At 66.5% G+C, this 112,217-nt stretch carries 107 protein-coding genes, 2 tRNA genes and 1 pseudogene (1 of these 110 running past the window's edge); 53 read left to right on the forward strand and 57 right to left on the reverse strand.

Features of this window, described 5'->3' with window-relative positions; genetic code table 11:
* Positions 1-431: aldehyde dehydrogenase family protein (locus tag QZM67_RS26945; protein WP_301808070.1), on the forward strand; the 431-nt coding region annotated here is incomplete at its 5' end.
* A gap of 89 nt (positions 432-520) precedes the next feature.
* Here the strand turns inward: QZM67_RS26945 and QZM67_RS26950 are convergent.
* Positions 521-793, reverse strand: a complete 273-nt coding sequence (locus QZM67_RS26950; RefSeq protein WP_175025770.1) for a hypothetical protein — start codon at positions 791-793, stop codon at positions 521-523.
* A gap of 327 nt (positions 794-1,120) precedes the next feature.
* Here QZM67_RS26950 and QZM67_RS26955 point away from each other — a divergent pair, with 327 nt between their 5' ends.
* The 3 genes from QZM67_RS26955 to QZM67_RS26965 are packed head-to-tail and all read left to right on the forward strand — an operon-like array spanning position 1,121 to position 3,353.
* The gene (locus QZM67_RS26955; protein ID WP_301808074.1) at positions 1,121-1,903 is read left to right on the forward strand and encodes an amino acid ABC transporter substrate-binding protein; all 783 of its coding nucleotides are present in this window, start codon (positions 1,121-1,123) and stop codon (positions 1,901-1,903) included.
* Between the two features lie 14 nt (positions 1,904-1,917).
* The gene (locus QZM67_RS26960) at positions 1,918-2,598 is read left to right on the forward strand and encodes an amino acid ABC transporter permease (protein ID WP_043184753.1); all 681 of its coding nucleotides are present in this window, start codon (positions 1,918-1,920) and stop codon (positions 2,596-2,598) included.
* Positions 2,595-3,353 (forward strand): amino acid ABC transporter ATP-binding protein, encoded by a 759-nt coding sequence (locus QZM67_RS26965; protein WP_301808081.1) that lies wholly within the window; start codon positions 2,595-2,597, stop codon positions 3,351-3,353. Before QZM67_RS26960 ends, QZM67_RS26965 begins: the two co-directional genes overlap by 4 nt.
* 30 nt (positions 3,354-3,383) lie before the next feature.
* Here QZM67_RS26965 and QZM67_RS26970 read toward each other — a convergent pair whose 3' ends face one another.
* Entirely contained in the window at positions 3,384-4,199 is an 816-nt protein-coding gene (locus QZM67_RS26970; protein WP_301808084.1) for an alpha/beta fold hydrolase, read from the reverse strand.
* A gap of 81 nt (positions 4,200-4,280) precedes the next feature.
* Between QZM67_RS26970 and QZM67_RS26975 the strand changes: the two genes are divergently transcribed.
* A complete protein-coding gene (locus QZM67_RS26975) occupies positions 4,281-4,895 on the forward strand; it encodes a CGNR zinc finger domain-containing protein (protein WP_175025766.1) in 615 nt (204 codons plus the stop codon).
* Between the two features lie 54 nt (positions 4,896-4,949).
* On the opposite strand, the gene QZM67_RS26980 is transcribed toward QZM67_RS26975, so the two are convergent.
* The 7 genes from QZM67_RS26980 to QZM67_RS27010 form a co-directional block, all read right to left on the reverse strand.
* Complete coding sequence (locus QZM67_RS26980) at positions 4,950-5,999, reverse strand: DUF3592 domain-containing protein (protein ID WP_301808086.1); 1,050 nt, start codon at positions 5,997-5,999, stop codon at positions 4,950-4,952.
* 855 nt (positions 6,000-6,854) lie between these two features.
* Positions 6,855-7,142 (reverse strand): PAAR domain-containing protein, encoded by a 288-nt coding sequence (locus tag QZM67_RS26985; protein WP_301808089.1) that lies wholly within the window; start codon positions 7,140-7,142, stop codon positions 6,855-6,857.
* Between the two features lie 8 nt (positions 7,143-7,150).
* Complete coding sequence (locus QZM67_RS26990) at positions 7,151-8,491, reverse strand: type VI immunity family protein (protein ID WP_301808302.1); 1,341 nt, start codon at positions 8,489-8,491, stop codon at positions 7,151-7,153.
* A gap of 76 nt (positions 8,492-8,567) precedes the next feature.
* Positions 8,568-9,911 carry a type VI immunity family protein gene (locus QZM67_RS26995; protein ID WP_301808304.1) on the reverse strand — a complete coding sequence of 448 codons (1,344 nt, stop codon included), beginning with the start codon at positions 9,909-9,911 and terminating at the stop codon, positions 8,568-8,570.
* 38 nt (positions 9,912-9,949) lie between these two features.
* Entirely contained in the window at positions 9,950-11,254 is a 1,305-nt protein-coding gene (locus QZM67_RS27000; RefSeq protein WP_301808091.1) for a VRR-NUC domain-containing protein, read from the reverse strand.
* Between the two features lie 25 nt (positions 11,255-11,279).
* On the reverse strand, positions 11,280-14,132 hold the full coding sequence (locus tag QZM67_RS27005) for a type VI secretion system Vgr family protein (protein ID WP_301808093.1): 2,853 nt from the start codon (positions 14,130-14,132) through the stop codon (positions 11,280-11,282).
* Between the two features lie 566 nt (positions 14,133-14,698).
* On the reverse strand, positions 14,699-15,034 hold the full coding sequence (locus QZM67_RS27010) for a MarR family transcriptional regulator (protein ID WP_301808096.1): 336 nt from the start codon (positions 15,032-15,034) through the stop codon (positions 14,699-14,701).
* A 338-nt stretch (positions 15,035-15,372) separates the two neighbouring features.
* On the opposite strand from QZM67_RS27010, the gene QZM67_RS27015 reads away from it, so the two are divergent.
* Positions 15,373-15,729, forward strand: a complete 357-nt coding sequence (locus tag QZM67_RS27015) for a helix-turn-helix domain-containing protein (protein WP_301808099.1) — start codon at positions 15,373-15,375, stop codon at positions 15,727-15,729.
* Between the two features lie 282 nt (positions 15,730-16,011).
* Here the strand turns inward: QZM67_RS27015 and QZM67_RS27020 are convergent.
* Positions 16,012-16,087, reverse strand: a tRNA-Lys gene (locus QZM67_RS27020).
* Between the two features lie 188 nt (positions 16,088-16,275).
* Between QZM67_RS27020 and QZM67_RS27025 the strand changes: the two genes are divergently transcribed.
* Both QZM67_RS27025 and QZM67_RS27030 read left to right on the forward strand, forming a co-directional pair.
* A complete protein-coding gene (locus tag QZM67_RS27025) occupies positions 16,276-16,680 on the forward strand; it encodes a PaaI family thioesterase (RefSeq protein WP_027785770.1) in 405 nt (134 codons plus the stop codon).
* Between the two features lie 8 nt (positions 16,681-16,688).
* Positions 16,689-17,555 (forward strand): patatin-like phospholipase family protein, encoded by an 867-nt coding sequence (locus QZM67_RS27030; RefSeq protein ID WP_301808102.1) that lies wholly within the window; start codon positions 16,689-16,691, stop codon positions 17,553-17,555.
* A 48-nt stretch (positions 17,556-17,603) separates the two neighbouring features.
* Here QZM67_RS27030 and QZM67_RS27035 read toward each other — a convergent pair whose 3' ends face one another.
* Positions 17,604-18,617 (reverse strand): D-2-hydroxyacid dehydrogenase family protein, encoded by a 1,014-nt coding sequence (locus QZM67_RS27035; RefSeq protein WP_043184746.1) that lies wholly within the window; start codon positions 18,615-18,617, stop codon positions 17,604-17,606.
* 426 nt (positions 18,618-19,043) lie between these two features.
* Between QZM67_RS27035 and QZM67_RS27040 the strand changes: the two genes are divergently transcribed.
* Entirely contained in the window at positions 19,044-20,093 is a 1,050-nt protein-coding gene (locus QZM67_RS27040; RefSeq protein ID WP_043184745.1) for a LysR family transcriptional regulator, read from the forward strand.
* Positions 20,094-20,222: 129 nt separating this feature from the next.
* On the opposite strand, the gene QZM67_RS27045 is transcribed toward QZM67_RS27040, so the two are convergent.
* From QZM67_RS27045 to dprA, 3 genes are all read right to left on the reverse strand, one after another.
* On the reverse strand, positions 20,223-22,844 hold the full coding sequence (locus QZM67_RS27045) for a DNA topoisomerase III (RefSeq protein WP_301808107.1): 2,622 nt from the start codon (positions 22,842-22,844) through the stop codon (positions 20,223-20,225).
* A gap of 193 nt (positions 22,845-23,037) precedes the next feature.
* Positions 23,038-23,418, reverse strand: coding sequence for a thioredoxin family protein (locus tag QZM67_RS27050; protein ID WP_021159864.1), 381 nt, complete (start codon positions 23,416-23,418; stop codon positions 23,038-23,040).
* 36 nt (positions 23,419-23,454) lie between these two features.
* Entirely contained in the window at positions 23,455-24,801 is a 1,347-nt protein-coding gene (gene dprA / locus QZM67_RS27055) for a DNA-processing protein DprA (protein WP_301808110.1), read from the reverse strand.
* Between the two features lie 185 nt (positions 24,802-24,986).
* Between dprA and def the strand changes: the two genes are divergently transcribed.
* The 14 genes from def to QZM67_RS27125 all read left to right on the forward strand — a co-directional run bounded on the left by def (position 24,987) and on the right by QZM67_RS27125 (position 37,811).
* A complete protein-coding gene (gene def / locus QZM67_RS27060; protein ID WP_301808113.1) occupies positions 24,987-25,490 on the forward strand; it encodes a peptide deformylase in 504 nt (167 codons plus the stop codon).
* Between the two features lie 34 nt (positions 25,491-25,524).
* On the forward strand, positions 25,525-26,508 hold the full coding sequence (gene fmt / locus QZM67_RS27065; RefSeq protein WP_301808116.1) for a methionyl-tRNA formyltransferase: 984 nt from the start codon (positions 25,525-25,527) through the stop codon (positions 26,506-26,508).
* A gap of 120 nt (positions 26,509-26,628) precedes the next feature.
* Positions 26,629-27,264: a LysE family translocator gene (locus QZM67_RS27070; protein ID WP_175025761.1), complete on the forward strand. Its 636-nt coding sequence runs from the start codon at positions 26,629-26,631 to the stop codon at positions 27,262-27,264.
* A 100-nt stretch (positions 27,265-27,364) separates the two neighbouring features.
* Positions 27,365-28,222: a zinc metalloprotease HtpX gene (gene htpX / locus QZM67_RS27075; protein ID WP_011353570.1), complete on the forward strand. Its 858-nt coding sequence runs from the start codon at positions 27,365-27,367 to the stop codon at positions 28,220-28,222.
* A 219-nt stretch (positions 28,223-28,441) separates the two neighbouring features.
* On the forward strand, positions 28,442-29,833 hold the full coding sequence (gene rsmB / locus QZM67_RS27080) for a 16S rRNA (cytosine(967)-C(5))-methyltransferase RsmB (RefSeq protein ID WP_301808118.1): 1,392 nt from the start codon (positions 28,442-28,444) through the stop codon (positions 29,831-29,833).
* Positions 29,830-30,420 (forward strand): DUF4390 domain-containing protein, encoded by a 591-nt coding sequence (locus QZM67_RS27085; protein WP_175025759.1) that lies wholly within the window; start codon positions 29,830-29,832, stop codon positions 30,418-30,420. Before rsmB ends, QZM67_RS27085 begins: the two co-directional genes overlap by 4 nt.
* A complete protein-coding gene (esaS, locus tag QZM67_RS27090; RefSeq protein WP_043184738.1) occupies positions 30,410-32,824 on the forward strand; it encodes a sensor histidine kinase EsaS in 2,415 nt (804 codons plus the stop codon). The genes QZM67_RS27085 and esaS overlap by 11 nt, the downstream gene beginning before the upstream one ends.
* Positions 32,825-33,526: a response regulator transcription factor EsaR gene (esaR, locus tag QZM67_RS27095; protein WP_043184737.1), complete on the forward strand. Its 702-nt coding sequence runs from the start codon at positions 32,825-32,827 to the stop codon at positions 33,524-33,526.
* A gap of 61 nt (positions 33,527-33,587) precedes the next feature.
* Positions 33,588-33,663 (forward strand) — tRNA-Phe (locus QZM67_RS27100).
* 357 nt (positions 33,664-34,020) lie between these two features.
* Positions 34,021-34,755: a 7-cyano-7-deazaguanine synthase QueC gene (queC, locus tag QZM67_RS27105; RefSeq protein ID WP_301808123.1), complete on the forward strand. Its 735-nt coding sequence runs from the start codon at positions 34,021-34,023 to the stop codon at positions 34,753-34,755.
* Between the two features lie 84 nt (positions 34,756-34,839).
* Positions 34,840-35,472, forward strand: coding sequence for a 7-carboxy-7-deazaguanine synthase (gene queE / locus QZM67_RS27110; protein WP_043184735.1), 633 nt, complete (start codon positions 34,840-34,842; stop codon positions 35,470-35,472).
* Between the two features lie 18 nt (positions 35,473-35,490).
* Positions 35,491-35,943 carry a 6-carboxytetrahydropterin synthase QueD gene (gene queD / locus QZM67_RS27115; protein WP_089451443.1) on the forward strand — a complete coding sequence of 151 codons (453 nt, stop codon included), beginning with the start codon at positions 35,491-35,493 and terminating at the stop codon, positions 35,941-35,943.
* A 309-nt stretch (positions 35,944-36,252) separates the two neighbouring features.
* Positions 36,253-37,038, forward strand: a complete 786-nt coding sequence (locus QZM67_RS27120; RefSeq protein WP_301808126.1) for an HpcH/HpaI aldolase/citrate lyase family protein — start codon at positions 36,253-36,255, stop codon at positions 37,036-37,038.
* Positions 37,035-37,811 (forward strand): tetratricopeptide repeat protein, encoded by a 777-nt coding sequence (locus QZM67_RS27125; RefSeq protein WP_175025757.1) that lies wholly within the window; start codon positions 37,035-37,037, stop codon positions 37,809-37,811. Before QZM67_RS27120 ends, QZM67_RS27125 begins: the two co-directional genes overlap by 4 nt.
* Positions 37,812-37,904: 93 nt before the next feature.
* Here QZM67_RS27125 and rodA read toward each other — a convergent pair whose 3' ends face one another.
* The 5 genes from rodA to QZM67_RS27150 all read right to left on the reverse strand — a co-directional run bounded on the left by rodA (position 37,905) and on the right by QZM67_RS27150 (position 44,189).
* Positions 37,905-39,053, reverse strand: a complete 1,149-nt coding sequence (gene rodA, locus QZM67_RS27130) for a rod shape-determining protein RodA (RefSeq protein WP_043184732.1) — start codon at positions 39,051-39,053, stop codon at positions 37,905-37,907.
* Between the two features lie 11 nt (positions 39,054-39,064).
* Positions 39,065-41,344 (reverse strand): penicillin-binding protein 2, encoded by a 2,280-nt coding sequence (mrdA, locus tag QZM67_RS27135; protein ID WP_301808130.1) that lies wholly within the window; start codon positions 41,342-41,344, stop codon positions 39,065-39,067.
* A gap of 114 nt (positions 41,345-41,458) precedes the next feature.
* Positions 41,459-41,971, reverse strand: a complete 513-nt coding sequence (gene mreD / locus QZM67_RS27140; protein ID WP_301808133.1) for a rod shape-determining protein MreD — start codon at positions 41,969-41,971, stop codon at positions 41,459-41,461.
* Positions 41,968-43,020: a rod shape-determining protein MreC gene (gene mreC / locus QZM67_RS27145; RefSeq protein ID WP_301808135.1), complete on the reverse strand. Its 1,053-nt coding sequence runs from the start codon at positions 43,018-43,020 to the stop codon at positions 41,968-41,970. The genes mreD and mreC overlap by 4 nt, the downstream gene beginning before the upstream one ends.
* A 125-nt stretch (positions 43,021-43,145) precedes the next feature.
* The gene (locus QZM67_RS27150; RefSeq protein ID WP_004189550.1) at positions 43,146-44,189 is read right to left on the reverse strand and encodes a rod shape-determining protein; all 1,044 of its coding nucleotides are present in this window, start codon (positions 44,187-44,189) and stop codon (positions 43,146-43,148) included.
* Between the two features lie 367 nt (positions 44,190-44,556).
* On the opposite strand from QZM67_RS27150, the gene gatC reads away from it, so the two are divergent.
* The 5 genes from gatC (at position 44,557) to QZM67_RS27175 (ending at position 49,747) form a co-directional block, all read left to right on the forward strand.
* Positions 44,557-44,856 (forward strand): Asp-tRNA(Asn)/Glu-tRNA(Gln) amidotransferase subunit GatC, encoded by a 300-nt coding sequence (gatC, locus tag QZM67_RS27155; RefSeq protein ID WP_043184729.1) that lies wholly within the window; start codon positions 44,557-44,559, stop codon positions 44,854-44,856.
* A 69-nt stretch (positions 44,857-44,925) separates the two neighbouring features.
* Positions 44,926-46,497, forward strand: a complete 1,572-nt coding sequence (gatA, locus tag QZM67_RS27160) for an Asp-tRNA(Asn)/Glu-tRNA(Gln) amidotransferase subunit GatA (protein ID WP_175026284.1) — start codon at positions 44,926-44,928, stop codon at positions 46,495-46,497.
* A gap of 2 nt (positions 46,498-46,499) precedes the next feature.
* Positions 46,500-47,975 carry an Asp-tRNA(Asn)/Glu-tRNA(Gln) amidotransferase subunit GatB gene (gene gatB, locus QZM67_RS27165; protein ID WP_301808138.1) on the forward strand — a complete coding sequence of 492 codons (1,476 nt, stop codon included), beginning with the start codon at positions 46,500-46,502 and terminating at the stop codon, positions 47,973-47,975.
* A 118-nt stretch (positions 47,976-48,093) separates the two neighbouring features.
* Positions 48,094-48,933: a polyphosphate kinase 2 family protein gene (locus tag QZM67_RS27170; protein ID WP_301808139.1), complete on the forward strand. Its 840-nt coding sequence runs from the start codon at positions 48,094-48,096 to the stop codon at positions 48,931-48,933.
* 40 nt (positions 48,934-48,973) lie between these two features.
* A complete protein-coding gene (locus QZM67_RS27175; RefSeq protein WP_043184724.1) occupies positions 48,974-49,747 on the forward strand; it encodes an exodeoxyribonuclease III in 774 nt (257 codons plus the stop codon).
* A gap of 126 nt (positions 49,748-49,873) precedes the next feature.
* On the opposite strand, the gene QZM67_RS27180 is transcribed toward QZM67_RS27175, so the two are convergent.
* Positions 49,874-50,926, reverse strand: a complete 1,053-nt coding sequence (locus QZM67_RS27180; protein WP_043184723.1) for an NAD(P)-dependent alcohol dehydrogenase — start codon at positions 50,924-50,926, stop codon at positions 49,874-49,876.
* A gap of 229 nt (positions 50,927-51,155) precedes the next feature.
* Between QZM67_RS27180 and QZM67_RS27185 the strand changes: the two genes are divergently transcribed.
* Positions 51,156-52,100, forward strand: coding sequence for an AraC family transcriptional regulator (locus QZM67_RS27185; RefSeq protein ID WP_301808141.1), 945 nt, complete (start codon positions 51,156-51,158; stop codon positions 52,098-52,100).
* Positions 52,101-52,130: 30 nt separating this feature from the next.
* Here QZM67_RS27185 and QZM67_RS27190 read toward each other — a convergent pair whose 3' ends face one another.
* From QZM67_RS27190 to argB, 7 genes are all read right to left on the reverse strand, one after another.
* On the reverse strand, positions 52,131-53,183 hold the full coding sequence (locus QZM67_RS27190; protein ID WP_301808144.1) for a M48 family metallopeptidase: 1,053 nt from the start codon (positions 53,181-53,183) through the stop codon (positions 52,131-52,133).
* Positions 53,173-54,594 carry an AmpG family muropeptide MFS transporter gene (locus tag QZM67_RS27195; protein WP_301808145.1) on the reverse strand — a complete coding sequence of 474 codons (1,422 nt, stop codon included), beginning with the start codon at positions 54,592-54,594 and terminating at the stop codon, positions 53,173-53,175. The genes QZM67_RS27190 and QZM67_RS27195 overlap by 11 nt, the downstream gene beginning before the upstream one ends.
* Positions 54,595-54,713: 119 nt before the next feature.
* Positions 54,714-55,322, reverse strand: coding sequence for a methionine biosynthesis protein MetW (gene metW, locus QZM67_RS27200; RefSeq protein ID WP_043184718.1), 609 nt, complete (start codon positions 55,320-55,322; stop codon positions 54,714-54,716).
* Positions 55,319-56,464, reverse strand: coding sequence for a homoserine O-acetyltransferase (locus QZM67_RS27205; protein ID WP_301769727.1), 1,146 nt, complete (start codon positions 56,462-56,464; stop codon positions 55,319-55,321). The genes metW and QZM67_RS27205 overlap by 4 nt, the downstream gene beginning before the upstream one ends.
* Positions 56,465-56,731: 267 nt before the next feature.
* Positions 56,732-57,397, reverse strand: a complete 666-nt coding sequence (gene slmA, locus QZM67_RS27210) for a nucleoid occlusion factor SlmA (RefSeq protein ID WP_301808150.1) — start codon at positions 57,395-57,397, stop codon at positions 56,732-56,734.
* Positions 57,364-58,155 (reverse strand): pyrimidine 5'-nucleotidase, encoded by a 792-nt coding sequence (locus tag QZM67_RS27215; RefSeq protein ID WP_301769725.1) that lies wholly within the window; start codon positions 58,153-58,155, stop codon positions 57,364-57,366. The genes slmA and QZM67_RS27215 overlap by 34 nt, the downstream gene beginning before the upstream one ends.
* The gene (argB, locus tag QZM67_RS27220; RefSeq protein ID WP_006490510.1) at positions 58,152-59,051 is read right to left on the reverse strand and encodes an acetylglutamate kinase; all 900 of its coding nucleotides are present in this window, start codon (positions 59,049-59,051) and stop codon (positions 58,152-58,154) included. The genes QZM67_RS27215 and argB overlap by 4 nt, the downstream gene beginning before the upstream one ends.
* Before the next feature lie 293 nt (positions 59,052-59,344).
* On the opposite strand from argB, the gene QZM67_RS27225 reads away from it, so the two are divergent.
* From QZM67_RS27225 to QZM67_RS27235, 3 genes are all read left to right on the forward strand, one after another.
* The gene (locus tag QZM67_RS27225) at positions 59,345-59,569 is read left to right on the forward strand and encodes a cysteine-rich CWC family protein (RefSeq protein WP_301808154.1); all 225 of its coding nucleotides are present in this window, start codon (positions 59,345-59,347) and stop codon (positions 59,567-59,569) included.
* Positions 59,570-59,661: 92 nt separating this feature from the next.
* The gene (locus QZM67_RS27230; protein WP_301808157.1) at positions 59,662-61,074 is read left to right on the forward strand and encodes an ATP-binding protein; all 1,413 of its coding nucleotides are present in this window, start codon (positions 59,662-59,664) and stop codon (positions 61,072-61,074) included.
* A gap of 13 nt (positions 61,075-61,087) precedes the next feature.
* Entirely contained in the window at positions 61,088-61,630 is a 543-nt protein-coding gene (locus tag QZM67_RS27235) for a response regulator transcription factor (RefSeq protein ID WP_043184707.1), read from the forward strand.
* A 12-nt stretch (positions 61,631-61,642) separates the two neighbouring features.
* On the opposite strand, the gene QZM67_RS27240 is transcribed toward QZM67_RS27235, so the two are convergent.
* The 9 genes from QZM67_RS27240 to dapF form a co-directional block, all read right to left on the reverse strand.
* Positions 61,643-62,005: a hypothetical protein gene (locus QZM67_RS27240; protein ID WP_301808163.1), complete on the reverse strand. Its 363-nt coding sequence runs from the start codon at positions 62,003-62,005 to the stop codon at positions 61,643-61,645.
* Positions 62,006-62,183: 178 nt separating this feature from the next.
* Positions 62,184-63,527 (reverse strand): ATP-dependent protease ATPase subunit HslU, encoded by a 1,344-nt coding sequence (gene hslU, locus QZM67_RS27245; protein ID WP_301808168.1) that lies wholly within the window; start codon positions 63,525-63,527, stop codon positions 62,184-62,186.
* 10 nt (positions 63,528-63,537) lie between these two features.
* A complete protein-coding gene (hslV, locus tag QZM67_RS27250; RefSeq protein ID WP_006760749.1) occupies positions 63,538-64,074 on the reverse strand; it encodes an ATP-dependent protease subunit HslV in 537 nt (178 codons plus the stop codon).
* Between the two features lie 235 nt (positions 64,075-64,309).
* Positions 64,310-64,726: an RNA polymerase-binding protein DksA gene (gene dksA / locus QZM67_RS27255; protein ID WP_006477498.1), complete on the reverse strand. Its 417-nt coding sequence runs from the start codon at positions 64,724-64,726 to the stop codon at positions 64,310-64,312.
* A 497-nt stretch (positions 64,727-65,223) separates the two neighbouring features.
* On the reverse strand, positions 65,224-66,300 hold the full coding sequence (locus tag QZM67_RS27260; RefSeq protein ID WP_175026289.1) for a GTP-binding protein: 1,077 nt from the start codon (positions 66,298-66,300) through the stop codon (positions 65,224-65,226).
* 199 nt (positions 66,301-66,499) lie between these two features.
* Positions 66,500-67,714 carry a class I SAM-dependent rRNA methyltransferase gene (locus QZM67_RS27265; protein WP_043184703.1) on the reverse strand — a complete coding sequence of 405 codons (1,215 nt, stop codon included), beginning with the start codon at positions 67,712-67,714 and terminating at the stop codon, positions 66,500-66,502.
* Between the two features lie 76 nt (positions 67,715-67,790).
* Positions 67,791-68,711: a tyrosine recombinase XerC gene (gene xerC, locus QZM67_RS27270; protein WP_043184702.1), complete on the reverse strand. Its 921-nt coding sequence runs from the start codon at positions 68,709-68,711 to the stop codon at positions 67,791-67,793.
* Positions 68,712-68,725: 14 nt separating this feature from the next.
* Positions 68,726-69,454, reverse strand: coding sequence for a DUF484 family protein (locus QZM67_RS27275; protein WP_301808177.1), 729 nt, complete (start codon positions 69,452-69,454; stop codon positions 68,726-68,728).
* 37 nt (positions 69,455-69,491) lie between these two features.
* Positions 69,492-70,361 (reverse strand): diaminopimelate epimerase, encoded by an 870-nt coding sequence (dapF, locus tag QZM67_RS27280; RefSeq protein ID WP_043184700.1) that lies wholly within the window; start codon positions 70,359-70,361, stop codon positions 69,492-69,494.
* A gap of 254 nt (positions 70,362-70,615) precedes the next feature.
* On the opposite strand from dapF, the pseudogene QZM67_RS27285 reads away from it, so the two are divergent.
* Positions 70,616-70,810 (forward strand): annotated as a pseudogene (locus QZM67_RS27285) (HigA family addiction module antitoxin); the annotation flags it as partial.
* Between the two features lie 49 nt (positions 70,811-70,859).
* On the opposite strand, the gene QZM67_RS27290 reads toward QZM67_RS27285, so the two are convergent.
* Positions 70,860-71,744 carry a lipid A biosynthesis lauroyl acyltransferase gene (locus tag QZM67_RS27290; RefSeq protein ID WP_175026292.1) on the reverse strand — a complete coding sequence of 295 codons (885 nt, stop codon included), beginning with the start codon at positions 71,742-71,744 and terminating at the stop codon, positions 70,860-70,862.
* 265 nt (positions 71,745-72,009) lie between these two features.
* On the opposite strand from QZM67_RS27290, the gene metK reads away from it, so the two are divergent.
* Entirely contained in the window at positions 72,010-73,197 is a 1,188-nt protein-coding gene (gene metK / locus QZM67_RS27295) for a methionine adenosyltransferase (RefSeq protein WP_043184698.1), read from the forward strand.
* A gap of 129 nt (positions 73,198-73,326) precedes the next feature.
* On the opposite strand, the gene QZM67_RS27300 is transcribed toward metK, so the two are convergent.
* The gene (locus QZM67_RS27300) at positions 73,327-73,668 is read right to left on the reverse strand and encodes a hypothetical protein (RefSeq protein WP_039353869.1); all 342 of its coding nucleotides are present in this window, start codon (positions 73,666-73,668) and stop codon (positions 73,327-73,329) included.
* A 352-nt stretch (positions 73,669-74,020) separates the two neighbouring features.
* Between QZM67_RS27300 and QZM67_RS27305 the strand changes: the two genes are divergently transcribed.
* Positions 74,021-74,794 (forward strand): phytanoyl-CoA dioxygenase family protein, encoded by a 774-nt coding sequence (locus tag QZM67_RS27305; RefSeq protein WP_301808183.1) that lies wholly within the window; start codon positions 74,021-74,023, stop codon positions 74,792-74,794.
* 149 nt (positions 74,795-74,943) lie between these two features.
* Here QZM67_RS27305 and QZM67_RS27310 read toward each other — a convergent pair whose 3' ends face one another.
* On the reverse strand, positions 74,944-75,150 hold the full coding sequence (locus QZM67_RS27310; RefSeq protein WP_031399695.1) for a DUF3185 family protein: 207 nt from the start codon (positions 75,148-75,150) through the stop codon (positions 74,944-74,946).
* Between the two features lie 193 nt (positions 75,151-75,343).
* On the opposite strand from QZM67_RS27310, the gene mgrA reads away from it, so the two are divergent.
* Positions 75,344-76,387: an L-glyceraldehyde 3-phosphate reductase gene (gene mgrA / locus QZM67_RS27315; protein ID WP_043184696.1), complete on the forward strand. Its 1,044-nt coding sequence runs from the start codon at positions 75,344-75,346 to the stop codon at positions 76,385-76,387.
* Between the two features lie 108 nt (positions 76,388-76,495).
* On the opposite strand, the gene QZM67_RS27320 is transcribed toward mgrA, so the two are convergent.
* The gene (locus tag QZM67_RS27320) at positions 76,496-76,681 is read right to left on the reverse strand and encodes a hypothetical protein (protein ID WP_011353526.1); all 186 of its coding nucleotides are present in this window, start codon (positions 76,679-76,681) and stop codon (positions 76,496-76,498) included.
* A gap of 303 nt (positions 76,682-76,984) precedes the next feature.
* Complete coding sequence (locus QZM67_RS27325) at positions 76,985-77,866, reverse strand: DMT family transporter (RefSeq protein ID WP_301808190.1); 882 nt, start codon at positions 77,864-77,866, stop codon at positions 76,985-76,987.
* Between the two features lie 792 nt (positions 77,867-78,658).
* Between QZM67_RS27325 and QZM67_RS27330 the strand changes: the two genes are divergently transcribed.
* Together QZM67_RS27330 and QZM67_RS27335 are read left to right on the forward strand one after the other, a co-directional pair.
* Positions 78,659-78,871: a hypothetical protein gene (locus QZM67_RS27330; protein WP_011353523.1), complete on the forward strand. Its 213-nt coding sequence runs from the start codon at positions 78,659-78,661 to the stop codon at positions 78,869-78,871.
* Positions 78,872-78,920: 49 nt separating this feature from the next.
* On the forward strand, positions 78,921-79,952 hold the full coding sequence (locus tag QZM67_RS27335; protein WP_175026295.1) for a serine/threonine protein kinase: 1,032 nt from the start codon (positions 78,921-78,923) through the stop codon (positions 79,950-79,952).
* Positions 79,953-80,024: 72 nt separating this feature from the next.
* On the opposite strand, the gene QZM67_RS27340 is transcribed toward QZM67_RS27335, so the two are convergent.
* A complete protein-coding gene (locus tag QZM67_RS27340) occupies positions 80,025-81,467 on the reverse strand; it encodes a coniferyl aldehyde dehydrogenase (RefSeq protein WP_301808195.1) in 1,443 nt (480 codons plus the stop codon).
* 177 nt (positions 81,468-81,644) lie between these two features.
* Between QZM67_RS27340 and QZM67_RS27345 the strand changes: the two genes are divergently transcribed.
* Complete coding sequence (locus tag QZM67_RS27345) at positions 81,645-81,902, forward strand: hypothetical protein (protein WP_301808197.1); 258 nt, start codon at positions 81,645-81,647, stop codon at positions 81,900-81,902.
* A gap of 497 nt (positions 81,903-82,399) precedes the next feature.
* A complete protein-coding gene (locus tag QZM67_RS27350; RefSeq protein WP_301808200.1) occupies positions 82,400-84,040 on the forward strand; it encodes a GMC family oxidoreductase in 1,641 nt (546 codons plus the stop codon).
* A 27-nt stretch (positions 84,041-84,067) separates the two neighbouring features.
* Here QZM67_RS27350 and QZM67_RS27355 read toward each other — a convergent pair whose 3' ends face one another.
* Genes QZM67_RS27355 through fliF form a run of 6 tightly spaced genes read right to left on the reverse strand, consistent with a single transcriptional unit; the run spans position 84,068 to position 90,884 of the window.
* Positions 84,068-85,417, reverse strand: coding sequence for a flagellar hook-length control protein FliK (locus QZM67_RS27355; protein WP_301808203.1), 1,350 nt, complete (start codon positions 85,415-85,417; stop codon positions 84,068-84,070).
* A 31-nt stretch (positions 85,418-85,448) separates the two neighbouring features.
* Positions 85,449-85,907, reverse strand: coding sequence for a flagellar export protein FliJ (fliJ, locus tag QZM67_RS27360; protein ID WP_043184690.1), 459 nt, complete (start codon positions 85,905-85,907; stop codon positions 85,449-85,451).
* A 5-nt stretch (positions 85,908-85,912) separates the two neighbouring features.
* Entirely contained in the window at positions 85,913-87,466 is a 1,554-nt protein-coding gene (gene fliI / locus QZM67_RS27365) for a flagellar protein export ATPase FliI (protein WP_301808207.1), read from the reverse strand.
* Positions 87,460-88,143, reverse strand: coding sequence for a flagellar assembly protein FliH (fliH, locus tag QZM67_RS27370; protein ID WP_175026300.1), 684 nt, complete (start codon positions 88,141-88,143; stop codon positions 87,460-87,462). The genes fliI and fliH overlap by 7 nt, the downstream gene beginning before the upstream one ends.
* On the reverse strand, positions 88,136-89,131 hold the full coding sequence (fliG, locus tag QZM67_RS27375) for a flagellar motor switch protein FliG (protein ID WP_043184685.1): 996 nt from the start codon (positions 89,129-89,131) through the stop codon (positions 88,136-88,138). The genes fliH and fliG overlap by 8 nt, the downstream gene beginning before the upstream one ends.
* On the reverse strand, positions 89,121-90,884 hold the full coding sequence (fliF, locus tag QZM67_RS27380) for a flagellar basal-body MS-ring/collar protein FliF (protein WP_043184684.1): 1,764 nt from the start codon (positions 90,882-90,884) through the stop codon (positions 89,121-89,123). Before fliF ends, fliG begins: the two co-directional genes overlap by 11 nt.
* Before the next feature lie 249 nt (positions 90,885-91,133).
* Here fliF and fliE point away from each other — a divergent pair, with 249 nt between their 5' ends.
* The 6 genes from fliE to QZM67_RS27410 all read left to right on the forward strand — a co-directional run bounded on the left by fliE (position 91,134) and on the right by QZM67_RS27410 (position 95,253).
* On the forward strand, positions 91,134-91,478 hold the full coding sequence (gene fliE, locus QZM67_RS27385) for a flagellar hook-basal body complex protein FliE (protein WP_021164033.1): 345 nt from the start codon (positions 91,134-91,136) through the stop codon (positions 91,476-91,478).
* A 205-nt stretch (positions 91,479-91,683) separates the two neighbouring features.
* Complete coding sequence (fliS, locus tag QZM67_RS27390; protein ID WP_043184682.1) at positions 91,684-92,118, forward strand: flagellar export chaperone FliS; 435 nt, start codon at positions 91,684-91,686, stop codon at positions 92,116-92,118.
* Complete coding sequence (locus tag QZM67_RS27395) at positions 92,115-92,447, forward strand: flagellar protein FliT (RefSeq protein WP_043184681.1); 333 nt, start codon at positions 92,115-92,117, stop codon at positions 92,445-92,447. The genes fliS and QZM67_RS27395 overlap by 4 nt, the downstream gene beginning before the upstream one ends.
* Before the next feature lie 127 nt (positions 92,448-92,574).
* Positions 92,575-93,936, forward strand: coding sequence for a flagellar hook-length control protein FliK (locus QZM67_RS27400; protein ID WP_301808216.1), 1,362 nt, complete (start codon positions 92,575-92,577; stop codon positions 93,934-93,936).
* The gene (locus tag QZM67_RS27405; protein WP_301808219.1) at positions 93,933-94,250 is read left to right on the forward strand and encodes an EscU/YscU/HrcU family type III secretion system export apparatus switch protein; all 318 of its coding nucleotides are present in this window, start codon (positions 93,933-93,935) and stop codon (positions 94,248-94,250) included. Before QZM67_RS27400 ends, QZM67_RS27405 begins: the two co-directional genes overlap by 4 nt.
* Before the next feature lie 268 nt (positions 94,251-94,518).
* Positions 94,519-95,253 carry a PepSY-associated TM helix domain-containing protein gene (locus tag QZM67_RS27410; RefSeq protein WP_301808224.1) on the forward strand — a complete coding sequence of 245 codons (735 nt, stop codon included), beginning with the start codon at positions 94,519-94,521 and terminating at the stop codon, positions 95,251-95,253.
* Between the two features lie 112 nt (positions 95,254-95,365).
* Here the strand turns inward: QZM67_RS27410 and QZM67_RS27415 are convergent, their stop codons facing one another.
* From QZM67_RS27415 to QZM67_RS27455, 9 genes are all read right to left on the reverse strand, one after another.
* On the reverse strand, positions 95,366-96,391 hold the full coding sequence (locus tag QZM67_RS27415; protein ID WP_043184677.1) for an XdhC family protein: 1,026 nt from the start codon (positions 96,389-96,391) through the stop codon (positions 95,366-95,368).
* 268 nt (positions 96,392-96,659) lie between these two features.
* Complete coding sequence (locus QZM67_RS27420) at positions 96,660-98,066, reverse strand: amino acid permease (RefSeq protein WP_175026154.1); 1,407 nt, start codon at positions 98,064-98,066, stop codon at positions 96,660-96,662.
* 221 nt (positions 98,067-98,287) lie between these two features.
* Complete coding sequence (gene rqpR / locus QZM67_RS27425; protein WP_043184675.1) at positions 98,288-98,944, reverse strand: response regulator transcription factor RqpR; 657 nt, start codon at positions 98,942-98,944, stop codon at positions 98,288-98,290.
* Positions 98,945-98,951: 7 nt separating this feature from the next.
* Positions 98,952-99,767, reverse strand: coding sequence for a quorum system sensor histidine kinase RqpS (rqpS, locus tag QZM67_RS27430; RefSeq protein ID WP_175026153.1), 816 nt, complete (start codon positions 99,765-99,767; stop codon positions 98,952-98,954).
* A 415-nt stretch (positions 99,768-100,182) separates the two neighbouring features.
* The gene (locus QZM67_RS27435) at positions 100,183-100,953 is read right to left on the reverse strand and encodes a ferredoxin--NADP reductase (protein WP_043184673.1); all 771 of its coding nucleotides are present in this window, start codon (positions 100,951-100,953) and stop codon (positions 100,183-100,185) included.
* 234 nt (positions 100,954-101,187) lie between these two features.
* The gene (locus QZM67_RS27440; RefSeq protein ID WP_175026152.1) at positions 101,188-101,835 is read right to left on the reverse strand and encodes a LysE family translocator; all 648 of its coding nucleotides are present in this window, start codon (positions 101,833-101,835) and stop codon (positions 101,188-101,190) included.
* A gap of 119 nt (positions 101,836-101,954) precedes the next feature.
* Entirely contained in the window at positions 101,955-102,770 is an 816-nt protein-coding gene (locus tag QZM67_RS27445; RefSeq protein ID WP_011353499.1) for an endonuclease/exonuclease/phosphatase family protein, read from the reverse strand.
* Between the two features lie 5 nt (positions 102,771-102,775).
* Positions 102,776-103,264, reverse strand: a complete 489-nt coding sequence (locus QZM67_RS27450; RefSeq protein ID WP_301808230.1) for a hypothetical protein — start codon at positions 103,262-103,264, stop codon at positions 102,776-102,778.
* A gap of 146 nt (positions 103,265-103,410) precedes the next feature.
* A complete protein-coding gene (locus tag QZM67_RS27455; RefSeq protein WP_301808232.1) occupies positions 103,411-104,130 on the reverse strand; it encodes a nitroreductase in 720 nt (239 codons plus the stop codon).
* A gap of 230 nt (positions 104,131-104,360) precedes the next feature.
* On the opposite strand from QZM67_RS27455, the gene QZM67_RS27460 reads away from it, so the two are divergent.
* The 7 genes from QZM67_RS27460 to QZM67_RS27490 all read left to right on the forward strand — a co-directional run.
* A complete protein-coding gene (locus tag QZM67_RS27460) occupies positions 104,361-105,341 on the forward strand; it encodes an AAA family ATPase (RefSeq protein WP_043184670.1) in 981 nt (326 codons plus the stop codon).
* Between the two features lie 177 nt (positions 105,342-105,518).
* Positions 105,519-106,628 carry an NAD(P)/FAD-dependent oxidoreductase gene (locus tag QZM67_RS27465; protein WP_043184669.1) on the forward strand — a complete coding sequence of 370 codons (1,110 nt, stop codon included), beginning with the start codon at positions 105,519-105,521 and terminating at the stop codon, positions 106,626-106,628.
* Positions 106,629-106,811: 183 nt separating this feature from the next.
* Positions 106,812-107,123 carry a high-potential iron-sulfur protein gene (locus QZM67_RS27470; RefSeq protein ID WP_301808238.1) on the forward strand — a complete coding sequence of 104 codons (312 nt, stop codon included), beginning with the start codon at positions 106,812-106,814 and terminating at the stop codon, positions 107,121-107,123.
* Positions 107,124-107,314: 191 nt separating this feature from the next.
* On the forward strand, positions 107,315-108,622 hold the full coding sequence (locus QZM67_RS27475) for an MFS transporter (protein ID WP_301808241.1): 1,308 nt from the start codon (positions 107,315-107,317) through the stop codon (positions 108,620-108,622).
* 320 nt (positions 108,623-108,942) lie between these two features.
* Positions 108,943-110,571 (forward strand): ABC transporter substrate-binding protein, encoded by a 1,629-nt coding sequence (locus QZM67_RS27480; RefSeq protein ID WP_301808243.1) that lies wholly within the window; start codon positions 108,943-108,945, stop codon positions 110,569-110,571.
* Positions 110,572-110,681: 110 nt separating this feature from the next.
* Complete coding sequence (locus tag QZM67_RS27485; RefSeq protein WP_011353491.1) at positions 110,682-111,692, forward strand: ABC transporter permease subunit; 1,011 nt, start codon at positions 110,682-110,684, stop codon at positions 111,690-111,692.
* 4 nt (positions 111,693-111,696) lie between these two features.
* Positions 111,697-112,217 carry the 5' portion of an ABC transporter permease subunit gene (locus QZM67_RS27490; protein WP_043184666.1) on the forward strand. Its footprint extends 397 nt past the window's final position, so 521 of the gene's 918 nt are visible here — the first part of the coding sequence; the start codon lies at positions 111,697-111,699; its stop codon lies off the right edge, out of view.

Here is a 112,217-nt window from a genome sequence, read left to right on the forward strand (position 1 = left end):
TCTGCGAGCAGCAGGTGAACGACGCGATCGCGCGCGGTGCGCGGCTGCTGGTCGGCAACGTCCGCGACGGCGCGCTGTATTCGCCGACGGTGATCGATCGCGTGACGCCCGACATGCCGCTGGTGAAGTACGAGACGTTCGGCCCGGTGTCGCCGATCATGCGTTTCCGTGACATCGACGAAGCGATCCGGATGTCGAACAGCACCGACTATGCGCTGTCGTCGTCGGTCTGCACGAACCGCTTCGACAACATTACGCGCTTCATCACCGAGCTGGAAGTCGGCAGCGTGAACGTGCGCGAAGTACCGGGCTACCGGCTCGAACTGACGCCGTTCGGCGGCGTGAAGGATTCGGGGCTCGGCTACAAGGAAGGCGTGCAGGAAGCGATGAAGAGCTTCACGAATACGAAGACGTATTCGCTGCCGTGGTAAGCGACGTGTAATGCGGACGCGCCGGCTCGAAGGCCGGCGCGCGGAATGTCCCCCGGCGGGATGCGCCTGCGACAGGCGCCAGGCGACGGTCAATCGTCGTCGTCGCGGTGATGTCGCCAGCCGCGATGCCAGCCGTTGTCGTGCCGGTAGCGGCGATAGCGATATTCGCCGTAGTACGGGCCGTAATAGACGGGCGCAGGCTCGTACACGACGGGCGGCGGCGTGTAGTAGACAGGCGGCGGCGCCTCGATCACCGGCCCCGGTACGCCGAAGTACACGCCGATGTCGGCATGCGCGAACGCACTTGCCGACAGGCAGGCGGCCGCGATGCCGAGAGCACTGGACAACAGGATGCGTTTCATTTGCCGTTCACTCCGCTCGTGGGGCCCTAGGCCCGCGAGCAACAGGTTCACCTGTCTTCATGGTACGTAGCGCATGCCGAATGGGTGATACCGCGATGTCGCTTCTGTAACCGCTGGTAACGAATCGTCGGACGATCGTCGTGCTGCATCGCGACGGATTTCATCTGCGGGATGCGCGTGGCTGGCCGGCGCGTTATTCGACGCGCTCATATCGATAGCCGATTTGCGTTTTTGCCGGGCCTCGACGCGTCGGTAGAATTCGCGGACCTCTCGAACGGCATGCATGTGCCTCGGGAATATTCCCTCCAATCATTCGGGGTCCGCACCATGAAATTCCTTCGCTCCATCCTGGTCGTCGCCATGCTGCAGGCCGTTTCGGTCACGAGCGCACTGGCTGCCGACGACCTGTCGCAGATCAAGTCGTCCGGCGTGTTCCGGATCGGTACCGAAGGCACCTACGCGCCGTTCACGTACCACGACGAAACCGGCAAGCTGACGGGCTTCGACGTCGACATCGCGACTGCGATCGCACAGCGTCTCGGCGTGAAGCCGCAGTTCGTCGAAGGCAAGTGGGATGGGCTGATCGCGGGTCTCGACGTGAACCGCTACGACGCGGTCGTCAACGAAGTGTCGATCACCGACGCGCGCAAGGCGAAATACGATTTCTCGACGCCGTACATCACGTCGCGCGCGGTGCTGATCGTGCGCGCGGACAACACGACGATCCGCTCGTTCGACGATCTCAAGGGCAAGAAATCCGCGAACACGCTGACCAGCAATTTCGGCAAGCTCGCGGCCGCGCACGGCGCATATGTGGTGCCCGTGCAGGGCTTCAACGAATCGATCGACCTGCTGAGCTCGGGGCGCGTCGACGCGACGATCAACGATTCGCTGTCGTACCTCGATTTCCGCAAGCACAAGCCGGACGCGAAGCTGAAGATCGCGGCGACCGACACGGGTGGCGCCAGCGACGCATCGGGCGTGCTGCTGCGCAAGGGCAGCCCCGCGCTGGTGGCCGCGATCGACAAGGCGCTCGCGGACATCAAGGCGGACGGCACCTACGCGAAGATCTCGCAGAAGTATTTCGGCCGCGACGTGTCGCAGCCGTGACGCGAGGTTGAACGGTGCCGGCCTGGCTTCACCTGATGGCGGAATCGCTGCGGCCCCTGCTCGTCGCGGGGCTCGTGTTTACGGTTCCGCTCACGCTCGCGTCGTTCGCGATCGGCCTGCTGCTCGCCTTCGGCGCGGCGCTCGTGCGGCTGTTCGGGCCGCGCTGGGCGCAGGCCGCCGTGCGTTTCTACATCTGGCTGTTTCGCGGTTCGCCGCTGCTCGTGCAGTTGTTCGTGATCTTCTACGGCCTGCCGAGCGTCGGCATCGTGCTCGATCCGCTGACGGCCGCCGTGATCGGTTTCTCGCTGAACGTCGGCGCGTACAACGCCGAGGTGATCCGTGGCGTGATCGAATCGATTCCGAAGGGGCAGTGGGAGGCCGCATACTCGATGGCGATGACGCGCCCGCAGGCGCTGCGCCGCGCGATCCTGCCGCAGGCCGCGCGCGTCGCGCTGCCGGCGCTGTCGAATGCTTTCATTTCGCTCGTGAAGGACACGTCGCTCGCGGCCGTGCTGACCGTGCCGGAGATCTTCCAGGCCGCGCAGCGGATCGCGGCCGTGACCTACGAGCCGATGATTCTCTATACGGAGGCTGCGCTGATCTATCTGCTGCTCAGCTCGGTGCTGTCCACGCTGCAGCGTCGCCTCGAAATCCGCTTCGGCCGTCACGCGCTGTTCCAGGCGGAATGGCGATGATCCGGCTCGAACGCATCGACAAGTCATTCGGCACGCATCGTGTGCTGCACGGGATCGACCTCGCGTTGCAGCCCGGCAGCGTGACGGCGCTGATCGGGCCGTCCGGCAGCGGCAAGAGCACGCTGCTGCGTTGCGTGAACCTGCTCGAAGTGCCCGAGGCGGGCGCGCTGACGGTCGGCGATGCACGCATCGACTTCTCGCCAGCGCACCGGCCGGCGCGCGACGCCGTATTCGCGGTGCGTCGCCAGACCGGCATGGTGTTCCAGAACTTCCAGCTGTTTCCGCACCTGAGTGTCGTGCAGAACGTGATGGAAGGGCTCGTCACCGTGCAGCGCTGGCCGCGCGAACGGGCCCGCGAACGCGCGCTCGCGCTGCTCGAGAAGGTCGGCATCGCGGACAAGGCCGACGCGTGGCCCGGCACGCTGTCGGGCGGCCAGCAGCAACGCGTCGCGATCGCACGTGCGCTCGCGCCGTCGCCGCAGGTGCTGCTGTGCGACGAGCCGACGTCGGCGCTCGATCCGGAGTTGTCGGTCGAAGTGGTCGAGGTGCTGCGCCAGCTCGCGCGCGAAGGCACGACGATGCTGATGGCGACGCACGACCTGCGCCTGGCCGCATCGATCGCGCACGATGCGGTGTTTCTCGCGGAGGGCCGCGTCGTCGAGGCCGGTGCGTCGCGCGACCTGTTCGGCGGCCCGCGCGATCCGCGCACCGCGAAGTTCCTCTCGACGCTCGCGCAGGGCGTGCCGGTGTTCTGACGCGACCCGTGACAAACGGCACCGGCGGCGTCAACCTTGCCCTGATCCGTCAAGCACCGCCGCGACGATCGCCTCCGGCGCATCTTCCTGCACCAGATGGCCTGCGCGCGGCACCCTGATCAGCTGGCCGTTCGCGATGCGATCGGCCAGCGCCTGGCCCTGTTCGAGCGGAATCCACGCATCGTCCTCGCCCCACACGATGCGCACCGGAAAGTCCGGCAGCGCGTAACGTGCCTCGGCTTCCTCGATGTAGCGCTGGCGCATCTGCGCGATCTGGCGATAGAACGCGGCCTGACCGTCGGGTGTGAGCCACGGCGCGCGGTAAATCGACAGCGCGTCGTCGCTCAGCGGCCGGGCGACCGCATTGCCGAGATAGGCCGTCACGAGCGCGTGATGCGCATACGCGGGCAATCCGGTGAAGGCGGCTTCGTGCTGCGCGACGTGGCGCACGAACGGCGAACCCTGCGGCGCGATCGCGACCGGATTCACGAGCGTGAGGTCCGCGTAGGCGACGCCGTCGAGGAAGTGTGCGCGCAGCACGGTTGCGCCGCCGTAGTCGTGTGCGAGCACGCGCGGGCGTGAAATCTTCCACTCGTCGAGCATCGCGCCGAACAGCCCGTTCTGGCGGCCGAGCGACACGTCCGCGTCCGGCATGTCGGATTGACCGTAGCCGAGCAGGTCGTAGAAGAACACGCGATGACGCCGCGCGAGCCACGGCGCGATGCGGCGCCACACCTGCGACGAAAACGGCGTGCCGTGCACGAGCACGAGCGGCGGGCCTTCGCCGAGCGTGCCCCAGGCAATCCGGTGGCCTTCGAACATGAAGCGATTGGCGAGTTCGAGCATCGGCATCTCCGTGCTAACCTGTTTTGGTTGTTAACAGGTTACTCCGGATCGTCCGGGTGTGAAACTGATAGGTGAAATTAAATGGTTACTCGATACGAGCCTGAGCGATCTGCGCACGAATGGGGTGCGGCCGATTTCGTCGGCGGCCATCCGGCGCTCGACTTCCTCAATACGGTGGCCGACACGGGCAAGACGCGCGACGCGGACAAGCTCGTCGACTGGCCGGCCGTGCATGCGTGGGCGGAACGATCGGGGCTGCTGGCGCCGGCCGATCTGGCGCGGCTTCTGCGTCATGCGCGGCAGGACGGTGCGGACGCATTGGCGACGCTGCATCGCTTTCGCGAGGATGCGTACACCGCGATCGCGCACCTGACTGCCGGTGGTGGAGGCACGGCCGGCGCGCGCGCGGCGGACCGGCTCGCCGTCGCGATCCGAGAGGCGATCGGGCGCAGCGCGTTCGATGCGGTCGACGGCCGGTTCGCATGGCGGCCCGACGCGCGCGCCGCATCGCGCTGGGTCGATGCGGCTGCGCTCGGCTTCGAGCAGCTGCTGCGCAGCGACGATTTCGCGCGGGTGCGGCAGTGCGGCCGGTGCACGTGGTTCTTCGTCGATCGCGGCCGCGGCGTCGGGCGCCGCTGGTGCGACATGCGCACGTGCGGGAACCGCGCGAAGGTGGAGGCGTTCAGGGAGCGGTGACGCGCGCGCCGGGCCGGTTGCCGTGCCACGCGGTGCGCGGCCGGCGCGCGAGCGTCATCGAGCGGCTTCGTGCTGCGGGTGTTCCGGCCAGAGCGTCACGGCGATGAACAGCCCGGCCGCGAGGAACGGCGCGCCGATCACGAACAGGATGGCCGTGAGGCCCCAGCGATCCCAGAAGCGGTCGACGATCGCGCGCTCGGGGGTGACGGGGTCGTACAGCACGTTGACCGCTTCGCCTTCGTGCAGGCCCGGATGCGACGCCGCCGAGCCCTGGGCGAACGTGATCTGGCGTCCGCTGTCGGTCGTGAACGCGACGATCGCCGAATACAGCGACGTGCGCGAGCGGGTCGAGCGCGCGTTTTTCGCGATCTCGACGACGTGGCCGGTCGAGCGCGCGTAGTGGTGGACGATCTGCCACTGACGCAGGCCGGCCACGCCGGCACCGGCGACGAAGCCCGTGCCGATCGCGATCGGAATCAGCACGATCGCGATATCCCAGCGGCTCCGCGCGTGCTTGCGGGCAGGGCGGGCCGGCTGCGGGGCGGACGACCGGCGTCGGCGTTCGCCGACGATCAGGAGGCCGCCGATCGCGAACGACGCGATGGCGAGCAGCACCGGCACGGCGGCTGGAAACCAGCGTTGCGTGAAATCGTCGATCAGTGCGGGGCGGTCGGGGTGGGTCGGGTCGAGCCATACCTCGACGTTCTCGCCGATGTCGTAGGCGGGGACGGTCGATGCGGTATTGCCGGCGACTTCGCGGCGCTGGCCGTCGTTCGCGAGATACGCGACGATCGGCCGATACGCGCGCATCGCGTCGCTGTCCTGCACGATGCGCACGACGGTGCCCGGCGCCCGAACCAGCTGGCCGGTCGCCTGGCCGGCCGTGACGGCGAGCATGCCGGCCAGCACGAGCAGCAGGACGCCGAGCGCGATTGCGACGAGCGCGTCCTTACCCGGCATGACCGGATCCGGTTCGTGCGTCGCACTGCGGACGCCGGTGTGATCGGGGGAGTGGCGTGTCCCGACGGACTCGCCGATATCGGCGCAACCAGGCTCTCTGAATGGTCGCGTCTCGGTTACATGCTTCCATGTGTGACGTCCCATGTTCTCTCAGTGCCGGCGGGCAAACGGCAGTGCCTGCGCCGGTCGTGTGATATTTGTCGGACGATTCTAGCGGAAACGATGCGGAACGGGCGTGCGGTGGCGTACTGCGAAAGGGGGGGCGCGTCGCGAGTGCGGCGGCGGAAAAGGAAAAAGCCCGGTTAGCTTTCGCTAACCGGGCTTCGGAATTCCTGGTGGGGCGTGAGTGACTCGAACACTCGACCTACGGATTAAGAGAACGTAAGGAAAAAATAAGGGACTGATCTATGTAAGGAAACATAGGGGGCTAAGGCTCACACCTTGGTAGGTGGTCGAAGTCCTTATGCAAACGGGTTTCACGTCTCTGCGCTGGATATCTTGGCCCAATCAATGACAAGGGCTTGGTCATGCCGCGTAAAAATACGTTAGGCGGTGGCCGCGAAGACCGGCAAAAGACCGGACGATGGCCGGGGGACTCTGCTGGTTAGCCTTACCCATGGGCCTGGAGTCTGTCGCGGTAAGCGAGTGTGGCGTGGTGAATTCGAAGTGGTCGGGATGCACCTTGAAGCCACAGTGACGGAACGGGGTGTTCCGAAAAGCTCGCTTCCCTGCGACCAGCATCCTCGGCCTTGGGGTTGCACTAGTAGTCTCGGATCACTTGCCCGCCTCGTGCGGGCTTTTTTCTTGTAGGGACAGATATCGGGGAATATAGATTGCCGATCAGAAGCTGCCGAATGATCTTAAAAGATCGGCATTCAATACTGGTGTTGATTAACCTTGATTTGTCTATCGTCGCCCATGCGTCATTGAGAAGCACGAGTGAGTGGCGGAGAATAGGTATCGTCGGGTACTGCCACACGGCCCAACAACATCAAAGCGTCAAACGTTGACACTCATTACCTGCTGCGACGCGACGAGCTTCGGCGGAGTCGGGCATTTACAGATGCAGAGGTCATCGCTCAGTGCAACGCGACGACCGTCCGGCCCCGTCATGGGAAGTCGGGGGCCGTCACACTGAATTTTTCCGATCGATTTGCACACGGGGCAGAACACATCGTCTTGCTCATGTGCGATGTGCCTGCCGTCGAGTGCGAACGGTGTTGCTTTGGCCTGGACCACACCGGCCACCGTCGTAAGATCGCCGTCGAGAATCACATATCGAGTCATGATCGACCTTACTCGTCTTGCTTATCGTTTGGGGACCAATGCCAGTTTGTCGTACCCCACTGGCTCCCCTCGATGACCGGCATCACTTCGCCTGCCTCGAAGTAGCGGCGGCTCCCAGCCTTTGCAGGCGTGTCCCAATAGCCTGTTTCGGGACAAGGCTGACCACCGCGCACGCTCTGTCGGCTCGGTTCGCGCTTGACGGGCTGCGGGACGATAGTAGGCGGGGCAGGAATCGGCGGAGCGTCGGGCAAATCGAAGCGCGCAACCCACTTTCGCGCGTTCTTCATGTCCGCGCTTGGCAGATCGGGAATGTAGGTATGCAGGCCGTCTGGCTTCGGATCTCGCAGCACACGCAGTACGCTGTTCACGAATACGTATGGCTCGGGTAAGCCTTCTTCCGGTGCGCCGAGACGAGGGAAGTCACCGGCACGAATCATGAGGCACGCATTCGCACGTTCGATGTGGATATCGGGGCGTGCAAGTTTTTCGCGAATCGTTGCCTCGCCGCCCAATCGCTCGATGAACAACTCACCGAGAATCGTGTACCAGTTCACGCTCTTGATAAAACCCCATCGACCAACCTTCGCGCCGGGATGTAATCCTGGATAAAAGGTGGTCATAGATTCTATCGACTCTCCTTCATAGGAGACCGGGCTGTAACTTCTTATCTGTAAGTGCGCAGCGCTATCTAATTCCAGTCCGCTGAAGCGCTCTGCAAGCGCCCATTCTTGAGGCATATAGCGGTGGTAACTGAAGGGTAGAATCGGTGCTAAGCCACCATAGCCACCACGCACAGCAAGCTTATCGCATGCGTAGCGCAGGAATGCTTCGTATTGCGCTAGACCTACATCAGTGGTGATCAAATCCATCGGTACATTGAATTTGAGATATGACAGTCCGGATTCTTGGCCCTTTTTGGTTGTCCATCCAGAAGGTGAGACATAGTCTTTGACGCTTGCGGTTCCAGTCAACGTCCCAATTTCGTATTCTGCTGCCGTGTCTTGGTCGGTCGCACTAGATCGCAGTACGCTTACCGCCACATCCGATGGCGTGTCAGAAATCGCACGGAGAATTTTGTCGACACCCTTCGCCGTCCGTTTGGTGAACTTCCCCATGTCGGTGTCTTTGCCCCCCTTCAAATGTTCGCCGAACATTTCATCGAATCGGTTAAAGCAATCGAGGATGGCTTGCCTGACTTCGGACTGCGAACCGCGCTCAAAGAAGAGCGTCCCAATGACACCGGGTAACACGCCCATCGTGTTGTCCATCAGCCGGACGCTCAAGTCTTCCTGATACCGGCCGAGCGCCTGCAACGGCGTCAATACTGGTTTCGAATCACTCATCGTCATAACAGTGCTGGGTGCAGCAGTCTTGCCGCCGTCGGTCAACGCAAATTGCAAATCACATATCGAGTCATGATCGACCTCACTCGTCTTGCTTATCGTTCGGGGACCAATGCCAGTTTGTCGTACCCCACTGGCTCCCCTCGATGACGGGCATCACTTCACCTGCTTCGAAGTAGCGACGGCTCCCTGCCTTTGCAGGCGTGTCCCAATAGCCTGCTTCCGGACAAGGCTGACCTCCGCGCACACTCTGTCGGCTCGGTTCGCGCTTGGCGGGCTGCGGGACGATCGCAGGCGGGGCAGGAATCGGCGGAGCATCGGGCAAATCGAAGCGCGCAACCCACTTTCGCGCGTTCTTCATATCCGCGCTCGGTAGATCGGGAATGTAAGTATGCAGGCCGTCTGGCTTCGGATCACGCAGCACACGCAGTACGCTGTTCACGAATACGTATGGCTCGGGTAAGCCTTCTTCCGGTGCGCCGAGACGGGGGAAGTCACCGGCACGAATCATGAGACACGCGTTCGCACGTTCGATGTGGATATCGGGGCGAGCGAGTTTTTCGCGAATTGCTGCTTCTCCTCCCAATCGCTCGATGAACAACTCACCAAGAATCGTGTACCAGTTCACGCTCTTGATAAAACCCCAACGGGCGACCTTTGCGCCCGGATTCGGAAAATCATAGTGTGCTGTCATTTCCTCGATCGATTTTCCTTCGTAGGAACTCGAGCCGTGCACATCGATTTGAAGGTGTGCCGTGCTGTCAATTTCGAGTCCGCTAAAACGTTCCGCAAGCGCCCATTCTTGAGGCATATAGCGGTGGTAACTGAAGGGTAGAATCGGTGCCAATCCGCCGTAGCCGCAGCGTACGACAAGCTTGTTGCAGGCGTAGCGTAGGAATGCTTCGTATTGTGCAAGACCTGTATCAGTTGTGATCAGGTCCATCGGTACGTTGAATTTTAAGTACGATAGGCTTGATTCCCTACCTTTCGCTACGCGCAGTAACCCAGTAGGATAGACATAGTCCTGAGCGAGTGCCGTTCCGGTTAGTACTCCGATTTCGTATTCTGCGGCCGTGTCTTGGTCGGTCGCACTAGAGCGCAGTACGCTTACCGCCAAATGTGACGGCGTATCAGAAATCGCGCGGAGAATTTTGTCGACACCCTTCGCCGTCCGTTTGGTGAACTTCCCCATGTCGGTGTCTTTGCCCCCCTTCAAATGCTCACCGAACATCTCATCGAATCGGTTAAAGCAATCGAGGATGGCCTGCCGGACTTCGGGCTGCGAACCGCGTTCAAAGAAGAGCGTCCCGATGACACCGGGTAACACGCCCATCGTGTTGTCCATCAGCCGCACGCTCAAATCTTCCTGATAGCGGCCGAGTGCCTGCAACGGCGTCAATACTGGTTTCGAATCACTCATGGTCATAACAGTGTTGTCTGTTGATCTACTGATAGTGGAATCCATTAACCTGCGCCAGCAGCGAGGGCTACGCCTTCTTCACCCATCGACGCGGCCAGCGCAACAACTATGTCCGCGCCTGCTTCGATCACGACGCCAAGCGTCGCGGCAAGCGCCACCACCATTTCCGCACCCGCCGCGATGATGGCACACAGCGCCGCAAAGATTGCGATCAACTCAGGGGCAAGCAGAACAACGATGGCAACGCCGGCGACAATGGCTACTGCGACCGCGGCATCTTCAATGAGCGTAAGACCGACCTGCGCCCAATCGATGTGTATCAGCACTTCCCACGTCAGGTCGCTGGTTTGCTCAATCGCCTCCCATCCAGCCTTGAGCTGCGCAGCCGTATAGCGGAATATCTCCTGGCCCTTCTCATCCACCCACACCCACGCGCTATGGGTTTTGTCGACGATCCACTGTCCCGCCGTGAACAGCCATGCGGCGTGTTGATGCAGGAATGCGCGGGTTTCGGCAGACAGATTCGCGTATCCGTGATGAATAGCATCCCAAAGTGGCGCGATGGCGTGCTCGATACCCTCGCCCGTTTTCTGCCACCAGTCTTCGTACCAGACGGGATGGGGAATGGCGGGCACGGTACGAATAGCCGCGCGTTGGCGCTGCTGTTCGTCCGCTGTTTTCGGGGCGGGAATCGGCACCGGTTTGGGAATTTTCTTGAGCTCGCCGTTGCAGTCGCTTACGTCGATCACGGTCATTCGAGTGTTGTAGTCGCCAGCGATTCGCTGATAGGCCAACTCCTGGTCTCTTCCCAGAGTATCGCCGGGAAACTTGACCTCCACCAGTCGCAGCATATTGTCGGGATGACGCCCGCCTTCGCGATCTACGGTGCCCCGGCCCGGCCAAAGAATATCTTTGTCTTTGACGATGATGACATCAGGGCGGCGTAGCTTCCCTACGGTTGCCCCCTTTGGGAATCGGGCAAGGCTACGCCGCCGTTCGGTTCCCTTCGGTTTCGCTTTGGCCAAAAATGGAATGGGTGGAATGTCGGGACCGACTGCACCGACCGATGTCATATCAAAACTGACTTCGGCCTTGTACTGGAAGTACCAATTCCACTTCTTACTTCTCTCCTCGATAATCATCGGCACACTCATTGCCTGCTGCATGAGCAACTTGTAGATGATCGACCCACTAGGTAATCGGACAGGACTGTATCTCGCCATTTTCAGCGCCGTTTCGACCTTCTCTTGCAAATAGCCCTTCGCGGCGGGCGAAGGCAAGAAGGCGTACTCAGGTCTACGCTCCTTGATCGTCTGGCACTCGCCTGCGGGTTGCAGTTTCCCTTCCATTGCTTGCTCCTTGTGCCGTCAGCGCTCACGCGTGCTCGTCGGTGACAACGTTCAGGTAATCGGCCCAAATATCAGGTTTGCCGCCGCCTGCGTACTGCCACGGTTCCAAGTCCTGTTTGTCGGGTTCGAACGCCTTGAGGCCGACGCTCTGTGCGCTCGGCGTAAAAACCGGTGTGGTCTCGCCCAGATCGTTGGTATGGGCGACCATGGTGCGGCCCGATGGAAGTTTCAGTTCGTAGGCGTGTCGGACTAACGGTGTGCCGTCAGTCTGGTTTTTCAGCACGTATTGCGTCTGATAGGACGGCTTGAACTGGGGCATGGCGTACGACTCGCTAGCCGGCCCGGAGAAGGTGAACGACGCACCCTTAAAATCGACGCTGCCCGGAGCGTGAATCGATACGTTGCCGCCCTTGATGCGGATCGTCGCGCCTCCGCTGTACAAGACAATCTCCTGATCGGCGGCGATCTCCACGCGACCGGCGATCGACAACAGCTTGACGAGCTGTTGGGCGATCATCTCCAGGTTGTCGTCCTGTGCCTGGATCTCGACCTTGCCTTTACCGGCTACAGCCTTGATACCCAGATTGCGAGCAAACAAACTCAGGTGATCGATGGCCGCCGTATGCAGCGATCCACCTGCCGCGATATACGAATCTTGTCCGCTGATCCAGTTCGCCTGTTGATCCGCGCTGAAGTGCAAGGACTGGTGCGTGGACAGGCCGATCCCGGTCGGACTGGCAAGCAACAACAGTGGCGTAGCAAAGGCATTCGCGTTGCCCGTTCCGCCGCCAGCCGTGCGGCCACCGGATGCCGCGCCGGATTCAGATTGCCGTGTCGCGTCGGTGTATGTCGTCAGCGCATCGACACCGGGCTTAAAGGTTTCGGCCTGATGCTGTTCGCTTGCATCCGAAATGCTGCCAAACAGGTTTTTCGATCGCGTTAGCTGTTCTCGCGCCTCGTCCACGTCCAGTTGATCGCTATCGCGTGACACGGGATGCGTGCTGATCGACACGCCCCGATTGCCGCGCAGCGACGCGTAGTCGTCGGCATGAAGGAGCAATCCCGAACCGAGATATCGCCCCCGCGTGTTGCCGCTCTGCTGAATCAGATAGCCTTGCGAGATCGAGGCGTAGCTCTTGCCGGTATAGCTGATCAACCGGGTCCCGCTCTGATGAGTAGCATCGTCGTGGACGAACGCGTTGAATGCGCCTGTACCGCCAAAGCCGTGAGACTGAAACCCGGAAAGCAGAATGTTCGAATGCCATTGGGACGGAGTCGTGCCACCGTTCACGCGCCCCAAAATAAACGGCTTGTCACAGTCGTTTCCCCAGTACGCGACCAGAACCCATTCCCCGGCCCTCGGGACGTGGACCGATCCATAGCCGTTCCCCGTATCGGCCTGCATGGTGGACAGCAGCGGCGACGAGGCGAACGTGCCGTCCGGGTTTTTGTGATCCCATGCGAAATGCACGCGCACCTGATTGCGTTCGTTGGTCCAGGATTCCGTGCCTTGCTGCGTCACGACGATGGCGTGCTCGATCGTCATGTTCGGCTTCGCATGCACGAGCGGGCTACGGTATTCGATGCTGGCTTCCTGCGCCTCTACCTCGATGACAAAAAATCCAATGGAACCGTCCTGCGCGTGTCCCGGAGTACTGAAACGCTCTCCGTGTGCCGCTTGTTGCTCGGCCAGTGTTGCGCGCAAACTGCGTGGATATTCCGTCACCTGCTGACCGATCGGTACGTTGTTCTCGATGAACCAGCCTGCGGTGACGATAAGAAACTCTCGTTTCTTCGGATCGCTGTCTGGATGACGAGGATGGTTGTTCAGCGTGAAGCGCGATCCAGCATCGAGCCAGCGCAGCCCGCCAATGCCGTAATAGCGTCGAGCACGTGAATCCCACGCCTGAACGCGCCGATGCGCACGGTTCTCGCCTCGATCCGTATTGGCGTAGCCATAGGCGGTCGGCTCGTAGACCGTCATGGGGGCAGCGGGAATGCTGCGCGACGCCGACTGTCGGTCATCGGCGGTCGTGTAGGTCGTGGATTGCAGGGCACTTTCTGTCTGAAAACGCGAGGTCGGGCGCTTGTAGTCAAACGCGCTCGACACATAACGCAGACTCTGCATTGTCTGCACTGCCGCCCACTGGGTTAGCCCGTCTGCTTCATGATCGGAGTTGCCGCGATAGTATTCGGCCGGTTTCGCACCAGGCAGTGACGACACCTGATCGACAATCACAAGTGTCGTCTTCGGCGGCTCGCCGTCTTTGGTCGGCTCATGCACCCAATAGAAGTACCAGCCTTCGTCCTCGAACAGGCGGTGGACAAAGTTCAAATCCGACTCGCTCTGCCTGCACCACGAGCGCACAATCGGCTCGCGCGTCAGCTCAAAACGAAAGCGCCCTTGCAACTGCGCATACCGGTTAAACACCTCGGATACGACGTCGCGGACATCTTTCTCAAGCCAGCCTTCGTCGTTATGAGTCTTGCTTAGGAAAATGAGGGCAGACGAGAATTCGAGCTGGTACGTCGACACGCTACCGTCCCCGCCCAGATAACCGACCTGATGCACGAAACCATGTACCGGGCGATAGACCGAGTCGGCAAAAGGTGCGGTACGCTGCTGAATCCAGAGAGTAACGGGCTGGTGCATCAACGACTGCAGCGCAGTATCGTCGCGCAGTGATGCAACATCGACCGTCCAATGGTAGTCCCGCCCGATTTCGGACGATCCGCGCGCTCGCAAAGGCGTCAATGCGTTTTTGCCGAGCGGTGTATCCAGCATCAATAGCCGGTCGTGTTGTAGCAAGCCCCGGTGTATGGCCTCATACAGGTCACGACTCTTCAGCCCCCCGATCTGAGGTGGTCTGAGTACCATGCTTTATCCTTTGATCTCTCAAGTTCTATTGTCAAAAACTCACCGTGATGGAGGATTAATCACCGTGGTGAATTTTTTATTTTTAATATACGAATCTCAATTCCGTGGCGAATGTTAAATGTGTCAATTTTTGACATATGGTTAAAAAATGGGACGCACCTGCGTGGTTGCGTCTGACGAAAGCGTAACTTTTACCACAATTTATGCCTTAACGGCACGAGCAACAGCAAGCAGCGATTTGCAGTCATTCTGAGTGGTTATCTCATATTTTCGGCGAATTCATGAATCGCACGAACGACCTCTGTTTGGGACTCGGGACTGCGCTCATGAGTTAAGGCATACCGAGCCATTGTTGCTATTTTTGAAAAATTAGAAGCCTGTAGTCGTGTCGAGTGCAAACCGGATGTAATGTCGAAGCAGCGCCATATCGTGCTGCGAGTCGGTAACAGGTGTTGTACGGCTGGTCGGGGATTGGATCATGAGTCAGTCTCGGCAGGGGGGGCGGAAGATATCATGCGACACGAGCCAGAATGCGCCGTTGGGCCTGATATTGGACGCTGTGGGCGTCACCCTGCAGTTCCTCCAGTGCCTTCGTCAAAACGTCCTGATACAGGGGGCAGTAGCGCGGCGAGAGATTCGGCAATTCCGGCATCTTCAGCAAGATTGTTCACAAGACGCTGATAACCATCGAAGCCGAGCATCCTGCTTTTGATGGGCTTGAGTACGCGTCGCCGATCGTCGTTGAGCTCCTCACTCATTTCGATATACCAGAATTGTTGAAGGTCGAATACAGCACCGACCACCTGCCCCTGACTCCCACCCAGCGTGCAGCTCAATTCATGCAGCGTCATACCGGGAAACGCGCATATCAAGGTGAGTGCGCGAGCGGCGATGGGTGTCATTTGCAAGGCGTTGCGGAGTGCGGAGGCGCGGCATCCTTCATAGACGGTGATAAAGGCGTGGAATTTTGTGAGGGTGTTGTTGATGGTCGTGGTTCATTGCTTTTCTGAAGATGGCGAGATCGCGACACGGCTCGCGATTGACGTCCCGGAGGTGCTTTAAATCCCCGCGTGCCGGTCGTCTCAGGAAAGATACGACAAAGTTCGGACCAATACACCGAATGGGAATATCGCATTCCATATTTAACGTTCATCAAAATTGGAATGAAGGCGACCATTGCAGCCTATGACGACCCGTCCGATACCCATCCCCCGATGAGCACGACGAGCACGACGACGCGATGCTGGCTGTTCGCGTTGGCAGTGCGATTGCAGAGCGCAGGCGTGCGCGTAGACTGGCGCAGACTAAGCTGGCTGAAATGATCGGCCTGGAACAAGAGGCGATAAGCAGATGGGAGCGGGGGACGAGAGCGCCGACGCTGTACCGGCTTCAGCAGTTGAGCGATGTGCTGGATTGCTCGGTCGATCAATTGCTCCAGCGCGGATCGCGGCGTGCGGATGACCAATTGTCGGTCGTAGCAGCGTCACTGGCTGAACTACGGGGCGACGAACGGGTACTAGTGGTGAATTTCGTGCAGCAGTTCGCCGATATGCTGCGGGCGAGGCGACCGGAGAAGACACGACAGCGTAAGGGCTGACGGAAGCCTAATGCGTGCGAATATAGCGACCGAATCGTGCGCAGTGGAGGGAGGGGAGGGCGAAAATCTGCACCGTTTGAATGTCTGAGTCGGTGTTTGGCGGTGAAATGGGCGGGACGGGCAGGGCGGGCGGGTGGAAATATCGCGCGCGTTGGATTGTGCGGAGGCCGACTTACGTGTCTCGACGCTGTGGTGAAGGCAATCGACCGGAAATGGCCCGGAGAACGGCGGGCAGAAAGCAAAAAGCCCGGTTAGCTTTCGCTAACCGGGCTTCGGAATTCCTGGTGGGGCGTGAGTGACTCGAACACTCGACCTACGGATTAAGAGTCCGCTGCTCTACCAACTGAGCTAACGCCCCCAACAGAAGAAAGATTATGCACGGGTATTTCAGACCTTGCAAGCCCTTTCTGCAAATTTCTCAAAATATTTCGTCACGACTACGCCAGCTGTCGGCCAGATAACGAGCGATCGCAGTTTCCGCGCTCCCGGTATGATGACGCCACCGTGTTGCGCGGCGGTCGCGCAACGCTTTCTGGGCTTTCGAAGATGGACGAAAACGCAGTCCGCGAATTGCTGGATCGCCTGCTGGCCCCCTGGGTCCGCTCGCTCGGTCTGGTCCCTGTGTCGATCGGCGACGACAGCGTCACGCTGCGCCTGCCGTTTTCCGGCGAATTCCGCCATTCCGGCGGTGTGATCTGCGGCCAGGTGTTCACGGCGGCCGCCGACACCGCGATGGTGGTCGCGATCTCGGCCGCGCTCGGCGAGTTCCGGCCGATGACGACCGTATCGTTGAACACGAACTTCATGCGTCCCGTGCGCAAGGGCGACGTGCTCGTCACCGCGCGCGTGCTGCGGATGGGCCGCAATCTCGTATTCGGCGAAGTCGAGCTGTTCGACGAGGACGGCAAGATGGCGGTCCACGCGACGTCGACCTACGCGCTCGTCAGCTGAGCGGCGCGATGTTCGACCAGATCGTCTTCGCGGGCGGGGGCAATCGCTGCTGGTGGCAGGCCGGCTTCTGGGATGTCGCCCAACCGGCGCTCGGCTTGCGCCCGCGCGTGATCACCGGCATCTCGGCCGGCGCGGCGACCGCGTGCATGCTGTATACGCGCGACGCCGCCTGGGTGATGCGCTATTACGAAGAGGCGCTGCGCCACAACCGGAAGAACGCGTACTGGGGCAACCTGTTCGGGCGCGAGCCCGTGTTTCCGCATTACCGGATTTACCGTCAGGCGCTGCTCGACATCTACGGGGAGCCGTTCGCGCAGCTTGCCGCGGCGCCGGAGATCCGCATCGGCGTATCGCACGTGCCGCGCTGGCTCGGCGCGCACAGTGCAGTCGCCGCCGGCCTCGTCGCGTACAACATCGAGAAGTACGTGCGCAAGACGCTGCATCCGACACTCGGGCGCACGCTCGGCTTTCGGCCGGAATTCGTGCGCGCGCAGGCCTGCACGCGGGTCGACGAACTCGCCGACCTGATCCTGCAGTCGTCCTGCACGCCGCCGTTCACGCCGGTGCTGCGCCGCGGCGGCCGGCCCGTGCTCGATGGCGGGATGGTCGACAACGTACCGGTCGACGCGCTCGACCCGACGCCGGGCGACGTGCTGGTGCTCGTCACGCGGCTGTATCCGCGCCCGCAGATGTTCACGGTCGCGCATGGCGAGCAGCGGCGGCTGTACGTCCAGCCGTCGAGCAAGGTGCCGATTTCGAGTTGGGATTACACGAGCCCGTCGCAGATGCGGCATGCGTACGACCTCGGGCGGCGCGACGGCGAGCATTTCCTCACGCGCGTCGACGCGATGACGGGCGGCCGCGTGGCCGCCTGATGGCGGGAATCGGAAAAGCGGGCCGCGCCGCGTGCGCAGCCCGTGCGGTTAGCGCTTGCGGATCGGCGTCAGCGCTTCCGGGTTGGCGACGCTCGACATGTCGCCGTCGTCGAATGCGAGGATGTTCCGGAACGCTGCACTGAAATACAACTCGTAGCTTTCGCGCTCGACGTAGCCGATGTGCGGCGTGCAGATCACGTTTTCCATGCGCAGCAGGCTGTAGCCCTGCAGGATCGGCTCGCTCTCGAACACGTCGATCGCGACCATCCCCGGACGGTTGTGCGACAGCGCGTTGACCAGTGCATTTTCCTCGAGCAGTTCGGCGCGGCTCGTGTTGACGAGCAGCGACGTCGGCTTCATCCGCATCAGGTCTTCCTGCTTCACGATCCCGCGCGTGTCGTCATGCATGCGCAGGTGCAGCGACAGCACGTCGCTCTGCTCGAACAGCGCTTCGCGGCTTTCGGCGGCCGTATAGCCGTCGGCGCGCGCGGCCTCGAGCGAATGCTCGCGGCCCCAGATCAGCACGTTCATCCCGAACGCCTTGCCGTAGCCGGCGACGAGCCGGCCGATCTTGCCGTAGCCCCAGATGCCGAGCGTCTGGCCGCGCAGCACCTGGCCGAGGCCGAAGTTCGGCGGCATCGCCGACGTCTTCAGGCCCGACTGCTGCCAGGCGCCCTGCTTCAGGTTCGCGACGTACTGCGGAATGCGGCGCTGGGCGGCCATCACGAGCGCCCAGGTCAGTTCGGCGGGGGCGACCGGCGAGCCCGTGCCTTCGAGCACCGCGATGCCGCGGTCGGTACAGGCCTCGAGATCGATGTGGCTCGACACGCGGCCGGTCTGGCTGATCATGCGCAGGTTCGGCAGCTTGGCGAGCAGTTGCGACGAAATCGGAGTCCGTTCGCGAATCAGCACGAGCGCCTCGACTTCCGCCAGACGGCTGGCGAGCTGTCCCAATCCGCGCACCGTATTGTTGAAGACCTTCACGTCGTGGTCGGCAAGCATCTCGAAGCAGTTCAGCTTGCGGACGGCGTCCTGGTAGTCGTCGAGGATGGCAATTTTCATGGTGAGCGGGTGTCGCGCGTTGAAAGCGGCGGTGGCGGCGGCGCACGTCGCGCACCCGTCCCGCCCGGCCGGGGCCGACATGATGCTACGTCGGCCGCCTCCATGGTGTCTTTTTAACAGGTTGTTACGCTCCGCCGCAATTGGCGGCAGCCTGACCCGGCGCCGCTTGCGAGACGGGTGGAAGGGTGCGCTGTTGTGTCGCATCAAATACGTCCTTCCTGATTCGGCCACTTACTCGACGAGGTTCACCCAATTGTTGCTCCAATCAGAATAATTGGATCAACTATCCGCAGAAGGCGAGGATTTTTGACTATTTTTATCGTCAACCGGGGCCTTGTTGAGCAACTCTGCATCATTTCCGCTGTCGTAGGAGAATTACGCATTTGCTTCATCTTTTTGAAGTTGTAACAGCGGCAGGAGTCGTTTATGGATCATTTGCAGTCGATGCGCGTGTTCGTCAAGGTTGCAGATCTCGGCAGTTTTGCGCGGGCCGCGAGTGCAATGGATATCTCCAACGCGGTCGCGACGCGTCACGTCGCCGATCTGGAAGGCCGGCTCGGCACGCGTTTGCTGAACCGCACCACGCGCAGCCTTTCCCTGACGGAGTCGGGCCAGGTCTATCTGGAGCGTGCCCGGCAGATCCTCGATGAGCTCGAGGACGTCGAACAGATGGTCGTCGCGCGCAATCACGAGCCGGTCGGCACGCTGCGCATCGTCGCGCCGGTCGTGTTCGGCCTGCATAACCTCGCGCCCGTGTTGCAGTCGTACACGGAGAATTTCCCGAAAGTGGTGCCGGATCTCACGCTGGTCGACCGGCAGGTCGATCTCGTCGAGGAAGGCTTCGACGTCGGCATCGTCGTCACGCGCCAGATGCGCAGCGCGAGCATCGTCACGCGGCGCCTGACTACCGGCTGCATGACCGTGTGCGCGACGCCGAGCTATCTGGAGAAGCACGGCGTGCCGACCCATCCGGAGCATCTCGCCGAGCACCCGAGCCTGAGCCTGCCGACCGAATACTGGGGCGACGAGCGCGTGTTTACGGGGCCGGACGGCGAAGTGCGCGTGCGCCCGACCAACGTGATCGTCGCGAACAACACCGCGATGCTGCGCCAGTTCGCGCTGCTCGGGATGGGCGTCGCGATCCTGCCGAGCTACCTGATCGGCAGCGACATCGCGCGTGGCGCGCTCGTGCGGCTGCTGCCGGATTTCCGGCTGCCGCAGGTCGAGATCAACATCGCTTACCCGAGCCGGCGCCATCTGCCCGCGAAGGTGCGCACGTTCATCGACCACCTCGTCGAGCATTTCAGCCACTCGACCGACGCGATGATGGGCGAGCAGTGGGCCGCGCAGAGCTCTGCGCTGGCGCCGATCGGTGTCGAGACGCGTGCCGAGCAGCCGGAAGCGGCCGACCCGAACCTGTCGCCGCGCCTGCCGCGTTCGTCGCGCACGCGCGTCGCGGTGCCGTCGCCGCTGTAACGGCGCGACGGCCGGGCGGCAGTTGCCGCCGGCACAAAGAAAAAACGCGGATCGAGCGATCGATCCGCGTTTTTTTATGGCTGCTTGCCGGAGCCGGATGCGCCGGGGGAAGCCCCGGCGGCCGGATCGTTACGAGCCGGTCTTGCGCGCCGTCGTTTTGCGAGCGGCTGTCTTGGTCGCGGTCTTGGCGGCGGTCTTGCGAGCCGGTGCCGGTTTCTCTTCGGCGCCTTCCGTCACGGTTTCGGCATCCGTCGTCGCCGATTTTGCCGTCTTCTTCGCGGCGGCGGCCTTCGGTTCCTTCTTCTCGAACTCGAAGCCGATCTTGCCGTCCGGCTGCTTCACGAGGAAGGCCTTGAAGTTGCGGCCCGTGCGCGACGACTTGAAGTTCGGCAGCAGATCCGTGCGGCCGTCGGCCAGCAGCTTGCCCATCTGCTCGCGCGTGATTTCCTGCTGCAGGATCACCTTGCCCGAGCGGAAGTCGCAGGTCTTCGGGTTGGCCACCGAGTGCTCGCACACGTAGCTCATCCCGTGCTCGAACACGCGGCCCTTGCACTTCGGGCACGCGCCGACCGGCTCCTGCGCGGAGAAATCGGGCGCCTCGCCTTCCTCACCACCCGTGTCCTGGCCGAAATCGAACTCGAGCTTGTAGTTCTTCGTCTCGTCGTCGAAGGACAGCTTGAGGATCGCCGAGAACGGGCGGCCCATCTTGCTGCGGAAGCCGGACAGCGGGCCAATCGTCTTCTCGCGCAGCAGCTCCTCGACTTCCGCGATCTCGAACTGCCGGCTGCCCGGGATCTTCGAGATCGAGAACTCGCACTTCGTGCACGCGAAGCGGCGGTAGTTTTCCTTCACCTGGCCGCCGCAGTTCGGGCACGGCGTCTCGAGCGTCGCGTAATCGCCGGGGATCGTGTCGGAATCGTATTCCTTCGCGCGCTTGACGATCTGCTGCGTCATGCGGGCGATTTCCTGCATGAACGCTTCACGCCCGAGGTTGCCGCGCTCCATCTGCGACAGCTTGTATTCCCATTCGCCGGTGAGCTCGGGCGCGGTGAGTTCCTTCACGCCGAGCCCGCGCAGCAGCGTCATCAGCTGGAATGCCTTCGCGGTCGGGATCAGTTCGCGGCCTTCGCGCACGAGGTATTTCTCGCCGAGCAGGCCTTCGATGATCGCCGCGCGCGTGGCCGGCGTGCCGAGGCCCTTCGCGGCCATCGCCTCGCGCAGCTCGTCGTCCTCGACGAGCTTGCCTGCGCCTTCCATCGCAGACAGCAGCGTCGCTTCCGAGTAGCGTGCGGGCGGCTTCGTGACGAGCGCGACGGCGGCGATTTCGTCCGTCTTCACCTTCTCGTCCTTCTGCACCGGCACCAGGTTCGCATCCGCGCCTTCGGCGTCGCGGCCGTACACCTGCAGCCAGCCCGGCTCGACGAGCACCTTGCCTTCGGTCTTGAAGTGATGGCCGGCGACTTCGGTGATCCGCGTCGTGACGCGGAATTCAGCGGCCGGGAAGAACACGGCGAGGAAGCGCTTCACGACCATGTCGTACAGCTTCTGCTCCGGCTCGGACAGCGACTTCGGCGCCTGCAGCGTCGGGATGATTGCAAAGTGGTCGCTGATCTTCGAGTTGTCGAAGATCCGCTTGTTCGGCTTCACCCAGCCCTTGTCGAGCACCTGCTTCGCATGCGGCAGGTAGTTGTGGCTCTCCTTGAGCATCTCGAGCGTGGACTGGACCGTCGACAGGTAGTCTTCCGGCAGCGCGCGCGCGTCGGTACGCGGGTAGGTCAGCACCTTGTGCTTTTCATACAGCGCCTGCGCGAGGCCGAGCGTGTTCTTCGCGGAGAAGCCGAAGCGGCTGTTCGCTTCGCGCTGCAGGCTCGTCAGGTCGAACAGCAGCGGCGACAGTTGCGTCGACGGCTTCGATTCCTCCGAGACCGTGCCGACGTGGTCGCGGCACGCGGCGACGATCGTTTCGGCAGCCGGCAGGCTCCACAGGCGGGAGTCGCGCCTTTCCGGGTCGAATTCGTCGCGCTTGAATTTCGGGTCGAACCACTTGCCTTCGTAGAAGCCGCCCGCGCATGCGAATTCGGCCTTCACTTCCCAGTAGTCGCGCGGAATGAAGCGGCGGATTTTCTCTTCGCGTTCGACGACGATCGACAACGTTGGCGTCTGAACGCGGCCAACTGTTGTCAGGAAGAAGCCGCCGCCCTTGCTGTTGAACGCGGTCATCGCGCGGGTGCCGTTGATCCCGACCAGCCAGTCGGCTTCCGAGCGGCAGCGTGCGGCGTCGGCGAGCGGCAGCATGTCCGCGTCGCTGCGCAGGTTCGCGAAGCCGTCGCGGATCGCCTGCGGGGTCATCGACTGCAGCCACAGGCGCTGGACCGGCTGCTTCGCTTTCGCGTGCTGCGCGATCAGGCGGAAAATCAGCTCGCCCTCGCGCCCCGCGTCACATGCGTTGATCAGGCGGTCGACATCCTTGCGCTTCAACAGCTTGGTGAGCACCTTGAGGCGCGACTCGCTTTTTGCGATCGGGTTCAGGTCGAAATGCGGGGGGATGACGGGCAGATGCGCGAAGCTCCATTTCCCGCGCTTGACCTCGTACTCTTCCGGGGCGGCGATTTCCAGCAGGTGGCCGACAGCGGACGAAAGGACGAAATCGTCGCTTTCGTAATACTCGTCATGCTTGGTAAAGCCGCCCAAAGCGCGTGCGATGTCGTTCGCGACAGAAGGCTTTTCCGCAATGATCAGTGCTTTGGACATGACAGGTGTGTGTTGGTAGACCGGGTTCGCCGGTTGTGGGTCCCTTTTACGACCGCTTTATAGCACACGCCGCAGCGATGGCGGCTCAGCGTGCAAAAAGCGGCTCATCATAGAGGGGGGCCGCAACGGCGGCAAGCGCCCGGCGCGGCGCGGCGCGCAAACGCGCGCAAAACCACCGGGCCGGCTCGCGAATTCAGGCTTCGACGGTCAGGACGTTGCGCAATTTCGGTGCGTGCGGCGCACCGGGTACCGCGCTCAGGTCGGACAGCATCCGCTCGACGATCGCCGCATGCGGCAGCACCGTGCCGAAGAAGCGGGCGGTGTGGGTATCTTCGATCAGGATCGTCGGGAAGTTCTCGACGTCGAGATCGTCGAGCTGGTCGGCATGCGTTTCGATGTCGATCCAGGCGAAGCAGGCGTCCGGATGCGCGTCGGCGAGCTGGTCGAAGGCTGTCCGGTAGTCGCGGCACGTGCCGCACCACTCGGCGCACAGGCAGGCGACCAGCAACGTGCCGGGATCGGCGAGGCGCTCGGCGATCCGATCCGCATCGGTGTCGAGATTCAGCGCGGGCATGGGTTTCCTTGGGTATCGTCGGCGGCTTGGCCGCCCCTATGCGGGGGAATGTAGCACGCCGTGCACGGGCGGGGTGCGCGCCGCGTCAAGCCGCGCGAAGCGTCCGCCGGGGAGGCTGGCGACGCGGCCGGCCAGTTCCAGTGCAAGCAGCGCGCGATGCAGCACGTCGTCAGGCAGGCCGCTGTGCTCGGTCAACCATTCGTACGTAACGGGGCCGTATCCCAATGCGGCCAGCACGGCCTGTTCGGACGGGCTGGCGGGCAGCGGTGGCGCCGGCGACGGTGCTTCGTCCCGGACGGGCGCGATGGCTGGAACGGCGCCGCCAGTTTCGATGACCGCGGTAGCGGCACGCCGAGTGGCGGCTTCGGTTTCGCGGAGGTCGCCGGCGTTTGCGCGCGGATGCCCGGAGCACGCGGCACCGCCCGCTACGCCAGCTTTCGGTTCGCCCAGCCCGTATTCCTCGAGCACGTCGAGCGGCGCCGCCGTCAGCTTCGCGCCATCGCGGATCAGTGCGTGGCAGCCCTGCGCGAGCGGCGCGTGGATCGAGCCCGGTAGTGCGAATACATCGCGCCCCAGTTCGTTCGCGAGCCGCGCGGTGATCAGCGAGCCGGAGCGCGGGGCGGCCTCGACGACGAGCGCGCCGATCGCGAGCGCGGCGATCAGCCGATTGCGCTGCGGGAAGTGCGCGGCGCGGGCGGGCGTGCCGAGCGGCCATTCCGACACGATCGCGCCGTGTGCGGCGATCTCGTGGGCGAGCGCGCGGTGCCGTGCCGGATAGACGAGATCGGCGCCCGTCGCGATCACCGCGACCGTACCCGACCGGCCGTCGAGCCCGCCGCGATGCGCGGCGCCGTCGATCCCGAGCGCGAGGCCCGACACGATCGGCAGCCCGGCGTCGGACAGCTCGCGTGCGAAGCGCGTCGCGTCGGCGAGCCCCTGCGGCGTTGCGTGACGGCTGCCGACCACGGCGAGCGAGCGCGCGTGCAGCAGGTCGAGCCGGCCCTTTACATATAGCAACGGCGGCGGATCGTGCAGGTCGCGCAGCCGTGGCGGGTAGGCCGGATCGTTGAGCGTGACGAGCGCATTGCCCGGTGCGTCGAGCCAGGCGAGCGCGGCGTCGGTGCGCGCGTCGAGACCGTCGCGCTCGCTCGCGCGCACGGCCAGGGCGGCGGCGGGGCTGGTGACGGCGGCGATGGCCTGGTCGGAGGCGCGCAGCAGCGCGTCCGGCGAGCCGAACGCATCGAGCAGTGCCTGCAGCACGGCGGGGGCGAGGCCGGGCGCATGCGCGAGCTGCAGCCACGCGCGCAGTGCGGAGGTGGTCAGCGCTTGCGGCGACATGAGGCGCCCCTCGAATGCGGTGGCCAGCGGACCGCGTGGCGCCATGATAAAATTTTCATCATCCGAAATACTCGACAGGGCCGCGCGCGCAGGCGCCCGGCCGATTGCAGGAGGCATGATCCGCGGCATTGATTCGCCGCGCGTCCGCCTCATCTTCATTGCATCCCGGCAGCAGCGCCAGCCGGCCGGATGGCCGATGCGGCACGCCGCTCCACCGAATACCGAACGCCATGGCTTTACTCAATATTCTTCATTACCCCGACAAGCGGCTGCACAAGGTCGCGAAGCCCGTCGACAAGGTCGACGACCGGATCCGCAGGCTCGTCGCCGACATGGCCGAGACCATGTACGCGGCACCGGGTATCGGCCTTGCGGCCACGCAGGTCGACGTGCATGAGCGCGTGATCGTGATCGACGTCTCCGAGGAGAAGAACGAGCTGCGCGCGTTCATCAACCCCGAGATCGTGTGGTCGAGCGACGAGAAGCAGATCTATGAAGAGGGCTGCCTGTCGGTGCCCGGCATCTACGACGAAGTCGAGCGTCCCGATCACGTGCGCGTGCGTGCGCTCAACGAGCAGGGCGAGGCCTTCGAGCTGGACTGCGAGGGCCTGCTGGCCGTGTGCGTCCAGCACGAGATGGATCACCTGATGGGGCGCGTGTTCGTCGAATACCTGTCGCCGCTCAAGCAGACGCGCATCAAGACGAAGATGAAGAAACTCGAACGCGCGATGTGACGCGCGTTCACCCTGCCCGACCCCGAACGCTGTCATGACCCATACGTTGCGCGTAGTTTTTGCCGGCACGCCGGAATTCGCCGCGGCTGCCCTCGCCGCGATCCACGAGGCCGGTTTTCCGGTGCCGCTCGTGCTCACCCAGCCCGATCGTCCTGCCGGGCGCGGGATGAAACTGCAGGCGAGCGCGGTGAAGCGCTACGCCGTCGAGCACGGGATGCCCGTTGCGCAGCCGCCGTCGCTGCGCCGCGCGGGCAAGTACCCGGTGGAGGCGGCCGATGCGATCGAGCTGCTGCGCACGACCCCGCATGACGTAATGGTGGTCGCCGCATACGGCCTGCTGCTGCCGCAGGAAGTGCTCGACATTCCGCGCGCCGGCTGCATCAACATTCACGCGTCGCTGCTACCGCGCTGGCGCGGCGCCGCGCCGATCCACCGTGCGATCGAGGCCGGCGACGCCGAGACGGGCGTCACGCTGATGCAGATGGATATCGGCCTCGACACCGGCGCGATGATCGAGGAGGCACGCGTTGCGATCGCGCCCGACGAGACGACCGCGACCCTGCACGACCGACTCGCTGCCGAAGGCGCGCGACTGATCGTCGACGCGCTTGTGCAGCTCGAGCGCGACGGCACGCTGCCCGCGACGCCGCAGCCGGCCGACGGCGTGACCTATGCGGAAAAGATCGGCAAGCACGAAGCGGCGCTCGACTGGCGCAAGCCTGCCGACGTGCTTGCACGCCAGGTGCGTGCGTTCGATCCGTTCCCGGGCGGCGTCGCGACGCTCGACGGCGCGGCGATCAAGCTGTGGGCGGCCGAGCCCGTGGCGGCGCGCGGCGACGCGCTGCCCGGCACGGTCGTCGAAGCCGCGCCGGAAGGTGTGATCGTCGCGTGCGGCAGCGGTGCGCTGCGCGTCACGCAGTTGCAGAAGCCGGGTGGCAAGCGGCTGCCCGCGCGCGAATTCCTGGCCGGCTCGCCGCTCGCCGCGGGCCAGCGTTTTGCGCTGACTGACGTTGCCTGAAGCGGCCTGACTGTCATTCGACACGGCCTGCCGGGCGTGCGCAATCGGCCGGAGGGACGAGTCGCGCGGTGCGGCAGGCGCGCGTAGAATTTCCCTGCGCTTTCCGGTTTTGAGGTTTTCATGTTCGGCATCACCCATTTCGGCTTCTTCGTGCTGGCAGTCTTCCTGCTGAACGTCACGCCCGGCCCCGATACGGCTTATATCGTCGGCCGCAGCGTCGCGCAGGGCCGCGGCGCGGGGCTGATGTCGGCACTCGGCATTTCGGCCGGCTGCTGCGTTCACGCGCTCGCCTGCGCATTCGGCCTGACCGCGCTGCTCGCGGCGTCGGCGGCCGCGTTCACGGTGATCAAGCTGGTCGGCGCCGCCTACCTGATCTACCTCGGCGTGCGGATGATCATCGCGAAGCAGGCGGCCGAGCCGTCGGGCACGGCCGCCACGCAAGCCGCGAAGCCGCTTCGCCAACTGTTCATGCAGGGCTTCTGGACCAACGTGCTGAACCCGAAGGTCGTGCTGTTCTTCGTGTCGTTTTTCCCGCAGTTCGTGACGGCCGACAGCCCGCACAAGGCATGGGCGTTCCTGACCCTCGGTGGCGTGTTCGTCGCCATGAGCACGGGGTGGACCAGCCTGGTCGCCTGGGTCGCGGGCAGTGTCACGGCGCGCTTTTCCGGCAAGCCGGGCGTCAAGAAATGGCTCGACCGCACGGTCGGCAGCGCTTTCGTCGGCCTTGGCCTTCGTCTTGCAGCATCGCAACGCTGAGATTGAATTTTTCCGGCAAGACCTTATCTAACAAATCGCTTACAATTTTTCGCCGCGCCCTTTGATGTGCGGCGGGTCCCCTGACGGATAAGGAGTGGGTATGTTCAATTGGGTCAAAACGGCGATGCTGATGGCCGCGATCACGGCCCTGTTCATCGTGATCGGCGGGATGATCGGCGGCTCGCGCGGCATGACGATTGCGCTGCTGTTCGCGCTCGGCATGAATTTCTTCTCTTACTGGTTCTCGGACAAGATGGTGCTGCGCATGTACAACGCGCAGGAAGTCGACGAGAACACGGCGCCGCAGTTCTACCGGATGGTGCGCGAGCTGGCCACGCGCGCGAACCTGCCGATGCCGCGCGTCTACCTGATCAACGAGGATGCGCCGAACGCGTTCGCGACGGGCCGCAACCCCGAGCATGCGGCGGTTGCCGCGACCACGGGCATCCTGCGCGTGCTGTCGGAGCGCGAGATGCGCGGCGTGATGGCGCACGAGCTCGCGCACGTGAAGCACCGCGACATCCTGATCTCGACGATCACCGCGACGATGGCGGGCGCGATCTCGGCAATCGCGAACTTCGCGATGTTCTTCGGCGGGCGCGACGAGAACGGCCGGCCGGCCAACCCGATCGCGGGTATCGCGGTCGCGCTGCTCGCGCCGATCGCAGGCGCCTTGATTCAGATGGCGATTTCGCGGGCACGCGAGTTCGAGGCCGATCGCGGCGGCGCGCAGATTTCCGGCGATCCGCAATCGCTCGCGACCGCGCTCGACAAGATCCATCGCTATGCGGCGGGCATTCCGTTCCAGGCGGCCGAGCAGCATCCGGCCACCGCACAGATGATGATCATGAACCCGCTGCACGGCGGCGGCCTGCAGAATCTGTTCTCGACGCACCCGGCCACCGAGGAGCGCATCGCGCGCCTGATGGAGATGGCGCGCACCGGCCGCTTCGATTAAGCCACGGCACACCGTGCGGCAGTTGCCGCGCGGGGCCGTCACGCCACCCCGCACGCTTCGCGCTGCGGGGTGTTTCATTTGTGTGTGCCGTAAAGGGGCCAAAGGGCCTGCTGCGTCGCACGCTACAATGCCCGGTTTGGGATCGCAGGGCCACGCGAGCGCCGCGATTCCGCTGTTTGCCGTATTTGTTTGCCGCGCTTGTTTGCCGAATTTGCTCCGATGACACGAACCCGTTCTACCGCTCCGTCTTCTTCCGGCCGCCCGGCGCGCCTGTCCGCGCTGCATCTCGCGCCCGATTCGCTCGGCTTCGCGCTCGACGCGGCTGCGCAGGCGGTCGATGCGGTGCGGCGCGGCACCGCGCTGCCGGCAGCGCTGTCGACGGTATTCGCGCAGATGCCGTCCGGTGCGCAGGCGCTCGGGCGCGGGGCGACGCAGGACGTCGCGTATCGGACGATGCGTCGCCTCGGCAGCGCGGACTGGCTGATCGGCCGGCTCATCAGCAAGGCACCGCCCGCGCACGTGCACGCGGTGCTCGCCGGTGCCTTCGCGTTGCTGCTCGACCCGCCGGACGAGGCCGCGTATCCGGCGTTCACGGTGGTCGACCAGGCCGTGACCGTGATTGGCGCACGCCGCGAATATGCGTTCGCGAAGGGCATGGTCAACGCGGTGTTGCGCCGTTTCCTGCGTGAGCGCGACGCGCTCGTCGCGGCGCTGCAGGACGATGTCGTCGCGCGCTGGAACTACCGCGCATGGTGGGTCGATTCGGTGAAGCGCGCATGGCCCGATGCATGGCAGGCGATCCTCGCGGCCGGCGAGCGCCAGGGGCCGCTGACGTTGCGCGTGAATGCGCGCCGCGCGAGCGTCGACGCGTATCTCGATACGCTGCGCGCGAACGGGATCGAAGCGACCGCGATCGGCCGGCATGCGGTGCGGCTCGCGTCGGCGCTGCCGGTCGATCGCATTCCGGGGTTTGCCGACGGCGTCGTGTCGGTGCAGGACGCCGGCGCGCAGCTCGCAGCCGAATGGCTCGGCGCGCGCGACGGCATGCGCGTGCTCGACGCATGCGCGGCGCCCGGCGGCAAGACCGGCCATATTCTCGAACTCGCCGATGCGGAAGTCGTCGCGCTGGAAAGCGACGCGGCGCGTGCGGCACGGATCGGCGAGAACCTCGTGCGGCTGTCGCTCGAAGCGGACGTGCGCGTCGGCGATGCGGGTGCACCTGACGCGTGGTACGACGGGCGTCCGTTCGACCGCATCCTGGCCGATGTGCCGTGCTCGGCGTCGGGCATCGTGCGTCGGCACCCCGACATTCGCTGGCTGCGCCGCGAGGCCGACATTCCGGCGCTGGTCGCGGAACAGCGCCGCATCCTGTCGGCGTTGTGGCCGCTCGTGAAGCCGGGCGGCGAACTGCTTTACGTGACCTGTTCGGTCTTCCCGGAAGAAGGGGAATTGCAGGCCCGCTGGTTTGAAGCGGCCTGTGAAGATGCGGTACGATTGGACGCCCCCGGCCAACTGCTGCCGGGCAGCGTGCAGGGAGGGGCGGCCGCCGGCGCACTCGACCACAACACCGATCACGACGGATTTTTCTACGCGCGGTTTCAGAAACGGTGACGATCAAACACCTTTTTCCACTTCGGCTCGCGGCCGTCCTGATGGTCGCGTTGACGCTGTGCCTGGCCGTCGTCCGGCCGGCGCATGCCGAGTCGGTCGCTGTGCAGCGCGCGTCGCTCCAGTCCGACGGAAGCGGCTGGAGCCTCGACGCCCGCTTCGATTTCGAGCTGAACCCGAACCTCGAGGATGCCGTCAACAAAGGCATTCCGCTGTATTTCACGACCGACTTCGAGTTGAGTCGTGCGCGCTGGTACTGGTTCGACGAGCAGCCGGTGGCGGTGACGCAGACGATCCGCCTGTCGTTCCAGCCGCTCACGCGCGAGTATCGCGTGTCGACGGGCGGCCTGCAGCTCGGCTTCCCGTCGCTGAAGGACGCGCTCGCGGTCGTCCGGCACATCACGTCGTGGCACGTGATCGATCGCAACCAGGTGCGCTCGGGCGAAACCTACACGGCATCGGTGCGGATGCAGCTCGATACGGCGTTGATGCCGAAGCCGTTCCAGGTCGACGCCGTGAACAACCGCGACTGGACGCTCGGGTCGGACTGGAAGCGCTTCAACTTCACGGTGACCGAACGTGCTAAATAAAGTGCGCCGCGCGGCCAGCGGGAAGAGCCTCCTCGTTCGCGTCATCGTTTCGACCGTCGCGCTTACCGCGCTGCTGCTGCTCGTGCTGCTCGCAGCCGCGAGCGCGAACACCGAATTCTTCGACCGCTATTACTCGTGGCTGTACGCGACGAACATCGTCGTCGCGCTCGTGTTCCTGCTCGTGGTGCTCGGGCTGATCGGGATGATCGTCGTGCGCCTGAGGAAGGGCAAGTTCGGCACGCGGCTGCTCGCGAAGCTCGCGGTGTTCTTCGCGCTGGTCGGCGTGGTGCCGGGCGGGATCATCTACATCGTGTCGTACCAGTTCGTGTCGCGCAGCATCGAGTCGTGGTTCGACGTGAACGTCGAGACGGCGCTGACGGCCGGCCTGAACCTCGGCCGCGGGATGCTCGATGCTTCGCTGTCCGATCTGCAGACGAAGGCGCGGCTGATGTCCGACCAGCTCGCGAGCGTCGATGCGAATACGAACGGCACGACGCTCACGCTGCTGCGTTTGCGCGACCAGTTCGGCGTGCAGGACGCGACGATCGTCGAGCCGAGCCGCGGCGGCTCGGGTGCGGCGCCCGACCTGCACATCGTTGCGCAGGCATCGGGCAATTTCGCGGCGCTGATTCCGGACGACCTGCCGACGCCGCTGATGCTGAACCAGGCGCGCGAACATGGCGCGTACGCGGCGATCGAGGGCGAAGTCGACGGCGACCCGCGCGCGCACGGCGCGAAGGGGGCGCTGCGGTTGCGCGTCGTGCGGCCGATTCCCGACGCAACGACGTCGCTGCTGCAGCCGGCGGAACGCTTCCTGCAGCTCACGCAGCCGGTGCCGCCCACCCTTGCCCACAACGCGGACGCGGTGCAGCGCGCGTATCGCGAGTATCAGGAAAAGGCGCTCGGCCGCACGGGGCTGCGCAAGATGTACATCGGCACGCTGACGCTCGCGCTGTTCCTCGCGACCTTCATCGCGATGATGCTTGCGCTCGCGCTCGGCCAGCAGCTCGCGCGGCCACTGTTCCTGCTCGCGCAGGGCACGAAGGAGGTCGCGGAAGGCGACTACACGCCGAAGCGAGAGATCAAGACGCGCGACGAGCTCGGCTTCCTCACGCAGTCATTCAACGCGATGACGCGCCAGTTGTCCGAGGCGCGGCTCGCGGTCGAGAAGAACCGCGTCGCGCTCGAGCATTCGAAGACGTATCTCGAGAGCATCCTCGCGAACCTGACGGCCGGCGTGTTCGTGCTCGACCGCCAGTTCCGGCTGACGACGGCCAATCGCGGCGCCGAGCGGATCTTCCGGCAGCCGTTCAACGCGCTGATCGGCACGACGCTCGACCGGATCGGCATGGCCGCCGGGTTCGGCGCGATGGTGCGCAAGGCGTTCGCCGATCGCGAAGCAGCGTCCGACGGCGGCAGCGGCGATCACGGCCACTGGCAGCAGCAGTTCGCGATCGAGGTGCCGGGCGAAGCCGATCCGCTGACTTTGCTCGTGCGCGGCACGCGCCTCGTGTCGACCGTCGAGGGGCAGGCCGACGATCCGCAGACGTCCGGTTACGTCGTCGTGTTCGACGACATCTCCGACGTGATTTCCGCGCAGCGTTCGGTCGCGTGGGGCGAGGTCGCGCGTCGGCTCGCGCACGAGATCAAGAATCCGCTGACGCCGATTCAGCTATCGGCGGAGCGGCTGCAGATGAAGCTGTCCGACAAGCTCGACCCGCCCGACGCCGATGTGCTCAAGCGCGGCGCGACGATGATCGTCAACCAGGTGGCCGCGATGAAGCGCATGGTCGACGATTTCCGCGAATACGCGCGCACGCCGCCGGCGGTGCTTTCGAATCTGCAGTTGAACGAACTGGCGAGCGAGGTGCTCGGGCTGTACGGTGTCGGCGAAGGCAAGAGCGCGATCGTCGCCGAACTCGCACCGTCGCTACCGGTGATACGCGGTGACGCGACGCAACTGCGCCAGGTGATTCACAACTTGCTGCAGAATGCGCAGGATTCGGTCGCGGAGTCGGCGCATCCGCGTGTGTTGATCGAAACCAAGACAGTAGAATATGGCGATCCCGACGCCGAGGGCAAAACGCGCGTCGCGGTACGTCTTACCGTGTCCGACAACGGGCCCGGTTTTCCGGCGCGCATCCTGACCCGCGCGTTCGAGCCTTACGTAACGACGAAGGCGAAGGGCACGGGGCTGGGGTTGGCCACGGTCAAGAAAATCGTCGATGAGCACGGTGCGCGGATCGATCTGCGCAATCGCATGCACGGCGAGACCGTCGAGGGTGCGCAGGTGTCGATCCTGTTCCTGCAGATGGCGAGCGATGCGCCAGGCGCCGAATCGGGCGTGCAGGACGGGGCGGCCCCCGCCAAGACAAAAGCAAGTGAGCAGACAAAGGCAGCGTAAATGGCAACCATCCTGGTGGTAGATGATGAAATGGGCATCCGGGAATTGCTCTCGGAGATCCTCAGCGATGAAGGACATGTCGTCGAGGCGGCGGAGAACGCGCAGGCCGCGCGGGAATACCGGTTGAATCAGGCGCCCGATCTCGTGCTGCTCGATATCTGGATGCCGGATACCGACGGCGTGACGTTGCTCAAGGAGTGGGCGGCGCAGGGGCTGCTGACGATGCCCGTGATCATGATGTCCGGGCACGCGACGATCGATACGGCCGTCGAGGCGACGAAGATCGGCGCGCTCGATTTCCTCGAGAAGCCCATCGCGCTGCAGAAGCTGCTGAAGTCCGTCGAGCACGGCCTCGCACGCGGTGCGGCGCCGGTGTCCGCGAACGCGGCGGCGAAGGTCGGCGCGGGGCAGGCGGCAGGGCCCGCGGCGGTTGCCTCCGCGGCCGCGCTGCCGACGCTCGGCGAAGATATGGCTTCGGCACTGGGCCTCGCGGGCCAGACGGCCGCGATCCCGTTCGACATCCCGTTGCGCGAAGCGCGCGATGCGTTCGAGCGTGCGTACTTCGAGTATCATCTCGCACGCGAAAACGGCAGCATGACGCGCGTCGCAGAGAAGACGGGCCTCGAGCGCACGCACCTGTATCGCAAGCTCAAGCAGCTCGGTGTCGAGCTCGGCAAGAAGCCGTCCGAAGGCGCCGTATAAAATATTTTGCGAAAGTACTTGCTCAAGTGAAGAAGGGTCGCTATACTTTCTCTTCTTCGTTGGCCCGGTAGCTCAGTTGGTAGAGCAGCGGATTGAAAATCCGCGTGTCGATGGTTCGATTCCGTCCCAGGCCACCAGAATTAAAACCCCAAGAATCGGAAGGTTCTTGGGGTTTTTCGTTTGTGGTGGGGTTTGCGTGATGAGTGGTGTGGGGCGGCTGCCCGGCAGCATTCGTGTGGGCATGATAAAATCCGTGCCCGCTCAATAACTTAGCGCATCGCTTCATGCGCACGGCAGGCTGCCAGCGTGGCGCCGCCGTGGCGCGCGGCAACGATGCCGCGCGATGGGCGGTATAAGCGCTCCGCCGCGTTCGCGGCCGATTGCGCTGCCTATACTGGTCGAGCCGGCCCAGGCCGGCACGCGTCGGGCCGCCCGGCGGCAGCCGGCCCCGGGGCGCAGCGCGACGCGAGCCTACACATTCACGGAGTATCACGGTGATTCGGACAGACGCTAAAGACGGCGCGCTCGTGTTGTTTTCCGGCGGGCAGGACTCGGCCACGTGCGTGGCATGGGCCCTCGAACGCTACCAGACGGTCGAGACGATCGGCTTCGATTACGGCCAGCGCCACCGCGTCGAACTCGAATGTCGCGAAGGCGTGCGCGAAGCGCTGAAGCGTGATTTTCCCGCCTGGTCGGACCGGCTCGGCGACGATCACATGATCGACCTGTCGGTGCTCGGCGCGATCAGCGATACCGCGATGACGCGCACGATCGAGATCGAGACGGCGGCGAACGGCCTGCCGAACACGTTCGTGCCGGGCCGCAACCTGATGTTCATGACGATCGCCGCGGCGATCGCCTATCGCCGCGGGCTGCGCGTGCTGGTCGGCGGGATGTGCGAGACCGACTTCTCGGGCTATCCCGATTGCCGCGACGACACGATGAAGGCGCTGCAGGTCGCGCTGAACCTCGGGATGGACACGCGCGTCGTGCTCGAGACGCCGCTGATGTGGCTCGACAAGGCGCAAACCTGGCAGCTCGCCGAACAGCTCGGCGGCGAAGCGCTCGTCGAACTGATCCGCGTCGAGACGCACACCTGCTACGTGGGCGAGCGCGCGGAACTGCACGAGTGGGGCTTCGGCTGCGGCGAATGCCCGGCCTGCAAGCTGCGCAAGCGCGGCTACGAGGCCTACCTGAAGGGTGAACGCGTGACCGAAGCGCCGCTGTGAAGCGCGCCGCGGCACGGTGAATGAACAACGGATTCCGATCCGGATTTTGATCGATAACGAGCGGCGCGAGCCGGACGAAGCACGATGACTTACGCGGTCAAGGAAATTTTCTACACGTTGCAGGGCGAGGGCGCGAACGCAGGCCGGCCGGCCGTGTTCTGCCGGTTCGCCGGCTGCAATCTGTGGTCGGGCCGCGAAGAGGATCGTGCGGAGGCCGTGTGCCGCTTCTGCGATACCGACTTCGTCGGCACCGACGGCGAGAACGGCGGCAAGTTCAAGGACGCCGAAGCGCTCGTCGCGACGATCGCCGGCCTGTGGCCGGAGGGCGAGGCGCACCGCTTCGTCGTCTGCACGGGCGGCGAGCCGATGCTGCAGCTCGACCAGCCGCTCGTCGACGCGCTGCACGCGGCCGGCTTCGAGATCGCGATCGAGACCAACGGCTCGCTGCCGGTGCTCGAATCGATCGACTGGATCTGCGTGAGCCCGAAGGCCGACGCGCCGCTCGTCGTCACGAAGGGCAACGAACTGAAGGTCGTGATCCCGCAGGACAACCAGCGGCTGGCCGAATACGCGAAGCTCGACTTCGAGTATTTCCTCGTCCAGCCGATGGACGGCCCGTCGCGCGACCTCAACACGAAGCTCGCGATCGACTGGTGCAAGCGTCATCCGCAGTGGCGGCTGTCGATGCAGACCCACAAATATCTGAACATTCCCTGAGCCACGGCTTTTGACATCGTGCTGATTACCCGAAAACTCGAATTCGACGCGGGCCACCGCATTCCCGATCACCGCAGCCAGTGCCGGAATCTGCATGGTCATCGCTACGTGCTCGAAGTCACGCTGCGCGGCGATCTCGTCGATACCGAGGGGGCGCCCGACCGCGGCATGGTGATGGATTTCGCCGACGTGAAGGCGCTCGCGATGGAGCACCTGGTCGGCAAGTGGGACCATGCGTTCCTGGTCTATGCGCGCGACGACGTCGTGCGCTCGTTCCTCGAGCAGATGGCCGACCACAAGACGGTCGTGATCGACCGGATCCCGACCGTCGAGAACCTCGCGGCGATTGCGTTCGACATCCTCGCAAGCGTGTACGACGCGCACTACGGCGTGAACCTGCGGCTCGAGCGCGTGCGCCTGTACGAAACGCCGAACTGCTGGGCCGACGTCGAGCGCCAGCCCGGCCGCTGATCCCGCCTTCCGGGCAGCCCCGCCAGCCGGCGCGGGCTGCCTGCCGACGCCGCATCCCGCGGCTTCCCCGTCTCGCTCCCCGTCCGTTTCCACATTCCGCGTAACGCCGCGCTATGATCGTTGCGTGGCGCCGAAAAACGCAGCCGTGCGCCATCGCGCGGCCGGCGCTGTCAGATCGGCCGCCCACGGCCGACCAAGGCTCCAGGGCCCGGTCCTGGCGCCGCCGTGCTTCGCTGCGCGGCGTGTCGCGCTCCGCTTTGCCCGTTGCTTGTCCCGTTCGATTGCCGTTCCGTCCAGGAGGCCGTATTGATGAGCACGCTCACCAATTCCCTCAAACAACGCCTGCGCGACGGCGATGAGCCGCTGTACGGCCTGTGGCTGTCGCTCGGCAGCGACTCGGCCGCGGAAGCGCTCGCGCATGCCGGCTACGACTGGCTCTGCATCGACATGGAGCACGCGCCGAACGACAGCCGCGATGTTGCATCGCAGTTGCGCGCGATCGCCGCCGCCCATCTGCCGAGCGAGCCCGTCGTGCGCGTGCCGGCGCGCGAACCGTGGCTCGTGAAGCGCGCGCTCGATGCGGGCGCGCGCACGCTGATGTTTCCCGGTATCGAGACGCCGGACGACGCCGCGCACGCGGTGCGGTTGACGCGCTATCCGTCGCCCGAATCGCCGGACGGGCTGCGCGGCGTCGCGGGCATGGTGCGCGCGGCGGCGTTCGGCATGCGCCGCGATTACGTGCAGACGGCGAACGCGCGGGTCGCGGTGATCGTGCAGATCGAATCGGCGCGCGGCGTCGACGAAGTCGAGCGGATTGCGGCGCTGCCCGGCGTCGACTGCCTGTTCGTCGGCCCGGCCGATCTCGCGGCGAGCCTCGGGCATCTTGGCGACATCCGCCACCCGGACGTCGAAATCGCGATGGCGCGCGTGCTCGCGGCCGGCCGGCAGGCCGGCGTCGCGGTCGGCATCTTCGCGGGCGACACGGCGGCCGCGCGCCAGTATCGCGAAGCCGGCTACCGGATGATCACGCTGTCGGCCGACGTGACCTGGCTGTTGCGTGCCACGCGGCAGGCGCTGCAGGAGGTACGGTCATGAACGGTGGCGATGGCGCGTGCCGTGGGTGCGCACGGGGCGCGATCGGGGTGCGTGGGCAGGTCGGCGCGATGCTCGGCCTGTGGGCCGTGTGTATCGCGGCCGCTGCGCAGGGCGCGCCGCAAGCGAAGCCCGATCCGTCGCACGAGACGCAATCGGCGGTCGCCGACTACAACGCCGGCGACTATCGTGCGGCGCTGGTGCAGTTCCACGACGCGGCCGAGCGCGGCGACCGTCTCGCGCAATTCAACTACGCGATGATGCTGCTGACCGGCGAAGGCGTGACGGCGAACGTCGACGAAGGGCTGCGCTGGCTCAAGCGCGCGGCCGACGCGAACATGTCGCATGCGCAGTACGTGTATGGCCGGATGCTCGACGACGGCGAGTTCGTCGCGCGCAATCCGGCCGAAGCGCATCGCTGGTTCCTGCGGGCGGCGAAGCAGGGGCATGTGCAGGCCGAGCTGTCGCTCGCAAACCAGTTCCTCGACGGGCGTGGCACGCCGCGCGACAACCGGCAGGCGTTCGCGTGGTACAAGCAGGCCGCCGACGCGGGCGAGCCGACCGCGCAGTACGTGACCGCGTCGTTCTACGAGCGCGGTGGCGACGGCGTCGCGCAGAACCTGAACATCGCGCGGGCGTATTACGCGGCGGCCGCCGCGCAGGGCGACGAGACGGCCGGGCTGAAATTCAAGGAGCTGAGCGCGCGGCTGAAGGCGCAGGGGCCGGCATCGGGGGGCGGCGCGGAGCCGGGCGGCGCGCATGCGCCGCCGCCGTGAGCGGGGGCGCGCGGCGCGACTGCGTTCGACATGCCTAGTCAAAAAAAACGGCGCCGAGGCGCCGTTTTTCTTTCTGCGATGGGTGCCGCGCGGTCAGCTCTTCATCAGCCGCCGCTGCCGCCCGACGCTCATGATCATCCCGATCGCGATGCCGAGCGTCGTGAGCGCGGTGCCGCCATAACTCATGAACGGCAGCGGCACGCCGACGACCGGCAGCACGCCGCTCACCATCCCGATGTTGACGAACGCGTAGACGAAGAACGCGAGCGTGAGCGAGCCCGCGAGCAGGCGGCCGAACAGCGTCGCGCCCTGCGCGGCGATATAAAGCCCGCGTGCGATCAGCGCCATGTAAAGCGTCAGCAGCACGAGCCCGCCGACGAGCCCCCATTCCTCGGAGAACACCGCGAAGATGAAGTCGGTGTGCTTTTCCGGAATGAATTCGAGGTGCGCCTGCGTGCCTTTCAGGTAGCCCTTGCCGAGCACGCCGCCCGAGCCGATCGCGATCACGGCCTGGATCGTGTGGAAGCCCTTGCCGAGCGGGTCGGAGGTCGGATCGAGCAGCGTACACACGCGGTGCTTCTGGTAGTCGTGCATCAGAGGCCACTGCACTTCGGGCTGGCAGATGCGTTCTTCGAACACGGCGATCGAGCCGACCGCGATCACGCCCGCGACGAGCACCGGCACGATCAGCTTGAACGACAGGCCGGCGAGGTAGATCACGAAGAAGCCGGCCGCGAACACGAGCAGGCCCGTGCCGAGGTCGGGCTGCTTCGCGATCAGCCCGACCGGTACCAGCAGGATCCCGAACGCGGCGACGAAGTCGTACCAGCGCACCCCGCCTTCGCGGCGCTGGTAGTACCACGCGAGCATCAGCGGTGTCGCGATCTTGAGGATTTCCGACGGCTGGATCACGACGCCGACGTTCAGCCAGCGCTTTGCGCCTTTCTTGGTCATCCCGAACAGCGCGACCGCGACCAACAGCGCGACCCCGAACGTGTAGAGCGGGACCGCGAAGCGCATCAGCGTGGTGGGCGGGATGTTGGCGATCACCCACATCAGCACGAACGTCAGCAGGATGTTGCGCAACTGGTCCTCGACGCGGCCCGGCATGTCGATCGCCGCGCTGTACAGCGTGACGATGCCGACGCACAGCAGCAGGAACACGATGAGGGCGAGCGGGCGGTCGAAGCCCGCGAACATCTGCTTGATCTTGTCGAGCCAGGCGCGCTTGTCGAATTGCATGCCTTTCTCCGTTAATGAGCGGTGCCGGCGTCCGCCGCCTTCGCGGGGGCCGTCGCACGGTGGTTGTCGTCGCGCGGCGTGGCGACGAGCGGCTGCGCGTCGCTGGCGGGCCGGTGCGGCCGGTGCGGGCGCCGGATCGGCGGCAGGCTCGCGGCCCTCGGCGCCGCGGCGTTGGCGGGCAGGGCGGCGCTCGCGGCGGCGGCAGCCGACGCTTCGGAGGCCGCCGCGGCCGATGCCGCTTCCGCCGCGCTGGCCGCGGTCGGTACGACCGGCTGCGGCAGCGCGGTGAAGCCGGCCGCGACGGCAGCAGGCTTGTTCGCGTCGCCGATCACCGGTGCGTTGACGGGTTCGGTCGCCGACGCCGCGGCAGCCACGGCCGCCGCCTCGTTCTGCGGGTTCTGGCGGTCGATGAGGTAGAAGTCGAGCACGCGGCGCGCGATCGGGCCGGCAGCCTGCGCGCCCCAGCCGCCGTTCTCGACGACCAGCGCGACGGCGATCTGCGGATGGTCGACCGGCGCGTAGGCGATGAACAGCGCGTGGTCGCGCAGGTGCTCGGCGAGCAGGTGGCCCTTGTAGTTGGAGCCTTGCAGCGAGAACACCTGCGCGGTACCGGTCTTGCCGGCAGCGAGGTACGGCGCGCCGCGGAACACCTTGTACGCGGTGCCGGACGGGTTCTCGATCACGTTTTCCATCCCGCGCTTCACGACGTCGATGTCGGCCTGCTTGAGCGGGATCACTTCGCTTTCCTTCGGCACGGTCAGGTGGCGCCCGCGCGAGATCGGATCCTCGACTTCCTTCACGAGGTGGGGTTTCATCACGACACCGTTGTTCGCGAGCGTCGCGGTCGCGTGCGCGAGCTGCAGGATCGTGAACGAGTTGTAGCCCTGGCCGATCCCGAGGCTGATCGTCTCGCCGTCGAACCACTTCTGTTGCGCGGCCTTCTTGAACGCCTTTTTCTTCCAGTCGGTCGACGGCAGGATCCCGCGCGCCTCGCCCTGGATGTCGATCCCGGTGATCTGGCCGAAGCCGAACGGCTTCATGAAGTTCGCGATCGAGTTCACGCCGAGGTCGCGCGCGAGCATGTAGAAGTAGGTGTCGTTCGACACCATGATCGCCTTGTTCATGTCGACCCAGCCCTGGCCCGAGCGCACGTCGTTGCGGAACGTGTGGCCGCCGAACGTGAAGTAGCCGGGATCCTGGAAGCCCCAGCCCGGCGTGCGCTTGCCGAGCGTCAGGCCCGCGAGCGCCATGAACGGCTTGTACGTCGAGCCGGGCGGGTAGGTGCCGTGCAGCGGGCGGTTCAAGAGCGGCTTGTCGGTCGAGTTGTTCAGCTCGTCCCAGGTCTGCTGGTCGATGCCGTCGACGAACGAGTTCGGGTCGAAGCTCGGCGACGATACGAACGCGAGCACGTCACCCGTTTTCGGCTCGATCGCGACCAGCGCGCCGCGCTTGCCGGCGAACGCCTGCTCGGCGACCTGCTGCAGCCCGATGTCGAGCGACAGCACGAGATTGTTGCCGGGCGTCGCCTGCGTGCGCGACAGCGTGCGCACCGGCCGGCCGCCGGCCGTCACCTCGACTTCCTCGAAACCCGTCAGCCCGTGCAGTTCGGACTCGTAGCTCTGCTCGACGCCGATCTTGCCGATGTAGTCGGTGCCCTTGTAGTTGTTCGCGTCGCGGCGCGGATCGTAGTTTTCCTGGTCGCTGTCGTTGTCGTCGCTCATCGCGTCGATGCGATCCTGGTCGCGCTTCGAGATCCGGCCGATGTAGCCGATCACGTGCGCGGCCGTGGTGCCGAGCGGATATTGCCGGAACAGCCGCGCGCGCACGTCGACGCCGGGGAAGCGGAAGCGCTGCGCGGTGAAGCGCGCGACTTCGGCGTCGGTGAGGCGCGTGCGGATCGGCAGGCTCTCGAAGTTCTTCGAGTCTTCCTGCAGTTTCTTGAAGCGGCGGCGGTCGCGCGCGTCGATCGGGATGATCTCGGACAGCTTGTCGATCGTGTTGTCGAGCGTGTCGTCGAGCTTCGACGGCGTGATCTCGAGCGTGTACGCCGAATAGTTCTTCGCGAGGATCACGCCGTTGCGGTCGGTGATGATCCCGCGGTTCGGCACGATCGGCGCGACCGAGATCCGGTTTTCCTCGGCCTGCAGCGCGTATTTGCCGTGCTGCATCAGCTGCAGGTAGAAGAAGCGGCTCGCGAGCAGCCCGAAGCAGACGAATACGAACACGCCCGCCGCCGCGACGCGCAGGCGGAACTTCGAGAGCTGCTGTTGGGTGTCGTTGAATTCGGTCATGCGATTAGGTGCGACGTGGCCCGCGCACGGCGTGCCTGTGCGGGCGAGGTGCCGCCCCGGAGCGCGGCGCGCAGCGGGCGTGGAGGCGGCGGGTATTCAAGGCAGGCCCCTGGCTCAGATGGGGCGCGTATCGTCCGGATCGACCGGGCGGCGTTGCGGCATCAGCAGCAGGTGGCTCGCGAACGGCCACAGCGCGGCCTCGACGAAGCCGTCGACCAGGTAGCGCCAGCCCGGGAACGCGGCGCCCATCACGAGGCGGATCACGAACGGTACGAGCTGCGCGACGACCAGCAGCGGCGTGACGTACAGCACCTGCACGCCGATCGGCATCCACAGCACGCGGCGGTGGATCGTGATCGCGCCGTACGACAGCAGCGTATAGGCAAGCGCATGCTCGCCGAGCAGCCCCGCGTCATGCACGTCCATCAGGATGCCGAGCGCGAACGCGACACCCATCCCGACCTTGCGCGGCTGGTGGATGTTCCAGAACAGCAGCACGAGCGCGACGAAGTCGGGCACGCCGGGCAGGCGGCCCCACGGCATCAGGTTCAGCAGGAACGCGGCGGCGAGGCTGAAGACGATGAAGTACGGATTGACCGGCTGCAGGATGTATTGCGGGCGATTCATCGCTGGGCTCCTGATTGCCCGGCCGCGGGCTTCGCGGGCGTGGCGGCGGGCTTGGCCGGCGCGGCCGGTGCCGCCGGCTTCGCGCCGGGCTGGGCCGCGGCGGCCGGCTTCGCATTCGCGTCGGCCTTCTCGCCCTTCGCAGCGGCTTTCGCGCCCTTTTTGCCCTTCGCGTTCTTGTCGGCGGCCGGATCGGGCTCGGCCGGGCGCGGCGGGATGTCGTTCTGGTAATGCAGCACGAGCATCTGGCGCGCGCCGCGCACGGCGGCGAGCGGCGCGCAGGTGACGCGTGCGAACGCCGTATCGGCGAGCTTGTCGACGCGCGCGACCTTCGCGACCGGCAGGCCGGGCGGATAGACGCCGTCGAGGCCGCTCGTGACGAGCTCGTCGCCGACGACGAGGTCCGCGCTGGTCGGCACGAAGCGCAGGTCGAGCGAATCGCCCTTCGGCGTGCCGTAGATCACGCTGCGCAGGCCGGTGCGCAGCACCTGCACGGGAATCGCGAGATCGCGGTCGGTGACCAGCGTGACTTCGGACTGCAGCGGGAACACGCGCGTGACCTGGCCGACCACGCCGTTCTCGCTGACGACGGGCGCGCCGTTCTGGATGCCCTGCTGCGAACCCTGGCCGATCACGATCTTCTGCGTGAACGGATCGCTCGTGTCGTACTGGATCTCGGCCGGTGTCGACTGCGTCGCGATATGCTGGCGCAGCTCGAGCACCGCGCGCAGGTGCGCGTTCTCCTGCGCGAGCACGGCGGCCTGGTTGGCTTGCGTGGACAGCTGCAGGTTGCGTTTGCGGAGATCGTCGTTCTCGTGGCGCAGCGACGCGCCGGTGACGGCGATGTCGGCCGCGCCCATGAACAGGTCGCGCGGCACGAGCGCGGCGCGCTGCAGCGGATAGAGCACGGTGCCGAGCACGCCGCGGACGATTTCGAGCGTGCTGAAGCGCGCGTCCGAGACGAGGAGCGCGATGGCGAGGGCAACGAAGAAGATGAGCCGCGCGAGCGCGGGCGGACCTTGCTTGAAGAGGGGCGGCGGACTGTATTCCATGGTCGGCGCCGGGCGCGTGTGATCGGTTAAATGATGCTCAGACGCGCAAACGGCGCGGCGGTTCGTTCTGAACGATCGATCCGGCCGCGCCGCGGGTGCGTCATGTCAAGAAACTGCCTAGACGATCACTCGTACGAGAAGATGCTGCCCAGCTTGTCCATGCGTTCGAGCGCCATGCCCGAACCGCGTACGACGCAGGTGAGCGGATCTTCCGCGACGAGCACCGGCAGGCCGGTTTCTTCCGCGAGCAGGCGGTCGAGGTCGCGCAGCAGCGCGCCGCCGCCCGTCAGCATCATCCCGCGTTCGGCGATGTCGGCACCGAGTTCCGGCGGGGTCTGTTCGAGCGCGATCTTCACCGACGACACGATCTGGTTCAGCGGATCGGTCAGCGCTTCGAGGATTTCGTTGCTGGAGATCGTGAAGCTGCGCGGAATGCCTTCCGACAGGTTGCGGCCCTTCACTTCCATTTCCTTGACTTCGGAGCCCGGGAACGCGGAGCCGATTTCCTTCTTGATCGCCTCGGCGGTCTGCTCGCCGATCAGCATCCCGTAGTTGCGGCGGATGTAGTTGACGATCGCCTCGTCGAACTTGTCGCCGCCGACGCGCACCGAACCCTTGTACACGATGCCGCCGAGCGAGATCACGCCGACTTCCGTCGTGCCGCCGCCGATGTCGACGACCATCGAGCCGGTCGCTTCCGACACCGGCAGGCCCGCGCCGATCGCGGCCGCCATCGGCTCTTCGATCAGATAGACCTGCGATGCTCCGGCGCCGTGCGCGGCTTCCTTGATCGCGCGGCGCTCGACCTGGGTCGAACCGCACGGCACGCAGATGATGATGCGCGGCGACGGCGAGAACATGCGCGACTCGTGGGCCGTCTTGATGAACTGCTTGATCATCTGCTCGGTGACGGTGAAGTCGGCGATCACGCCGTCCTTCATCGGGCGGATCGCCTCGATGTTGCCCGGCACCTTGCCGAGCATCTGCTTGGCTTCCTTGCCGACTGCCTGGATCGTCTTCTTGCCGTTGGGGCCGCCTTCCTGGCGGATCGACACGACGGACGGCTCATCGAGCACGATGCCCTTGCCGCGCATGTAGATCAGGGTGTTTGCGGTGCCGAGGTCGATCGCCAGATCGTTGGAGAAGTAGCTGCGCAAAAAACCGAACATTCAGAATCCTGTTTCGCTCTGGGCCGGCCCTGCATAGCGAGCGCTGAGGGCGGCAGCGGAAAAAATAACAGCCTCGGGAAGCGTGGCGGAAGCGGCCGCCGCGGCGCACGAAGCTGCGAGTGATGTCTACCGGGGATCGCACGAAGCACGCACGGCTTGCCGAAGCGGGGCGAAACGGTGCGGGAAAAGGCTGCCGGGTTTGGGTCGAACGCGTAATGATACCTTATAATTTCACGGTATTTGAATCGAAACGGGCGGTATTTTTGCCGCTTCGGCCCCGATTTTTGAGGGTGGGATCGCACCCTCCAACCCCCCGCCGCAGTGCTGCTTTTGATGCGCTGCGCAGCCTTGTTTTTCCGGTGATCGCATGGCCCTGACCCTGACCGATGTGAAACGCATCGCGCACCTGGCGCGACTCGAAATGGCCGACGCCGACGCCGAGCACATGCTCGGCCAGCTCAATGAATTCTTCGGCCTCGTCGAACAGATGCAGGCGGTCGACACCGCCGGCATCGCGCCGCTCGCCCACCCGATCGAACAGATCCAGGCCGTCGCGCAGCGCCTGCGCGACGACGCCGTGACGGAAGTCGTCAATCGCGACGACAACCAGCGTCCGGCGCCGGCCGTCCAGGACGGCCTCTATCTTGTGCCGAAGGTGATCGAGTAAGCATTCGATGACAAGCGCGCCGCCGTCTTCGCGCCGCGCGCCACCCAGAATTCCCAGGAAAACCACTCAATGCACGCAAAAAGCCTGACCGAACTGCGCGCCGCGCTCGCCGCCAAGGAATGCTCGGCCGTCGAGCTCGCGCAGCTCTACCTGAAACGGATCGACGCCGCGCGCGACCTGAACGCGTTCGTCCACGTCGACGCCGACCTGACCCTCGCGCAGGCGAAAGCTGCCGACGCGGAGCTCGCGCGCGGCGCGGGCGGCGCGCTCACCGGCCTGCCGATCGCGCACAAGGACGTGTTCGTCACGCGCGGCTGGCGCTCGACCGCCGGCTCGAAGATGCTCGCGAACTACGAGAGCCCGTTCGACGCGACCGTCGTCGCCCGCCTGCAGGCGGCCGGCATGGTCACGCTCGGCAAGACCAACATGGACGAGTTCGCGATGGGCTCGTCGAACGAGAATTCGGCGTTCGGCGCGGTGAAGAACCCGTGGGACACGAACGCGGTGCCGGGCGGCAGCTCGGGCGGCAGCTCGGCCGCCGTTGCCGCGCGCCTCGCGCCGGCCGCGACCGGCACCGACACCGGCGGCTCGATCCGCCAGCCCGCGTCGTTCGCGGGCGTGACCGGCATCAAGCCGACCTACGGCCGCGTGTCGCGCTACGGGATGATCGCGTTCGCGTCGTCGCTCGACCAGGGCGGCCCGATGGCGCAGAGCGCGTCCGACTGCGCGCTGCTGCTGAACGGGATGGCCGGTTTCGACGAGCGCGACTCGACGAGCCTCGAACACGACGACGAAGACTTCACGCGCCACCTCGGCCAGCCGTGGGCGGCCGGCAACGACGCGGGCAAGCCGCTCGCGGGCCTGCGCATCGGCTTGCCGAAGGAATATTTCGGCGATGGCCTCGCCGACGACGTGCGCGCGGCGATCGACGCGGCCCTCAAGCAGTATGAAGCGCTCGGCGCGACGCTCGTGCCGGTGTCGCTGCCGAAGACGGAACTGTCGATCCCCGTGTATTACGTGATCGCGCCGGCGGAAGCCTCGTCGAACCTGTCGCGTTTCGACGGCGTGCGCTTCGGCCACCGCGCCGCGCAGTACGGCGACCTGCTCGACATGTACAAGAAGTCGCGCGCGGAAGGCTTCGGCCCCGAGGTGAAGCGCCGGATTCTGGTCGGCGCCTACGTGCTGTCGCACGGCTACTACGACGCGTACTACCTGCAGGCGCAGAAGATCCGCCGCATCATCGCGAACGATTTCCAGGAAGCGTTCAAGTCCTGCGACGTGATCATGGGCCCGGCCTCGCCGACGGTCGCATGGGATCTCGGCGCGAAGGGCGACGATCCGGTCCAGATGTATCTGGCCGACATCTACACGCTGTCGGTGAGCCTCGCCGGCCTGCCCGGCATGAGCGTGCCGTGCGGTTTCGGCGCGGGCGCGAACGCGAAGCGCCCGGTCGGCCTGCAGATCATCGGCAACTATTTCAACGAAGCCCGGATGCTGCAGGTCGCGGATGCGTTCCAGCGCGCGACCGACTGGCACAAGCAAGTTCCGGCAGGGGTGGGGAATGAGCCCCCACGCTCACTTTGTTCGCTGCCCCCCGAGGGGGCGCATGCCTCCCTTGAGGCGGCTCGGCGGGAGGCATGAATATGGCTACTCAATGGGAAGTCGTCATCGGTCTCGAGACGCACGCGCAACTGTCGACCGTCTCGAAGATTTTCTCCGGCGCGTCGACGCAGTTCGGCGCCGAGCCGAACACGCAGGCCTGCCCGGTCGACCTGGCGCTGCCGGGCGTGCTGCCGGTGCTGAACCGCGGCGCGGTCGAACGCGCGATCCGCTTCGGCCTCGCGATCGGCTCGACCATCGCGCCGCGCAGCATCTTCGCGCGCAAGAATTATTTCTACCCCGATCTGCCGAAGGGCTATCAGATCAGCCAGTACGAGATTCCGGTCGTGCAGGGCGGCCAGATCACGATCCAGGTGCCCGCCAACGAAAAGGCCGGCAAGGAAGCGTACGAGAAGACCGTCAACCTGACCCGCGCGCACCTCGAGGAAGATGCGGGCAAGTCGCTGCATGAAGACTTCGCCGGGATGACGGGGATCGACCTGAACCGTGCGGGCACGCCGCTGCTCGAGATCGTCACCGAGCCGGAAATGCGCAGCGCGGCCGAGGCCGTGGCCTACGCGAAGGCGCTGCACGGGCTCGTCGTGTGGCTCGGCATCTGCGACGGCAACATGCAGGAAGGCTCGTTCCGCTGCGACGCGAACGTGTCGGTGCGCCCGGTCGGCCAGGAGAAGTTCGGCACGCGTGCGGAAATCAAGAACCTGAACTCGTTCCGGTTCCTCGAAGAAGCGATCAACTACGAAGTGCGTCGCCAGATCGAGCTGATCGAGGACGGCGGCGAAGTCGTGCAGGAAACGCGCCTCTACGATCCGGACAAGCGCGAGACGCGTTCGATGCGCAGCAAGGAAGACGCGCACGATTACCGCTACTTCCCCGACCCCGACCTGATGCCGCTCGTGATCGGCCAGGACTGGGTCGAGCGCGTGCAGTCCGGGATGCCCGAGCTGCCGGCCGCGATGCAGCAGCGCTTCGCCGACGAATACGGCGTGTCCGCGTACGACGCGGGCGTGCTGACGTCGAGCAAGGCGATGGCCGCGTACTTCGAGGCCGTGGTCGCGAAGGCCGGCACCGCGAACGCGAAGATCGTCGCGAACTGGCTGATGGGTGACGTATCGTCGCAGCTGAACCGCGATGGCATCGAGATCGACGCGATTCCGGTCTCGGCCGCGCAGCTCGCGCTCGTGCTGCAGCGCATCGCCGACGGCACGATCTCGAACAAGATCGCGAAGGAAATCTTCGCGACGATCTGGGACGAGAAGGCCGACGACGAAGGTGCGGCGGACCGCATCATCGACGCGAAGGGGCTGAAGCAGATCTCCGACACCGGCGCGCTGGAAGCGATCATCGACGAGGTGCTCGCGGCGAACGCGAAGTCGGTCGAGGAATTCCGCGCGGGCAAGGAAAAGGCGTTCAACGCGCTGATCGGCCAGGCGATGAAGGCGACGAAGGGCAAGGCCAATCCGCAGCAGGTCAACGAACTGCTGAAGAAGAAGCTCGGCTGAGCATGCACGCGCGTCTGAACCGCGCTTGACGACGGGCCGCTCCGAACCAGTTCGGGGCGGCCCGTTGCGTTTGGTGGATGCGTTATCGTATGCACCACAGCGTCCAACGGAGGAACGAATGGCGAAACAACCGTCGCTCGACGATTTCCGCGTGCCGTACTGCACGCACGAGAAGGAAGCCGCAGCATTCAAGCTCGATGCGTTCGACCCGGCCGCGAAGCCGTTCTCGTCCGGTCCGAAGGACGACGACCGCGCCCGGCTGTCGGCCGTGTCGACCGAACTCGACGTGCAGCAGGAACGCCTGCACACGCAGCAGAAGAAGCGCGTGCTGCTCGTGCTGCAGGGGATGGATACCAGCGGCAAGGACGGCACCGTGCGTGCGGTGTTCCGCGAGGTCGATCCGCTCGGCCTGCGCGTCGTGCCGTTCAAGGCGCCCACGCCGATCGAGGCCGCGCACGACTTCCTGTGGCGCGTGCATGCGCAGGTGCCGGCTGCGGGCGAGCTCGCGATCTTCAACCGCAGCCACTATGAAGACGTGCTCGTGCCGCGCGTGCTCGACCTGATCGACGCGAAGGAATGCGAGCGCCGCTACCGGCAGATCCGCGATTTCGAGACGATGCTGGTCGAGAACGGCACGACGATCATCAAGTGCTTCCTGCACATCTCGAAGGACGAGCAGCGCGAGCGCCTGCAGGCGCGCATCGACGATCCGACCAAGCACTGGAAGTTCGACATCTCCGATCTCGACGCGCGCAAGCACTGGGATGCATACCAGTCCGCCTACCGCGACGCGCTCGCGGCGACGTCGGCCGAGCATGCGCCGTGGTACGTGATCCCGGCGAACTCGAAGACGCACCGCAACGTGATGATCGCCGAGCTGCTGCTGCGCACGATGACCGACATGAAGCTGGAATTCCCGCCGCCGAAGCCCGAGCTCGAAGGCGTGAAGATCCGTTAAGCTGCCACCCTGTAAAACATCGAACTGAACGGAATCCGACATGATGCGAGTGATTACCGCCAACCTGAACGGCATCCGCTCCGCCGCGAAGAAGGGCTTCTTCGAGTGGCTCGGCGAACAGAACGCCGATTGCGTGTGCGTGCAGGAAATCAAGGTCTCGGCCGACGACCTGCCGGCCGAATTCGTCGAGCCGCACGGCTTCAAGAGCTATTTCCACCATGCCGAGAAGAAGGGCTACAGCGGTGCCGGCGTGTACAGCCGCCGCGAGCCCGATGACGTGATCATCGGCTTCGGCAGCAGCGAATTCGATACGGAAGGGCGCTACGTCGAGGCGCGCTACGGCAAGCTGTCGGTCGTGTCGGTGTACGTACCGTCCGGCTCGAGCGGCGAAGAGCGCCAGCAGGCGAAGTACCGCTTCATGGACGAGTTCATGCCGCACCTCGCCGAGCTGAAGAAGAAGCGCGAGGTGATCCTGTGCGGCGACGTGAACATCGTCCACAAGGAAATCGACATCAAGAACTGGAAGAGCAACCAGAAGAATTCGGGCTGCCTGCCGGAAGAGCGCGAGTGGCTCACGAAGCTGTTCGACGATGTCGGCTATGTCGACGTGTTCCGCACGCTCGACCCGCGCGCCGAGCAATACACGTGGTGGAGCAACCGTGGCCAGGCGTATGCGAAGAACGTCGGGTGGCGGATCGATTACCAGATCGCGACGCCGGGCGTGGCCGGCACCGCGAAAAGCACGTCGATCTTCAAGGACATCAAGTTCAGCGACCATGCGCCGCTGACGGTGGACTACGACTACAAGAAGTGACGTCCGGTGCTGCGCCGCGCGCGTAGCAGCCGGATCATCCGGCCGCCGGATGCAGAAACGGGCCGCATGTTGAACATGCGGCCCGTTTCGTTTGGGGCGGCGATCGTGCGTGCTGCCCGGCGGCGCTTACTGCTTGATCGACGCCATGTCGATCACGAAGCGGTACTTCACGTCGCTCTTCAGCATCCGCTCGTAGGCCGCGTTGATCTGCTGCATCGGAATCGTTTCGATGTCCGACGTGATCCCGTGCTCCGCGCAGAAGTCGAGCATCTCCTGCGTTTCCGCGATCCCGCCGATCAGCGAGCCCGCGAGGCGGCGGCGCTTGAAGATCAGGTTGAACACCTGCGGCGACGGATGGTCGTGCTCCGGCGCGCCGACCAGCGTCATCGTGCCGTCGCGCTTGAGCAGGTGCAGGAACGGATTCAGGTCGTGTTGCGCGGCGACCGTGTTCAGGATGAAGTCGAAGCTGTTCAGGTGCGCGTTCATCTGCGCTTCGTCCTTCGAGATCACGACTTCGTGCGCGCCGAGGCGCTTGCCGTCCTCGATCTTCGACGGCGACGTGGTGAACAGCACGACGTGCGCACCCATCGCGCGTGCCAGCTTCACGCCCATGTGGCCGAGGCCGCCGAGACCGACGATCCCGACCTTCTTGCCGGGGCCGACGTTCCACTGCCGCAGCGGCGAGTAGGTCGTGATCCCTGCGCACAGCAGCGGCGCGGCGCCGGCCGGGTCGAGCGTCTCGGGCACGCGCAGCACGAACGCCTCGTCGACGACGAGTTGCGTCGAATAGCCGCCGAACGTGATGTCGCCCGTCACGCGATCCTGGCCGTTGTAGGTGCCGACGAAGCCGTTCTCGCAATACTGCTCGAGACCTTCGGCGCAGCTCGGGCAGGTGCGGCACGAATCGACGAGGCAGCCGACGCCGACCAGCTGGCCGACCTTGAAACGCGACACCTGCGGGCCGGTCGCGGTCACGCGGCCAACGATTTCATGGCCCGGCACGACCGGGTAGATCGTGTTGCGCCATTCGTTGCGGGCCTGGTGCAGGTCCGAGTGGCAGACGCCGCAGTAGAGGACGTCGATCTGGACGTCGAGGTCGCGCAGCGCGCGACGCTGGAATTCGAACGGGGCGAGCGGCGACTGCGAATCGGTCGCTGCGTAGGCATAGGTAGTGCTCATGCAGGGGGCTCCTTGTCCGGGATGGATAACCGGCAAAACAGACTGCCGTCGCACCATGTGGCGATGCGGCGAGGCAGGACGTCATCGTAAGGAGCGCGGCGCCGCGGCGAAATACACGAAGGTCTGGAAGATTTGCCTATTCCTCTTGAACTGCACGCGAACAGCCGTCAAAACGCATTCAAGGTGCTACATTGCGAGCCAGATTCTCTTGCCGGACAAGACCACGCCCATGAGCTTCCAGCCCCTTTTGGCCGACGCGGGCGACCGCGTGCAGCGCCGCATGATCGAGCTGCACACGCGCCTCGCGCCGAACGCGGGCGATACGCTGGCGGCGCTCGACGGCGTGCGCCTCATCCGCGTGACCCGTCCCGCGCCGCGCATGCCCGTGCTGTACGAACCGAGCATCATCGTCGTCTGCCAGGGGCGCAAACTCGGCTATCTCGGCGACCGTTCATTCGTGTACGACGCGCAGCAGTACCTGGTGCTGTCGGTGCCGCTGCCGTTCGAGTGCGAGACCTTCGCGAGTCAGGACAAACCGTTTCTCGCGATCTCGATCCGCGTCGATCTGGCCGTGATCGCCGAGCTCGCGATCCTGCTCGACGAGACGCTCGGCGCGGCTGCCAGCGAGCCGCTCGGCGTCTATTCGACGCCGCTCGATGCGCCGCTGGCGGATGCTGTGCTGCGGCTGCTCGAAGCGCTCGCGTCGCCGCACGACACGCGCGTGCTGGGCCCCGCGATCATGCGCGAGATCGCATATCGGGTGCTGACCGGCGCGCAGGGCGACGCGATCCGCGCGGCGCTCGTCCAGCAGCATCACTTCGGCCGTATCGCGAAGGCGCTGCGGCGCATCCATGCGGACTTGAAGGCCGACCTCGACGTCGAGACGCTCGCGCGCGAGGCCGGGATGAGCCTCGCGGTGTTCCATGCGCAGTTCAAGCACGTGACGGCGACGTCGCCGATGCAGTACGTGAAGGCCGCGCGGCTGCACCAGGCGCGGCTGATGATGGTGCAGGACGGGGTCGGCGCCGGCGCGGCGGCCGCGCGCGTCGGCTATGCGAGCGCGTCGCAGTTCAGCCGCGAGTTCAAGCGGCTGTTCGGCCGCAGCCCGGGTGACGAGGTGCGCTGGATGCGCGAAAGCGGCGCCCGGCCGGTCGCGGCGGACGTGGATGCGTAGGGTGGCGTAGCAATCGGCTGCGTGTGGCGCTCAGCGCCGCACGACCTTGCGACGCTGCGCGCTGATGCCCGCGAAGTCGGGCAGCGTGTCGACGCGCTTGCCTACCGCCTTCGCGTACAGCGGCATGAGATCCGGCAGGCGGTTCAGCAGATCCTGGCGGCGGGCGGTGCTGTACGGATGCGTGTAGATGAAGCCCGTCGCCTTGTTCCCTCGGGTCGCGACCGCGAGCTTGTCCCACAGCGTGATCGCCGCGCGCGGATCGAAGCCCGCGCGTGCGGCGATGTCGCCGCCGATCACGTCGGCTTCGGTCTCGTCGGTCGCGTTGTAGTGGAGCGTCTGCAGGCGTTCGCCGATATTCAGTGCCTGCGGCAGCGGATCGCCGACGCCGAACAGCGGCGGCAGCGCGGCCGCGCGCAGCGACGTCTGCGAGGTCTCGCTGAAGTTGCTGCGCGCGTGTTCGCGCAGCGCGTGCGCGATGCCGTGCGCGAGCAGCACGCCGAGCTCGTCGTCGTTCAGGCGGACGCGGTCGAGCATGCCGCCGTAGACGAGCACCTTGCCGCCCGGCAGGCAGGTCAGCCGGATGTCGCGCGAGCGGATCGCGTTGACGTCCCACACCCAGTTTTTCACGCGGTCGTTCCACTTCACCGAATACGGCGCGAGCTTCGCGACGATCGCGCGCAAGCGCTTCACGCGCGGCTGGTTCGCGGGCAGCAGGCGATTGCTGTCGGCGGCCGCCTGCACGATCTGCGCGTATTCGTTCGCGGTGAGCTGCTCGAGCAGCGACGACGGGATCAGCGTGCGGAAGGCAATGGCGTTGCCGTAGCGGACCTGCTGCGGCGTCTGCGCATAAGCCTTCGCCGATGCGGCGGCGCCGGTCGGCTGAGCGGGTTCGGCGGCGGCTGCCTGGGCGGGGGCGGCGGGAGTCGAAGTGGCCGGCGGTGAAGCCGGAGCAACGGCCGGCGTGGCGGTGGCGGCGGGCGCGCCGGTGTCGGCCGCATGGGCGAACCCCGCGGCGAGCGCCGCGGCACCGACGCTCAACGAAGCCGCAACGCGCGCGAGGCGGTGCAGGCCGTTACTGCGCACGGCTGGCCTCGCCGTTGCGTGCGGCACCGTTCCACGGCGCGATCTTGAACAGCAGCAGCATGCCGGGAATCGCGAGCGCGGTGCACACGATGAAGTAGTCGAACCAGCCGATCTTCGCGACGATGAAGCCGCTCGCGGCCGATGCGAGCGTGCGCGGCACCGACGCGAGGCTCGTGAACAGCGCGAACTGCGTGGCCGTATAGCGCGGGTCGGTCGTGCTCGCGATGTACGCGACGAACGCAGCCATCGTCAGGCCGGTGGTGAACGTTTCGACGCCGTAGACGAGCGCGAGCGCAACGGTCATCGGGCTGAATTGCGGCGTGACGGCGATGCCGAACACCGACAGCACCGACGCGATCGCGTGGCTCGTCGACACGGTGAAATCGTAGAGCACCGCGAGCACGGGCGAACCGGGGCCGAGCTGCGCGAGCCACGCGAAGCCGAGCGTCGACACCATCTGCAGCGCGCCGAAGATCCACAGCCCGCGGCCGATGCCGATCTTCACGAGCCAGACGCCGCCGATGATGCCGCCGGCGACGCTCGCGACGAGCGCGGTGGTTTTCGCGACGATGCCGATCTCGGTGCGCGAGAAGCCGATGTCGAGGAAGAACGACGTCGACAGCGTGGTGGCCATCGTGTCGCCGATCTTGAACAGGAAGATGAATGCGATGACGAGCAGCGCGCCGGCCCAGCCGTCGCGCTGGATGAATTCGCGGAACGGCAGCACGATCGCGTCGCGCAGGTTGCGCGGCGGTGCGCCGATTACTTCGGGCTCGCGCACGACGAGCGTCATCAGGATGCCTGGCAGCATGAACGCGCCGGTCATCGCGAACACGACGTCCCAGGGCAGGTGGTCGGACAGGATCAGCGCGAGCGAGCCGGGGATCAGCGCAGCGAGCTTGTACGCGTTCACGTGTATCGCGTTGCCGAGGCCCTGCTCGGTGTCGCGCAGCAACTCGCGGCGATAGGCGTCGATCACGATGTCGGCGCTCGCGCCGAAGAACGCGACGAGCGTGGTGAGCGCGGCGACCGTCCAGATCGAGTCGCGCGGCGACACGAAGCCGAGCGCGGCGATCGCGCCCGCGACCAGCAGTTGCGTGAGCAGCAGCCAGCCGCGCCGGCGGCCCGGCCGCCAGCCGGGCAGGCGCGGGACGTAGCGGTCCATCAGCGGCGCCCACAGGAACTTCCACGTGTACGGGAACTGGATCAGCGCGAACAGGCCGATTTCCTTCAGGTTCACGCCCTCGGAGCGCAGCCATGCCTGCACGAGGTAGACGAGCGTGAAGAGGGGCAGACCGGACGTGAAGCCGAGGAACACGCAGATCAGCATGTGCGTGTTCAGATAGGCTCGCCAGCCGGGGTGATCCTCGTGAGCGGTGAGTGCGGGCGCCTCGTGTGGCGTTTTCGACATGGACTGGAACTGGGTAGCGTTGACTGATTGCGGCGGCAGCGCAGGCGGCGGCGCGAGCGGCGCAGGGGCACGGCCACACGTGCGTGCCGGCCGTCTGCGTTTGTCAACGGCCCCCCGGCTCAGCTGCGCTTGACGCGATAGACAGCAAGACTACCACGCCAGTTCGCTCCCCATCGAATCGGTTGGCCTTCGTGCAGCACCACGCGGTCGAGGATCGTCACGCCGACTTCGGGCGCGAGCGCCTCGAAATCCTCGATCGTCAGCACCCGGACGTTCGGCGTGTTGTGCCACTGGTAAGGCAGCGACTTCGACACCGGCATCCTGCCGTTCAGCACCGACAGCCGGTGCGGCCAGTAGCCGAAGTTCGGGAACGACACGATGCATTCGCGCCCGACCCGCGCGGTTTCGCGCAGGATCGCGGCGGTCTGGTGAATCGTCTGCAAAGTCTGCGACAGGATCGCGATGTCGAAGCTGTGATCCTCGAACAGGCGCAGGCCGTCTTCGAGGTTCTGCTGGATCACGTTGATGCCGTTCTTCGTGCTGGCGAGCACGCCGGCGTCGTTCAGTTCGATCCCGTAGCCGGTGACGTCCAGTTCTTCCATCAGCAGCGACAGCAGCGAGCCGTCGCCGCAACCGAGGTCGAGCACCGTCGAGCGCGGTTCGACCCAGCGCGCGATCGTGCGGAAGTCCGCGCGCGCGGACAGGGAGTTCAGCGCTTGCTGGTTCATGCACCCACCTCGTTGGCGATTCGTTCGTAATACGCACGGATCAGGTTGTGATAGCGCGCGTCGTCGAGCAGGAACGCATCGTGACCGTGCGGCGCATCGATTTCCGCGTAGCTGACCGTGCGCTTGTTGTCGAGCAGCGCCTTCACGATCTCGCGCGAGCGGGCCGGCGCGAAGCGCCAGTCGGTCGAGAAGCTCGCGATCAGGTATTTCGCCTGCGTGCGCGCGAGCGCGGCCGTCAGGTTGCCGTCGAACGCCTTCGCCGGGTCGAAGTAGTCGAGCGCACGCGTGATCAGCAGGTAGGTGTTCGCGTCGAAGTAGTCGGCGAACTTGTCGCCCTGGTAGCGCAGGTACGACTCAACCTCGAATTCGACGTCGAAGCTGAAGTTGTACGCGTCGAGCGCGCCGTCGGCGCGGCGCAGCGCACGGCCGAATTTCTCGGCCATGTCGTCGTCGGACAGGTACGTGATGTGGCCGATCATCCGCGCGACGCGCAGGCCGCGCTTCGGCTTCACGCCGTGCGCGTAGTAGTCGCCGCCGTGGAAATCGGGATCGGACAGGATCGCCGAGCGCGCGACCTCGTTGAACGCGATGTTCTGCGCGGACAGCTTCGGCGTCGACGCGATGTCGATGCAGTGCGCGACGCGCTCCGGATACATCAGGCTCCACGCGAGCGCCTGCATCCCGCCGAGGCTGCCGCCCATCACCGCGGCGAAGCGCTCGATGCCGAACGCGTCGGCGACGCGCGCCTGCGCGTGCACCCAGTCCTCGACGGTGACGACCGGAAAGCGCGCACCGTACGGCTTGCCGGTCGACGGGTCGATGCTCATCGGGCCGGTCGAGCCGAAGCACGAGCCGAAGTTGTTCACGCCGATCACGAAGAAGCGGTTGGTGTCGAGCGGCTTGCCCGGTCCGACCATGTTGTCCCACCAGCCGGTGCTGCGCGGATCGTCCGCATAGACGCCGGCGACGTGGTGCGACGCGTTGAGCGCGTGGCAGACGAGCACCGCGTTCGAGCGCGCGGCGTTGAGTTCGCCGTACGTCTCGACGACGAGCTGATAGTTGCCGATCACGCTGCCGCTTTGCAAGCGCAGCGGTTCGGCGAAGTGCATGGTCTGTGGAGCGACGATGCCGATCGATTCCATTCGTTCCGCCTTATGACTGGGCGGCTAAATGGTGTCGGCGATGCGCGGAGTCGGGGATGCGCGGCTGACGACCTCTTTAGCCGCATTTGTAGTGAACCGCCGGGACAAGGACGAATCAAGGCCCTGGCTGGTTCGCGCGCCCGCAATCGAGTCAGCAAATCGGCGCGTTTCTGGCTGCCGCCCGAGGCGGCGGCAGTCGGCAAAGTATAGCGGAAATTGCGGAGCGGGGATTCGGGCGCGCGGGCGGGGCGTCGCGCCGGCGTCATTTCACTGCAGGATCAGCCGCAAATGCGCGTCGGCCTGCTCGCCCGGCGGTTTCTGGAACCCGCCCTTCGCGAAGCGGTGCCACCGGCCGATCACGTAGCTGACGAGCAGGCTCGCGCGGGCGGCCGGATCGTAGTCGGCGGGCAGCACGAACGGCGGTGTGCCGTCCTGCGGCGCGTTCGCCTCGGTGCGCGCGACGCGCAGGCATTGCTTGACGGTCGCCTCGATGCGGTCGAGCAGCTGGTTCACGCGCTCGGTCAGCCGCTCGTCCTCGCCGACCAGCGCCTCGCCGGTCAGCACGCGCGTCATGCCCGGATTCTTCGCGGCGAAGTTGAGCATCGTCAGCGCGATCGTGCGCGCCTGCAGCACGCCGTTCGGCTCTTTCGCGACGATCTGGTTGACGAGCCCGAGCAGCGCCTGCTCGATGAATTCGATCAGCCCCTCGTACATCTTGGCTTTGCTGGTGAAGTGCCGGTACAGCGCGGCTTCCGATACATCGAGCCGGGCCGCAAGCGCGGCGGTCGTGATTTTCTCGGGTTTGGGTGCCTCGAGCATCGCGGCGAGCGTCTGCAGGATCATCACGCGGCGCTCGCCCGGCTTCGGGCGTGCTCGGGTGGGTGTGGCCTGGCTTTCCGTTACGGCTTGGTCCTGCGGGTAAGTCGGCTGCATTTTTGTCGCCCCGATCGAGTGCCCAGTCGCAGCGATTTTAACGAACGAATGCGCTGGTCGACATAGTGCGGGCGCCCGGTGTTCGGCAGATGGCCGGGCAGGTGTCCGGTGATCCATACCGTGCCGATGCCGAGGCGCTTGTAGCGCTTCAGGTGGCCGCGCGTATCTTCGACGAGGATCGCGTCGGCCAGGCGCGCGTGCGCGGCGCGCAGCGTCCGGCGCAGCATCGTGTGATCGGGCTTCGCGCGCCACGTGCGGCGGTCGCGCATGTGCTCGATCGCGATCACGCGCTCGAACAGCCGCTCGATGCGCAGCTCGCGCAGCACCGCGCGCGCGTAGTTCTCCGGCGCGTTGGTCAGCACGAACTTGCGCCCGGGGAGCGCGGCGACGATGCGCGCCAGCCCGCGTTCGGCGCGCAGCATCGCGGGCAGGTCGGAAAACGTATGGACCGCGCGCAGGAAGTCGTGCGGGTCGATCGGATGATGGCGCGTGAGGCCGAGGAGCGCGGCGCCGTAGCGCTCGGTGTAACCGTTGCGCAGGCGGTCGGCTTCGGCGCGCTCGACCTGCAGCGCGTCGATGATGTACTGCGTCATCGCGCGGTTGATCTCGGGAAAGATCGCGTGCGATGCGTGGTGAAGGGTGTTGTCGAGATCGAACAGCCACACCGGCGCACCGGCGCGGGGCCGGCTGCGCGACACGCGCCGGCGCCGCAGCGGGGCCGGCAAGTCGGGTGTGGCGGTCTTGCTGCGTGGTCTCAATGCGAGCGGATCATCGTACCGAACGGCTGCTCGGTCAGGATTTCCAGCAGCACCGAGTGCTCGATCCGGCCGTCGACGATGTGCACCGACTTCACGCCGCTCTTCGCGGCGTCGAGCGCCGACGAGATCTTCGGCAGCATGCCGCCGGAGATCGTGCCGTCTTCGAACAGCGCGTCGATCTCGCGCGCGGACAGGTCGGTCAGCAGGTTGCCGTCCTTGTCCATCACGCCCGGGATGTTGGTCATCATCAACAGCTTCTCGGCGTTCAGCACGGTGGCGAGCTTGCCCGCGACGAGGTCGGCGTTGATGTTGTACGACAGGCCATCCTCACCGAAGCCGATCGGCGAGATCACCGGGATGAATGCGTCGTCCTGCAGCGCCTTCACGACCGCCGGGTTGATCGCCTCGACTTCGCCGACCTGGCCGATGTCGATGTACTGGCCCGGGTTGTCGCGGTCCGGCATCAGCAGCTTGCGTGCGTGGATCAGGCCGCCGTCCTTGCCCGTCAGGCCCACCGCGTGGCCGCCGAAGTGGTTGATCAGCATCACGATGTCCTGCTGCACTTCGCCGCCGAGCACCCATTCGACGACTTCCATCGTCTCTTCGTCGGTGACACGCATGCCCTGGATGAAGGTACCGGCCTTGCCGATCTTCTTCAGCGCGTGATCGATCTGCGGACCGCCGCCGTGGACGATCACCGGATTGATACCGACCAGCTTCAGCAGGATCACGTCGCGCGCGAAGCCTTGTTTGAGCCGCTCTTCCGTCATCGCGTTGCCGCCGTATTTGATGACCACGGTCTTGCCGTGGTAACGGCGGATGTACGGCAGCGCCTCGGCGAGGATTTCTGCTTTCAGCGTGGGGGCGATCTGCGAGAGGTCGATGGGCTCGGACATGGCGGCGGCTCTGGCTGGGAACGGTTGAAACACGGCGAATTGTACAGGAGTGGCGCAGCGCAGCATCGGGTTTTTGGGCGGGCCGGAACACCGGCGGCGCAGCTCGCGCACCGCGCGCGGCGGCCCGCCGGCTATGGCGCGGCGCGATGCGGGCAGTGGGCGCGGGCGGCGGCGGCGGGGTGGTTCGCGAGCGTTCGCGATGGCCATCGGCCGCGTGGCCGGCGTGCAAAATCCGTTCGCCGCGCTATGCTTGTCGCGTAGGGCGGCTTCACGCCCGCTTCCGCGCTTGAGCCATGACCGATTCCGTCGCCGACGCCCGTTCCGCCCCGCGCCGCGCGCGCTGCCCGCACTGCGGGCGCAGCTTCGACTGCGGCGCCCGCACGCAGCCGTTCGAATGCTGGTGCGCGTCGATGCCGGTATTGCCCGGCGGCCCGCCGCCCGCGGCCGGCGCGCGCTGCCGATGCCCCGAGTGCCTGGCCGACGAGATCGCGCAGCGGATGGCCGGCGCGGCCGGCTGACGGCGCCGGGCGCGCACGCGGAGCGTCCCGGTCACCGCGCTCCGATCCGGCCCCGCTAGAGGCGTCGCCCGCTAAACGGGTAAACTGCTCGGATGCAACGAATCACCACCACCGGGCGCGTCAACCTCAGTCACCTGTTCTGGCTTCGCAATCTCGCGATCATCGGCCAGCTCGTGACGATCGGCGTCGTGCAGACCTATTTCGGCGTGCATCTGCCGTTGCCGGCGATGCTGATGGTCATCGCGCTCGAAATCGTTTTCAACGGGCTGACCTGGGTGCGCGTGCTGCGCGCGCGGCCCGAGACCAATTTCGAGCTGCTTGGCCAGCTGTGGGTCGACCTCGGTGCGCTGTCCGCGCTGCTGTTCCTGTCGGGCGGCACGACCAATCCGTTCGTGTCGCTGTACCTGCCTTCGCTCGCGATCGCGGCGGCCGTGCTGCCGTGGCACCTGATGATCTGGCTCGCGGCGTTCGCGGTCGCGTGCTACGCGGCACTCGGTTTCGACTCGGTGCCGCTCAACATGGACAATCCCGCGAACCTGTTCGACTACTACCGTACCGGGATGTGGGCGAACTTCATGGTCAGCGTCGGGCTGATCGCCTGGTTCGTCGCGCGCATGTCGAATGCGCTGCGCCAGCGCGATGCGGCGCTCGGCGAAGCGCAGCAGCACCTGCTGCGCGACGAGCGGGCGGTCGCGCTCGGCGTGCAGGCCGCCACCGTCGCGCACGAGATGGGCACGCCGCTGTCGACGATCGCGATGCTCGCGGAAGAGCTGCGCGACGCGGCGCGCGACGATCCGGGGCTGGCCCGCTACGAGGCCGACCTGAAGGTGCTCGAGGAGCAGATGTCGCTCTGCACGTCGGCGCTCGCGCGCCTGCGCAGCCGTGCGAGCGCGCCCGCGAGCCGCCAGCCGGTGGACGACTGGCTCGACACGTTCGTCGAGCACTGGCGCCTGCGGCATCCGCATGTGCAGTTCGAGCTGCTCGGCGCGCGTCCGGCGGGCGTCGCGCTCGACGACACGGTCGCGGCCGGCCAGATCCTGACGATCCTGCTCGACAACGCCGCGCGCGCGAGCCCGCAGCGCGTGACGCTGGCCGCGAAGGTCGCGCACGCCGGCACGGCCGACGAGATCGAATTCGAGGTATGCGACGACGGGCCCGGCATTCCGGCCGCGCTGCGCGAATCGCTCGGCGCGATGCCGGTCGACAGCACGCAGGGCGGGCACGGGGTCGGCCTGTATCTCGCGTTCAGCGCAGCCGCGCGGCTCGGCGGCGAGATCGAACTGTCCGACGTCGTGCCGCGCACGGCGGGCGGCAACGGGCGGGCCGGCAGTGCGGCGAACAGTCACGCCGCGGCAGGCTCGGGACAACGCGCGGGCCAGCGCCTGGCCGAACGGACAACCGGCACGCCGGGCCCGGCCGGCACGATCGCCGCGCGCGGCACGCGGGCCGTGCTGCGCCTGCCGGTCGTGCGCGTCGCGGTGCCGGCCGCCTCAACCAACACGTAGACGGAGAAACCACATGAGCGAGAACAATTTCCTGGTGATCGACGACAACGAGGTGTTCGCGGGCACGCTCGCGCGCGGCCTCGAGCGTCGCGGGTACGCGGTCCAGCAGGCGCACGACAAGGAGGCGGCGCTCCGGCTCGCCGCGGGCAGCAAGTTCCAGTTCATTACCGTCGACCTGCATCTCGGCGAGGATTCGGGCCTGAGCCTGATCGCGCCGCTGTGCGACCTGCAGCCCGATGCGCGGATCCTGGTGCTGACCGGCTACGCGAGCATCGCGACTGCCGTGCAGGCGGTGAAGGAAGGCGCCGACAACTATCTCGCGAAGCCCGCGAACGTCGAGTCGATCCTGGCCGCGCTGCAGACCAACGCGACCGAAGTGCAGGCCGACGAAGCGCTCGAGAATCCGGTCGTGCTGTCGGTCGACCGGCTCGAATGGGAGCACATCCAGCGCGTGCTGGCCGAGAACAACAACAATATTTCGGCGACGGCACGCGCGCTGAACATGCACCGCCGCACGCTGCAGCGCAAGCTCGCGAAGAAGCCGGTACGGCAGTAAGCGGGGGGCGCGTCAGCCGGGCGAGCTTGACGCTCGCGACAGGCAGGCGACGAGCTCGCGTTTCAGCAGGAGCGTGATGAGCGCCGAGTAGACGACGTTCGCGAGAAATGGTGCGGACCCGCCGATCAGGATGGCGCTCGCCATCGGCCATGCCTTTGCCGATACGCAATTCGCGATGAACTGGAGGCCGATGCTGAACGCCACGCTGGCGAGTGCGATACCCGCCAGCGTGCCCAGCCACGCGAGCGCAAACGCGACGTTGTAGCGCCGCAGCGACTCCCGCCTGATCCGGCGCAAGAGCGACAGGATGTCGGCGCGCGTGAGCGCGAGCAGTGCCGGCACGAATCGGCCGGCGATGGACGGGTAGATGGTCATTTAAATGCGGTGACGAATGCGTCTGCTTGTAGTCTGAGGAATCCAGATTATAGGGACGCACCAGCGCGCCTGCCATCAGCCGCGTTCCAGGAGCACGCACGTGCGCCGCGTCGCATCGCCATGAAAAAACGGGCGACCCCGTCAGGGGCCGCCCGTTTTTCGTCCGACGCCGTGCGCGTTACAGCACGTAGCGCGACAGGTCTTCGTCCTGCGACACTTCGCCGAGCGCGCGATCGACATACGTCGCGTCGATCGTCACGCGTTCGCCCGCATGGTTGCCGGCCGAGAACGACACTTCCTCGAGCAGTTTCTCGATCACCGTGTACAGCCGGCGCGCACCGATGTTCTCGGTCTTCTCGTTGACCGCATAGGCAATTTCCGCGAGACGCCGGATGCCGTCCTCGGCGAATTCGAGCTGCACGTCTTCGGTCGCGAGCAGCGCCTGGTACTGCTTCACGAGGCTCGCGTCGGTCGCAACAAGGATCGCTTCGAAATCGTTCACCGACAGCGAGTCGAGCTCGACGCGGATCGGGAAGCGGCCCTGCAGTTCGGGAATCAGGTCGCTCGGCTTCGCGAGATGAAACGCGCCGCTTGCGATGAACAGGATGTGATCGGTCTTCACCATCCCGTACTTCGTGTTGACCGTCGTGCCTTCGACGAGCGGCAGCAGGTCGCGCTGCACGCCCTGGCGCGACACTTCGCCGCCGCTGCCTTCGTTGTTGCGCGACGTGATCTTGTCGATCTCGTCGAGGAACACGATGCCGTTCTGCTCGACGTTCTGCACGGCCTTCGTCTTCACTTCCTCTTCGTTGAGCATCTTCGCCGCTTCCTCGTCGGTCAGCAGCTTCAGCGCTTCCTTGATCTTCACCTTGCGGCGCTGCTTCTTGCCGCTGCCGAGGTTCGAGAACATCGAGCGGATCTGCTCGGTCATCTCTTCCATCCCCGGCGGCGCCATGATGTCCATGCCGGCCGACGGCTGCTCGAGGTCGAGCTCGACTTCCTTGTCGTCGAGCTGGCCTTCGCGCAGGCGCTTGCGGAAGGTCTGGCGCGTCGCGTTGTTGTCGTCGTTCGCGTGCTCGGCGTTGCCGCCGAAGCCCACCGCGCGCGGTTGCGGCAGCAGGATGTCGAGGATGCGGTCTTCCGCCTGGTCGGTCGCCTTGCTGCGCACCTTGCGCATTTCGGTTTCGCGCGTCTGCTTGACCGAGATCTCGATCAGGTCGCGCACGATGCTGTCGACGTCGCGGCCGACGTAGCCGACTTCGGTGAACTTGGTCGCTTCGATCTTGATGAACGGCGCATCGGCGAGCTTCGCGAGGCGGCGCGCGATTTCGGTCTTGCCGACACCCGTCGGCCCGATCATCAGGATGTTCTTCGGCGTGATTTCCTGGCGCAGCGGGTCGGCGACCTGCTGGCGGCGCCAGCGATTGCGCAGCGCGACCGCGACGGCCTTCTTGGCCTTCGCCTGGCCGATGATGTGCTTGTCGAGTTCCGAGACGATCTCGGCAGGGGTCATGGTGCTCATGGTGCGGTCCTTACTCGATCGTTTCGATAATGCGGTTGTGGTTCGTGTAGATGCACATGTCGCCGGCGATCTCGAGCGACTTCTCGACGATCTCGCGCGGCGACAGCTCGGTGTTCTCCGCGAGCGCGCGGGCCGCGGCCTGCGCATAGGCACCGCCCGAGCCGATCGCGCAGATGCCGCCTTCGGGGTCGAGCACGTCGCCGTTGCCGGTGATCACCAGCGTGGTGGTGGCGTCGGCCGTGATCAGCATCGCCTCGAGGCGGCGCAGCATCCGGTCGGTGCGCCAGTCCTTCGCGAGCTCGACGGCCGCGCGGGTCAGGTTGCCCTGATGCTTCTCGAGCTTCGCCTCGAAGCGGTCGAGCAGCGAGAACGCATCGGCGGTGCCGCCCGCGAATCCGACCAGCACCTGGTTGTTGTAGATCCGCCGCACTTTCCGCGCGCCACCCTTCATGACGATGTTGCCGAGGGTTACCTGGCCGTCGCCGCCGAGCGCGACCTTGTCGCCGCGCCGGACCGAAACGATGGTCGTGCCGTGAAATTGCTCCATCTGCGTTCCTTGAGAAAAACGGGGAAGAGTCGGGGGCGCGAGGCGCCGCCGCGTAACTCGCAGTGCGCCGGGAAGCGGCCCGGCGCGCGTCCGTTTCATTTTAGGGCGGGCGCCGGGATATCAAGAGGCGGGAGGCAAATCGGCAGCCGGTGGGGAACCGTGCCGGAAAAACAAAAAGCGCGCGGCAGGCCGCGCGCTTTCGGGAAGCAGCGTGTCTGAGCGGAACGCCGCTCGATCAGTCGCCGAACAGCTTCTGGCGCAACTCGCGGCGCTCCTGCGCCTCGAGCGACAGCGTGGCGGTCGGACGTGCGAGCAGGCGCGGAATGCCGATCGGCTCGCCGGTTTCCTCGCACCAGCCGTAATCGCCGGAATCGATGCGGGCGAGCGACTGCTGAACCTTCTTGAGGAGCTTGCGTTCGCGATCGCGCGTACGCAGCTCGAGCGCGTGCTCTTCCTCGATCGTCGCGCGATCGGCGGGATCGGGCACGATCACCGTCTCGCGCAGGTTCTCGGTCGTCTGGCCTGCATTCTTGAGGATGTCCGCCTGCAACTGTTCGAGCCGATTTTTGAAGAAGGCGAGCTGATCCTCATTCATGTAATCCTTGTCGCTCATCTTCAGGATTTCGGCTTCGGTCAAGAGTTTCTTCGTCATCTGCTTGCTTCTTCAATGTGCGGCAAATCGATAGATATTGCCTGCACTTTGGGATTACCCGCAACCGCGCTTGCAATCATTTGCGATTTGCCGCCGCGGGGCCGAAAGCCTCTGGAAAACCGGTTCTCAAATACCAGGATAGGCCTGGCGCGGAGTTGCGCGCGCTGCGAACCGGTGTGCTGCGCGGCACATCGCATCGGCCGCGGCCGGGAGGCGGATGGGCGATCCGGCGCGGTTGCGATGCCCGGAAAACTGGTTCAGCAAGAACCGGGCCTATTTGTTGCCGTACTCCAGCGGGCACGTATTGTAACTGAATCGCAAGCGGGCGCCGTATCGGGTCGATCCCCGTCGGCTGCGCCAATATCTAGAAAATATAACGCGCAAATCGCGAAAAAGCGATGACGGCGAAACCCTGCCCGGAAAGGGCGCCTCGCGGCCGCCGCAGCCGCCCGCGAGGCGGCCGTGCGGGCGGGGGGGGCGACGGTTGCCCGTACGCGTCAGGCGAGGCAGGCGTCGAGGCCGTCGGTGATCAGGTCCTGCGGCAGGTCGACGCCGATGAACACCATCTTGTTGGTCTTCTTCTCGACCGGCAGCCACTTCGAGGCGAGGTCGCTGCCCATCATCTGGTGCACGCCCTGGAACACGACCTTGCGGTCGACGCCCTTCATGTACAGCACGCCCTTGTAGCGCAGCATCCGCTCGCCGTAGATCTGCAGGATGCCGCCGAGGAAGTCTTCCAGCTTGTTCGGGTCGAACGGGCGGTCGTTGCGGTACACGAACGACTTGATCTTGTCGTCGTGGTGCGCGTGGTGATGGTGGTGGCCATGGTCGTGATCGTGCGCGCATTGACCGTGATCGTGGTCGCAATGGGCGTGATCGTGATCATGGTCGTGATCGTGGTGATGGTGCGCGTGATCGTCTTCGGCCAGGAAGTCGGGGTCGATCTCGAGCTTCGCGTTCAGGTTGAAGCCGCGCAGGTCGAAGATTTCCTTGATGTCGGCTTCGCCGAAGTTCACGACCTTGATCGTGGCCTTCGGGTTCATGTGCATCAGGCGATGCTTGAGGCCGGCTACCGTTTGATCGTCGACCAGATCCGACTTCGTGATGAACAGGCGATCGGCGAAGCCGACCTGGCGCTGCACGACTTCGTGCTCGTCGAGCTGCGCGTTCGCGTGCTTCGCGTCGACCAGCGTGATGACCGCGTCGAGCAGGAAATCGTCGGCGATTTCGCTGTCGATGAAGAAGGTTTGCGCGACCGGGCCCGGGTTCGCGAGGCCGGTGGTTTCGATCACGATGCGGTCGAAGTCGAGCTTGCCTTCGCGCTTCTTCGCGGCGAGATCGCCGAGCGTGCGCGCGAGGTCGCCGCGGATCGTGCAGCAGATGCAGCCGTTGCTCATCTGGATGATCTGCTCGTTCGAATCCTGGATGAGGATTTCGTTGTCGATGTTCTCTTCGCCGAACTCGTTCTCGATCACGGCGATCTTCATGCCGTGCTGTTCGTTCAGGATGCGCTTGAGCAGCGTCGTCTTGCCGCTGCCGAGGAAGCCGGTAAGGATGGTGACGGGAGTGGCCATGTCAATCGCCTGTGGTTCGTGAATCGGGGTCAAAACCAGGATGTGCGTCGCGCCCGCGGCTTTGCCGGCCGGGGCGCACAATCATCCATTGAAACATACCTGTCAAGCCCTCGCCCGTCGTCCGAACGACAGGCGGGAGCGCGGATCCGCCGGGCGCAACGCGCGGCCGGCGGACGGTTACGCGCGTAGATCGGGGCGATCAGACGATTTGCAACAGCAGGCCCTTCAGATATTCACCTTCCGGGAAGGCCGCGAGCAGCGGGTGATCGACGCCCGCGCCGAGGCGTTTCAGGATGCGGGCGTCGACCTTTGCGTCGGCGGCCGCGCCCGCGACGATCTTCTGGAACAGGTCCATGTCGATCGCGCCCGAGCACGAGTACGTGAACAGCAGGCCGCCCGGACGCAGCAGCTTGAAGCCGCTCAGGTTGATGTCCTTGTATGCGCGGGCCGCGCGATCGACGCTGTCGCGGGTCGGTGCGAACTTCGGCGGATCGAGCACGATCAGGTCGAAACGCTCGCCTTCGTCGACGAGGCGGCGCAGCGTCTTGAATGCGTCGGCGTCGAGCCAGGTCGCGCGTTCGGCGTCGAAACCGTTGGCGACGACGTTCTGCTGCGCGAGCGCGAGCGCATCGCCCGACGAGTCGATCGACACGACGCGCTTCGCCCCGCCCTTGAGCGCCGCGAGCGAGAAGCCGCCCGTGTAGCAGAAGCAGTTCAGCACGTCGCGATCGGCCGCGTACTGCGCGACCAGCGCGCGGTTGTCGCGCTGGTCGACGTAGAAGCCCGTCTTGTGGCCGTTCGGCACGTCGACGTGATAGCGCACGCCGTTTTCGTTCGAGATCAGCGTCGCGGGCGGCGCATCGCCGGCCAGCACGCCGGTGGTTTGTTCGAGCCCTTCCTTGTCGCGGATCGACACGTCCGAGCGCTCGTAGACGTTCGGGCAGTCCGTGGCGCCGACCAGCGCCTTGACGATCGCGTCCTTCCACGCTTCGACGCCGGCCGCCATGAACTGGCAGACGAGCTGCCCGCGCGGGGCGGCGCCGGCTTCGGCGGTGTCCGCGACGTAATAGTCGACGATCAGGCCGGGCAGGCCGTCGGCTTCGCCGAACACGAGGCGCACCGCGCCCGTGTTCGACACCATCGTGTTGCGGTGCGCGACCGCGCGCTGCACGCGGCGCTTGAAGAACGCATGGTCGATCGGCTCGTTCTCGTCGAAGCTCCACACGCGCACGCGGATCTGCGACTGCGGGCTGTACGCGCCGCGCGCGAGGAAGCGGCCGTCGTGCGCGCGCACGATCACGGTCGCGCCGGGCGCGGGCTTGCCGTCGACGCGGTCGATCGCATTGGCGTAGATCCACGGATGGCGGCGCAGCAGCGATTTTTCCTTGGACGGCTTGAGGGTGACGGTTTGCATGATGAGATCGAAAGGGGCCGTGCGCGAAGCCGACCGTGGCCGGTCGCCGCGCGCGGCGGGTAACACGGGACGCGCGTCAGTCGCGCTTCTTCGCGCGCGGATGCGCGCTGTCGTAAATCTTCGCGAGATGCTGGAAGTCGAGCGACGTATAGACCTGCGTCGCGGAGACGCTCGCGTGGCCGAGCAGTTCCTGCACCGCGCGCAGGTCGCCGCTCGACTGCAGCACGTGCGTCGCGAACGAATGGCGCAGCACGTGCGGATGGACGTTGGCGGGGATGCCCGCGGTGAGCGCCGCGCGCTTCACGCGCTCGCGCACGACACCCGGCGACATCCGGTTGCCGCGCACGGACACGAACAGCGGATGCGGATCGTGCTTCACGAATTCGCCGCGCACCGCGAGCCATGCGTTCAGCGCGTCGATCGCCTTGCGGCCGACCGGTACCTTGCGCTCCTTGTTGCCCTTGCCGCGCACGGTGACTTCGGCTTCGGCGAGGTCGAGCCAGCCGGTCGAGCGGTAGCCGTCGGCCTGCGTGTACATGACGTCGAGCCCGATCAGCTCGGCGAGGCGCAGCCCGGACGAATAGAACAGCTCGAGGATCGCGTGATCGCGGATGCCTTCGGTCGTGCCGGCGAGCGGCGCGTCCATTAGCGCCGATGCGTCGTCGACCGACAGCGCCTTCGGCAAGGTCTTCGCGCGTTTCGGCGCGCGCACCGCGGCGACCGGGTTCGCGGGCATCTCGATGCGCTGCGCGAGCCAGCGGTAGAACGCGCGCCACGCGGACAGCCGGTGCGAGATCGACCGTGCCGACAGCCCGCCCGAATGTGCGCGGGCGACCGCGCCGCGCATGTCGGCGGCCGTCAGCGCTTCGAGCGGCCGGCCGTTCGCGAGCTTCTTCAGCTCGTCGAGTTCGTGCGTGTATCCGCGCAGCGTGTGTTCCGACAGCTGCCTGACGTGCTTCAGGTTCGACAGGTAGGCGGCAATCGGATCGTCGGTCATCGCGGGCGAAAGGATCAGTGCGGCAGCAGGCGCGTGAGCGCGGCGCTCGCGAGCGTCGCGATCTGCGCGAGGAAATCGGTGGCCATCCCGTCGTGGAAGCGGCGCGGGTCGGGCGAACCCAGCACGAGCAGGCCGAACGCGGGGGCGTCGGTGCCGGCGAGCGGCGCACGCAGCGCGAGCAGCGCGACCGATGCGGCCGAGCCGTCGCTGGCCGACGGCGCGGCTTCCGCGCCATCCGCCGCATTCGCGGCCGACGCGGCGACTGCGGGTGCGAGCCACTGCGCGGCTTCGAAGCCGGTGTTCGCGCCGCAGTACGGCGTCGACAGGCCGTTCGTGAACAGGCGCACTTCCTCGCCGACCTGGCGCGCGAACTCGGCCTGCGCGTAGGTGTCGGCGACGTCCCACACGCGCAGCGCGGTTTGCGGCACGTCGAACACGTCGGCGATGCCGTCGGCGATCGTGCGCGGCAGCGCGTACGGATCGCGTTCCGCAATCACGCGCGCGGTCCAGCGGCTGAACTTCGCGGACAGGCTGTCGTTCTCGTGGCCGTAGCGCACGAGTTCGGCGAGGCGGCGCTCGAGATGCTTGTTCTTGTCGCGCAGCATCTCCATCTGCCGCTCCTGCAGCGAGATCGCGGCCTTGCCGTGCGGGTTCGCGAGGCGGATCGTCGCGAGCAGTTCGGCGTGCTGCGCGAAGAATTCGGGATTGGCGAGCAGGTAGTCGGCGACTTCGCGATCGTTCATGTGGCTGGAGCGTTCAGTTATCAAGGACGTTGCAGGGTCAGGCGTGCAGGTCGATCTCGCCTTCGAACACGGTGGCGGCGGGCCCGGCCATCATCAGCGCGGCGGCTTCGTCGCGCGCGCCGTCCCAGCGGATCGTCAGCGTGCCGCCGTGCGTGTGCACGGTCACCGGCGAATCGAGCAGGCCGCGCCGGATGCCGGCCGCGACCGCCGCGCACGCGCCGGTGCCGCACGCGAGCGTCTCGCCCGCCGCGCGTTCGTACACGCGCAGCTTCACTTCGTCGCGCGACACGATCTGCATGAAGCCGACGTTCACGCGCTCCGGGAAGCGCGCGTGGTGCTCGATCAGCGGGCCTTCGTCGAGCACCGGATACGCTTCGGCATCGTCGACGACCTGCACCGCGTGCGGGTTGCCCATCGACACCGTCGAGATCCAGCGCGTCTGGCCGCCGACGTCGAGCGGCCACAGCGTGTCGCGGCCTTCGGTGCGGCCGTCGAGGCCCGCTGCGTCGAACGGCACCTGCGCGGGCGCGAACACGGGCGCACCCATGTCGACGACGACTTCGCCGTTGTCCTGCATCGTCAGCGTGATCAGGCCCTTCATCACCTGCACGCGCACGCTGCGCTTGTCGGTCAGGCCGCGGTCGCTGACGAACTTCACGAAGCAGCGTGCGCCGTTGCCGCAGTGTTCGACCTCGCCGCCGTCGCAATTGAAGATCCGGTACTTGAAATCCGCGCCGTCGACGGTCGGTTTTTCGACGAGCAGCAACTGGTCGGCGCCGATGCCGAAGTGGCGGTTGGCGAGCGCACGCACCTGCGCTTCGGTGAGCGGCGGCAATGCGCGCGAATAGCCGTCGAGCACGACGAAGTCGTTGCCCGCGCCGTGCATCTTGGTGAACGAGAGTTTCACTGGGTCCGGATTTCCATGGCGAACAAGGCGGTCAGCGCGGCGCGCGCGATGCCGCGCCATGCGGGGCGGCGTCGTTCGTCGTGCTGATCTCAACCGCAAATGATACATGCAGCCGACAGGGGCGTCCCGCGCGGGCGGGCGTTTCGCGTGGTCCGCTCGGGCGGCACCGGTCGAGCGGTCGAGCGGTCGACTGGTCGGAGACGCGAAGAGCGGACAAATTGGCGCGGTGTAGCGGGCACGGTCGCGGCGGAGGCGATGCCGGCGCGCAGTTCGGTGTGACGCGCGCCGCGCTGTCGCGGATCCTGCACGGCCATGCAGGTATCTCGCCGGAAATGGCGCTCCGGCTCGAAGCGTGGCTGGGGGAGGAAAACGGCGGGAGGGCGGATCTTTGGCTCGCGCAGCAGTCGGCCTACGATCTCTGGCAGGTGCGCACGCGCGGCGTGCCGTAGGTGGCGAGGGTGCGGGCGCGCCTTTGACGGCGTGCCCGCGGGTTCGAACTCAGTACAGGCTCGGCTCGCCGGGCGGGCGCGTCTTGAAGCGCTTGTGGACCCAGTAGTACTGCTCGGGCATCAGCGGGATCTGTTCCTCGAGGAATTCGTTCATCCGCCGCGCGTCGAGATCGTCGTCGCCGGTCGGGTAGTGATCCCACGGCTTGAATACCTTCAGACGATAGCCCTTGTAGTTCGGCAGCACCTCGCCGATGAACGGCACGACCTGCGCGTGGCCCGTCTTTGCGAACCGGCCGACGGCCGTCAGCGTGCAGGCCGGTACGCCGAAGAAGGGCACGAACGTCGAGTTGCGCAGCCCGTAGTCCATGTCGGCGCCGAGCATGACCGGCTTGCGGTCGCGCAGCCAGCGCAGCACGGTACGCGCGCTGTCGGCCCGGCTCGCGAGTTCCGCGCCGAAGCGGCTGCGGCCGGCTTTGGCCGCGGCTTCGAGTTCCGGGCTCTTCATCGGCGTGTAGAGTGAGCCGCACACCCGGTCGAGTGCGAGATTGATCGCCATCGAACCGGCCTCGATGCCGACGAAATGGAAACCGAGCAGCAGCGTCGGCGGCATGTCCGGATCGGTGAGGTCGATCTCGCTCTCGACCGTAAACAGCTTGCGATAGGTGGCTTCCGACGCGAACCACTGGTAGCTGCGCTCGACGTAGCTGCGGATCGCATGGCGGAAATGCTGCCCGGCGACTTCCTCGCGGCGCTCTTCGCTCCAGTCCGGGAAGCAGAGTTTCAGATTGGTGTGTACGATGCGCTTTCGCCGGCTGGGGATCTTGTAGAGCAGCCAGCCGAGACCATCGCCGAACCGTGCGGTCAGGCCGTACGGCAACAGGGCGAGCAGTTTCAGCAAGCCGATGGCGAGGTGCGTGGCTAGACGACCTAGCATGCGAAACCTCCGTGGAACCGGCTGGCCGGCGCGTTGCGAACAGGTGGGTAAGACAGCGGAAGATGCAGCACGGGCGGCGCTCTGTGACAATTCAGGAAAGCCGCTATAATACGGGCTTCGCCGAGTTAACTGACAACTTGCGGGGCGAAGCCGGCTAGCGTTACACGCGCTGCCCGGTCCTGGTAATCCGCTAAAGCGTCGCCGCTTCAGGCCCAACGAAGCTGGCTACGTGAAACCGACCGTAACCACACAGGAGCCTGAAAAAGTGGCAAACGATTATCTCTTCACGTCCGAATCCGTCTCCGAAGGCCATCCGGACAAGGTCGCGGACCAAATCTCGGACGCGATTCTCGACGCCATCCTCGAGCAAGACAAGTATTCCCGCGTTGCGGCGGAAACGCTGTGCAACACGGGTCTCGTCGTGCTGGCCGGTGAAATCACCACGACGGCCAACATCGACTACATCCAGATCGCGCGCGACACGATCAAGCGCATCGGCTACGACAACACCGACTACGGCATCGACTACAAGGGTTGCGCGGTGCTCGTCGCCTACGACAAGCAGTCGCCGGACATCGCCCAGGGCGTCGATCGCGCACACGACGACAACCTCGACCAGGGCGCGGGCGACCAGGGTCTGATGTTCGGTTACGCGTGCGACGAAACGCCGGAACTGATGCCGCTGCCGATCCACCTGTCGCACCGTCTCGTCGAGCGCCAGGCCAGCCTGCGCCGCGATGGCCGCCTGCAATGGCTGCGCCCGGACGCGAAGTCGCAGGTAACGATCCGCTACGTCGACGGCAAGCCCGATTCGATCGACACCGTCGTGCTGTCGACGCAGCACGCACCGGACATCGAGCTGCCGGCGCTGCGCGAAGCCGTGATCGAGGAAATCATCAAGCCGACGCTGCCGGCCGACCTGATCAAGGGCGACATCAAGTTCCTGGTGAACCCGACCGGCCGGTTCGTGATCGGCGGCCCGCAGGGCGATTGCGGCCTGACCGGCCGCAAGATCATCGTCGACACGTACGGCGGTGCCGCACCGCACGGCGGCGGCGCGTTCTCGGGCAAGGATCCGTCGAAGGTCGACCGTTCGGCTGCGTACGCAGGCCGTTACGTCGCGAAGAACATCGTCGCCGCGGGCCTCGCATCGCGCGCGCTGATCCAGGTGTCGTACGCGATCGGCGTGGCCGAGCCGACCTCGGTGATGGTCAACACGTTCGGCACGGGCCGCGTGTCGGATGCGGTGATCACGAAGCTCGTGCGCGAGCATTTCGACCTGCGTCCGAAGGGCATCATCAAGATGCTCGACCTGCTGCGTCCGATCTACGAGAAGACCGCTGCTTACGGCCACTTCGGCCGCGAAGAGCCGGAATTCTCGTGGGAAGCGACCGACAAGGCGCTCGCCCTGGCCGAAGCGGCCGGCGTCGAGCCGACGGCACGCGTCGCGTAAGCGTCATTCGCCTGAAATGAAAAACCCCGGCCAAGCCGGGGTTTTTTTATGGGTTCCGATCGCCGTGGCAATCGGACAAGCGGGCCGTAGCGCGACGGCGATCGTCGCGCGCGGTGCCCGCCGGCGTGCTCAGCGCGCGCCGAACCCGAACCAGCCGTTGCTGGCCGCGAGGCGGCGCGGGCGGTTGACGCGGCGCTGCGGGCCGAGCGTGCGTCGCAGCGCGAGCGCGCGCAGCGACGACGGCTTCTGCAGCAGCGAGCGCAGGCCGGCACGGCGCGAGAACGCCTGCGCGCTCATCATCGAGAAAAATGCGTGGAACCACGCACGGATACCGTCCAGCCGGCTGTGTGCGGGCGTACGCTCGGCCAGCGCCTGCGTGCGTGCGCGGTGATGGCGCAGCGAGCGGGCAGGAGCGGGCGGCACAACGCGCTTCGCAGCGCGGCTGAGACGGGAAGTCAGACGGAATGGCATGTGAACGATGCTTCGCTTGTATGGATGGCGCCCTTGAGAGCGCACTGGTATGAACGGCCTCGGATGGCGCAACGGATCTTACCGAAACTCGCTGCGCGCCGCGCCCGCCAGAATTGACAGGCCGCGACAGGCTACAGGGGATTCATGACGGGCAAAAGTCGCGATAAACCCTTGTGCCACAAGGCGTGTGCCGCATACCGCCTGTCGGTGAGGCCAGCGCCGCGCCGCACAGTTCCCTTGAGCCGGATCAAATCATCGATTGGCATGCCCCTGCGCACGATAATGGTGCTGTTCGCGGCATCCGGCGCCGATTTACAATCGTCACATTCACACAATAAACGTCTGGCATCCCATGTCGTCTCCATTGCAGTCGGAATCGATCCGCGCGCAAGTCGCGGAATTGCGCGAGCGCGGCTTCGTCGTCGCGCGTGGCCTCGTCGGCGAGGCACAGTGCGCGGCGCTCAGGCAGGTTGCGGAGCGCCAGTTGCGGGAGGCTGCCGAGCCGATCGAGTTCGAGGCGGACCTGCGCTATCCGGGCGCGCCCGAATCCAAGCATGCACCGGGCGGGCATACGGTGCGTCGGCTGCTCGATGCGTACTCGCGCGATCCGGCTTTCGCCGAGCGGGCGATCGCCCCCGAAATCGGTGCGTGGATGCGCGAGTATTTCGGTGAAGAACCGGTGCTGTCGCGCGCGCATCACAACTGCATGATGACGAAGCACCCCGCGTACGGCAGCCTGACCGGCTGGCATCGCGATTTCCGCTACTGGTCGTTCGAGCGTCCGGACATGGTGTCGGTGTGGCTCGCGCTCGGGCCGGAAACGAACGAGAACGGCGCGCTGTGGCTCGTACCGGGGTCGCATACGGCTGAATTCGGGCCTGAAGCGTTCGACGATGCGAAGTTCTTCCGCAGCGACCTGCCGGCGAACAAGAAAATGATCGATGCGGCCACGTGCCCGTCGCTGCGGACGGGCGACGTCGTGTTCTTCCACAGCAACACGCTGCATTCGGCCGGGCAGAACCGTTCCGACCAGGTGAAGTTCTCGCTCGTGTACACCTATCACGGCGCGAGCAACCGGCCGCTGCCCGGCACGCGCTCGGCGGCGAAGCAGGAAGTGCCGTTCTAGGTTCGGAGCGGACGGGCGGCGACACCGCCGCGGTTACGCGATGCGGCGCATCGCGGGCGAATGGAACAACGGGCGGCCTGGCCGCCCGTTTCGTTTGGCGCGGCCCGATCGTGCGACGCGGGCCGTTCGCGGGTCGCGCGGCTGTGCGCTCAGCGCTTGCCGCCCGGCATCGCGAGGCCGATCAGGCCGATGAACGATGCGACGGCGCCGCCTGCGATCAGCAGGATCGTCTTCGTCGCGGGCGAACCGGTGAAGAAGCGCGACACGTTGTCGTTGATCGAATGGAACGACTGGCCGCCGAAATACAGCAGCACGACGCCGCCGACGAGCAGCGCAACCGAGATGACCCGGGACATACCAACCTCGCTGAAACGATGATTCGAGACGCCGCAGTGTAGGCGACGACTGCGGCTGCGTCCATCGCCGTGCCGCCGTGCGTGTTTCGGCCGCTTTCGCTACCATAGTCGTCGTATGACTCTTTCGCCGCCGCCGCGCCGTGTGCGCGGCCGGCGCACGTCCCTTTCCCCGATGTCCTGACGGAACCGACTCATGGCCTACGAAGCAGCTTCCGAACGTTATGCCGACATGCAATACCGCACCTGCGGCAAATCCGGGCTCAAACTGCCCGCGCTGTCGCTCGGCCTGTGGCACAACTTCGGCGACTCGACGCCGATCTCGACGCAGCGCGAGATCCTGCGCACCGCGTTCGACCTCGGCATCAACCACTTCGACCTCGCGAACAACTACGGGCCGCCGTACGGCAGCGCCGAAACCAACTTCGGCCGGCTGCTGAAAGAGGATTTCCGGCCGTATCGAGACGAGCTGCTGATCTCGACCAAGGCCGGCTGGGACATGTGGCCGGGGCCGTACGGCAGCGGCGGCGGGTCGCGCAAGTACGTGCTCGCGAGCCTCGACCAGAGCCTGCAGCGGATGGGGCTCGACTACGTCGACATCTTCTATTCGCATCGCTTCGACGCGCACACGCCGCTCGAGGAAACGGCGGGCGCGCTCGCGTCGGCCGTGCAGCAGGGCAAGGCGCTCTACATCGGCATTTCGTCGTATTCGGCGGCGAAGACGCGCGAGATGGCCGAGTTGCTCGCGCAGTACAAGGTGCCGCTGCTGATCCACCAGCCGTCGTACAACCTGCTGAACCGCTGGGTCGAAACGGAACTGCTCGGTACGCTCGACGAGATCGGCACGGGCAGCATCGCGTTCACGCCGCTCGCGCAGGGGCTGCTCACGTCGAAGTACCTGAACGGCGTGCCGGCCGACGCGCGCGTGAACAAGCCGGGCGGCGGCTCGCTGAAGCAGGATCACCTGAGCGCGGACAATCTCGACCATGTGCGCAAGCTCAACGCGATCGCCGAACGGCGCGGGCAGAGCCTCGCACAGATGGCGCTCGCATGGGTGCTGCGCAACGGCCGCGTGACGTCTGCGCTGATCGGCGCGAGCCGCGCGGAGCAGGTGCGTGAAAACGTCGGCGCGCTGAAGAACCTCGAGTTCTCGGCGGACGAACTCGCGGAGATCGATCGTTACGCGACGGAAGGCGGCATCAATCTGTGGGAAAAGCCGTCCACCGATCAGGCGATCTGACCGGCAGACGCTACGGCATGCGAAACATCGCGTGCCGTAGCGATGGCTTGCGCGCAGCACATCGCATCGCTGCAATGCAGCGATGCGCGCCACGCACGGATTGCGCCGCTAGATCAGCGCAGGCAGGCCTTCGACGAGCAATACCGCGACGCCGACGCCGAGGATGACGCCCAGCACGCGCAGCAGGTTGTGGCGGAATTCGGTTGCGCACGGCACCGCGCCGAGAAATAGCGCTCCGGCCAGCGCCATCGGAATCAACAGGATGAAGTCGCCGATCGTGAAGTAGGTCGTCATGCGTGTCTCCAAGGTCGACCGGAGTGGGCGCTGGCGCGCTTGCTCCGGCCCCATGCCGGGTGTTTCTAGTATTGGTCCGACCCGATTGCGAGCGGGGCGGTCAGTTCGAGTATAGGCAACCCGCAGTGCTTTTCGCTATCCGAACCATTAAAAAATCAGCGGAAAGCCCCGCGAATCACGCATTTTTCCCGCAAGTTGGACGAATGCCTTGCACGTATCTTTCCCGCCCCTTTCGATTGTTGCGGAATCGTCGTATGTGTCCGATGCGTGCCGCCGCACCCGCGGGCGCGGCGGCACGCCCGCTCATGCGCGGTCGGGTTGCACGCGGGCGGCCGGCGCGCGGAACACGAGCGCGAGCCCCGCGACGATCGCGCCCATGCCGGCAAGTGCGAGCGGCTCGGGCCGGTTGCCGAGCCACGCGGCATCCATCAGCGTGGTGACGACGGGCACGAGATAGAACAGGCTCGTCACGTTGACGAGATCGCCGCGCTGCATCAACCGGTAGAACAACAGTTGCGCGATCACCGAAATCACGATGCCGAGCCATAGCAGCGGGATCACGAATGACCAGCTCATGTCGAACGACACCGGCCGGAACGGCACGATCGCCACGCACAGTGCGAGGCCGATCGCATTCTGCAGCGGCAGCACGTCGGCGGGCGCCGCCCGCACGCGCTTTTGCAGCAGCGAGCCGGCGGTCAGCGCGACGAGCGCGGTGAGCGCGCACGCGATGCCCGCGAGCGACAGGCCGCCGTCCCCGGTGCCGCGGAACACGACGAGCGCGAGGCCGGCCAGCGACAGCGCGAGCCCCGCGATGCGCACGGGCTGCCAGCGCCGCTCGACGATCGCGAGCGTGAGGATCGGCTGCACGCCGAGGATCGTCGCGAGCACGCCCGGCGCGATCCCGCGTTCGAGCGCGAGCAGGTAGAAGATCGAATAGCCGCCCATCATCAGCAAGCCGGTCAGTGCGGCCATGCGCCGCTCGCCGCGCGGCGGCAGCCAGCGTTTTCGCATGAAGGCCAGCCCGAGCAGCACGAGCGATGCCAGTGCGAAGCGTGCGGTGAGAAAGACGAACGCGGATGCGTGACGCAGACCGAGTTCAGCGAAGATCGCGCCGCTGCTCCACAGCAGCACGAAGAGCGACGTCGCGCCATGCGCGGCGAGCGCGCGTTTGAACGAAACCATGTGAATCCACCTGTCGAACGGATCGGAACGTTCCATCCGTGCGCGCAGCAATACGCCGTGCGTCACGACGCACGAAGGCAGGCCCGCGGGCGAATGGAAGACGAAACGGAAGCCGGCTGGTCAGCCGGCGCGTGCCGCCGGAGGGGGCGGCGCGGCGCCGACGAGCGGCGGTGCGACAGGAGGAGGAAGAACCGACGGATGCGCGCACGCCTGCGGCCGCGAGTCGAACTGCGGCCGGGATTTTGCAAGGGCGGACGTGAGCGGATGCATCGTGTCGGAATGCGCTTGAACGCGAATGAGCATCAAAGGTAACGCAAGGCCGGCATCGGACGCAACACCTGTCGCGTGGCATCGCATGATGAAGGGCGATGCGTGCGCAACGGTCGCTGCGGTGGCCGCGCTCGATGCAGGGGGCAAGGCGATGACGGCGCAGTGCAGTTCGGCAACCGCCGCCGCCAGTCGCGCGAAATTGCCTGGCGAACCGGCACCGGGCCCACGATGCGCGCGGGACGTCCGTCACGTGCGCGCCGCGGTGATGCCGGGGATTCGGCGGGCAGTCACATTCGACAGGGTATGATGGGGGTAACCGGGCAGGCAAGCGCCTGCCCGGCGCAGTGGTTGATTGGAGACATTCGACGAATTCGCGGCACTTCGCCTGCGTCTTCTTCTTTTCGTGCTTCGATAAACCGTGAACAATGGGATTACGCGCAACGCTCCGTCGAGAGCGCGCGGATCGTGCATTTGCCGGCCCCCAGCGGGCCGGGTTTCAAGATTCAAGAGTGGGGAACCATCATGCATGTCGGGTCGATTGTCTGCACTACCCATATCGCGGTGCCGAAGGGCGCGCGCGGCATCGTCCAGCGCGTCCTGGGCGACATGGCCATGGTGACCTGGTACGCGGGCGTACCGGGCGAGTCGAAGGAACTCAACACCGAGCCGTTCTTTCTCGAGGACCTGATCGACACCGGCGAATCCGTGCTGCCGGCCGGCGCGGCGCTCCACTAAGCGCAACCACCGCACCGGGCGCTCGTCTTTCGGCCCGGCTGGCGGCACAATGCGGGGCATGAAAGACGTCACTTCCGCTCCCGCTTCTCCCGCCGGCCCGCCGTTCGCCGGACTCACGCCCGAGTGCGTGCTCGACGCGCTCGACAGCGTGCTGATGCCGGCCGGCCTGCGCACCGACGGGCGCCTGCTTGCGCTCAACAGCTACGAAAATCGCGTGTATCAGGTCGGCATCGAAGACGGCCCGCCGGTCGTCGCGAAGTTCTACCGTCCGGCACGCTGGTCGGACGAAGCGATCCTCGAAGAGCACGCGTTCGTCACCGAACTCGCCGCGCGCGAGATTCCGGCGGTGCCCGCGCGCGCATTCGAAGGCCGGACGCTGCACGCGTTCGACGGTTTCCGCTTCTCGATCTTCGAGCGGCGCGGCGGCCGCGCGCCCGATCTCGATCGCAGCGACACGCTCGAATGGTTGGGCCGCTTCATCGGCCGGATCCATGCGGTCGGCGCGACGCAGCCGTATGTCGCGCGCCCCGTGCTCGACATCAAGACGTTCGGCTACGAGCCGCGCGACTACCTGCTCGCGCACGATTTCATTCCGGACGATGTGCGGCCCGCATACGAGACGGCCGTGACGCTCGCGCTCGAAGGCGTCGAGGCCGCGTTCGAGCGGGCGGGCGAGATCCGCCTGTTGCGCACGCACGGCGATTGTCATCCGAGCAACGTGCTGTGGACCGATGCCGGCCCGCACTTCGTCGACTTCGACGACAGCCGGATGGCGCCCGCGATCCAGGACCTGTGGCTGCTGCTGCCGGGCGATCGCGAAGGCGCGTCGCGTGCGCTGGCGGACCTGCTGGCCGGCTACGAGGATTTCTGCGAATTCGAGCCGCGCGAGCTGCATCTCGTCGAAGCGCTGCGCACGCTGCGGCTGATCCATTACGCGGCATGGCTCGCGCGACGCTGGGACGATCCCGCATTTCCGGCCGCGTTCCCGTGGTTCAACACGCATCGTTACTGGGAAGCGCGCGTGCTCGAGTTGCGCGAGCAGATCGGCGCGATGCAGGAAGGGCCGCTCTGGCCCGTGTGACGGCGCGCGCGGCACCCTCGCCGCGCGGCGTGCCGGTGCGGGCCGCCGCGCGATGCGCGCGGCCCGTTCCACTCAGAACTTCAGCATCAGCTTGATCAGCGCGGCGAAGCGCTTGCCGTACGGCGGCGTGAGCAGGTTGCGCGCGTTCAGGCGCGCCTGCGTGAGCACCGGTTTCATCTTCGAGAACGTCACGAAGCCGTCGTAGCCGTGATACGCGCCCATGCCGCTCGCCCCGACACCACCGAACGGCAAACTGCCGCACGCGATGTGCATCAGCGTTTCGTTGATCGACACGCCGCCCGAGATCGTTTCGCGCATCACGCGGTCGATCGTGCCGCCGTCCTCGTCGAACAGGTAGAGCGCGAGCGGACGCGGGCGTGCATTCACGTATGCGATCGCTTCGTCGAGCCGTTCGTACGGCACGAGCGGCAGCAGCGGCCCGAAGATTTCCTCCTGCATCAGCTGCGACGCTGCCGGCACGTGCGTGACCGCGCACGGCACGAAGCGGCGCGACGCGGGATCGGATTGCGCGTCGGACAGCGGATGCAGTTGCGCGCCGGCCGCCTGCGCGTCGCTCGCGAGCTGCTGCAGCCGGGCGTAGTGGCGCGGCGACACGATCGTCGTGTAGTCGCCGTTGGCCGACAGGTCGGGATACATCTTCGCGAATCGAGCGCGCGCGCGTTCGATGAAGGCGGCTTCCATCCCGCGCGGCAGCAGCACGTAGTCGGGCGCGATGCAGGTCTGGCCCGCGTTCAGCGTCTTGCCCGCGACGATCGCGTCGACGGCCGCATCGAAGCGCGCGTTCGGGCCGACGATCGCCGGCGACTTGCCGCCGAGTTCGAGCGTGACGGGCGTGAGGTTGTCGGCGGCCGCGCGCATCACGTGGCGGCCGACGTGCGTCGAGCCAGTGAACAGCAGATGATCGAACGGCAGCCCGCTGAACGCGGCGCCCACTTCCGCATCGCCGTTCACGACCGCGACGTGGTCGCGCGTGAAGGTCTTGGCAATGAGCTGCTCGAACAGCGCCGACGTGCGCGGCGTCAGTTCGGACATCTTGATGATCGCGCGGTTGCCGGCCGCGAGCGCGCAGATCAGCGGGCCGGCCGCGAGCAGCACCGGATAGTTCCACGGCACGACGATGCCGACCACGCCGAGCGGTTGCGGAATCACCTTCGCGCGCGCCGGGCGTAGCCACTTGTTCATCGGCTTGCGCATCGGCTTCATCCAGCGCTTGCCGTGCTTGAGTGCGTCGTCGATCTCTTCCTTCGCCATCCAGATTTCCGACAGCAGCACTTCCTGCTTCGCGCGATGACCGAAATCGGCACTGATCGCTTCGGCGAGCGCGTCCGCATGGTCGATCAGCATCGTGCGCAGCGCGCGCAGGTGCTGCACGCGCGTTTCCCATGCCGGGTACGGCGCGCGCAGGTAGGCCGCGCGCTGGTCGCGCAGCAGCGCCGTCAGTGCATCGACCGACGGCAGCGCTTGCGGGGCCAGTTCGGGCAGGTCGTTCTTCATGTCGTCTCCTCCAGTTGGGCCTGGCTGGTCGGCCGGCCGTCACGCCGCGCGCGCACGCTCGGCGAGCGCGGCGACGCGGATCGGGGTGGTGCGTGTCGCGCGGCGCGGGGCCGGATGCGACGTGTGCTCGAAAACCGGTTGCCGCGTGCCGCGGGCGTCGCATCCACGCGACGGTGTGTGCATCCGGAAACCGTGTCGCGGCGCATCTGCATGCAGCGCGATGCGACTGTTACCGGGCGCGCGACGCTGCGGTGCGACTGCCTGACGGTGCACCGAAGCGGGGCGGCGCGACAGGTCCTTCAAACCATGCCGCCGCGCATCGTGCCGCCGCAGCGACAAACCATCCAAACGGTCGGCAACGACACGCGCCGTTCGATTTCGATCGACTGCGCGCATGACGCCGCGCATCCCTGCGCGGGTAGCCGTTTGAAATGAAATGCGGGCTGCGCGCATCGCATCCGGACAACCCGGTCGGCACGCAGCCTGCAGAACCTGGCGCTGCATCGTCGTCACACCTGTTTCGCGGCGGATCGGCTTCTCGAGGCCGGCGCGTCGCGCAAAGCGAATCGGTACATCTTAAATTTAGTTCACGCGGGCGTTTAGAGGAATCGCTCTTGAATCCGCACGCCGCGCGCGCGACGGCCATTCCTACAATGCGCCGAGGGTCTGTTTGCAGATGGCAACGCCAAATTAAAAAATCATGTCACGGGAATGCCCGAAATCGCCCGTATGGCGGCGTCGCTCGTCGCTTGTCCCCCAAGGGGACTTCCTTCGGGGCGTTTGGCAAGGCGCAAACGGCGCTCCTCGCTGCTTGCCCTCCGAGCGATTTCGGGCATTCGCATGCGTGTTCCATCTGCAAACAGACCCCCCAAAGAGGGGACGCGGTCGCGCGGCGGTGCCGGGCGCCTTCCATGACACGACGGAGACGTGACATGCAATACGACTACATCATCGTCGGCGGCGGTTCGGGCGGGTCGAGCCTGGCAGGCCGTCTCGCCGATGCCTGCCCCGATGCGACGATCGCGCTGATCGAGGCCGGCTCGCATACGGAGCGCAATCTGCTCGTCAACATGCCGGTCGGCATCGCGGCGCTGGTGCCGTTCAAGCTCGGCACGAACTACGGCTACGAAACGGTGCCGCAGCCGGGCCTCGGCGGGCGGCGCGGCTACCAGCCGCGCGGGCGCGGGATGGGCGGCTCGAGCGCGATCAACGCGATGATCTACACGCGCGGCCACCCGGGTGACTACGACGAGTGGGCGCAGCTCGGCGCGACGGGCTGGGGCTGGCAGGACGTGCTGCCGTATTTCCGTCGCGCGGAAGGCAACGCGCGCGGCGCCGATGCGTGGCACGGTGCGGACGGCCCGCTGTCGGTGTCGGATCTGCGCTTTCGCAATCCGTTCTCCGAACGATTCATCCAGGCCGCGCACGCGGCCGGCTATCCGCTGAACGACGACTTCAATGGCGCGACGCAGGAAGGCGTCGGCTTCTATCAGGTCACGCACCGCGACGGCTCGCGCTGCAGCGTCGCCCGCGCGTACATATACGGCCGCAACCGGCCGAACCTGCACGTGATCACCGATGCGACGGTGCTGCGCGTCGTGTTCGACGGCAAGCGTGCGGCCGGCGTCGCGGTTGCGCGCAACGGGCGCGTCGAGACGCTCGACGCGCGCGCGGAAGTGATCCTGTCGGCCGGCGCGTTCAATTCGCCGCAACTGCTGATGTGTTCGGGGATCGGCCCGGCGGAGCAGCTGCGCCGGCACGGGATCGCGGTCGTGCAGGATGCGCCGGACGTCGGCACGAACCTGATCGACCATATCGACTTCATCATCAATACGCGCGTGAATTCGTCGGAGCTGGTCGGCGTGTGCCTGCGCGGGATCGCGAAGATGACGCCCGCGCTCGCGCGCTATTTCTCGAGCCGCACCGGGATGATGACGAGCAACGTCGCGGAGGCCGGCGGCTTCATCAAGAGCGATCCGTCGCTCGAACGTCCCGACCTGCAGCTGCATTTCTGCACGGCGCTCGTGGACGACCACAACCGCAAGATGCACTGGGGCTTCGGCTATTCGCTGCACGTGTGCGCGCTGCGGCCGTTCAGCCGCGGCACGGTGGCGCTTGCGAGCGGCGATGCGCGCGACGCCCCGCTGATCGATCCGCGCTTCTTCAGCGATGCGCGCGATCTCGACCTGCTCGTGCGCGGCACGCAGGCGATGCGCAGGATCCTGTCGCAGGCGCCGCTCGCGTCGCAGGGCGGGCGCGAGCTGTACACGCGGGCCGACCAGAGCGAAGCGGAACTGCGCAAGACGATCGTTGAGCATGCCGACACGATCTATCACCCGGTCGGCACCTGCCGGATGGGTTCGGACGCGCGCGCGGTCGTCGATCCGCAACTGCGCGTGCGCGGCGTCGAAGGATTGCGCGTGGTGGATGCGTCGGTGATGCCGACGCTGGTCGGCGGGAACACGAATGCGCCGTCGGTGATGATCGGCGAACGTGCGGCGGACTTCATCGTCGCGACGCGCAAGGGCGCGGCGACGCGCGGCGAGGCCGCCGCGGCCGTGCACGGCCGCTGAGCGGCGCGCACACGGCGGCAGCCATGCTCAGGCAAACGTATCGACGAGGCCGGCGCGGCTCACGCTCGCGGCGGCCGGTGCGGATTGCGCAGCGTCGACCGGTGCATCGACGGCTGACGATCCGCCGCTCCCGCGCCGCGACGACTGGCCGCCGGCGAAGGTCTGTTGCGGGTTCTGCTGCTGCGCGAAGCCGCCGTCGCTGACGGTCGCGCTGCCGAGCCCGAGCCCGCCCGCTTCCATGGCCTCGCGCAGCTTCGGCAGCGCGGCTTCGACCGCGTCGCGCACCTGCGCGTGCTGCGATACGAACAGCGCGTGCGCGTGGTTGTCCGCGACGCGCAGCACGACCTGCAGCGGCCCGAGATCGGCCGGGTTGAGCGTCAGCTCGGCGCTCTGCTGGTGCGCATTCGACAGGAACACGACCTTCTGGCTCAGCGCGTCCGTCCAGTCCGGCGTGCCGATGTGCGGCGCGAGCACGTGCGCGTTCGCGGCGGTGATCGCTCCCGCGGCCGGCGACAGCTGCAGGTTCGCCTGTGCCGCGGCCGCAGCCGTGGCGCCGGCCGCGAGCGTCGCGCTGGCGGCCGGATCGGTCGCGTCGCTGGCTGCCGCGAGCGCGTGCTGCTCGCCCGACTGCGCGTTCGCGTTGGCCTGCAGCGCCTGCGCGGTGGCTTGCGCCGGTGTTTGCTGGGTGGCGAGCGCGCCCTTCGCGTCGGCGAGCGTGTGCTCGAAGGTCGGCACCTTCGGCGCCAGCGGGGCGGTGGTGCCGGTCGATGCGGTTGATGCGGTTGATGCGGCGGCCGATGCCGTCGTGCCGGTCGCGGGCATCGCGATCGCACCCGAGCCGCCCGTGAGCCTGTCGAGCGCGGTTTGCAACGCATCGCGGCCCGACGCCGGTGTGGCCGGCTGGGCGGTCGCGTCCCTGGCCGCGTGATCCGTCAGCGTGGCCGTGGCATCGGGCTGGCCGGACACGACGGTCTTTTGCGCCGTGGTAGCGGCGGCGGCATCGGCCGGCGTCGCGTTGTCCGTGCGCGCCTGCAGTTGCGCCTGCACGGCCGCAGCGGCCGCGAGCGCGGCGGCATCGGGGTTGCTGGCGGCGTTCGTGGTCGTATCGTCGGTCGTGTCGTCGTCATCGGCTGCGGACGGCTTCGTGCCGGCGGCCGGCTTCGACGAAGCCTGTTTCGTCGACGCATCCGGCACGCTCGAATGCAACGCATCGCGACGCGTGATGACGCTTTGCTTCAGCGACTGCGCAAACGGCACGGCGGCCGTGGCGGTCGCGGCATCGTTGCCGGCGGCGCCGGACGAACCCGAGCTGCGGGCGGCCTTGAGGACGGTGCCGGCGGTGTCGAGCAGCGCGCCGAGCAGAGGCAGGGGAGGCATGACGGTTCTCTCGTTCGAATACGGGGGGCGGTTACGACGAACGGGCCGCGTCGGCCCGCATGCGCAGGATCTTCGCGGCGTGTTCGTCGGCGTCGCGCTGTTCGCGCCGGGCGTCGCGCTTCGCTTCCTGCGCCACGCCGCGCGCCTGCAGGATTTCGAACGAGCCGACGGTGCGCTTCTTCTGTTGCCAGTTCGGGCGTGCTTCGTCGATGCGGACTTCGGCCGCGGCCAGCACGTTGCGCTGCTGTGCGATCGCGGTGTCGAGCGTGTCGATGAACGCCTGGAAATTGCGCCAGTTGCCGGCCGGCATCCCGTGCTGCGCGGATTGCGAGAAGCGCGCGTGGTATTCGTCACGGTAGCGCAGCAGCGCGTCGAGCTGCTCGGCGGCGGCGGTGCGGTCGCGCTGCGCGGTGCCGAGCTGCTTCGTGGCCGAGTCGAGATCGTCCTGTGCGCGGTCGAGCAGCAACTGAAGGGGAAAGCCGTGAGCCATCGGGATCAGCCTCCGTAAGCGTCGAACAGTGCATCGAGCCCGGCGAGGCTCGACGCGAACGGCGCGCATTCGCGAAAGCCCTGCTGCAGGAACGCCTCGATGCGCGGGTAGAGTGCGATCGCGCGATCGAGCTGCGCGTCGCGGCCGGGCGCGTACGCGCCGACCGCGATCAGGTCGCGATTGCGCTGGTAGCGCGACAGCATCTGCTTGAACTGCCGGACGTGGTCGAGATGCGTTTCGTCGATCAGCGCGGTCATCGCGCGGCTGATCGACGCCTCGATGTCGATCGCCGGATAGTGGCCGGCCTCGGCGAGCGCGCGCGACAGCACGACGTGGCCGTCGAGGATCGCGCGTGCCGAATCGGCGATCGGGTCCTGCTGGTCGTCGCCTTCGGTCAGCACCGTGTAGAACGCGGTGATCGAGCCGCCGCCTTCCGGCCCGTTGCCGGTGCGCTCGACGAGCGCGGGCAGCTTCGCGAACACCGACGGCGGGTAGCCCTTCGTGGCGGGCGGCTCGCCGATTGCGAGCGCGATCTCGCGCTGCGCCATCGCGTAGCGGGTCAGCGAATCCATCAGCAGCAGCACGTGCTTGCCCTGGTCGCGGAAATACTCGGCAAGCGACGTCGCGTAGGCCGCGCCCTGCATTCGCAGCAGCGGCGACACGTCGGCCGGCGCCGCGACGACGACCGAGCGCGCGAGCCCGTCCTCGCCGAGGATCTGTTCGATGAATTCCTTCACTTCGCGGCCGCGTTCGCCGATCAGCCCGATCACGATCACTTCCGCGCTGGTGTAGCGCGCCATCGTGCCGAGCAGCACCGACTTGCCGACGCCGGAGCCTGCGAACAGGCCCATCCGTTGCCCGCGACCGACGGTGAGCAGCGCGTTGATCGCGCGCACGCCGACGTCGAGCACGTGGTGGATCGGTTCGCGCTCGAGCGGGTTGATCGACGGCGCCGACAGCGGCGCGTCGACCTTCGACGCGAGCGGGCCGAGGCCGTCGAGCGGGCGGCCCGACGCGTCGACGACGCGCCCGAGCATCTCCCAGCCGACCGGCAGGCGCTTGGCGCCCGCCAGCGGATCGGTGACGGGCGCGCTTTCGCGCGGCCACACGCGCGCGCCGGGCAGCACGCCCGCGACGTCGGTGGTCGGCATCAGGAACAGGCGATCGCCGGCGAAGCCTACGACTTCGGCTTCCGCGTGCGGCAGCGTGCTGCCGGGCGGCAGTTCGATCGTGCACTCGGCGCCGACCGACAGGCGCAGCCCAATCGCCTCGAGCACGAGGCCGGCCGCGCGCGTGAGGCGCCCGCACGGCCGCAGCGGCAGCGCGCGGTGGCTGCGCGCGGCGAGCCCGTTCAGGTGGGTGCGCCAGTGCGCGAGATGCGGGTTGTGTGGCGCGCGCGGCGTGGCGCCGGAGGCGTCGGCCGCCGTAGCGGTGCGGTGCGGGGTGGTGTCATGTGCGGTGTCGTGCGCGGCGTCGGGGCCGAACGACGCGAGCGCGAGTTCGCGCTCCAGCGGCGTCAGGCCGTCGTGCGCGAGCGCCTCGGGCGGCCGCGTCACCACGTGCTCACCTTGCCGATCGCGGCGGCGACGCGCTGCCAGCGCGTGGGCAGCGTCGCGTCGACCTCACCGGTCGCGGCGTGCGCGCGGCAGCCGCCGCGCTCGATCGACGCGTCGGTGCGCACGTTCCAGCCGAGCGCATCGAGATCGTCCTGCAGATAGGCTTCGACGACGGGCAGGTCGGCCGGATTCACCGCGAGATGCGGTGCGCCGGACAGCGCGGGTTCGGCCGCGAGCACGTCACGCACGGCCGCGACGAGCGCGGCCGGGTCGTGCTTCACGTGCTGGCGCACGACCTGCTGCGCGATGTCGAGCGCGAGCTGCGCGAGGTCGGCGGCCAGATCGTGCTCGACCGTCGACACGGCCTCGCGGAACGATGCGGCCAGCGCCGCGAGCTGCGCGGCCTGTTCGCGCGCGTCGGCCTGGCCGGTCTCGAAGCCGCGTTCGCGGCCCTGCTCGAAACCGGCCTGGTAGCCGAGTGCCTGGCCTTCGACGTGGCCGGCCGCATGGCCTTCGGCGTGCGCGGCGTCGCGCACGCGCTGCAGTTCCTCGGCGAGCGCGGCGGCCGCCGCGGCCGCGTCGTCGGGCGGCGGCGGGGGCGGCGGCGGGTCGAACGACGCCATCTCCCACCGCTGGTACGCGGTGAGGGTGCCCGCGCGATCGCTCGCCGAATCAGACATACGCGTCTTCCGCCTTGCCGCCGATCGCGATCGCGCCGCTCTCGGCCAGGTTGCGCACGATCTGCAGGATGCGGCGCTGCTGCGTCTCGACTTCGGACACGCGCACCGGGCCGCGCGCGTCGAGATCCTCGGCGAGCAGTTCGGCCGCGCGCTGCGACATGTTCGCGAGGAACTTCTGGCGCAGCGCCGGCGGCGCGCCCTTCAGCGCGATGATCAGCGTTTCCGACTCGACTTCCTTGAGCACCATCTGGATCGCGCGATCCTCGAGGTCGAGCAGGTTCTCGAACACGAACATCTGGTCGACGATCTTCTGCGCGAGATCGGCGTCGTACTGGCGCACGCTCTCGAGCACGCCTTCCTCATGCACGCTCGTCATGAAGTTCAGGATCTCGGCCGCGGTGCGGATGCCGCCCATCGGGCTGCGCTTCAGGTTGTCGCTGCCGGACAGCAGGCCGGTGAGCACGTCGTCGAGCTCGCGCAGCGCGGCCGGCTGGATGCCGTCGAGGGTCGCGATCCGCAGCATCACGTCGTTGCGCAGCCGTTCGGCGAAGCACGACGCGATCTCGGACGCCTGGTCGCGGTCGAGGTGCACGAGGATCGTCGCGATGATCTGCGGATGCTCGTTCTTGATCAGTTCGGCCACCGCGCCCGAGTCCATCCATTTCAGGCCCTCGATGCCGCTCGTGTCGCTGCCCTGCAGGATGCGGTCGATCAGCACGCCGGCCTTGTCCTCGCCGAGCGCCTTGGTCAGCACCGAGCGGATGTACTCGCTCGAGTCGAGCGACAGCGCGGTGTGCTGCTCGGCTTCCTTCGCGAATTCCTGCAGCACGTCCTCGACCTGCTCGCGCGTGACGTTCTTCAGCGCGGCCATCGCGGCGCCGATCTTCTGCACCTCGCGCGGCGCGAGGAACTTGAATACCTGCGCGGCCTCTTCCTCGCCGATCGACATCAGCAGCAGTGCGCTCTTGGTCAAGCCTTCAGCGTTCATCGGACACCCAGTTCTTCACGACGGTCGCGACGATCTTCGGATCCTGGCGGGCGATCGTGCGCGCGTAGTCGAGGTTGCGTTCGTAGCGGTTCTTCTCGTTTTCGAAGCCCAGCAGCATCGGATCGGGTTCCTCGTTCTTGACCGGTGCCGGCAGGCCGTCGAGCGCGACCGGATCGTCCGGCGCGGCGAGCGCCGGCGCGGCCGGTTCGGGCGGCGGGAACGCGCGGCGCATCGCCGGGCGCACGAACATGAAATACAGCGCCGCCGCGGCCGCCGCGATGCCGAGCCACTTCGCGGCTTCCTTCGCCATCTCGATCATGTCGGGCTGGCGCCACCACGGCAGGTCGGCGTACGGGTCGCTGACGGTCGAGAACGCGCTGTTCACGACGTTCACCGAGTCGCCGCGCTTCTCGTCGTAGCCCATCGCGTCCTTCACGAGCTGTTCGACCTGCGCGAGCTTCGCGGGCGGCAGCGGCTGCATCGTCACGTGGCCCTTCGCGTCGGCGACCGGCTGGTAGTTGACGACGACCGCGACCGACAGCCGCTTCACGCTGCCCATCGGCTGTTCGAGATGGCGGATCGTCTTGTCGACCTCGTAGTTGGTCGTCTGGTCCTTGCGGTCGCTCACGGGCGTCGTCTGCGGCGCGTTCGGGCCGTTGCCGGCGACGATCGGCGCGGATGCCGGCTGCGGCGGCGTGTTCGACAGCGCGCCCGGCACGCCCGACGCGCCGCCCTGCGCGAGTTCGGTCGAGCTGCTGGTCTGCTGGCTGCGGATCGCGGCCTGCTGCGGCACGCCGTTCGGGCCGTAGCTTTCCGACGTCTGCTCGATCTTCGAGAAGTCGAGGTCCGCGCTGACCTGCGAGCGCGCGTTGCCCGCGCCGAAGATCGGCGCGAGGATCGCGTCGATGCGCTTCTGCGTGTTGTGCTCGACCTGCTGCACGTACTTGAGCTGGCTTGCGTCGAGGCCGGATGCCGACGCGGTCTGGGTCAGCAGGTTGCCGTCCTGGTCGACGATCGTCACGTTCTTCGCGGGCATGTCGGGCACGCCGGACGACACCATCCGCGTGATCGCCTGCACCTGGCCCTCGTCGAGCACGCGACCCGGGTAGAGGTCGACGAACACCGACGCGCTCGGCGCTTCCTTGTCGCGCACGAATACCGACGGCTTCGGGATCGCGAGATGCACGCGCGCGCCGCGCACGGCGTTGATCGATTCGATGGTGCGCTGCAGCTCGCCTTCGAGCGCGCGCTGGTAGTTGATCTGTTCGGCGAACTGGCTGATGCCGAATTTCTGGTTGTCCATCAGCTCGAAGCCGACCGAGCCGCCCTTCGGCAGCCCCATCGCGGCGAGCTTCAGGCGCGTTTCATGCACCTGGTTCGACGGCACGAGGATCGCGCCGCCGGCATCGGCGAACTTGTAGGGAACGTTTGCCTGCTGGAGCGCGGCAATGATCGCGCCGCCGTCGCGATCCGACAGGTTGCTGTACAGCACGCGGTAGTCGGGCGCGCGGCTCCACAGCACGAGCGCGGTGATCACGGCGATCGCGAACGCGACGGCGATCAGGAACGGCAGCTTCGGGTTGCCCTTCATCCGCGAGATGCCGGGAATGCGTTCCGCGAAGCCGCCAAGCCCGAAGTCCGCGCCTGCGCCACCCGCGCCCGGCAACGCGGCGGCCGCGGCGGCGCCGGGCGCCGGGCTGGCGAGGCCCGCGCGGGCGTCTGGGTTGATCAGCGAGTTGGCCTGCGAATCCATGCGTCGAGTTTCTCCGGAGCGGGACGACTGAGCTCGCTCGGACGAGCGGGCGGACAATGACACGATGCGATTATCGTGACCCGGGCCGGACTCCGATCGACCGAAAAGAGCGGGGTTTCCCCCGTACTTTCTCGGCTTTGACGCGCGGCGCGCTGCTATCCTTTTTCGCGATCCGGCATGGTGCGCGTGGTGCGGCGCCAGCGGATCCCCCGGTGCGTCCGGGCCTCTTCTCTCAGTTTTGGGGACAGCATGACTGCGAACGTCAGCGGAATCGGTTCGGTGTTGCAACAGATGCAGTCGATGGCCGCGCAGGCGTCCGGCGGCGTCGCGAGCCCGACGGCGGCGCTGGCCGGCTCGGGCGCGGCGACGGCCGGCACGTTCGCGAGCGCGATGAAGGCGTCGCTCGACAAGATCAGCGGCGACCAGCAGCACGCGCTCGGCGAGGCGCAGGCGTTCGAGGTCGGCGCGCCGAACGTGTCGCTGAACGACGTGATGGTCGACATGCAGAAAGCCAACATCGGCTTCCAGTTCGGGCTCCAGGTCCGCAACAAGCTCGTGAGCGCTTACAACGACATCATGCAGATGTCGGTGTGACGCGACGGGCATCCGGGGACGGCTACCGGGGACGGTCATCCAGGGGCGGTCATCCGGTGAGCCCCCCCGGCTGGCCCTGCCGCCGCAGGGCAGGCCCCGCTTGCCTAAAGCTTTCCCGATCCCTTCCGATAACTCCGGTGAAGGCCGCATCGTGCGATGCACGATGTCGGTTCCCGTATAGCCAAGGCATAACAAGGAGAAGCGCATGTTTTCCCCAGGACACGCTGGAGCCAGTGCATACGCGCGTGTCGGCGTCGAGACCGGGGTGATGGGCGCCTCCCCGCACCGGTTGATCGCGATGCTGTACCAGGGCGCGCGGCAGGCGGTAGCGCTCGCGCGCATGCATTTGCAGCAGGGCAATGTGCCCGCGCGCGGCGAAGCGATCGGCAAGGCGATCCGGATCGTCGAGAGCGGACTGAAGGCGTCGCTGAACCGCGACGCGGGCGGCGAGATCGCGGAGCGGCTGGACGCGCTGTATGCGTATATCAGCGGGCGCCTGCTGGAAGCGAACGCGCAGGCGAGCGACGCGATGCTGGTCGAGGTCGACGGGCTGCTCGCGACGCTCGAGGAAGCATGGACGGGGATTGCCCCGGAAGTCGCGCGGATGGCCGCGCAACAGGCAGTGGAAGCTTCACGATGAATCGCAAGGCCGAATACTTCGCACGTTACGAGGCGCTCGCCGCCGTGTCGGGCCGGATGCTGGGCGCGGCCCGCAGCGCCGACTGGAGCGCGTTGCCGGAGTTGCAGGCCGAATTCATGCAGTTGGTGGACGGGCTGAAGGAGGCCGATCCGGGCGTCGTGCTCGACGAATCGGATCTCGGCCGCAAGCTCGACCTGATCCGCCGCATCCTGGCCGACGACGCCGCGATCCGCGATCTCGCGAGCCCGGACGTCGCGCGGCTGTCCGCGCTGTTCGAGGCGCGGCGCTCGACCAAGGTATTGACCGATCTCTACCGCGCGCGCGGGTAGGGCCCGTTTCCGGGGAAACGGGCGCGGGGGCGCACGAGCCCGTTGCGGCAGGCGCGCAGTTCCCGCGGGCGGCGGCGTGCCGTTCCCGGATTCGCAACGAGGTGGCTGAGGTGAGCAGGCTCCGATCATGACCGGTATCGACTCCGTTGCGGCCGCGCTGCTGGCGAGCCGCCTCGACAGCCTGCTGACCGGCACCGTGTCGGCGCCCGCCGGCGGCGGCGCGACCTCGCAGGTCGGCACGCCGGGTGCCGGCGCGTCGTCCTCGCCAGCGGCCGGCAGCCCGCCCGCCGCGCCACCCGCTTCCACCCAGACCGCACTGTCCGATGTCGGGCGCGTGCTCGACGCGATCTCGCGTGCGGGCGGCGACTCGACGCCGGCCCTCGCCGGGCGCGCGCCGCTGCTGGCCGACCCCACCGTGCTGCTGACCGACACGGCGGTACCGGCCCGCGCGACGGCCTTGTCCGCGCCGGCTGCGTCTTCCTCGCCGGCTTCCGCCGCGGCGTCGTCCGCTGCGGCGGTGCACGAGGCAGCCGCGGCCCTGCCTGTCGCGGCGCTGCGCGCAGCGCTCGCGCAGGCCGTGAGCGAAAGCGGCCTTTTCTACGAATCCCATCTGGCGCAGTGGCTGGCGGGCCAGCGCCCGCTCGCGGCGCTGATGCGCGAGCCGCAGGCACGCCTCGCGGTCGCGCTCGCGCCGGCCGACCCGGATGCCGCGCAGCACGGCACGACCGACGTGCTCGACGAGCTGCTCGCGCAGCGCCCGCCGTTGCCTGCAACCGCGCGGACGGCGCCGCCGCCGGGTACGCCGGCCCAGGGCGGTGCGCCGGCTCGCGATCCCGCGCAGGCCCTGCCGACGGGCGGGCGGCAGGGCACATCACTGTCGCCCGATATGGCCGATCTGCTCGGCGAGCGTCCCGATGCGCGCTGGACGCCCGTGCGCGCCGAACTGGCCACTGCATCGTCCGATTCGCAGGCACAGACGCAGACGCTTGCACCCGTACATCCGGCCGCCGTGCCGCTCGTCAGGCAGCAGCTCGACGCGCTCGCGACCGACCAGTTCCGCTGGACGGGCGAGGCGTGGCCCGGCGCGCGGCTCGACTGGACGATCGAACCCGACGATCCGGGCAGCCGCGCACCGCGCGGCGACGACGGCGCGGGCGACGGCATCGCCTGGCGCACGCGCCTGACGCTGACGTTGCCGTCGCTCGGCACGGTCGACGCGGAGCTGGTGCTGAACGGCACGCAACTGGTTGCGCGGCTGCGTGCGAACCAGACGGGCGCCGACCGTCTCACGCGGCACGAAGCGGCGCTGCGGCAGCGGCTCGAAGTGTCGGGGCTCAAGGTGGGCGGGCTGTCGATTCGCGCGGTCGACGACGGCCCGGACGGCTTCGACCTGTTTGCGGCTCAGGCGGCCGCCGCCGCATATGCGCGCGGCGCGGCCGGCGGCCCGGCGACGCGGGCGCCGGATGCCGATGACGAGGCGCTGCAATGAGCATGACGTCCCGCAAGCGCGCGGCCGCGCTCGTCTACGATCCGAAGGGCGGCGACGCGGCGCCGCGCGTGGTCGCAAAGGGCTACGGCGTACTCGCCGAGATGATCGTCGCGCGCGCACACGATGCGGGGTTGTACGTGCATACGGCGCCGGAGATGGTGTCGCTGCTGATGCAGGTCGACCTCGACGACCGGATTCCGCCACAGCTCTACCAGGCGGTCGCGGATCTGCTCGCGTGGCTGTACGCGCTCGACCGCACCGAGCCCGCGCCTGGCGACGCCGCACCGCGCTTTCCGCTGCCGCCGCTGCGTTGACGGGCCGGCATCGCGCGATTCATTACGAAATGCTGTCTCGGCCTTTCGTGGTCATTCTGATGGCATTTTCGTTCTATTGATCGGCATCGTGGCGCAACGCATGCGCTTCGTCCGTATTTCCTCTCTCTTCGGGCGCGCCGCCACGTACGCTGGCGGATTGAGCCGGCGATAGATTTGTGTAATGATATCCATTCTCATTTTCATGTTGCTCGGGCGGCGCGCATGCTCTGCGCGCCGCCCGTTGTTTTGAACGAATGGAAACTTTCGCGTGAACGCGCCCGAAACGATCACTCCGCCCAAGACGGGTACTTCCCGCGCGGGCGTCACCGTGCTGCACCCGGCGGCCCGCCCGCTGAGCGACGACGAACTGGCCGCGCGCCGCCAGCGTTCGCGCCGCGCGACCTTCATCAAGTGGCTGCGCAAGGTGCACGGCTGGGTCGGATTGTGGGGCGCGGTGCTCGGGCTGCTGTTCGGCGTGACGGGCGTGCTGCTCAACCACCGTGCGCCGCCGCTGAAGATTTCGACCGGCGAGCCGCAGGTCGAGGAGATGCAGATCGCGCTGCCGGATCCGGCGCCGAAGACGCCTGCCGCGATGATGAAGTGGCTGCAGCACGAACTGCATTTCGACGGCAAGCCGGGCCGCATGCGCAAGGAGCCCGCACAGCCCGTGGCGTGGGGCGACAAGAGCGTGATGCAGCCGGAGCACTGGCAGATGGGCCTGTTCGGTCCGCATCAGAACCTGCAGGCCGAATACTGGGTCGGCAACGGTTACGTCGCGGTGAAGCGCACGGGCAACACGTTCCTGACGACGCTGAACAACCTGCATCGCGGCGTCGGGATGAATCTCGGCTGGGTGCTGCTGATGGACACGATCGCGGGTTCGCTGATCCTGCTGTCGCTGACCGGCGTGCTGCTGTGGACCGAGCTGAACAAGCGCCGCACGGTCGGCGTCGTGCTGGTGGTGGGTTCGGTCGCCGCGGCGCTTGCCGCCGGCCTGACCTGATCGGCGGTAATCGCGCCGGCCTGGCGCTGGCGCGTGCCTTTTCGTCGGTTTTGTCCGCTTCGTGCGCTGCGGACGCGTACCCGGCGCGACCGCGCGCCGGCGTCGGCACCGCTCAGAGGCCGCAGGCCGCGCCGCTGTTCGCTGCGATCTCGCGTGCGGCCTTCGCGCCCTCGACCTGCAGGATCGTCGGCAGCGACACGTTGTTTTTCGCGGCGGTGATCTCGGCGAGGATCGAGATCGCGATTTCCGGTGGCGTCCGGCTGCCGATGTAGATGCCGGCCGGCCCGTGCAGCCGGCCCAGTTCCGCTTCGTTCAGGTCGAATTCGCGCAACCGCTCGCGCCGTGCCGCGTTGTTGCGCCGCGAGCCGAGGGCGCCCACGTAGAACGCGGGTGTCTTCAGCGCCTCCATCAGCGCGAGATCGTCGAGCTTCGGATCGTGCGTGAGCGCGATCACGGCCGAACGCGCGTCGAGCTTCATGTCGAGCACCGTATCGTCGGGCATCGTATGCACGACGCGCGTGCCCGGCACGTCCCACGCATCCGTGTATTCCTCGCGCGGATCGCACACCGTCACCTGGTAGTCGAGCCCGACCGCGATCTGGCACAGATAGCGCGACAACTGGCCGGCGCCGATCACGAGCATCCGGTAGCGCGGCCCGTGGATCGTCACGAGCCGCTCGCCGTCGAACGCGAGCCCGTCGGCCGCCTGCGCGGGCGACAGCGAAGCACGGCCGGTCGCGAGCGTCATCGTGCGCGTGACGAGGCGGCCGGCCTCGACTTCCGCGCACAGCGCGGCAATCCCGCTGTCGCGCGTGAGCGGCTCGAGCACGAGCTGGATCGTGCCGCCGCAAGGCAGCCCGAAGCGGTGCGCTTCCTCGGCCGTCACGCCGTATTTGAGCGCTTCCGGACGCGCGTCGGCTGCGATCCCGCTAGCGTGCACGCGGGCGATCAGGTCGTCCTCGATGCACCCGCCGGATACGGAGCCGACCACGAGCCCGTCCTCGCGCACCGCGAGCATCGCGCCTTCGGGGCGCGGCGACGAGCCCCACGTCTTCACGACCGTCACGAGCAGCACGCGGCGCCCTTCTTCGAGCCAGCGTGCGCTGGATTTCAATACATCGAGATCGACGCTTTCCATCATCTTCTTCCTGTTGCCGGACGGCCCGCTGCCCGGGACCGTCGTTCGATGGCGGGATTATGAACCGCGCGGCGCGCACGCGCAGGCGGTGCGGTGGCGCGAGCGGGCCAATCCGGAGGATCGGGCAAGACATCGCGACGATCGGACAGCGATCGATCGCGGGAACGGCGCAGCGGCCGGGTCGGGGGAGGCGGTTGCCGCGCGGGGCCGGTGGTGGCCCCGCGGGTGGTCGCGCATCGCGCGCGGCAGGCGCGCGCGACGATGGCGCTCAGTGCGCGTCGTGGTGACCGTGCGCGAGCTTCGAGTGGTGGCGCGAGTACAGGAAGTAGATCACGAGGCCGATCACGAGCCACACCCCGAACGCGGCCCACGTGATGGGCTTCAGGTTCAGCATCAGGAACAGGCACGCCGCGACCGCGAGGATCGGCACCACGGGCACGCCGGGGCAGCGGAACGCGCGCGGCAGGTCGGGGTGCGTGCGGCGCAGCACGAGCACGGCGACCGACACCATCGAGAACGCGGCAAGCGTGCCGATGTTGATCAGCTCGGCGAGCACGTTGAGCGGCACGAGCGCGGCGATCAGCCCGAAGAACAGGCCGACGAGCCAGGTCGTCAGGAACGGCGTCGCGTAGCGCGGGTGCACGCGCGACAGCGTCGCCGGCAGCAGCCCGTCGCGCGACATCGCGAAGATCACGCGGGTCTGGCCGTAGCTCATCACGAGGATCACGGTCAGCATGCCGAGCACGGCGCCGAGATCGATGAAGCCCGCGACCCAGTTCTCGCCGGCAATCTGCAGCGCGTACGAAATCGGGTGCGAGATGTTCGCGTACTGGGCCGACGGCACGATGCCGGTCGCGACCGCGGCGACCGTCACGTACAGCACGGCGCACACCGCGAGCGACGCGATGATGCCGATCGGCAGGTCGCGTTTCGGGTTCTTCACTTCCTCGGCCGCCGACGACACCGCGTCGAAGCCGATGAACGCGAAGAACATCACGGCCGCCGCGCCGAACACGCCGTTCCAGCCGTGCGGCATGAACGGCTTCCAGTTCGCGGGCGTCACGTGGAACACGCCGACCGCGATCACGAGCAGCACGACCGACACCTTGATGAACACCATGATGTTGTTGATGCGGGTCGACTCGCGGATGCCGATCGACAGCAGCGTCGTGATCACGATCATCACGAGGAACGCGGGCAGGTTGAACCACGTGACGACACCCGGCACCGCGCCGGGCGCGGCCGTCAGCACGGCGGGCAGCGTCAGCCCGAAGCCCTGCAGCAGCGACTGCAGGTAACCCGACCAGCCGACCGACACGGCCGACGACGCGAGGCCGTATTCGAGCATCAGGTCCCAGCCGATGATCCACGCGACGAGCTCGCCGAGGGTGGCGTACGAATACGTGTAGATCGAGCCGGCGACGGGGATCGTCGACGCGAATTCCGCGTACGACAGCGCCGCGAGGCCGCACGCGATCGCGGCGATCACGAACGACAGCATCAGTGCCGGGCCGGCCTGCACGGCGCCGGTGCCGGTCAGCACGAAGATGCCGGTGCCGATGATCGCGCCGATGCCGAGGAAGGTGAGGTCGATCGCGCCGAGCGCTTTCTTGAGCCCGGCGGCATGCGCGCCGGCGATCATGCGATCGACGTTTTTCTTGCGGAAGAGAGACATTGCGGATGAATCGCCAGCGCGCGCGGGTGCGGTAGCGCTGATTGAGTGAAAACCCGTAATTTTAGCCGATTTGGCGCACAAAACCCGCTGCGGCGCAGCGGCGCGCCGCGAAATCGTCCGATAAAACAAGCGCTTGCGCGCCAGACGCGGGCCAGGGGGCCGCGGCGCGGCGTGCGCCGCGTCGCGGGATCGGACGAGTCGGTTGAATCGGGGCGGGGAGATCAGGCGCCGGCCGTGGGCGCCATGTCGACGAGCCGGTTGCTCATCACGTAGAACGTGAGTTCCGCGTTGTTCGACAGCCGCATCTTCTCGAGCAGCCGCGACCGGTACACGCTCACCGTCTTCACGGACAGCGACAGCGTGTTCGCGATGTCGGTGAGCCGCTTGCCCGACGCGAGCATGCAGAGCGTCTGGTATTCGCGGTCGGACAGCTTCTCGTGCGGCAGCGGCTCGTTCTCGAACGACACGTATTCGGCGAGCGCCTCGGCCATCGCGGGGCTCACGTACTTGCGGCCGGCCGCGACCTGCTGGATCGCGCCGATCATCTGCGCGGCATTGACCGTCTTCGACAGGTAGCCGGCGGCGCCGGCCTTCAGTGCGCGTACCGCGTACTGATCCTCGCGGTACATCGAGAACATCAGCACCGGCGTGCGCGGCAGCTTGCGCTTGACGCGCTTGAGCACTTCGATGCCGTTCGTGTCCGGCAGCGAGATGTCGAGCAGGATCACGTCGAATTCCTGCTTGTCGACGGCCGCCATCGCGTCGCCGCCGTTCTCGGCCTCGGTGACGTCGCGTGCGACGCCGCGGTCGATCAGCAACTGGCGGATCCCTTGCCGGACGATCGCGTGATCGTCCACGAGCAGGATGTTCAGGCTCATGACGACCTCACGAAAGCGACGCGCGGCGGGCCGCGGCGGGCACCGCGAGCAGCGAATCCCAAGCGAAGCGCGCGGTGACGCGCGTGCCGTGGCCGGTATCCGGCGTGGCCGTCTCGAAGCGGCCGCCGAACGCCTCGCAGCGGGCGCGCATGCCGGCGAGGCCGTAGCCGGTGCGGCGGCTTCGGGAGAAACCGGTGCCATCGTCGGAGACAATCAGTGACAGATGCGTGCAGTCGGTGGCGATCCGCACGTCGACCGACGTCGCGCGCGCGTGCTTCGCGACGTTCGACAACGCTTCCTGCGCGACGCGGAACACCGCGAGCGCGCTGGCGCCGGCGATCTGCGTCAGGCGTGCGTCGGCTGCGCACACGAAGCTGGTGCGCAGGCCGGTGCGTGCCGCATGGGTGTCGACCCACGACGACAGCGCGCCGACCACGCCCGCGTCGAGCGCCGGCGTGTCGCGCTCGTCGATCAGCCGGCGATTCGCGTCGGTGGCGGCGTCGAGCGCCTGCTGAGCCAGCTCCAGCGCGCGCAGGCACCCGTCCGGCGCATCGGCCGGCAGCCACGTTTGAACGTTTGCGAGCGCGAAACGCGCGGCGGTGAGTTCGGCGCCGAGCCCGTCGTGCAATTCGCCGGCCAGGTGGCGGCGGGCCGCTTCGTCGGCGGCGAGCAGTTGGGCGGACAGCGCTGCGATCCGCGCGGCGGAGGTGGCGCGTTTCGACGCGGCGTCGGCGATGGGCGGAGTCGCGACGCAGCTCGGCACGAGCGGTTGCGACGGGAACGGGGCGTGGGCGCCCAAGGGCGCGTTAAGCGACGTATCCATGACTCTCCCTGCTGTCAGAAAGCGGTTCAGACACCGGCTGGCTGCGTGGATCGGCTGCCGTTTCGATGACGGTCGCCGCCAGAGAATCGCCCCCTGCCGAGGTAACAAAAGTTACGTCTTGTAACACTTGCATCCGACCCTTCCACTCTCATCCGAACGGCAACCACGCGCGGCGAATAATATCTCAAAATTTCTGAAAAGGTCATGTCGGGCGGACATTTAAGGGTAAATGTGAATAATCGGAATGAACGTGTTGTAGGAAAAACACTGACACCCGAACACCGGACGATGACGTATCCAAATGTAACTATTTGAGATGGGATGATCCCAATTTGTTACGAATTCGCCAAGTAGGGATGAAAAAAAACCGGAGCTTTCGCTCCGGTTCTTGATGGTGCGCAAATTGGGGGATCGATCAATCCACGAATGCGCGCTCGATCACGTAGTGGCCCGGCGCGCTGTTCTTGCCTTCGACGAGGCCGGCCTGCTTCAGCAGGTCGGTCGTGTCCTTCAGCATCGCGGTGCTGCCGCACAGCATCACGCGGTCGTTTTCCGGCGAGAACGGCGGCACGTCCAGATCGGTGAACAGCTTGCCCGTCGAGATCAGGTCGGTGATCCGGCCTTCGTTGTCGAACGCTTCGCGCGTGACCGTCGGGTAGTAGACGAGCTTTTCCTTGATGATGTCGCCCAGGTACTCGTGGCCCGGCAGGTCGTGCTTGATGAAGTCCATGTACGCGAGCTCGCCCTTCAGGCGGCACGTGTGCGTCAGGATCACCTTGTCGAAGCGTTCGTAGATGTCCGGATCGCGGATGATCGACATGAACGGCGCGAGGCCCGTGCCCGTCGACAGCATCCACAGCGTCTTGCCCGGCAGCAGGTTGTCGGCGACCAGCGTGCCCGTCGGCTTCTTGCCGATCAGCACGGTGTCGCCCACCTTCAGGTGCTGCAGGCGCGACGTCAGCGGGCCGTTCTGCACCTTGATGCTGAAGAATTCGAGATGCTCTTCGTAGTTCGGGCTGACGATCGAGTAGGCGCGCGCGAGCGGCTTGCCGTCGACCTCGAGGCCGACCATCGTGAATTCGCCGTTGTTGAAGCGCAGGCTCGCCTCACGGGTGCAGGTGAAGCTGAACAGCGTGTCGGTCCAGTGATGGACGGATTGGACGGTGGCGGTGTCGTATTTGCTCATGGCTTTGAAAACGGACGCGCGTAGCGAACGCGAGTAACGGGCCCAAAAACGGGCAAAAAAACCGAGTGCGTCGGCCCGATCGCGGATCGGCCGGCCGGCGCGTCGGACACGCGCCTTCTCGATGACAGACGATTGAGGAACTCGTTATTTTACCCTGTTGACGCGGATCGCGGGCTTGACCCCCGTGGCCGCGCGGATTTGGCGCAACGAATTATTTCAATCAGCTTTCGGTTTTCAGCGTTCGGCCGCGAGTTTCGCGCCGAGGCCGACGAGCGCCACGCCGCACAGCGCGTCGAGCGGGCGCCGCACGCGCCGGTAGCCGCGTTGCGCGCGCGGGCTCGCGAACAGGTACGCGACGCACGAATACCAGCCGGCCGACAGCACGCCGATCGTCACCAGCACCGCGCCGTTGAACCACAGCGGCACGTGCGCGGGCAGCATCGCCGCGAACACGCTGGTCCAGAATGCACACGATTTCGGATTCGTCAGGCAGGTGAACAGGCCGCTGCGATACGCGCGCAGGTAATCGTGCGCGTGCGGCGCGGTCAGCGGCGCGCGTTCGTCGGGCGCGTCGGCCGGCGCCGCGTCGCGGCGGATGCCCGCGCGCAGCAGCTTGAAGCCGAAGTACACGAGGTACACGGCCCCGCCGATCCGGATCGCCTCATACAGCCATTCGACCTGGTGCAGCACGGCCGCGAGGCCGAGCATCGCGAGCGTCGCCCATGCGACCGACGCGGTGCCGACGCCGAGCGCCGACGCGGCACCGAGGCTGCGCCGCCCCGCGAGCGACAGTTGCGAAATCATGAAGAAATTCGGGCCGGGGGTGATCGCCGCAACGAGATAGACGACGGCGATTTGCAGCAGGATCGGCAGGTAGGTCATGGCGGTGCGGCCCGATGGCGGGCGCTGGCGGAAAGGGCGACCCGTTAATGTAGCCCGCGCCGCGCGGCCGCGCTTTGGCGGCGCGCAAGCGGGCTGAAATCCGGCCGATACCGGGAACGTTATTGCGGATCGAGGCGCAGGCGCGCGATGTACGGCAGGTGGTCCGACAGCCACGCCGCCTCGCCGGACGGTGCGCGCCATTCGAGCGGCGTCAGCCCGCGCACGAACATCTTGTCGAGCGCGAGCGCCGGCGAGAACGCGGGAAACGTGCGGCCCGATTCGCCGAGCAGTGTCGCGACCTCGGACAGCCCGATCTCGCCGAACAGCGCGACCGAATCGTTGCGCCAGTCGTTGAAATCGCCGGCGAGCATCAGTGGGCCGTCGCCCGCGTTGCGCACGATCCAGTGCGCGATCCAGTGCATCTGGCGCAGCCGCGCGGCGCGCGTGAGCGCGAGGTGCGCGCACAGCAGCGTGACCGGGCGCGCACCCGCGAGCGTCGCGCGTGCGACCAGCAGCCCGCGCCGCTCGAAGCGGTGCGCCGAGATGTCCCAGCGGCCGCCGAGGTCGAGCGGATGCGGCGACAGGATCGCATTGCCGTGCCGCCACGACGGCTTGAACACGTTCGGCCCGAGCGCGATCTGCCAGTCGAGCGCATGTGCGATCTCGGTGGCCTGGCAGTGCCATACGTCGTCGACCGCGTCGTCCATCGGTGCGCCGAAGCCGGGCGCGAGCACGGGGCGCGGCATGCGGCGCGCCATCGCTTCCTGCAGGAAATACACGTCGGCGTGCGTCGACTGCATCCAGTTGCGCATCGCGTTCCACGCGGTGAAGCCGAGCGGCGAGCGGCCCTTGTGCAGGTTCCAGCTCACCGCGGTGAGTTCGTCGGGCGCGGCGTGCGGTTCGGCGAACGGCAGGGACAGGGCGTCGGCGGACATGACGCTCAATCCTTCGCGACGTGCGCACGCACGCGGTACACGAGGTGCGGATGCTGTTCGACGAGCGTCCAGTCGGTCCACGCGTCGCCACCGACCGTCAGGCCGGGGTGGCTCGCGACGATTTGCCGCGGCGACGCGGGCAGGCACGGATCGGCCGGCTTCGCGCCTTCGTCGTCGATCGTTTCCTGCACGTCGAGCGCGAGCGACACGGTGTTCGCGCCGGCATCGACGGTGAGCGGCGCGACCGTCACCGAGCGCGAGCGCTCGGTCGGCACGACACGCGCGGCATTGCCGCAGCCGACCGGCACGGCGGACGGATAGCGATGGGTATCGGTACGGGTCTGACCCACGGTGGTGTGCTGCTGGAACGTGTCGATGGTCTGACCGTCGCGCACCACCTGGATCTCCCACGCGACGGAGGCCGGTGCGGGGCTCTGTGCATGGGCGGCGAGCGCGACGCTCGCGAGCAGGACGGCCAGGCCGTGTTTCAGCATGAAACGTCTCCGGAAACGCGGAATAGCGGGGAACGGACGCACATCTTACGCCCGATCGTTTTCGATCGCGATGTGACAGGACGCGCCGCGGCAGGTTCGCCGCGCGATGCGGTCCTGTTCAAAAGGTAGGGCCGCGTCATGCGTTTTCAAGCGAAAAAGCGCGCGAACTCCGCGACGGGCGCGCGCTCGGTGACGAGGCGGTTCTCGATCGCATCCGGGTCCGCATGGCCGAGCGACATCCCGCAGACCAGCTGTTCGTTGGCGGGAATGCCGAGGTGTTCGGCGACGATCCGGTGAAACGGCACGAACGCGGCTTGCGGGCAGGTATCGAGCCCGCGTGCGCGGGCGGCCGTCATCACGCCCTGCAGGAACATGCCGCAGTCGAGCCATGCACCGTGCGTCATCACGCGGTCGAGCGTGAAGAACAGCGCGACCGGTGCATCGAAGAAGCGGAAGTTGCGTGCGTGCTGCGCATGCATGCGCGCCTTCTCGTCGCGGCCGATGTTCAACAGGCCGTACAGGTCCCAGCCGACCTTGCGGCGCCGGTCGATATACGGCGACACCCATTCGCGCGGGTAGTAGTCGTACTCGGCGACGTATTTCTCGTCGCGCGCGGGATCGTCGTGGGCCGCGGTGAGCGCGGCGGCGAGCGCATCGCGCGTGGCGCCCGTCGCGACGTACACGCGCCACGGCTGGATGTTGGTGCCCGACGGCGCGCGGCTCGCGGCTTCGAGGATCGCCTCGAGCGTGTCGCGCGGCACGGGTATCGGCAGGAACGCGCGGATCGCGCGGCGCGACGTGAGCGCCGCGTCGACGGCGCCGATCGCATCGGCATCGGCGCGCGGGGAAGCAGTGGGGACGGACATCGGCATACCTTCGGGACGGGGTCCGACGCGCCGCGCGGGCGCTGTCGGCAAGACCGGTGCGGCGGGTGGGTGAACCGACGATCATACGCCGCGGTGCGCCGGCGCGCAGCGCGCGCGGGGTGTTAGCAGCAGACGCGCGTGGCTGCTTGCTTGCGCGGGGATGCGGGATCGCTACACTGAAATCGTAAGGGTCTGATGGTCGTGTGACAGCAAGCGGCAGCGAGGTTGGTATGACGACGGCGATGGTGAAACAGGAACTGGCGGTGGCGTCCTTCAGCACGGTGTACGACCTCGAGCAGGTCGAGACGGCGCTGAGTGACCTGAACGAGAGCGCGAGCGACGCACTGCGCGCCACCTACGAGAGGATGCTCAAGACGGGCAATCTGCGCTTCTGCGTGAAGCCGAACCGGATGCCGTCGTTCGACGCGCTCGGCGAGGCGTTGCCCAATTTCGCCGAGCCGCTCGACGACGTGCGCAAGCAGGTCGCGCTGTGCCTCGAAACGGACGACCGGCTCGAACTGATGCCGATCCTGCTGCTCGGGCCCCCGGGCATCGGCAAGACGCACTTTGCGAAGGCGCTCGCGCAACTGCTCGGCACCGCGTACCACTACGTGCCGATGAGTTCGCTGACGGCCGGCTGGATCCTGTCGGGCGCGTCGTCGCAGTGGAAGAACGCGAAGCCCGGCAAGGTGTTCGATGCGCTCGTGAACGGCAGCTACGCGAACCCGGTGATCGCGGTCGACGAGATCGACAAGGCCGGCAGCGACGCGCAATACGATCCGCTCGGCGCGCTGTACGCGTTGCTCGAGCACGACACCGCGCGCGCGTTCATCGACGAATTCGCGGAAGTGCCGATCGATGCGGGCAACGTGATCTGGATCGCGACCGCGAACGAGGCGCACGCGATTCCGGAGCCGCTGCTCAACCGGATGAACGTGTACGAGATCGAGCCGCCCGATGCGGCCGGCGCGCGCCGGATTGCGCAGACGATCTACGACGAGATCCGCACGTCGCATGCGTGGGGGCGGCGCTTCCCGGATACCCTCGGCGACGACGCGCTCGACGTGCTGGCCGCGACCCCGCCGCGCACGATGCGCCGCGCGCTGTTGCACGCATTCGGCGCCGCGCGGCTCGACGGCCGCGATGCGATCGGGCCGCGCGACATCCGGGCCGACGAGGGCGCCGCGAAGCGCCGGCCAATCGGCTTCTGACCCGGCGGCGCGCGCACGGCGGCGGCATGCGCGCGCCGTGCCGCGCCGTGTGTCGTGCCGTGTGTCGACCGTCATGCACGGCGTCGTCACGATACGCTGCACGACCTTCGGCAAGCGGGTGAACCGGGACGTACAATTCTCTTCTCTTCCCTCGACGCGCTAGCGGCGCGAAACGTCATGGAGCAGATGGATTGTGTCGTGATCGGCGCGGGCGTCGTCGGTCTGGCGATTGCGCGCGAACTGGCCGCGCGCGGGCGTGAAACGCTCGTGCTCGAGGCTGCCGATGCGATCGGCACGGGTACGAGTTCGCGCAACAGCGAAGTGATCCATGCGGGGCTCTACTATCCGCGCGGGTCGCTGAAGGCGATGTCGTGCGTGCACGGGCGCGACCTGCTGTACGAATTCTGCGAGACGCATCACGTGCCGCACCGGCGCGCCGGCAAGCTGCTCGTCGCGACGACCGCCGCGCAGGTGAAGCAGTTGAAGGCAATCGCCGCACGCGCGACCGAAAACGGCGTGCTCGACCTGATGCCGCTCACGCGCGCCGACGCGCAGACGCTCGAGCCCGCGCTCGAATGCGTCGAGGCGCTGTTCTCGCCGTCCACCGGCATCGTCGACAGCCACCAGCTGATGCTCGCGCTGCTCGGCGACGCGGAACGCGACGGCGCCGTGTGCGCGCTGAAATCCCCGGTCGAATCGATCGACGTGCTGCGCGGCGGGCGCTTCGTCGTGCGCACGGGCGGCGACGCGCCGACCGAGATCGAGGCCGCCTGCGTGATCAACAGCGCGGGCCTCGGCGCGCAGGCGCTGGCGCGTCGCACGCGCGGCCTCGACCCGCGCTGGGTGCCGCCGCTCTACCTCGCGCGCGGCAACTACTTCAGCCTGTCAGGGCGCGCACCGTTCTCGCACCTGATCTACCCGATGCCCGACCGCGCGGGGCTCGGCGTGCACCTGACGCTCGATCTCGGCGGGCAGGCGCGCTTCGGCCCGGACGTCGAATGGGTCGATGCGCTGCGCTACGAAGTCGATCCCGCGCGCGCGACCGCGTTCTACGCGTCGATTCGCGCGTTCTGGCCGGACTTGCCCGACGACGCGCTGCAGCCGGCGTACGCGGGCATCCGGCCGAAGGTCGCGGGGCCCGGCGAGCCGCCGGCCGATTTCATCGTGCAGGGCGCCGCGCAGCACGGCGTGCGCGGGCTCGTGAACCTGTTCGGCATCGAGTCGCCGGGGCTGACCGCGTCGCTCGCACTTGCGCAGCGCGTGGGCGAGATGGCGGCTTATCGCTGACGCGGCGAGTGTGTGGCGAGTGTGTGGCGAATGTGTTGCGGGTGCGTATCGGTCGTGTGGCGGTCGTGTGAAATTCCTTATCTCCGGCATTTCGGCGCGCACGTTTTGTCGCTTGAGCGTTATTCTGTCGAACGGCTGTCGCCAGAACAGCTTTCAAACCGATAACGTTGGAGCGAGTCCCCCATGAAAACATCCCGTCGGAGTTTCCTGATTACGAGCATTGGTGCGGTGTCCGCGCTGGCGCTGTCGCGCGAAGCGCTGGCTGATGCGCCGATGCTGCCGGAAACCGATCCGACCGCCGTGGCGCTCGGCTACAAGGCCGATGCCACCAAGGTCGACAAGACGAAGTACCCGAAGTACGCAACGGGCCAGGATTGTGCGGCCTGCATGCTGTACCAGGGCAAGAAGGGCTCGGCCTCGGGCCCGTGCGGCGCCTTCCCCGGCAAGCAGGTGTCGGCGAAGGGCTGGTGCAGCGCCTTCTCGAAGATGGGTTGAGGCCCGTGCGGCATCGTGCGATGCCGCATTGTGGCGAAAACCGCAAAACGCCCGCCGTCGAAAGATGGCGGGCGTTTTTTATTGCTTGAAAACGGTTCCGTCGCTTTCTACACTCGCTGCAAACCAGCGCGCCGCGAGCACCCCGCGTGCCGCGCCGCCCGACACGGCGAACTGACGAGGACGAGGCACGCATGGCGACGATTGCGAATTCAACGAAAACGATCCGGCCCGAGCGTGCGCTGAACCGGCGCGCAGTCGCGGCCGCCGTGATCGGCAATGCGCTCGAGTGGTACGACTTCACGGTGTTCGGCTTCATGACGGTCGTGATCGCCGAGCTGTTCTTCCCGACCTCCAGCGAATACTCGTCGCTGCTGCTGACCACCGCGACGTTCGGCGTCGCGTTCTTCATGCGCCCGATCGGCGGCATCGTGTTCGGGCTGTACGCGGATCGCGCCGGCCGCAAGGCAGCGCTGTCGCTCGTGATCCTGCTGATGACGGCCGGCATCTTCCTGCTCGCGGTCGCGCCGCCCTATGCGGCGATCGGCATCGGCGGCCCGCTCCTGATCGTGCTCGGCCGGCTGCTGCAGGGCTTCTCCGCGGGCGGCGAATTCGGCAGCGCGACGGCGCTGCTGATCGAGGCCGCGCCGTTCTCGAAACGCGGCTTCTACGGCAGCTGGCAGATGGCGAGCCAGGCGGCCGCGCTGCTGATCGGCGCGCTCGTCGGCGCGGCCGTCACGCGCGGGCTGTCGCACGATGCGCTGCGCAGCTGGGGCTGGCGCGTGCCGTTCATCCTCGGGCTCGTGATCGGCCCGATCGGCTTCTACATCCGCCGCCATCTCGCCGATTCCGAAGCGTTCCTCCATGCGCAGCAGAACGCGCGCCGCGCGACGCTCGGCGACGTGTTCACGCGCCACCCGCGCGAGGTGCTGTGCGGGCTCGGCTCGGTGATCGCGCTGACGGTGACGATCTACGTGCTGATCAGCTATCTGCCGACCTTCGCGGTGAAGCAGCTGAAGCTGCCCTACGCGGAATCGTTCTACGCGGTGATCGTCGGCAACCTGCTGCTGATGGTGCTGTCGCCGATCGCAGGCGCGTGGTCGGACCGCATCGGCCGCAAGGGGCTGTCGCTGTGGTCGCTGGCACTGACGCTCGTGCTGATGTATCCGCTGTTCGCGTGGCTCGACGCCGCGCCGAGCATCGCGCGGCTGATCGCGGTGCAGGCCGTGCTGTCGGTCACGCTCGCGGGCTACTACGGGCCGTTTGGCGCGATGATCGCCGAGCTGTTCCCGGCCAACGTGCGCTCGACCGGGTTGTCGATCGCGTACAACGTCGCGGTGATGCTGTTCGGCGGCTTCGGGCAGTTCATCGTCACGTGGCTGATCAAGGTAACGGGCACGCCGCTCGCGCCGACCTACTATGTGATGGCCGGAATCGCGCTGTCGATCGTCGCGGTCGCGTTCGTGCCCGCGCGCAGCGCCGACCTCGACGCACCCGCGTGACGACATGACGATTTGAAGACGGTCGTCGGATCGTTTCGCAAAACGCAATGATGTGCTGCAGAACTCGGGAAAACGGCGCGTCGCCCCTTCGTGTTCGCGCCCGATTTGTTTAGTCATCGAACGAAACTTGCGTGCGATGAACGGAATTGTCGCTCGCGCGCGTTATCGCATTTTTTTACCCCCACTAAACATCGGCAAAAACCCGGCGACGCATATAGAAGAGTTTTTTCTCCAGCTTGTTGCCACATCGTTAGCTCAAGTAATATCCGCGTACACCGGCCCCTGGCGGGTCGGTTCCGATCTGGAGACCTGGAGGAAACATGGAATACAACCGTCTGTTGCACACCCTGCGTGTTACCGCCATTGCAGGCGTGGCAGCGGCATCGTTCGGCGTCGCGGGCTCTGCATTCGCACAGATCCCGAACAAGACTCTCGTCTACTGCTCAGAAGGCAGCCCGGCGGGTTTTGATTCCGCGCAATTTACGACCGGCGTCGATTTCACCGCCGCCACGTTCACCGTCTACAACCGCCTCGTCGAATTCGAGCGCGGCGGCACGAAGGTCGAGCCGGGCCTCGCCGAGAAGTGGGATGTGTCGTCGGACGGCAAGGTGTACACGTTCCACCTGCGCCACGGCGTGAAGTTCCACACGACCGACTTCTTCAAGCCGACGCGTGAATTCAACGCGGACGACGTGCTGTTCACGTTCCAGCGCATGCTCGACCCGAACCAGGCGTTCCGCAAGGCGTACCCGGTGTCGTTCCCGTACTTCACCGACATGGGCCTCGACAAGCTGATCACGAAGGTCGAGAAGGTCGATCCGTACACCGTGAAGTTCACGCTCGCCGAGCCGAATGCGCCGTTCATCCAGAACATGGCGATGGAATTCGCATCGATCCTGTCGGCCGAATACGGCGACCAGCTGATGAAGGCCGGCAAGGCCGCCGACATCAACCAGAAGCCGATCGGCACGGGCCCGTTCATCTTCCGCAGCTACACGAAGGATGCGACGATCCGATTCGACGGCAATCCTGATTACTGGAAGAAGGGCGAAGTGAAGATCTCGAAGCTGATCTTCTCGATCACGCCCGATCCGGGCGTGCGCGTGCAGAAGATCAAGCGCAACGAATGCCAGGTGATGAGCTATCCGCGTCCGGCCGACATCGCGACGCTGAAGGCCGATGCCGGCGTCGACATGCCGTCGCAGGCAGGCTTCAACCTCGGCTATCTCGCGTACAACGTCGAGCACAAGCCGGTCGACAAGCTCGAGGTGCGTCAGGCACTCGACATGGCGATCAACAAGAAGGCGATCCTCGAGTCCGTCTACCAGGGCGCAGGCCAGGCTGCTTCCGCGCCGATGCCGCCGACCCAATGGTCGTACGACAAGAACCTGAAGATGGCGCCGAACGACACCGCGATGGCGAAGGCGCTGCTCGCGAAGGCCGGCTATCCGAACGGTTTCGACATCACGCTGTGGGCGATGCCGGTGCAGCGCGCGTACAACCCGAACGCCCGCCTGATGGCCGAGATGATCCAGGCCGACTGGGCGAAGATCGGCGTGAAGGCCAAGATCGTCACGTACGAGTGGGGCGAGTACATCAAGCGCGCGCACGCGGGCGAGCAGGACACGATGCTGATCGGCTGGACGGGCGACAACGGCGATCCGGACAACTGGCTCGGCACGCTGCTCGGCTGCGAAGCGATCAAGGGCAACAACTTCTCGCACTGGTGCTACAAGCCGTTCGACGAGCTGATCCAGAAGGGTCGCACGACGACGGGCCAGGACGCGCGGACGAAGCTCTACACGCAGGCTCAGCAGATCTTCGCGCAACAGCTGCCGTTCTCGCCGATCGCGAACTCGACGGTCTACCAGCCGGTGCGCAAGAACGTGGCCGACATGCGTATCGAGCCGCTCGGCTATGTCCGCTTCGACGGTGTTAGCGTGAAGTAACACGCCTGTCGTAAGCTGTCGCGAAGACCGGCTAATTCATCCGGCGGCGGGAGGCCAAAAGCTTCCCGTCGCCGGTCGCACATTTCCCACAAGAAAATACGAGACGCATCATGTTCACATTCGTGTTGCGCCGCGTGGGCATGGTGATTCCGACTTTCATCGGTATCACCATCCTGGCGTTTGCGCTGATTCACCTGATACCGGGCGACCCCATCGAAGTGATGATGGGCGAGCGCGGCGTCGACCCCGCGATGCATGCAGAGGCGATGAAACGCCTCGGGCTCGACCAGCCGCTGCCCATGCAGTACCTCCACTACATCGGCCGGGCGCTGCATGGCGACCTCGGCACGTCGATCATCACCAACACGAGCGTCGCGGGCGAATTCTTCGCGCGTTTCCCGGCGACCGTCGAACTGTCGCTGTGCGCGCTCGTGTTCGCGCTCGCGGTCGGGCTGCCGGCCGGCGTGATCGCCGCGTTGCGGCGCGGTTCGGTCGTCGACCATGGCGTGATGGGCACCGCGCTCACCGGCTACTCGATGCCGATCTTCTGGTGGGGGCTGATCCTCATCATGGTGTTTTCGTCGTACCTCGGCTGGACGCCCGTGTCGGGGCGCATCGCCGTCGAATACGACTTCCCGCACCCGACGGGCTTCATGCTGATCGACGCGCTGCTCGCGCCCGATGAAGGCTCGTTCAAGTCGGCGGTCAGCCACCTGATCCTGCCCGCGATCGTGCTCGGCACGATTCCGCTTGCGGTGATCGCGCGGATGACGCGTTCGTCGATGCTCGAAGTGCTGCGCGAGGACTACATCCGCACCGCACGCGCGAAGGGGCTGTCGCCCGCGCGCGTGGTGGTCGTGCATGCGCTGCGCAATGCGCTGATCCCGGTCGTCACCGTGATCGGCCTGCAGATCGGCACGCTGCTCGCGGGCGCCGTGCTGACCGAGACGCTCTTTTCGTGGCCCGGTGTCGGCAAGTGGCTGATCGATGCGATCGGCCGCCGCGACTATCCGGTCGTTCAGGGCGGCATCCTGTTGATCGCGACGCTCGTGATCGTCGTGAACCTGGTCGTCGACCTGCTGTACGGCGTGCTGAATCCGCGCATCCGCCACACGAGGTAATCCCATGAGCAATCTGCAAAATACCCTGCCGACCGAATCCGCGCCGGCCGGCGGCCGTGCGCTCGCGCTGCGCGAGTTCTGGGCCAACTTCTCGCGCAACCGCGGTGCGGTCGGCGCCGGCATCGTCGTGATCGTGCTGATTCTGGTCGCGCTGCTCGCCCCGCTGCTCGCGCCGCACAACCCGGCCGAGCAATACCGCGATTTCGTAAAGATCCCGCCCGCCTGGCTCGACGGCGGCAACTGGAAATTCATCCTCGGCACCGACGAAGCAGGCCGCGACATTCTTTCGCGCCTGATGTACGGCGCACGGATGTCGTTCTGGATCGGCTTCGTGTCGGTCGTGCTCGCGCTGATCCCCGGCATCGTGCTCGGGCTCGTCGCCGCGTTCTTCCAGAAATGGGCCGACACGCCGGTGATGCGCATCATGGACGTGCTGCTCGCGCTGCCGTCGCTGCTGCTCGCGGTCGCGGTCGTCGCGATCATCGGCCCGGGCCTCACCAACACGATGCTCGCGATCGCGATCGT

Origin of the sequence: Burkholderia sp. AU45251, from assembly GCF_030482905.1 — a bacterium.
In the GTDB taxonomy this organism is placed as follows: domain Bacteria; phylum Pseudomonadota; class Gammaproteobacteria; order Burkholderiales; family Burkholderiaceae; genus Burkholderia; species Burkholderia aenigmatica.

Excerpts from the sequence above, each read along its gene's own strand:
- QZM67_RS26995 (WP_301808304.1), bottom strand. The coding sequence starts at position 9,911 with ATGACCATGAGTGATTCGAAACCAGTATTGACGCCGTTGCAGGCACTC.
- QZM67_RS27030 (WP_301808102.1), top strand. The coding sequence starts at position 16,689 with ATGTTCGACCAGATCGTCTTCGCGGGCGGGGGCAATCGCTGCTGGTGG.
- QZM67_RS27010 (WP_301808096.1), bottom strand. The coding sequence starts at position 15,034 with ATGACACCCATCGCCGCTCGCGCACTCACCTTGATATGCGCGTTTCCC.
- QZM67_RS27470 (WP_301808238.1), top strand. The coding sequence starts at position 106,812 with ATGAAAACATCCCGTCGGAGTTTCCTGATTACGAGCATTGGTGCGGTG.
- QZM67_RS27335 (WP_175026295.1), top strand. The coding sequence starts at position 78,921 with ATGCGGGGCATGAAAGACGTCACTTCCGCTCCCGCTTCTCCCGCCGGC.
- fliG (WP_043184685.1), bottom strand. The coding sequence starts at position 89,131 with ATGAACGCTGAAGGCTTGACCAAGAGCGCACTGCTGCTGATGTCGATC.
- QZM67_RS26990 (WP_301808302.1), bottom strand. The coding sequence starts at position 8,491 with ATGACGATGAGTGATTCGAAACCAGTATTGACGCCGTTGCAGGCGCTC.
- QZM67_RS27325 (WP_301808190.1), bottom strand. The coding sequence starts at position 77,866 with ATGGTTTCGTTCAAACGCGCGCTCGCCGCGCATGGCGCGACGTCGCTC.
- fliH (WP_175026300.1), bottom strand. The coding sequence starts at position 88,143 with ATGTCTGATTCGGCGAGCGATCGCGCGGGCACCCTCACCGCGTACCAG.
- QZM67_RS27290 (WP_175026292.1), bottom strand. The coding sequence starts at position 71,744 with ATGCTAGGTCGTCTAGCCACGCACCTCGCCATCGGCTTGCTGAAACTG.
- rsmB (WP_301808118.1), top strand. The coding sequence starts at position 28,442 with ATGACACGAACCCGTTCTACCGCTCCGTCTTCTTCCGGCCGCCCGGCG.
- queE (WP_043184735.1), top strand. The coding sequence starts at position 34,840 with ATGACTTACGCGGTCAAGGAAATTTTCTACACGTTGCAGGGCGAGGGC.
- QZM67_RS27265 (WP_043184703.1), bottom strand. The coding sequence starts at position 67,714 with ATGCAAACCGTCACCCTCAAGCCGTCCAAGGAAAAATCGCTGCTGCGC.
- gatC (WP_043184729.1), top strand. The coding sequence starts at position 44,557 with ATGGCCCTGACCCTGACCGATGTGAAACGCATCGCGCACCTGGCGCGA.
- QZM67_RS27185 (WP_301808141.1), top strand. The coding sequence starts at position 51,156 with ATGAGCTTCCAGCCCCTTTTGGCCGACGCGGGCGACCGCGTGCAGCGC.
- QZM67_RS26975 (WP_175025766.1), top strand. The coding sequence starts at position 4,281 with ATGGTTACTCGATACGAGCCTGAGCGATCTGCGCACGAATGGGGTGCG.
- metW (WP_043184718.1), bottom strand. The coding sequence starts at position 55,322 with ATGAACCAGCAAGCGCTGAACTCCCTGTCCGCGCGCGCGGACTTCCGC.
- QZM67_RS26950 (WP_175025770.1), bottom strand. The coding sequence starts at position 793 with ATGAAACGCATCCTGTTGTCCAGTGCTCTCGGCATCGCGGCCGCCTGC.
- QZM67_RS27400 (WP_301808216.1), top strand. The coding sequence starts at position 92,575 with ATGACCGGTATCGACTCCGTTGCGGCCGCGCTGCTGGCGAGCCGCCTC.
- QZM67_RS27460 (WP_043184670.1), top strand. The coding sequence starts at position 104,361 with ATGACGACGGCGATGGTGAAACAGGAACTGGCGGTGGCGTCCTTCAGC.
- QZM67_RS26980 (WP_301808086.1), bottom strand. The coding sequence starts at position 5,999 with ATGGGACGTCACACATGGAAGCATGTAACCGAGACGCGACCATTCAGA.
- hslU (WP_301808168.1), bottom strand. The coding sequence starts at position 63,527 with ATGAGCACCATGACCCCTGCCGAGATCGTCTCGGAACTCGACAAGCAC.
- def (WP_301808113.1), top strand. The coding sequence starts at position 24,987 with ATGGCTTTACTCAATATTCTTCATTACCCCGACAAGCGGCTGCACAAG.
- QZM67_RS27485 (WP_011353491.1), top strand. The coding sequence starts at position 110,682 with ATGTTCACATTCGTGTTGCGCCGCGTGGGCATGGTGATTCCGACTTTC.
- QZM67_RS27405 (WP_301808219.1), top strand. The coding sequence starts at position 93,933 with ATGAGCATGACGTCCCGCAAGCGCGCGGCCGCGCTCGTCTACGATCCG.
- QZM67_RS27465 (WP_043184669.1), top strand. The coding sequence starts at position 105,519 with ATGGAGCAGATGGATTGTGTCGTGATCGGCGCGGGCGTCGTCGGTCTG.
- mrdA (WP_301808130.1), bottom strand. The coding sequence starts at position 41,344 with ATGACCGAATTCAACGACACCCAACAGCAGCTCTCGAAGTTCCGCCTG.
- argB (WP_006490510.1), bottom strand. The coding sequence starts at position 59,051 with ATGTCCGAGCCCATCGACCTCTCGCAGATCGCCCCCACGCTGAAAGCA.
- QZM67_RS27480 (WP_301808243.1), top strand. The coding sequence starts at position 108,943 with ATGGAATACAACCGTCTGTTGCACACCCTGCGTGTTACCGCCATTGCA.
- mreC (WP_301808135.1), bottom strand. The coding sequence starts at position 43,020 with ATGGAATACAGTCCGCCGCCCCTCTTCAAGCAAGGTCCGCCCGCGCTC.
- QZM67_RS27120 (WP_301808126.1), top strand. The coding sequence starts at position 36,253 with ATGAGCACGCTCACCAATTCCCTCAAACAACGCCTGCGCGACGGCGAT.
- dprA (WP_301808110.1), bottom strand. The coding sequence starts at position 24,801 with ATGGCGCCACGCGGTCCGCTGGCCACCGCATTCGAGGGGCGCCTCATG.
- QZM67_RS27445 (WP_011353499.1), bottom strand. The coding sequence starts at position 102,770 with ATGTCCGCCGACGCCCTGTCCCTGCCGTTCGCCGAACCGCACGCCGCG.
- QZM67_RS27035 (WP_043184746.1), bottom strand. The coding sequence starts at position 18,617 with ATGAAAATTGCCATCCTCGACGACTACCAGGACGCCGTCCGCAAGCTG.
- dksA (WP_006477498.1), bottom strand. The coding sequence starts at position 64,726 with ATGACGAAGAAACTCTTGACCGAAGCCGAAATCCTGAAGATGAGCGAC.
- fmt (WP_301808116.1), top strand. The coding sequence starts at position 25,525 with ATGACCCATACGTTGCGCGTAGTTTTTGCCGGCACGCCGGAATTCGCC.
- QZM67_RS27005 (WP_301808093.1), bottom strand. The coding sequence starts at position 14,132 with ATGGTACTCAGACCACCTCAGATCGGGGGGCTGAAGAGTCGTGACCTG.
- QZM67_RS27305 (WP_301808183.1), top strand. The coding sequence starts at position 74,021 with ATGTCGTCTCCATTGCAGTCGGAATCGATCCGCGCGCAAGTCGCGGAA.
- rqpS (WP_175026153.1), bottom strand. The coding sequence starts at position 99,767 with ATGGATACGTCGCTTAACGCGCCCTTGGGCGCCCACGCCCCGTTCCCG.
- fliF (WP_043184684.1), bottom strand. The coding sequence starts at position 90,884 with ATGGATTCGCAGGCCAACTCGCTGATCAACCCAGACGCCCGCGCGGGC.
- QZM67_RS27015 (WP_301808099.1), top strand. The coding sequence starts at position 15,373 with ATGCTGGCTGTTCGCGTTGGCAGTGCGATTGCAGAGCGCAGGCGTGCG.
- QZM67_RS27450 (WP_301808230.1), bottom strand. The coding sequence starts at position 103,264 with ATGCTGAAACACGGCCTGGCCGTCCTGCTCGCGAGCGTCGCGCTCGCC.
- QZM67_RS27435 (WP_043184673.1), bottom strand. The coding sequence starts at position 100,953 with ATGAGCAAATACGACACCGCCACCGTCCAATCCGTCCATCACTGGACC.
- QZM67_RS27320 (WP_011353526.1), bottom strand. The coding sequence starts at position 76,681 with ATGACGACCTACTTCACGATCGGCGACTTCATCCTGTTGATTCCGATG.
- QZM67_RS27275 (WP_301808177.1), bottom strand. The coding sequence starts at position 69,454 with ATGAACGATCGCGAAGTCGCCGACTACCTGCTCGCCAATCCCGAATTC.
- QZM67_RS27025 (WP_027785770.1), top strand. The coding sequence starts at position 16,276 with ATGGACGAAAACGCAGTCCGCGAATTGCTGGATCGCCTGCTGGCCCCC.
- QZM67_RS27225 (WP_301808154.1), top strand. The coding sequence starts at position 59,345 with ATGACCGATTCCGTCGCCGACGCCCGTTCCGCCCCGCGCCGCGCGCGC.
- mgrA (WP_043184696.1), top strand. The coding sequence starts at position 75,344 with ATGGCCTACGAAGCAGCTTCCGAACGTTATGCCGACATGCAATACCGC.
- QZM67_RS27330 (WP_011353523.1), top strand. The coding sequence starts at position 78,659 with ATGCATGTCGGGTCGATTGTCTGCACTACCCATATCGCGGTGCCGAAG.
- QZM67_RS27455 (WP_301808232.1), bottom strand. The coding sequence starts at position 104,130 with ATGTCCGTCCCCACTGCTTCCCCGCGCGCCGATGCCGATGCGATCGGC.
- QZM67_RS27040 (WP_043184745.1), top strand. The coding sequence starts at position 19,044 with ATGGATCATTTGCAGTCGATGCGCGTGTTCGTCAAGGTTGCAGATCTC.
- QZM67_RS27340 (WP_301808195.1), bottom strand. The coding sequence starts at position 81,467 with ATGAAGAACGACCTGCCCGAACTGGCCCCGCAAGCGCTGCCGTCGGTC.
- QZM67_RS26955 (WP_301808074.1), top strand. The coding sequence starts at position 1,121 with ATGAAATTCCTTCGCTCCATCCTGGTCGTCGCCATGCTGCAGGCCGTT.
- htpX (WP_011353570.1), top strand. The coding sequence starts at position 27,365 with ATGTTCAATTGGGTCAAAACGGCGATGCTGATGGCCGCGATCACGGCC.
- QZM67_RS27230 (WP_301808157.1), top strand. The coding sequence starts at position 59,662 with ATGCAACGAATCACCACCACCGGGCGCGTCAACCTCAGTCACCTGTTC.
- QZM67_RS27440 (WP_175026152.1), bottom strand. The coding sequence starts at position 101,835 with ATGACCTACCTGCCGATCCTGCTGCAAATCGCCGTCGTCTATCTCGTT.
- QZM67_RS27260 (WP_175026289.1), bottom strand. The coding sequence starts at position 66,300 with ATGGCCACTCCCGTCACCATCCTTACCGGCTTCCTCGGCAGCGGCAAG.
- QZM67_RS27235 (WP_043184707.1), top strand. The coding sequence starts at position 61,088 with ATGAGCGAGAACAATTTCCTGGTGATCGACGACAACGAGGTGTTCGCG.
- QZM67_RS27310 (WP_031399695.1), bottom strand. The coding sequence starts at position 75,150 with ATGTCCCGGGTCATCTCGGTTGCGCTGCTCGTCGGCGGCGTCGTGCTG.
- slmA (WP_301808150.1), bottom strand. The coding sequence starts at position 57,397 with ATGCAGCCGACTTACCCGCAGGACCAAGCCGTAACGGAAAGCCAGGCC.
- QZM67_RS26985 (WP_301808089.1), bottom strand. The coding sequence starts at position 7,142 with ATGACTCGATATGTGATTCTCGACGGCGATCTTACGACGGTGGCCGGT.
- QZM67_RS27050 (WP_021159864.1), bottom strand. The coding sequence starts at position 23,418 with ATGCCCGCGCTGAATCTCGACACCGATGCGGATCGGATCGCCGAGCGC.
- QZM67_RS26965 (WP_301808081.1), top strand. The coding sequence starts at position 2,595 with ATGATCCGGCTCGAACGCATCGACAAGTCATTCGGCACGCATCGTGTG.
- QZM67_RS27070 (WP_175025761.1), top strand. The coding sequence starts at position 26,629 with ATGTTCGGCATCACCCATTTCGGCTTCTTCGTGCTGGCAGTCTTCCTG.
- esaR (WP_043184737.1), top strand. The coding sequence starts at position 32,825 with ATGGCAACCATCCTGGTGGTAGATGATGAAATGGGCATCCGGGAATTG.
- QZM67_RS27420 (WP_175026154.1), bottom strand. The coding sequence starts at position 98,066 with ATGTCTCTCTTCCGCAAGAAAAACGTCGATCGCATGATCGCCGGCGCG.
- xerC (WP_043184702.1), bottom strand. The coding sequence starts at position 68,711 with ATGACCGACGATCCGATTGCCGCCTACCTGTCGAACCTGAAGCACGTC.
- QZM67_RS27350 (WP_301808200.1), top strand. The coding sequence starts at position 82,400 with ATGCAATACGACTACATCATCGTCGGCGGCGGTTCGGGCGGGTCGAGC.
- QZM67_RS27355 (WP_301808203.1), bottom strand. The coding sequence starts at position 85,417 with ATGCCTCCCCTGCCTCTGCTCGGCGCGCTGCTCGACACCGCCGGCACC.
- gatB (WP_301808138.1), top strand. The coding sequence starts at position 46,500 with ATGGCTACTCAATGGGAAGTCGTCATCGGTCTCGAGACGCACGCGCAA.
- QZM67_RS27205 (WP_301769727.1), bottom strand. The coding sequence starts at position 56,464 with ATGGAATCGATCGGCATCGTCGCTCCACAGACCATGCACTTCGCCGAA.
- QZM67_RS27180 (WP_043184723.1), bottom strand. The coding sequence starts at position 50,926 with ATGAGCACTACCTATGCCTACGCAGCGACCGATTCGCAGTCGCCGCTC.
- QZM67_RS27175 (WP_043184724.1), top strand. The coding sequence starts at position 48,974 with ATGATGCGAGTGATTACCGCCAACCTGAACGGCATCCGCTCCGCCGCG.
- fliE (WP_021164033.1), top strand. The coding sequence starts at position 91,134 with ATGACTGCGAACGTCAGCGGAATCGGTTCGGTGTTGCAACAGATGCAG.
- QZM67_RS27125 (WP_175025757.1), top strand. The coding sequence starts at position 37,035 with ATGAACGGTGGCGATGGCGCGTGCCGTGGGTGCGCACGGGGCGCGATC.
- fliS (WP_043184682.1), top strand. The coding sequence starts at position 91,684 with ATGTTTTCCCCAGGACACGCTGGAGCCAGTGCATACGCGCGTGTCGGC.
- mreD (WP_301808133.1), bottom strand. The coding sequence starts at position 41,971 with ATGAATCGCCCGCAATACATCCTGCAGCCGGTCAATCCGTACTTCATC.
- gatA (WP_175026284.1), top strand. The coding sequence starts at position 44,926 with ATGCACGCAAAAAGCCTGACCGAACTGCGCGCCGCGCTCGCCGCCAAG.
- QZM67_RS27150 (WP_004189550.1), bottom strand. The coding sequence starts at position 44,189 with ATGTTCGGTTTTTTGCGCAGCTACTTCTCCAACGATCTGGCGATCGAC.
- QZM67_RS27300 (WP_039353869.1), bottom strand. The coding sequence starts at position 73,668 with ATGCCATTCCGTCTGACTTCCCGTCTCAGCCGCGCTGCGAAGCGCGTT.
- QZM67_RS27170 (WP_301808139.1), top strand. The coding sequence starts at position 48,094 with ATGGCGAAACAACCGTCGCTCGACGATTTCCGCGTGCCGTACTGCACG.
- QZM67_RS27240 (WP_301808163.1), bottom strand. The coding sequence starts at position 62,005 with ATGACCATCTACCCGTCCATCGCCGGCCGATTCGTGCCGGCACTGCTC.
- QZM67_RS27395 (WP_043184681.1), top strand. The coding sequence starts at position 92,115 with ATGAATCGCAAGGCCGAATACTTCGCACGTTACGAGGCGCTCGCCGCC.
- QZM67_RS26970 (WP_301808084.1), bottom strand. The coding sequence starts at position 4,199 with ATGCTCGAACTCGCCAATCGCTTCATGTTCGAAGGCCACCGGATTGCC.
- QZM67_RS27415 (WP_043184677.1), bottom strand. The coding sequence starts at position 96,391 with ATGGAAAGCGTCGATCTCGATGTATTGAAATCCAGCGCACGCTGGCTC.
- QZM67_RS27475 (WP_301808241.1), top strand. The coding sequence starts at position 107,315 with ATGGCGACGATTGCGAATTCAACGAAAACGATCCGGCCCGAGCGTGCG.
- hslV (WP_006760749.1), bottom strand. The coding sequence starts at position 64,074 with ATGGAGCAATTTCACGGCACGACCATCGTTTCGGTCCGGCGCGGCGAC.
- rodA (WP_043184732.1), bottom strand. The coding sequence starts at position 39,053 with ATGCAATTCGACAAGCGCGCCTGGCTCGACAAGATCAAGCAGATGTTC.
- rqpR (WP_043184675.1), bottom strand. The coding sequence starts at position 98,944 with ATGAGCCTGAACATCCTGCTCGTGGACGATCACGCGATCGTCCGGCAA.
- QZM67_RS27195 (WP_301808145.1), bottom strand. The coding sequence starts at position 54,594 with ATGTCGAAAACGCCACACGAGGCGCCCGCACTCACCGCTCACGAGGAT.
- QZM67_RS27045 (WP_301808107.1), bottom strand. The coding sequence starts at position 22,844 with ATGTCCAAAGCACTGATCATTGCGGAAAAGCCTTCTGTCGCGAACGAC.
- fliJ (WP_043184690.1), bottom strand. The coding sequence starts at position 85,907 with ATGGCTCACGGCTTTCCCCTTCAGTTGCTGCTCGACCGCGCACAGGAC.
- QZM67_RS27000 (WP_301808091.1), bottom strand. The coding sequence starts at position 11,254 with ATGGAAGGGAAACTGCAACCCGCAGGCGAGTGCCAGACGATCAAGGAG.